Annotated in this window: 107 protein-coding genes and 1 pseudogene (1 of these 108 running past the window's edge); 46 read left to right on the top strand and 62 right to left on the bottom strand. The window is 70.3% G+C overall.

All coding sequences use genetic code 11. The features are described 5' to 3' along the window. The 3 genes from AB0B68_RS16695 to AB0B68_RS16685 all read right to left on the bottom strand — a co-directional run. On the bottom strand, positions 1-556 hold the 5' portion of the coding sequence (locus tag AB0B68_RS16695; protein WP_357260803.1) for an amino acid ABC transporter permease. The gene continues 239 nt to the left of window position 1, outside the view; only the first 556 of its 795 coding nucleotides appear in the window; the start codon lies at positions 554-556; the stop codon falls past the left edge of the window. Between the two features lie 101 nt (positions 557-657). Beyond that, positions 658-1476: a basic amino acid ABC transporter substrate-binding protein gene (locus AB0B68_RS16690; RefSeq protein ID WP_357224121.1), complete on the bottom strand. Its 819-nt coding sequence runs from the start codon at positions 1474-1476 to the stop codon at positions 658-660. A gap of 176 nt (positions 1477-1652) precedes the next feature. After that, complete coding sequence (locus tag AB0B68_RS16685) at positions 1653-2330, bottom strand: hypothetical protein (protein ID WP_357198977.1); 678 nt, start codon at positions 2328-2330, stop codon at positions 1653-1655. A gap of 213 nt (positions 2331-2543) precedes the next feature. Here AB0B68_RS16685 and AB0B68_RS16680 point away from each other — a divergent pair, with 213 nt between their 5' ends. From AB0B68_RS16680 to AB0B68_RS16665, 4 genes are read left to right on the top strand one after another with little or no spacing between them, the layout of a single operon-like run. Next, entirely contained in the window at positions 2544-3179 is a 636-nt protein-coding gene (locus tag AB0B68_RS16680; protein WP_357198980.1) for a SipW-dependent-type signal peptide-containing protein, read from the top strand. 9 nt (positions 3180-3188) lie between these two features. Next, the gene (locus tag AB0B68_RS16675) at positions 3189-3818 is read left to right on the top strand and encodes a SipW-dependent-type signal peptide-containing protein (protein ID WP_357260800.1); all 630 of its coding nucleotides are present in this window, start codon (positions 3189-3191) and stop codon (positions 3816-3818) included. A gap of 11 nt (positions 3819-3829) precedes the next feature. Continuing rightward, the gene (locus tag AB0B68_RS16670; protein WP_357260797.1) at positions 3830-5116 is read left to right on the top strand and encodes a signal peptidase I; all 1287 of its coding nucleotides are present in this window, start codon (positions 3830-3832) and stop codon (positions 5114-5116) included. After that, complete coding sequence (locus AB0B68_RS16665; protein ID WP_357260794.1) at positions 5113-5601, top strand: hypothetical protein; 489 nt, start codon at positions 5113-5115, stop codon at positions 5599-5601. The genes AB0B68_RS16670 and AB0B68_RS16665 overlap by 4 nt, the downstream gene beginning before the upstream one ends. On the opposite strand, the gene AB0B68_RS16660 is transcribed toward AB0B68_RS16665, so the two are convergent. The 3 genes from AB0B68_RS16660 to AB0B68_RS16650 are packed head-to-tail and all read right to left on the bottom strand — an operon-like array spanning position 5580 to position 8800. Further along, positions 5580-6509: a sulfotransferase gene (locus AB0B68_RS16660; RefSeq protein WP_357260791.1), complete on the bottom strand. Its 930-nt coding sequence runs from the start codon at positions 6507-6509 to the stop codon at positions 5580-5582. The two genes, AB0B68_RS16665 and AB0B68_RS16660, sit on opposite strands and share 22 nt — an antisense overlap. Positions 6510-6512: 3 nt before the next feature. Beyond that, a complete protein-coding gene (locus tag AB0B68_RS16655; RefSeq protein ID WP_357260787.1) occupies positions 6513-7532 on the bottom strand; it encodes a sulfotransferase in 1020 nt (339 codons plus the stop codon). After that, the gene (locus tag AB0B68_RS16650) at positions 7529-8800 is read right to left on the bottom strand and encodes a glycosyltransferase family 4 protein (protein ID WP_357198996.1); all 1272 of its coding nucleotides are present in this window, start codon (positions 8798-8800) and stop codon (positions 7529-7531) included. Before AB0B68_RS16650 ends, AB0B68_RS16655 begins: the two co-directional genes overlap by 4 nt. Positions 8801-9059: 259 nt before the next feature. Here AB0B68_RS16650 and AB0B68_RS16645 point away from each other — a divergent pair, with 259 nt between their 5' ends. Genes AB0B68_RS16645 through AB0B68_RS16635 form a run of 3 tightly spaced genes read left to right on the top strand, consistent with a single transcriptional unit; the run spans position 9060 to position 12272 of the window. Next, complete coding sequence (locus AB0B68_RS16645; RefSeq protein WP_357260784.1) at positions 9060-10022, top strand: hypothetical protein; 963 nt, start codon at positions 9060-9062, stop codon at positions 10020-10022. After that, the gene (locus AB0B68_RS16640) at positions 10015-10794 is read left to right on the top strand and encodes a sulfotransferase (RefSeq protein WP_357199002.1); all 780 of its coding nucleotides are present in this window, start codon (positions 10015-10017) and stop codon (positions 10792-10794) included. The genes AB0B68_RS16645 and AB0B68_RS16640 overlap by 8 nt, the downstream gene beginning before the upstream one ends. Further along, the gene (locus tag AB0B68_RS16635) at positions 10791-12272 is read left to right on the top strand and encodes a hypothetical protein (protein ID WP_357199005.1); all 1482 of its coding nucleotides are present in this window, start codon (positions 10791-10793) and stop codon (positions 12270-12272) included. The genes AB0B68_RS16640 and AB0B68_RS16635 overlap by 4 nt, the downstream gene beginning before the upstream one ends. Positions 12273-12290: 18 nt before the next feature. Here AB0B68_RS16635 and AB0B68_RS16630 read toward each other — a convergent pair whose 3' ends face one another. The 7 genes from AB0B68_RS16630 to AB0B68_RS16600 all read right to left on the bottom strand — a co-directional run bounded on the left by AB0B68_RS16630 (position 12291) and on the right by AB0B68_RS16600 (position 21707). Further along, positions 12291-13142, bottom strand: a complete 852-nt coding sequence (locus AB0B68_RS16630) for a sulfotransferase (protein WP_357260781.1) — start codon at positions 13140-13142, stop codon at positions 12291-12293. Next, positions 13139-14728, bottom strand: a complete 1590-nt coding sequence (locus AB0B68_RS16625; RefSeq protein ID WP_357260778.1) for an oligosaccharide flippase family protein — start codon at positions 14726-14728, stop codon at positions 13139-13141. Before AB0B68_RS16625 ends, AB0B68_RS16630 begins: the two co-directional genes overlap by 4 nt. Before the next feature lie 31 nt (positions 14729-14759). Further along, the gene (locus AB0B68_RS16620) at positions 14760-15776 is read right to left on the bottom strand and encodes a Wzz/FepE/Etk N-terminal domain-containing protein (protein ID WP_357199014.1); all 1017 of its coding nucleotides are present in this window, start codon (positions 15774-15776) and stop codon (positions 14760-14762) included. A gap of 24 nt (positions 15777-15800) precedes the next feature. Then, positions 15801-17258: an O-antigen ligase family protein gene (locus AB0B68_RS16615; protein WP_357260775.1), complete on the bottom strand. Its 1458-nt coding sequence runs from the start codon at positions 17256-17258 to the stop codon at positions 15801-15803. 180 nt (positions 17259-17438) lie between these two features. Further along, on the bottom strand, positions 17439-18731 hold the full coding sequence (locus AB0B68_RS16610; RefSeq protein ID WP_357199020.1) for a glycosyltransferase family 4 protein: 1293 nt from the start codon (positions 18729-18731) through the stop codon (positions 17439-17441). A gap of 247 nt (positions 18732-18978) precedes the next feature. After that, on the bottom strand, positions 18979-21255 hold the full coding sequence (gene katG, locus AB0B68_RS16605) for a catalase/peroxidase HPI (RefSeq protein WP_357199023.1): 2277 nt from the start codon (positions 21253-21255) through the stop codon (positions 18979-18981). After that, the gene (locus AB0B68_RS16600) at positions 21252-21707 is read right to left on the bottom strand and encodes a Fur family transcriptional regulator (RefSeq protein WP_354969622.1); all 456 of its coding nucleotides are present in this window, start codon (positions 21705-21707) and stop codon (positions 21252-21254) included. The genes katG and AB0B68_RS16600 overlap by 4 nt, the downstream gene beginning before the upstream one ends. A 197-nt stretch (positions 21708-21904) precedes the next feature. Here AB0B68_RS16600 and AB0B68_RS16595 point away from each other — a divergent pair, with 197 nt between their 5' ends. The 3 genes and pseudogenes from AB0B68_RS16595 (at position 21905) to AB0B68_RS16585 (ending at position 24911) form a co-directional block, all read left to right on the top strand. Next, positions 21905-22312, top strand: coding sequence for a YciI family protein (locus AB0B68_RS16595; protein ID WP_355008594.1), 408 nt, complete (start codon positions 21905-21907; stop codon positions 22310-22312). Between the two features lie 8 nt (positions 22313-22320). After that, positions 22321-23466: pseudogene (locus tag AB0B68_RS16590) on the top strand (DUF6596 domain-containing protein). 419 nt (positions 23467-23885) lie between these two features. Continuing rightward, complete coding sequence (locus AB0B68_RS16585) at positions 23886-24911, top strand: glycoside hydrolase family 11 protein (protein ID WP_357199027.1); 1026 nt, start codon at positions 23886-23888, stop codon at positions 24909-24911. A 65-nt stretch (positions 24912-24976) separates the two neighbouring features. On the opposite strand, the gene AB0B68_RS16580 is transcribed toward AB0B68_RS16585, so the two are convergent. The 10 genes from AB0B68_RS16580 to AB0B68_RS16535 all read right to left on the bottom strand — a co-directional run bounded on the left by AB0B68_RS16580 (position 24977) and on the right by AB0B68_RS16535 (position 35550). Next, entirely contained in the window at positions 24977-26401 is a 1425-nt protein-coding gene (locus tag AB0B68_RS16580; RefSeq protein ID WP_357199030.1) for a protein kinase, read from the bottom strand. Positions 26402-26521: 120 nt separating this feature from the next. Beyond that, on the bottom strand, positions 26522-27415 hold the full coding sequence (locus AB0B68_RS16575) for an SGNH/GDSL hydrolase family protein (RefSeq protein ID WP_357199033.1): 894 nt from the start codon (positions 27413-27415) through the stop codon (positions 26522-26524). A gap of 123 nt (positions 27416-27538) precedes the next feature. Beyond that, positions 27539-28213 carry a hypothetical protein gene (locus AB0B68_RS16570; RefSeq protein ID WP_357199036.1) on the bottom strand — a complete coding sequence of 225 codons (675 nt, stop codon included), beginning with the start codon at positions 28211-28213 and terminating at the stop codon, positions 27539-27541. A gap of 77 nt (positions 28214-28290) precedes the next feature. Continuing rightward, a complete protein-coding gene (locus AB0B68_RS16565) occupies positions 28291-28905 on the bottom strand; it encodes a dihydrofolate reductase family protein (protein WP_357199038.1) in 615 nt (204 codons plus the stop codon). A gap of 257 nt (positions 28906-29162) precedes the next feature. Continuing rightward, entirely contained in the window at positions 29163-30563 is a 1401-nt protein-coding gene (locus AB0B68_RS16560) for a non-reducing end alpha-L-arabinofuranosidase family hydrolase (protein WP_357260772.1), read from the bottom strand. A 184-nt stretch (positions 30564-30747) separates the two neighbouring features. Next, positions 30748-31833 (bottom strand): hypothetical protein, encoded by a 1086-nt coding sequence (locus AB0B68_RS16555; RefSeq protein WP_357204109.1) that lies wholly within the window; start codon positions 31831-31833, stop codon positions 30748-30750. 47 nt (positions 31834-31880) lie between these two features. After that, positions 31881-32333 carry an OsmC family protein gene (locus AB0B68_RS16550; RefSeq protein ID WP_357204107.1) on the bottom strand — a complete coding sequence of 151 codons (453 nt, stop codon included), beginning with the start codon at positions 32331-32333 and terminating at the stop codon, positions 31881-31883. 25 nt (positions 32334-32358) lie between these two features. After that, the gene (locus AB0B68_RS16545) at positions 32359-34098 is read right to left on the bottom strand and encodes a multicopper oxidase family protein (RefSeq protein ID WP_357260769.1); all 1740 of its coding nucleotides are present in this window, start codon (positions 34096-34098) and stop codon (positions 32359-32361) included. Beyond that, positions 34095-34547: a DUF6220 domain-containing protein gene (locus AB0B68_RS16540; RefSeq protein WP_357204103.1), complete on the bottom strand. Its 453-nt coding sequence runs from the start codon at positions 34545-34547 to the stop codon at positions 34095-34097. The genes AB0B68_RS16545 and AB0B68_RS16540 overlap by 4 nt, the downstream gene beginning before the upstream one ends. A gap of 10 nt (positions 34548-34557) precedes the next feature. Continuing rightward, the gene (locus AB0B68_RS16535) at positions 34558-35550 is read right to left on the bottom strand and encodes a carboxymuconolactone decarboxylase family protein (RefSeq protein ID WP_357260766.1); all 993 of its coding nucleotides are present in this window, start codon (positions 35548-35550) and stop codon (positions 34558-34560) included. Between the two features lie 144 nt (positions 35551-35694). Here AB0B68_RS16535 and AB0B68_RS16530 point away from each other — a divergent pair, with 144 nt between their 5' ends. From AB0B68_RS16530 to AB0B68_RS16520, 3 genes are all read left to right on the top strand, one after another. Beyond that, a complete protein-coding gene (locus tag AB0B68_RS16530) occupies positions 35695-36825 on the top strand; it encodes a sensor histidine kinase (RefSeq protein WP_357204099.1) in 1131 nt (376 codons plus the stop codon). Continuing rightward, the gene (locus AB0B68_RS16525) at positions 36822-37484 is read left to right on the top strand and encodes a response regulator transcription factor (RefSeq protein ID WP_357260764.1); all 663 of its coding nucleotides are present in this window, start codon (positions 36822-36824) and stop codon (positions 37482-37484) included. Before AB0B68_RS16530 ends, AB0B68_RS16525 begins: the two co-directional genes overlap by 4 nt. A 107-nt stretch (positions 37485-37591) precedes the next feature. Then, positions 37592-38305, top strand: a complete 714-nt coding sequence (locus AB0B68_RS16520) for a hypothetical protein (RefSeq protein ID WP_357260761.1) — start codon at positions 37592-37594, stop codon at positions 38303-38305. A gap of 12 nt (positions 38306-38317) precedes the next feature. Here the strand turns inward: AB0B68_RS16520 and AB0B68_RS16515 are convergent, their stop codons facing one another. The 3 genes from AB0B68_RS16515 to AB0B68_RS16505 form a co-directional block, all read right to left on the bottom strand. Next, complete coding sequence (locus AB0B68_RS16515) at positions 38318-39055, bottom strand: class I SAM-dependent methyltransferase (RefSeq protein ID WP_357260758.1); 738 nt, start codon at positions 39053-39055, stop codon at positions 38318-38320. Between the two features lie 330 nt (positions 39056-39385). Beyond that, positions 39386-39910: a YfbM family protein gene (locus AB0B68_RS16510; RefSeq protein ID WP_357260870.1), complete on the bottom strand. Its 525-nt coding sequence runs from the start codon at positions 39908-39910 to the stop codon at positions 39386-39388. Between the two features lie 314 nt (positions 39911-40224). Further along, positions 40225-43221, bottom strand: a complete 2997-nt coding sequence (locus AB0B68_RS16505) for a glycoside hydrolase family 95 protein (protein WP_357260755.1) — start codon at positions 43219-43221, stop codon at positions 40225-40227. A 423-nt stretch (positions 43222-43644) separates the two neighbouring features. Here AB0B68_RS16505 and AB0B68_RS16500 point away from each other — a divergent pair, with 423 nt between their 5' ends. Then, positions 43645-44667 (top strand): hypothetical protein, encoded by a 1023-nt coding sequence (locus AB0B68_RS16500; protein WP_357204089.1) that lies wholly within the window; start codon positions 43645-43647, stop codon positions 44665-44667. On the opposite strand, the gene AB0B68_RS16495 is transcribed toward AB0B68_RS16500, so the two are convergent. Continuing rightward, entirely contained in the window at positions 44622-45464 is an 843-nt protein-coding gene (locus tag AB0B68_RS16495; protein WP_357204087.1) for a helix-turn-helix transcriptional regulator, read from the bottom strand. The two genes, AB0B68_RS16500 and AB0B68_RS16495, sit on opposite strands and share 46 nt — an antisense overlap. 121 nt (positions 45465-45585) lie before the next feature. On the opposite strand from AB0B68_RS16495, the gene AB0B68_RS16490 reads away from it, so the two are divergent. Together AB0B68_RS16490 and AB0B68_RS16485 are read left to right on the top strand one after the other, a co-directional pair. After that, positions 45586-45930, top strand: coding sequence for a DUF1330 domain-containing protein (locus tag AB0B68_RS16490; protein WP_357204085.1), 345 nt, complete (start codon positions 45586-45588; stop codon positions 45928-45930). 91 nt (positions 45931-46021) lie between these two features. Beyond that, positions 46022-46897 carry an alpha/beta hydrolase gene (locus tag AB0B68_RS16485; RefSeq protein ID WP_357204084.1) on the top strand — a complete coding sequence of 292 codons (876 nt, stop codon included), beginning with the start codon at positions 46022-46024 and terminating at the stop codon, positions 46895-46897. Positions 46898-46904: 7 nt separating this feature from the next. On the opposite strand, the gene AB0B68_RS16480 is transcribed toward AB0B68_RS16485, so the two are convergent. After that, positions 46905-47135, bottom strand: a complete 231-nt coding sequence (locus AB0B68_RS16480) for a hypothetical protein (RefSeq protein WP_357204082.1) — start codon at positions 47133-47135, stop codon at positions 46905-46907. Between the two features lie 125 nt (positions 47136-47260). On the opposite strand from AB0B68_RS16480, the gene AB0B68_RS16475 reads away from it, so the two are divergent. Further along, complete coding sequence (locus tag AB0B68_RS16475) at positions 47261-47656, top strand: hypothetical protein (RefSeq protein ID WP_357204080.1); 396 nt, start codon at positions 47261-47263, stop codon at positions 47654-47656. A gap of 15 nt (positions 47657-47671) precedes the next feature. Here the strand turns inward: AB0B68_RS16475 and AB0B68_RS16470 are convergent, their stop codons facing one another. The 4 genes from AB0B68_RS16470 to AB0B68_RS16455 all read right to left on the bottom strand — a co-directional run bounded on the left by AB0B68_RS16470 (position 47672) and on the right by AB0B68_RS16455 (position 51290). After that, positions 47672-48055: a hypothetical protein gene (locus tag AB0B68_RS16470; protein WP_357260867.1), complete on the bottom strand. Its 384-nt coding sequence runs from the start codon at positions 48053-48055 to the stop codon at positions 47672-47674. Between the two features lie 112 nt (positions 48056-48167). Then, on the bottom strand, positions 48168-49337 hold the full coding sequence (locus AB0B68_RS16465) for a hypothetical protein (RefSeq protein WP_357260752.1): 1170 nt from the start codon (positions 49335-49337) through the stop codon (positions 48168-48170). Beyond that, the gene (locus AB0B68_RS16460; protein WP_357204076.1) at positions 49334-49849 is read right to left on the bottom strand and encodes a SigE family RNA polymerase sigma factor; all 516 of its coding nucleotides are present in this window, start codon (positions 49847-49849) and stop codon (positions 49334-49336) included. Before AB0B68_RS16460 ends, AB0B68_RS16465 begins: the two co-directional genes overlap by 4 nt. A 262-nt stretch (positions 49850-50111) precedes the next feature. Then, positions 50112-51290, bottom strand: coding sequence for a MalY/PatB family protein (locus tag AB0B68_RS16455; protein ID WP_357260749.1), 1179 nt, complete (start codon positions 51288-51290; stop codon positions 50112-50114). A 283-nt stretch (positions 51291-51573) separates the two neighbouring features. Here AB0B68_RS16455 and AB0B68_RS16450 point away from each other — a divergent pair, with 283 nt between their 5' ends. Continuing rightward, the gene (locus tag AB0B68_RS16450; RefSeq protein WP_357260746.1) at positions 51574-52620 is read left to right on the top strand and encodes an SMP-30/gluconolactonase/LRE family protein; all 1047 of its coding nucleotides are present in this window, start codon (positions 51574-51576) and stop codon (positions 52618-52620) included. 51 nt (positions 52621-52671) lie between these two features. On the opposite strand, the gene AB0B68_RS16445 is transcribed toward AB0B68_RS16450, so the two are convergent. Then, a complete protein-coding gene (locus AB0B68_RS16445; protein ID WP_357260743.1) occupies positions 52672-53310 on the bottom strand; it encodes a hypothetical protein in 639 nt (212 codons plus the stop codon). After that, a complete protein-coding gene (locus AB0B68_RS16440) occupies positions 53307-53468 on the bottom strand; it encodes a hypothetical protein (protein ID WP_357260740.1) in 162 nt (53 codons plus the stop codon). Before AB0B68_RS16440 ends, AB0B68_RS16445 begins: the two co-directional genes overlap by 4 nt. 74 nt (positions 53469-53542) lie before the next feature. Between AB0B68_RS16440 and AB0B68_RS16435 the strand changes: the two genes are divergently transcribed. The 3 genes from AB0B68_RS16435 to AB0B68_RS16425 all read left to right on the top strand — a co-directional run bounded on the left by AB0B68_RS16435 (position 53543) and on the right by AB0B68_RS16425 (position 59252). Then, positions 53543-57625 (top strand): tetratricopeptide repeat protein, encoded by a 4083-nt coding sequence (locus tag AB0B68_RS16435; protein WP_357260737.1) that lies wholly within the window; start codon positions 53543-53545, stop codon positions 57623-57625. Between the two features lie 65 nt (positions 57626-57690). Further along, positions 57691-58395, top strand: coding sequence for a haloacid dehalogenase-like hydrolase (locus tag AB0B68_RS16430; protein WP_357260734.1), 705 nt, complete (start codon positions 57691-57693; stop codon positions 58393-58395). Continuing rightward, positions 58392-59252 carry an oxygenase MpaB family protein gene (locus tag AB0B68_RS16425; protein WP_357204811.1) on the top strand — a complete coding sequence of 287 codons (861 nt, stop codon included), beginning with the start codon at positions 58392-58394 and terminating at the stop codon, positions 59250-59252. The genes AB0B68_RS16430 and AB0B68_RS16425 overlap by 4 nt, the downstream gene beginning before the upstream one ends. A gap of 134 nt (positions 59253-59386) precedes the next feature. Here the strand turns inward: AB0B68_RS16425 and AB0B68_RS16420 are convergent, their stop codons facing one another. Genes AB0B68_RS16420 through AB0B68_RS16405 form a run of 4 tightly spaced genes read right to left on the bottom strand, consistent with a single transcriptional unit; the run spans position 59387 to position 64792 of the window. Next, on the bottom strand, positions 59387-61711 hold the full coding sequence (locus tag AB0B68_RS16420; RefSeq protein WP_357260731.1) for a glycoside hydrolase family 3 N-terminal domain-containing protein: 2325 nt from the start codon (positions 61709-61711) through the stop codon (positions 59387-59389). Between the two features lie 38 nt (positions 61712-61749). Further along, positions 61750-62610, bottom strand: a complete 861-nt coding sequence (locus AB0B68_RS16415) for a carbohydrate ABC transporter permease (protein WP_357204807.1) — start codon at positions 62608-62610, stop codon at positions 61750-61752. A 2-nt stretch (positions 62611-62612) separates the two neighbouring features. Then, on the bottom strand, positions 62613-63611 hold the full coding sequence (locus AB0B68_RS16410; protein WP_357204805.1) for a sugar ABC transporter permease: 999 nt from the start codon (positions 63609-63611) through the stop codon (positions 62613-62615). Further along, positions 63608-64792 carry an extracellular solute-binding protein gene (locus AB0B68_RS16405; protein WP_357204803.1) on the bottom strand — a complete coding sequence of 395 codons (1185 nt, stop codon included), beginning with the start codon at positions 64790-64792 and terminating at the stop codon, positions 63608-63610. Before AB0B68_RS16405 ends, AB0B68_RS16410 begins: the two co-directional genes overlap by 4 nt. Positions 64793-65054: 262 nt before the next feature. Between AB0B68_RS16405 and AB0B68_RS16400 the strand changes: the two genes are divergently transcribed. The 4 genes from AB0B68_RS16400 (at position 65055) to AB0B68_RS16385 (ending at position 71582) form a co-directional block, all read left to right on the top strand. Beyond that, positions 65055-66059: a LacI family DNA-binding transcriptional regulator gene (locus AB0B68_RS16400; protein ID WP_357204801.1), complete on the top strand. Its 1005-nt coding sequence runs from the start codon at positions 65055-65057 to the stop codon at positions 66057-66059. A 149-nt stretch (positions 66060-66208) separates the two neighbouring features. Next, positions 66209-68056: a glycoside hydrolase family 15 protein gene (locus tag AB0B68_RS16395; protein ID WP_357260728.1), complete on the top strand. Its 1848-nt coding sequence runs from the start codon at positions 66209-66211 to the stop codon at positions 68054-68056. A 129-nt stretch (positions 68057-68185) separates the two neighbouring features. After that, positions 68186-68740 carry a hypothetical protein gene (locus tag AB0B68_RS16390; protein ID WP_357260725.1) on the top strand — a complete coding sequence of 185 codons (555 nt, stop codon included), beginning with the start codon at positions 68186-68188 and terminating at the stop codon, positions 68738-68740. Positions 68741-69386: 646 nt separating this feature from the next. Beyond that, positions 69387-71582 carry a UvrD-helicase domain-containing protein gene (locus AB0B68_RS16385; RefSeq protein WP_357260722.1) on the top strand — a complete coding sequence of 732 codons (2196 nt, stop codon included), beginning with the start codon at positions 69387-69389 and terminating at the stop codon, positions 71580-71582. On the opposite strand, the gene AB0B68_RS16380 is transcribed toward AB0B68_RS16385, so the two are convergent. After that, complete coding sequence (locus tag AB0B68_RS16380) at positions 71504-71860, bottom strand: VOC family protein (RefSeq protein ID WP_357260719.1); 357 nt, start codon at positions 71858-71860, stop codon at positions 71504-71506. The genes AB0B68_RS16385 and AB0B68_RS16380 overlap by 79 nt on opposite strands. A gap of 577 nt (positions 71861-72437) precedes the next feature. Between AB0B68_RS16380 and AB0B68_RS16375 the strand changes: the two genes are divergently transcribed. Then, positions 72438-72713, top strand: a complete 276-nt coding sequence (locus tag AB0B68_RS16375; RefSeq protein ID WP_357260716.1) for a hypothetical protein — start codon at positions 72438-72440, stop codon at positions 72711-72713. Positions 72714-72715: 2 nt separating this feature from the next. On the opposite strand, the gene AB0B68_RS16370 is transcribed toward AB0B68_RS16375, so the two are convergent. Continuing rightward, positions 72716-73366, bottom strand: a complete 651-nt coding sequence (locus tag AB0B68_RS16370; protein WP_357202459.1) for a TetR/AcrR family transcriptional regulator — start codon at positions 73364-73366, stop codon at positions 72716-72718. 58 nt (positions 73367-73424) lie between these two features. Between AB0B68_RS16370 and AB0B68_RS16365 the strand changes: the two genes are divergently transcribed. Further along, positions 73425-74255, top strand: a complete 831-nt coding sequence (locus AB0B68_RS16365) for an SDR family NAD(P)-dependent oxidoreductase (RefSeq protein ID WP_357202462.1) — start codon at positions 73425-73427, stop codon at positions 74253-74255. 91 nt (positions 74256-74346) lie between these two features. Further along, positions 74347-74670, top strand: coding sequence for a nuclear transport factor 2 family protein (locus tag AB0B68_RS16360; protein ID WP_357202465.1), 324 nt, complete (start codon positions 74347-74349; stop codon positions 74668-74670). Positions 74671-74732: 62 nt separating this feature from the next. Here the strand turns inward: AB0B68_RS16360 and AB0B68_RS16355 are convergent, their stop codons facing one another. Further along, positions 74733-75506, bottom strand: coding sequence for an alpha/beta hydrolase (locus AB0B68_RS16355; RefSeq protein ID WP_357202468.1), 774 nt, complete (start codon positions 75504-75506; stop codon positions 74733-74735). A 228-nt stretch (positions 75507-75734) separates the two neighbouring features. Here AB0B68_RS16355 and AB0B68_RS16350 point away from each other — a divergent pair, with 228 nt between their 5' ends. Further along, positions 75735-76343, top strand: coding sequence for a TetR/AcrR family transcriptional regulator (locus AB0B68_RS16350; protein WP_357260713.1), 609 nt, complete (start codon positions 75735-75737; stop codon positions 76341-76343). Positions 76344-76511: 168 nt separating this feature from the next. On the opposite strand, the gene AB0B68_RS16345 is transcribed toward AB0B68_RS16350, so the two are convergent. From AB0B68_RS16345 to AB0B68_RS16325, 5 genes are all read right to left on the bottom strand, one after another. Continuing rightward, positions 76512-77951 (bottom strand): NAD(P)/FAD-dependent oxidoreductase, encoded by a 1440-nt coding sequence (locus AB0B68_RS16345; RefSeq protein WP_357260710.1) that lies wholly within the window; start codon positions 77949-77951, stop codon positions 76512-76514. Position 77952: 1 nt separating this feature from the next. Then, a complete protein-coding gene (locus tag AB0B68_RS16340) occupies positions 77953-78510 on the bottom strand; it encodes a hypothetical protein (RefSeq protein WP_357260707.1) in 558 nt (185 codons plus the stop codon). A 78-nt stretch (positions 78511-78588) separates the two neighbouring features. Further along, positions 78589-78888, bottom strand: coding sequence for a hypothetical protein (locus tag AB0B68_RS16335; protein ID WP_357260704.1), 300 nt, complete (start codon positions 78886-78888; stop codon positions 78589-78591). 229 nt (positions 78889-79117) lie between these two features. Continuing rightward, complete coding sequence (locus tag AB0B68_RS16330) at positions 79118-80353, bottom strand: low temperature requirement protein A (RefSeq protein WP_357260701.1); 1236 nt, start codon at positions 80351-80353, stop codon at positions 79118-79120. Positions 80354-80463: 110 nt separating this feature from the next. Further along, a complete protein-coding gene (locus AB0B68_RS16325) occupies positions 80464-80994 on the bottom strand; it encodes a hypothetical protein (RefSeq protein ID WP_357260698.1) in 531 nt (176 codons plus the stop codon). A 151-nt stretch (positions 80995-81145) separates the two neighbouring features. Between AB0B68_RS16325 and AB0B68_RS16320 the strand changes: the two genes are divergently transcribed. Further along, complete coding sequence (locus AB0B68_RS16320; RefSeq protein WP_357260695.1) at positions 81146-82429, top strand: PQQ-dependent sugar dehydrogenase; 1284 nt, start codon at positions 81146-81148, stop codon at positions 82427-82429. A gap of 99 nt (positions 82430-82528) precedes the next feature. Here AB0B68_RS16320 and AB0B68_RS16315 read toward each other — a convergent pair whose 3' ends face one another. After that, positions 82529-83038 (bottom strand): hypothetical protein, encoded by a 510-nt coding sequence (locus tag AB0B68_RS16315; RefSeq protein ID WP_357202495.1) that lies wholly within the window; start codon positions 83036-83038, stop codon positions 82529-82531. Then, a complete protein-coding gene (locus tag AB0B68_RS16310; protein WP_357260692.1) occupies positions 83035-83547 on the bottom strand; it encodes a DUF1772 domain-containing protein in 513 nt (170 codons plus the stop codon). The genes AB0B68_RS16315 and AB0B68_RS16310 overlap by 4 nt, the downstream gene beginning before the upstream one ends. 195 nt (positions 83548-83742) lie before the next feature. Between AB0B68_RS16310 and AB0B68_RS16305 the strand changes: the two genes are divergently transcribed. Next, positions 83743-84891 (top strand): sensor histidine kinase, encoded by a 1149-nt coding sequence (locus AB0B68_RS16305; RefSeq protein WP_357260689.1) that lies wholly within the window; start codon positions 83743-83745, stop codon positions 84889-84891. Further along, entirely contained in the window at positions 84888-85550 is a 663-nt protein-coding gene (locus tag AB0B68_RS16300; protein WP_357202502.1) for a response regulator transcription factor, read from the top strand. The genes AB0B68_RS16305 and AB0B68_RS16300 overlap by 4 nt, the downstream gene beginning before the upstream one ends. 89 nt (positions 85551-85639) lie before the next feature. Here the strand turns inward: AB0B68_RS16300 and AB0B68_RS16295 are convergent, their stop codons facing one another. Beyond that, a complete protein-coding gene (locus AB0B68_RS16295; protein WP_357260686.1) occupies positions 85640-86188 on the bottom strand; it encodes a GNAT family protein in 549 nt (182 codons plus the stop codon). Between the two features lie 129 nt (positions 86189-86317). Here AB0B68_RS16295 and AB0B68_RS16290 point away from each other — a divergent pair, with 129 nt between their 5' ends. Next, on the top strand, positions 86318-86887 hold the full coding sequence (locus AB0B68_RS16290; RefSeq protein WP_357260684.1) for a DinB family protein: 570 nt from the start codon (positions 86318-86320) through the stop codon (positions 86885-86887). Positions 86888-87047: 160 nt separating this feature from the next. Here the strand turns inward: AB0B68_RS16290 and AB0B68_RS16285 are convergent, their stop codons facing one another. From AB0B68_RS16285 to AB0B68_RS16275, 3 genes are all read right to left on the bottom strand, one after another. Continuing rightward, the gene (locus tag AB0B68_RS16285) at positions 87048-87869 is read right to left on the bottom strand and encodes an alpha/beta hydrolase (RefSeq protein WP_357260681.1); all 822 of its coding nucleotides are present in this window, start codon (positions 87867-87869) and stop codon (positions 87048-87050) included. 19 nt (positions 87870-87888) lie between these two features. Next, positions 87889-88458 (bottom strand): DJ-1/PfpI family protein, encoded by a 570-nt coding sequence (locus tag AB0B68_RS16280; protein WP_355008528.1) that lies wholly within the window; start codon positions 88456-88458, stop codon positions 87889-87891. Between the two features lie 89 nt (positions 88459-88547). After that, complete coding sequence (locus AB0B68_RS16275; RefSeq protein ID WP_357202513.1) at positions 88548-89291, bottom strand: GntR family transcriptional regulator; 744 nt, start codon at positions 89289-89291, stop codon at positions 88548-88550. 436 nt (positions 89292-89727) lie between these two features. Between AB0B68_RS16275 and AB0B68_RS16270 the strand changes: the two genes are divergently transcribed. The 8 genes from AB0B68_RS16270 to AB0B68_RS16235 all read left to right on the top strand — a co-directional run bounded on the left by AB0B68_RS16270 (position 89728) and on the right by AB0B68_RS16235 (position 98102). Further along, positions 89728-91113: an extracellular solute-binding protein gene (locus AB0B68_RS16270; protein ID WP_357202516.1), complete on the top strand. Its 1386-nt coding sequence runs from the start codon at positions 89728-89730 to the stop codon at positions 91111-91113. A gap of 38 nt (positions 91114-91151) precedes the next feature. Next, on the top strand, positions 91152-92060 hold the full coding sequence (locus AB0B68_RS16265; RefSeq protein WP_357260678.1) for a sugar ABC transporter permease: 909 nt from the start codon (positions 91152-91154) through the stop codon (positions 92058-92060). After that, positions 92060-92971 (top strand): carbohydrate ABC transporter permease, encoded by a 912-nt coding sequence (locus AB0B68_RS16260; RefSeq protein ID WP_357203532.1) that lies wholly within the window; start codon positions 92060-92062, stop codon positions 92969-92971. The genes AB0B68_RS16265 and AB0B68_RS16260 overlap by 1 nt, the downstream gene beginning before the upstream one ends. Continuing rightward, positions 92971-94038, top strand: a complete 1068-nt coding sequence (locus AB0B68_RS16255) for an ATP-binding cassette domain-containing protein (RefSeq protein ID WP_357260674.1) — start codon at positions 92971-92973, stop codon at positions 94036-94038. The genes AB0B68_RS16260 and AB0B68_RS16255 overlap by 1 nt, the downstream gene beginning before the upstream one ends. Further along, positions 94038-95114 carry an ABC transporter ATP-binding protein gene (locus AB0B68_RS16250; RefSeq protein WP_357260671.1) on the top strand — a complete coding sequence of 359 codons (1077 nt, stop codon included), beginning with the start codon at positions 94038-94040 and terminating at the stop codon, positions 95112-95114. The genes AB0B68_RS16255 and AB0B68_RS16250 overlap by 1 nt, the downstream gene beginning before the upstream one ends. Before the next feature lie 153 nt (positions 95115-95267). Further along, a complete protein-coding gene (locus AB0B68_RS16245) occupies positions 95268-96728 on the top strand; it encodes an NAD-dependent succinate-semialdehyde dehydrogenase (RefSeq protein WP_357260668.1) in 1461 nt (486 codons plus the stop codon). After that, a complete protein-coding gene (locus AB0B68_RS16240) occupies positions 96725-96874 on the top strand; it encodes a hypothetical protein (RefSeq protein WP_357260665.1) in 150 nt (49 codons plus the stop codon). The genes AB0B68_RS16245 and AB0B68_RS16240 overlap by 4 nt, the downstream gene beginning before the upstream one ends. Beyond that, on the top strand, positions 96867-98102 hold the full coding sequence (locus AB0B68_RS16235; protein ID WP_357260662.1) for an iron-containing alcohol dehydrogenase: 1236 nt from the start codon (positions 96867-96869) through the stop codon (positions 98100-98102). The genes AB0B68_RS16240 and AB0B68_RS16235 overlap by 8 nt, the downstream gene beginning before the upstream one ends. A gap of 143 nt (positions 98103-98245) precedes the next feature. On the opposite strand, the gene AB0B68_RS16230 is transcribed toward AB0B68_RS16235, so the two are convergent. After that, complete coding sequence (locus AB0B68_RS16230) at positions 98246-99382, bottom strand: hypothetical protein (RefSeq protein WP_357260659.1); 1137 nt, start codon at positions 99380-99382, stop codon at positions 98246-98248. Between the two features lie 363 nt (positions 99383-99745). On the opposite strand from AB0B68_RS16230, the gene zwf reads away from it, so the two are divergent. Further along, positions 99746-101239 (top strand): glucose-6-phosphate dehydrogenase, encoded by a 1494-nt coding sequence (gene zwf / locus AB0B68_RS16225; protein ID WP_357203553.1) that lies wholly within the window; start codon positions 99746-99748, stop codon positions 101237-101239. A gap of 150 nt (positions 101240-101389) precedes the next feature. Here zwf and ptsP read toward each other — a convergent pair whose 3' ends face one another. From ptsP to AB0B68_RS16180, 9 genes are all read right to left on the bottom strand, one after another. Next, complete coding sequence (gene ptsP, locus AB0B68_RS16220; protein ID WP_357203556.1) at positions 101390-103063, bottom strand: phosphoenolpyruvate--protein phosphotransferase; 1674 nt, start codon at positions 103061-103063, stop codon at positions 101390-101392. Continuing rightward, entirely contained in the window at positions 103056-103322 is a 267-nt protein-coding gene (locus AB0B68_RS16215; protein ID WP_357203559.1) for an HPr family phosphocarrier protein, read from the bottom strand. The genes ptsP and AB0B68_RS16215 overlap by 8 nt, the downstream gene beginning before the upstream one ends. A 9-nt stretch (positions 103323-103331) precedes the next feature. Beyond that, positions 103332-104372: a zinc-dependent dehydrogenase gene (locus tag AB0B68_RS16210; protein ID WP_357203562.1), complete on the bottom strand. Its 1041-nt coding sequence runs from the start codon at positions 104370-104372 to the stop codon at positions 103332-103334. Next, complete coding sequence (locus AB0B68_RS16205; RefSeq protein ID WP_357203565.1) at positions 104369-104803, bottom strand: PTS sugar transporter subunit IIA; 435 nt, start codon at positions 104801-104803, stop codon at positions 104369-104371. The genes AB0B68_RS16210 and AB0B68_RS16205 overlap by 4 nt, the downstream gene beginning before the upstream one ends. Further along, positions 104796-105104: a PTS lactose transporter subunit IIB gene (locus AB0B68_RS16200; protein ID WP_357203568.1), complete on the bottom strand. Its 309-nt coding sequence runs from the start codon at positions 105102-105104 to the stop codon at positions 104796-104798. Before AB0B68_RS16200 ends, AB0B68_RS16205 begins: the two co-directional genes overlap by 8 nt. A 4-nt stretch (positions 105105-105108) precedes the next feature. Beyond that, positions 105109-106269, bottom strand: coding sequence for a PTS mannitol transporter subunit IICB (locus tag AB0B68_RS16195; RefSeq protein ID WP_357203571.1), 1161 nt, complete (start codon positions 106267-106269; stop codon positions 105109-105111). 60 nt (positions 106270-106329) lie between these two features. Further along, positions 106330-107238: a 1-phosphofructokinase gene (gene pfkB, locus AB0B68_RS16190; protein ID WP_357260656.1), complete on the bottom strand. Its 909-nt coding sequence runs from the start codon at positions 107236-107238 to the stop codon at positions 106330-106332. Positions 107239-107251: 13 nt separating this feature from the next. Continuing rightward, positions 107252-108013: a DeoR/GlpR family DNA-binding transcription regulator gene (locus AB0B68_RS16185; RefSeq protein ID WP_357203577.1), complete on the bottom strand. Its 762-nt coding sequence runs from the start codon at positions 108011-108013 to the stop codon at positions 107252-107254. 116 nt (positions 108014-108129) lie between these two features. After that, positions 108130-108360: a hypothetical protein gene (locus AB0B68_RS16180; RefSeq protein WP_357203580.1), complete on the bottom strand. Its 231-nt coding sequence runs from the start codon at positions 108358-108360 to the stop codon at positions 108130-108132. A gap of 167 nt (positions 108361-108527) precedes the next feature. Between AB0B68_RS16180 and AB0B68_RS16175 the strand changes: the two genes are divergently transcribed. The 4 genes from AB0B68_RS16175 to AB0B68_RS16160 all read left to right on the top strand — a co-directional run bounded on the left by AB0B68_RS16175 (position 108528) and on the right by AB0B68_RS16160 (position 113736). After that, positions 108528-109751, top strand: a complete 1224-nt coding sequence (locus AB0B68_RS16175; protein ID WP_357203583.1) for a sensor histidine kinase — start codon at positions 108528-108530, stop codon at positions 109749-109751. Next, positions 109739-110395 carry a response regulator transcription factor gene (locus AB0B68_RS16170; RefSeq protein ID WP_357203586.1) on the top strand — a complete coding sequence of 219 codons (657 nt, stop codon included), beginning with the start codon at positions 109739-109741 and terminating at the stop codon, positions 110393-110395. The genes AB0B68_RS16175 and AB0B68_RS16170 overlap by 13 nt, the downstream gene beginning before the upstream one ends. A gap of 111 nt (positions 110396-110506) precedes the next feature. Next, positions 110507-111268, top strand: coding sequence for an ABC transporter ATP-binding protein (locus tag AB0B68_RS16165; RefSeq protein WP_357260653.1), 762 nt, complete (start codon positions 110507-110509; stop codon positions 111266-111268). Then, on the top strand, positions 111265-113736 hold the full coding sequence (locus tag AB0B68_RS16160) for an FtsX-like permease family protein (protein ID WP_357260650.1): 2472 nt from the start codon (positions 111265-111267) through the stop codon (positions 113734-113736). Before AB0B68_RS16165 ends, AB0B68_RS16160 begins: the two co-directional genes overlap by 4 nt. Positions 113737-113816 lie beyond the last annotated feature (80 nt).

Raw genomic sequence — 113816 nt, 5'->3', positions numbered from 1 at the left:
GGAACGCCTGCGGGATCACGATCGTGCGCATGGCGGTGAAGTGCGACATGCCGAGGGTCCGCGCCGCCTCCATCTGCCCCTTCGGCACGGCCTGGATGCCGGCCCGGATCGTCTCCGCCATGTACGCCGCGGCGGTCAACCCGAGGCCGATCGCTATCGAACCGAACACCCCGCCCGGAATCTCACGCTCCGGGAAGGCGATCGGGATGCCGTACCCGACGAGGAAGAGCACCAGCAGCGCGGGCAGACCCCGGAACAGCTCGATGTACGCCGTCGCCACCCAGCGGTACGGCGCCACCCGGGACAGGCGCATCAGCGCCAGGATCGTCCCGAACACGAGGCCGAAGGCGAACGCGCCCAGCGTGTAGAGGATGGTGTTGCGCAGCGCGACGGTGATGATCGTCGGGAACATCGACTTGATGATGTCGACGCGGAAGAACGCGTCGGCCAACCTGTCCCAGTCCGCGGCGACGAGCACCGTGGCGATGACGGCGATGAAGACCAGGTACTGGAGCCCGAGGGACAGCCGCTCCCGCTGGCGGCGTCGCAGCTTCACGTTCGCTCGTTGCCTTCCCGGAGGTTACCGACGTCGGAGGGCGCGCGGGACGCGCGCCCTCCGGTGGTGCGTGGCGCTCAGGCGCTCGGCCGCTCTGCGGCTCAGGCGCTCGGCTGCTTGCCGATCCACTTCTCGTAGATCGTGTTGTACGTGCCGTCCTGCCTGGCCTTGGCCAGCACCTCGTTGATCTTCTTGAGCAACTCCGGGTTGGCGTCCTTCTTCACGGGGAAGCCGTACTGCTCGCCGGTGTCGAACTCGGCGGCCACCTCGAACCCACCCGGGTTCTTCTTCAGGTACTCGGTCCAGACCGGCAGGTCGTTGATGGCGGCCTCGACCTGGCCGTTGGCGACGGCCTGCTGGAGGGCGGCAAGGTCCTCGAACTCGACGAGCTTCAGGCCCTTCTCCGCCTCGAGCTTCTTGGCGTAGTCACGACCCGTGGTCGCCGCCTGGACGCCGAGCTTCTTGCCCTTGAGGTCGTCGAGGGACTTGTACGTCTTGCCGGTCTTCACCAGCATCGCCTGGGTGGCGTCGAAGTACGGGTCGGAGAAGTCGATGACCTTCTTCCGCTCCTCGGTGATGGTCATGCCGGCGGCAGCCGCGTCGCACTTGCCGGTGTTGAGGTCCTGACCGGATTTGATCCCCTCGAACGGGGTGTCGACGATCGTCTGCTCGACGCCGAGTTCCTTGGCGACCAGGTCCATGATCTCGACGTCGAAGCCGGTCACCTTGCCGCTGGCGTCCTTGGACTGGAACGGCGGGTAGGGCAGGTGGGTGCAGACGGTCAGTTTGCCGGCCGTGACCAGCTTGACCCCGCTCGCCTGGACCTCGCTGTCGTCCTTCTTCGCGCAACCCGCGGTCAGCGCGAGGGCGGTGACGGCCACGACGAGGCCGGCCTGACGGACGACGCTTGGGAACCTCACGGCTGTGCCCCTCCGATTCGGCTTCCAATTCACAGAAAGCCAATCTGGTTCATAGACTTTGCGATTAGCGACCGTACCCGATCCGGCGCGTCGCCCCCAGATCACGCCGTGACCGCTCGGGGGACCGGGCGGGGCGCTCTCCGTCGACAAACCCGACACTTGCCCCGCAAAGGGCCTCAGCCACCGGTTCCCTCGGCCGCTCCGTCCGGGGTGAGGGCCCCTTCGTGGGGGTCTGTGTCCAGGAACACATGCTGGTGGCCCTGGCCGGAATCGACGCTGATCTGATCGAGCTGGGTCGCCGCGACCGACCAGATCGTCGCGGCTTCGGCCGCCTGCCGCGCGGTGACGTCCAGCAGGGCCGCCCGTTGCGCCGCTGGAACGCCGGCCGCCAGCCCGTAGGCGTCGACGGCCAGCGACGCCTGCTCGACCGCTCCGCGCAGGCCTCCGCGCGCCACGTTGGTGGCGGTGGTCCCCGACGGCGGCTCGGCGAACGGCTCCGCCGCCTGGCGCATGACCCCCTGCCACTGGCGCGCCTGCGCCGGGTCCGGCGCACGTCCGGCCGTCGTCTCCGTCTTGATGGCGGCCAGCACCGGGGCGACCTGGTCGCGGACGCGCCGGGCCGTCTCGATCAGCTCCACGATCTGCTGAGCGTCCCGCTTCGCCTCGTCCTGCTTGATGCTCGCGATGGTCGCCTCGGTCGCGTCCGGACGGCCCACCTGGTAGCCGATCAACCCGCCGAGCAACGCGGTGACCAGTGCGATCACGCCCGCGACGGCCACGAAGCGCACTGTGCGGCGGTGCCGCACATCGGCCTTGTCCAGCTGGTAGGAGGGTCGGCCGGTACGGCGCGCCATCGCATCTCCTCACATCGATGGGGTGGGGCCAAAGATTAACTGCCCCGTGACGTCCGTCGATAGTGCCGATCGGTGCGCTCCCTGCCCGTCTGCACCCTCCGGTGGCAACTTAAGCGCTCTGGGCGTTTTGCCCTTGTTTGTGTGCTTATCGTGATCCTTGTGCCGCTGGCACCGGCCCACGACAACCAACCGCGTTGCACCGAGGAGGACAAATTGACTGAACCGACAGGGACGGCAGTGGACAAACCGAACGGTCGAGGCCGCTCTCGCAAGCTGAAGGCCATCCTGGCCGGAGGGATCGTCCTCGGCCTCGGTGCGACGATCACCCTTGCCGCCTGGAACGACTCGGAGTACGCCACGGGCACGTTCACGGCGGGCAGCTTCAGCATGGAGGGCAGCACCAACGGCACCACCTACGCCGAGCACCCCACCGCCGGCACCGCGGCCGCGTTGACCTTCAGCACGGGCTTCGACGACATCAGCCCCGGTGACGTGGTCGCGGCGCCGTTCGCCGTCCGACTGACCGCGGCCACGACGTACGACGCGACAGTCACCGTGGCGTCGGCGACCCCCGCCCCAGCCGGGTTCGTCGGCCTCACCTACGGCATCGCGACCGTCCCGGCCTTCGCCGACTGCAGCGCGACGCCCACCACCCCGACCTGGATCGTGGCGCAGGGCACCCCGCTCAACTCGGTGGCCGGCGCGGTGCCGTTCAACCTGACGCAGGGCACTCCCCCCACGACGCCCGGCGCTCCGGTGAACCTCTGCTTCGTCGTCACCGCGGGGGGCACCCTGGTGCAGGGCACCTCGGTCACGGAAACCTGGCAACTGTTGGCCGAGTCCGTCTAGATGATGGCCGTGGTCAACCGTCGGACGCCGGCCGGAACACCACGGCTTCGCCGGACCCGTGCCGTACTCGCTGGCGCCCTCGTTCTCGGCCTGGGAACGACGTCCACGCTCGCCGCGTGGACCGACAGCGAGTACGGCACCGGGTCGTTCGGCGCCAGCGTCTTCGGCACCGAATCGCAGACCGCCTCCAGCAGTTGGGCCAGCCACACCCCGGTCGCGAACGCCGCGACGCTGGCGTTCAACGCGACGGCGATGTCCCCCTCGGTGTCGTTCTACGCCTTCCTCGACATCCGGACGACCTCGACGACGAATGTCGGCGGCACGGTCGCGCTGACGAGTTCGTCGAACAACTCCGGAGCCCTGCTGCCCGCGCTCGAGTACCGGGCGGTGCGGACCCCCACGACCAGCACCACGTGTGCCGCCGCCTTCTCCGGTTCACCCACCTGGATCGTCGGGCCCGGCTACTCCGCCATCACCGCGGTGCCCGGCTCACCGGTGTCGTCCCCCATCACCGTGCCGGCCGGCGCGACGCCGCAGCTGAGGTTCTGCTTCGAGGTCCGGGTCCAGTCCGGCGCCAGCAACACGTACCAGGGCACGACCGGGGTCGTCACCTGGGAATTCACTGCCACGTCTACGTGAAGGATCTGCAGATGGTGGGACGCGAACGTCGACGGCACGGCACCCTCGCCCGGGTCGGCGACCTGGTGCTGACAGTGCTCGCCGTCGGTGGGACGGCCTGCGTCGTCCTCGTCCCGCTGGCGTTCTTCTTCGACATCTCGCTCATCCTGTTCAAGACCGGGTCGATGAGCCCGACCATCCCGGCCGGGTCACTGGCCGTGGTGCGGGAGATCCCCGCGTCCGAGGTCCACGTGGGAGACGTCGTCACCGTCGACCGCACGCCGCTGCCACCGATCACTCACCGGGTGGTCGACATCGCCAACGGCGGTGGGGCCACCCGCCTGCTCACCCTTCGGGGGGACGCGAACCAGTCGAACGACGCCGCGCCGTACGCGGTGAGCCACGTGCGGCTCGTGCAGTGGTCGGTGCCCAGGCTCGGGTACGCGGTGCGAGCCGTGTCGAACGTCTACGCCACGAGTCTCATCACGATCGGCGCCGCGGTGATCGTCACCTGGGCGTTCTGGCCGCGCGGGGGCGAGCCGGGGACCCGACGACAGCGCGCGTGGCACCGTCGGCGACCGGATTCGGCGGTGCCCGACGATGCCGGGGCAGCGCCGGAGCCCGGCAGCCAGCCGAGCGGCACGGGACCGCGTGGCGACTCGACAGTGGGACGCATGCTGGTCGTGCTGGCGGTGCTGCCGGGCGTGGCCGCCGCGGTACTCGCGACGCCTGGCCAGGCCCGCGCGGACACCACCGAGGAGGTCATTCGGAGCAGATACCTCACGCTGGTCTCCATCGGCGACGACGATCGCATGACGAACCTGGCGCCGGAGCAGCCCGTGCCCTGGCAGGTGGGCGTCTCGGCGCACGCGGAGCAGCCCGGCGAGGTGACCATCTCGCTGTCCGCGCTGGGTCCTCTCGCCGTCCGTCCGGACGGACTCCAGGTGATGGTGGCCGTCTGTGCCATCCGCTGGGTGGAGGGTGCCTGCCCCACCGGCCAGGGTGAGCAGGTCCTCGCCGACGGTCCCGCCACCAGGCTGGCCGCGCACCCGGTCACCATCAGCTCGATGCGCGCCGATCAGCAGCGTTGGGTGCTCGTCACGGCGAGTCTGCTCGCCAACGCGGTGGCCTCGGGGTCGGCAGACCTGATCGTCACGGCGACCGGATTCGGCGACAGCGCATCGGCGGGCGGCACTGTCGGCCCGCTTCCGCGCACCGGGACCAACCTGTGGACACCTCTGCTGGCCGGTGGCGGTGCGCTCGTCACCGGCCTGCTGCTCGTGCGCGCGGCGCGCCGGGTCAGGGTGGGTCGGCTGTGAGGCGCCTGCGCCTGCGGTCTCTGCCGGCCCGGGAGCGAGCCGGCCACGTCCGACGGCGCTGGCTCGCGGGTGCCGCCGCCCTGCTGCTCGCCGGCACCGCCGTCGTGCTGGCACCGCCGCAGTCGACGCTGGCCGCCTGGACCGGCGCCGAGTACGGTCGCGGTTCGCTGCAGGCCGGCACGGTCAATCCACCGACCAACCTGCAGTGCACGGCCGGCGTGCTCACCCCGCCGACCTTCACCTGGACTCTGCCGGTCGGCGGCCTGACGCGCAGCGGCTTCACCTGGTCGTTGTCGGGCGGCTTCACCGGCGGCGGGACTCTCGGCGCCAGCGCCACCTCGGTCACCGTCCCCGGCGGGTTGCTGGGCATCGGAACCGGCACCTTCAACCTGGTCGCGAACGGTCCTGGCGGCTGGACGTCGACACCGGTCACCGGAACGGTCGGCATGCTGACGGCTGTCCTCTACTCCTGCAGCGTTCCGTAGACCGGGTAGCCCCACTCAGCTAGGGACTTCTCCAGCACCCGCTCGATCGCGGCGAGCTGCGCCGGGCTGAGTTCGTCCCGGTACGCCTCCGCCCGGCCCACTGTGAAGTCGTATCGGGAGAAGCCCTTCTCGAAGGCCGTCGACCAGCCCAGACCGAGGAAGTCGAGCATTCGGCCCACCTGCTCGCGCGGTTGCTCGACCAGGTCCTCGTAGCGCACGTCCAGCCACTGGTCGGCCGGGTGACGCAGTCGGGCCTGCGCGAAGGCGTCCATCAGCATCTTCCAGCCCAGCGCTGCGAGTACCTGGAAGGAGCGACCGGATTCAGCCCACTCCTCCCGAAGGTCGGACGGGAGCGGACCGTAGATCCAGTTGTCCGGCCCGCGCCAGCCGTCCCACCAGCCCATCTGGAGCCACGAGTTGGCCACCGCCCGGCCGTCGCGCACCACGTTGACCACCCGCAGGTCCGGGTACGCGGCGTGCAGCAGGCCGGTCCGCGGCCACCCGGTGACGTGCTGCACCAACTGCTGACAGCCCTGCCGCGCGATCCGCTCGTCGAAGAAGGCCCGCAGCCGCCGGGCCACGAACGGGGTCAGGTCCTCGGCGACCAGGTCCCGACACGGTCGGGAGAAGCCGGCCAGGACCTGCCGGTCGAGCAGGTGGTACGCCTCCGACGGCGCGACCCGGAGCCGGCCCCGCTCCAGCAACCGTCGACTGTGCCGCAGCGAGGTCATCCCCGCCGGGCGCGGCGCCGAACGCCGGTAGAGCGGGCCGTTGAACCTGCCCTTCGGGTTGAGCCGGGCCAGTTTGTCGTCCAGACCGGAGACGAAGCCGACCGCTGGATGCCGGGAGAGCAACTCCTGGACCAGTGTCGAACCACAGCGACCGGTGCCCACCACCAGTGAGAGCATCGTTCAGCCTTTCTGCCGGGTGGCGGGTGACGGGGAGACGGCCGGGTCCGCGGCGAAGCGGGCGGCAGGAGAGGTGGCCGCCGGGCGGCGCAACGGGTAGCCGAAGCGGGTCAGCGCCACGGCGGTCAGCCCGGTGACCACCGCGTACGCGCGGGTGGGCAGCCCGGTCAGCCACTCGCTGTCGGCGACCACGTCGACCAGTCCGGTGCGGTGCCGCGACGGGTTGCCGGCCACCGAGTGGGTGGGCGCGAGCCGTACCGTGGCGGGCGTCGGAAACGGAAGCTCGTCGGGGATCGCGCCGACGAAGCCGGCGATCCGGGCGGTGACACCGGCCGGGTCGGCCACGAAGTCCTCGTACCGCACCCGCAGGTAGCGGCCCGGCGCACGGCGACGGTCGCCCCACAGCCGTACGGTCGCGGTGTTCCAGGCCAGCCAGAGCAGCGCGGCCTTGCCGACCGGTGGGCGGCTCATCAGCTGGTCGTCGGCACGCCCGTCCAGCGGGCGTCGGCGACGCCACGAGTACGCGGTGGCGCGCGGGTCGCGCACCACGTGCAGGACGTACAGGTCGATGCCGGGCAGGCCGCCGAGCAGGGCCCCGTACGGCGGCAGCTTGGAGGAGTCGACGATGACACCGTCCGACCGGCCGGCCAGGGCGTGCTCGGCGATCGAGGCGTAGAGCCGGGCCAGGTGCGTGTCGTCGGGGTGGCCCGCGACCGGCGGCTGCCCCCGACGCTGGCGGCGCAGCAGTGCGGGCAGTCCGCGCAGCCGCAGCCGCTGGGCCAACCGGGCGGCGATCCCGGCCGGGTCGGCGTCGGTCAGGTCGGCGCGCACCCGGGCCCAGAGCGGGCAGTCGGCGACCGGGGCGCCACAGCCGCACTGTCGGTTCTCCAGGATGCCGCGCCGCCACAGGTACCGCAGCTCGCCGGCCGCGAAGAAGCCCGGCAACTGTCCCAGGACCGTGGTCACCAGCGTGCTGCCACTGCGACCGCTGCCGGCGAGGTAGAGCACCCGTACCGGGCTCACCGGGCCGCTCCCCCGCCAGCGGCGGCCCGGCGCGACGGCAGCGCCTCGGCGGCCTCCGCGTACAGCCCACGGATCCGGTCCAGGTGCTGGTCCGGGGCGAACTGGGCGGCGATCTTCGCCCGGCCCGCCCGGCCCATCCGGTACGCCCGGTCCGGGTCGGCCAGGAGGTCGTTGAGCGCGTCGCCGAGGGCCGTCGGCGCGTCGGCCGCGACAATGCGGCCGTCCACCTCGGGCTCGACCAGCTCGGGAAGCCCGCCCAGGTCGGTGGCGACCACCGGAACACCGCAGGCGAACGCCTCCAGCACCGCCATGGGTTGGTTCTCGTGCCATCGGGACGGAACGGCGACCACTGCCGCCGACCGGATCAGCTCGTGCAGGCGCGGCTTGTCGAGACGGCCGTGGAACCGGACCCGGCCGGGCACCCGCCGCGCGGCGAGCGCCTCCAACTCCGGCCGGGCCGGGCCGTCACCGGCGATGTCCACGATGACCCCGTCCGGCAGCGCGGCGGCCGCCTCGATCAGCACGTCGACCCCTTTCTCGGGCGCCAGCCGCCCGGCGAAGACGACACCGCCGCCGGGCGTCTGCTTGGCCACGACGCCGGTCAGGTCGACGAAGTGGTTGACCACCCGCAGCCGGTCCGGGTAGACGCCCGCTCGGCGCATCACGTCGGCCAGGAACCCGCTCGGGCTCACGAAGAGCTGCACCGGGTCGTACGCGTCGAACTGCCGGTGCAACCAGGACTCGACGGCGAGCAGGCCACTGCGCGACAGCGATCCGTCCTTGCAGCGGCGACGGGCCGCCTGCAACGGGCCACCGGTGACGCACGCCTGGCAGGGACGGCCCCGGTCCAGCAGCTGGTAGCTCGGGCAGGCGAGCTTGTAGTCGTGCATGGTCAGCACGCACGGCACACCGGCGGCGCGGGCGGCGGCGAGCACCGACGGGGAGAGCTGGTGGTAGATGTTGTGCAGGTGCAGCACGTCCGGCCGAAAGTCGTCGATCACCCGGGCCAGCCCGCGGCGGCTCGTCGGTGACCACAGCATCCGGCCGACGGCCACCGCGCGGGGCCGCACCCCGCTCGGCGCCGGCTCCAGCTCCACTTCGGACGGGAACCGCGCGGCGTACGGCAGCGGCGACTCGTTCTCAGGGTGGCTCATGCCGAAGTAGGCGACAGTGTCGCCGGCGACCCGTTGCAGGTCGGCGAGATCGAGCAGATACCCCTCCGCGCCGCCACGGCGGTAGAGGAACTTATTCACGTGCAGCACGCGCATCGACTCGCCCTGCTCACATCGATCGGGCGATCCGGGCCCGGGGGTGATGACCGGGGTCTGCCCGCCCCGACCAGGGCCCACGGTATGCAGGGCAGGTCGGCGAGTCCAGCTCACGTTTGGCATGTGGCTGAACGGGTGATCTTCGTCTGCCCGTGCGGTCTGCGGCCTGGCCTCCCGCCATGATCTCCAGATAACCTGGCTGCCGCCGGTCACACCCGCTCTGGTGCAGGGCCGGGGCCGGTGTCCGACGAGGAGGACCGTGGCAGCCGACGACGAGGTCTCCGCGCTCGCGTACACCGCGCGCCGGGTCCGGCGGCACCTGCGCTGGGCTCGTACCGAGGGGATCGGACGGCTGATCGAGGAGGACCGCCTCAACCCGGTCGGCCGGATCGGCACCGCACTGGCGAAGCGACGCTGGCGGCGGCGGGCCGGCCGGACGCCCGGCTCGGCGATGCCGGTCTACCTGGTCGGTCTGCAACGCTCCGGCACGAACATGCTGGTCCGGGGCCTGGACGCCGCCGGAGAGGTCGAGGTCCGCAACGAGAACGACGGCACTCTCTTCCACCGCTTCCAACTGCGCCCCGACCCGGTGCTGACCGCCACCCTCCAGCGCAGCCGGCACGCGTACGTCCTGGTCAAGCCGCTCTGTGAGAGCCACCGCGTGGACGAGTTGCTGGCCCTGCCGGGGCTGACCCCCGGGCGGGCGCTCTGGGTCTACCGCGACGTCGACGACCGGGCCCGCTCCGAAGTCGCCAAGTTCGGTGACGCCAACCTGCGGGCCCTGCGGGCGATCGCCGACGGCAGCATCGGCCGCCGGTGGCAGGGGCAACGCCTCGACGCCGACACCGTCGAGCTGATCCGGGCCCACGACCCGCAGGGTTTGGATCCGCACAGCGGCGCCGCGCTGTTCTGGTACGTCCGCAACTCGTTGTTCTTCCAGCTCGGCCTGGACCAGCGGGCCGATGTGCTGCTCTGCCGCTACGACAGCCTGGTCGCGGAGCCCGCCGCGCAGCTCCGGCGGCTCTGCGCCTTCCTCGACTTCACCTACCATCCCCGGCTGCACGCGCACATCGCCCCACGCGCGTCGCACGGCCCGACGAACCACCGACGGCTACCGATCGACAGGCGCGTCCGGGCCCTTTGCGACGAGCTGACCGACCGGCTCGATCGCGCCGCGGCCGACGCCCGATCCGAGACGACGAAGGCGGTCGACAGTGGCTGAGACCGGAACCCGTACCGCACCGATCTTCCTGGTCGGCTGCCAGCGGTCGGGCACCACGATGGTGCGTCTCGTCCTGGACTCGCACTCGCGGATCAGTTGCGGCCCGGAGACCCGGTTCCTGCCGGACCTGCGACGGATCGTCGGCCGGGACTGGGAGCGACTGGCCCGCTTCGGCTTTCCGCGCGAGGACTGGTTGCGCCGGATCCGGGACTTCTTCGGCGGCGTGCACGCCGACTACGCCGCCACGCGGGGCAAGGCCCGGTGGGCCGACAAGACCCCGCTGTACGCCATGTCGCTCGACTTCGTCACCGAGGTCTTCCCGGACGCCCAGATCGTGCACCTCATCCGGGACGGACGCGACGTGGTGGTCTCGCACCGCAAACGGTTCGGCTACTGGTCCGCTGTGAAGTGCGTGGTGAAGTGGCCGCGCTACATCCGCACCGCGCGGGCCGTCGGCGCCACCCTGCCGGCGGACCGCTACTACGAGCTGCGGTACGAGGAGGCGGTCAGCGAGCCGGAGAAGACGATGCGCGGCCTCTTCGAATTCCTCGGCGAGCCCTGGGAGGACGGCATCCTCGACTACGACAGCAAGCAGCACGACGTGGCGCAGAAATACACCACCGAGGCGGAGCGCCGACGGGCGGCGGTGGGCGACGCCGCACCCATCTACGGCTCCCGGGTGGGCAGCTACCGCCGCGAACTCGACCCGTTCCTGCGCCTGCTGGTCTGGGTCTTCTCCGGTCCGACCCTGCGCGCGCTGGGCTACCGGTGACCCGCCCCGGCCGGCTGCGCGCGGCCGCGACCGCCGTCGCCGTCACGCTCCTGCTCACCGCCGGCTGCACCGCCGGCGACGACGATCCGCCACCGGCCGCCACCCCCTCCGCGAAGGTGACACCCGGAGCCGCCCCGCCGGCGCGCGTCGGCGACCCGGTGAGCAACCCGTTCGGCGCGCACTGGGACTGGTCGCGGTACCAGCAGTTCGAGCCGTACCTGCGCCGGCTCGCCGGTTCGGCGACGTACGAGGAGATCTCCTGGTGCGAGATCGAACGGACCTCGGGGCAGGTCGACTGGGCTGGGCTGGACGAGATCGCCTCGCGCAGCCGGGACCTGGGCGTCACGCTGCACCTGAAGATCCGCACCGGCGTGTGCTGGGCGACCGGTGGCAAGGCCCGCTACACCCGGGGCGCGGCGAACAAGACCGAGTCGGCGATGCCCACCGACCTCGGCGCGTACCAGCGGTTCGTCCGCTCGGTGGTGCAGCGCTACGGCCCGTACGGGGTGCGGGAGTACGCCATCGAGAACGAGGTCAACGCGCCGAGCTACTGGGCCGGCAGCCCCGAGGAGTACGCGCGGCTGGTCCGGGCCGCCGCCGAGACGATCCGCGCGACCGACCCGAAGGCGCTGGTGGTCGACTCCGGCATCAGCAGCGTCGCGTACGGCATGGGTGTCGCCGACCGGCTGGTGCGCGCCGGCCGGATGCCCGAGGCCGTCGCCGCCTACCAGGCGTACTTCCAACGTCGGGTCGGCACCCGGGGGCAGCAGATCCCGGCGGTGAACGGGGAGGCGCAACTACGCCGGGCGCTGGGCACCGAGACCAACAGCCGCAGCCTGCGCTTCCTGGCGGTGACCGAGTCGCTGCTGACCGACCGCACCGTCGACGTCCGCCAGGTGCACTTCTACGAGCACTTCAGCGGGGTGGCCCCGCTGCTGGACTACCTGCGCGCCACCACACCACCGGGCACGCCGATCCAGGCGTGGGAGGTCGGGCAGTTCTGGCGCGACGGCGACGGCGACCCGGCCAGCCGGGCGGCGGAGATGGTCAAGACGGTCACCCTGCTGGTCGCCGGCGGGATCGGTGAGATCAGCTGGCTGCCGTTGGCGTACAACCCGAACAACGCCGCCGGTAGCGAGGTCCGCTACGGCCTGCTCGACCCGGACGGGGCCGAACGGGACGCCGGCCGGATGCTGGCCGCCCTGGCCGACGCGGCGCGGGACGCCACAGTCACCCCGCTGCCCACCCCGGTGGCCGGCAGGCTGCACGGGGTCGCGTTCGTCCGGGGCGGGTCGAGCACGCTGGTGCTCTGGTCGGCGTCGAACGCGCCGGTGACCGTGCCGGCGACACCGGGCGGACGGACCGGGGCGGTGGGTTCCCCGCTGGGCGCGGCCGGCGGCGGCACCACAGTGACCGACGTCCCCGTCCTGCTCCGCGCCGACCAGCCGGTGGACCGGATCCTCGCCGCCGTCCGCTAGGACGGAGACCGCCGCGCCCTAGCCGGGCCAGGGGTCGGGCCAGCCCAACAGCGCGGCCAGGCGCGCGTTGTGCGGCGCGAAGTGCTCACCCAGGCGCTCTCGCAGCTCCGGCGTGAGCTCGGAGACTCCCGGGTCGACGCGACGGGTGTGCCGGGTGAACGCCTCGGGGGTGAAGGCCGGCAGGCCGAGGAAGCGCAGCATGTCGGCGTACGTGCCGGCCGGGTCGGCGTGCAGGTCCTCGGTTCGGGCGACGTGGATCCGCTCCCGCGGGACCTGCGCGAACCAGCGGTCCAACTGCTCGGCGTAGCGACCCCGGGCGGCATACGAATAGTTACGCAATGCCCGGTGCGCGGCGGCGCTGTCCGGGCCACCGCGCGTTGCCCGGGCCAGCCGCTCCTCCTCCGCGCCGAGGGCGTCGGCGAAGGACAGCGGCTCGACGCCGTAGGAGCGGGTGTGCAGGTAGTGCGAGTAGGCGCGCTGCACCGGATCGCGCAGCAGGACGACGAAGCGCGCCTGCGGCAGAGTCGCCGCGACCCGGGCCGGCACGCTCGGATGGAACAGGTAGTAGGGGCTCGCCTCGAACGTGCGCTCGCCCGGGGCGAGACGAGGGAAGTGCCCCCGGTACCACAGCGCGCCCCGACCGTGGTGGATGCTGAAGTACTGCAACTCCTTGCCGCTGGCCACCCGGACCAGCGGATGCGCGGCAAGGTGGTGGTACAGCGACGTGGTGCCGCAGCGCTGGCCACCGATCACCAGGAAATCGGGCAACGGACCGGGCTCTCCCGGCTTCGCCGCGCGCCCCCACGCCCGCGCCGCGCGTACCCCCCGACGCAGCCGGTCGGTGACCTGACGCCGCACGACGCCGGTCACGAGCGGACCACGGGGCGGGCGGCACCCACACCGGCACTGTCGGTGGGGTCGGCGGGGTCGGCCGGGGCGCGTCGAGGGCCTCGGCCGGTCACCGAGCGCAACACCATGACGTCCTCCCGACTGAGCCCGAGGGCGAGCACCACGGCGAGGTACACCGCCACGATCGCGGCCAGGCCGACCACGAGCTGCACGGTCCCGCCCCCGAGCAGCCACCGCACACCGAACCCGGCACCCATCGCGACCAGCGCGGCGACCAGGCCCTTGACCATGCCCGCCGTCACCGGCACGGTGTGCACCTGCGCGCGCACCTGCCAGACCCGTGCGACGTTCACAGCTGCCAACGACACCGCCCAGGCCACCGCCGCGCCGAGAATGCCGTACGCCGGGATGAGCCAGAGGTTGAGCACGACGTTGAGCAGCAGGGCCGCGAGGTTGTCCACCATGTTGACCGAGACCCGGCCGGACATGTTCAGCAGCGTCCCGCAGGGCCCGGTGGCGGCGTTCACCAGTTGGCCGAGCGCCAGCACGACTGTCACCGCCGCACCGCCGGCCAGACCCGGCCCGCCGACCACGCGCAGCAAGTGCTCCGGAAAGACCAGCAACGCCACGAAGGCCGGCAGCGACAGCCGGAGCACCCAACCGGTGGCGACCCGGTAGATCCGGCGTACCTCGTCCAGTCGACCCTGGTGGTAGAGGTGCGCCAGGTGCGGACCGAACGAGGCGTTCACCGGTGCCAGCACGAACACCGCGATAGTGACCAGCCGGGTCGCCACGTGGTAGACGCCGATCGCGTCGGGACCGTAGTCGAAGAAGCCGAGCAGCAGCGCGTCCACCCAGATCAGCCCGGTGGACGACAGCGAGGAGACCCAGCTGACGGTGGAGAACCGGAACAGCTCACCCGGCCGGTACGCGGGCCGGGCGGCGGGCACCCGACGCACCATCCGGGCGAGCGCCACGAGGGCGAGCCCGGCCGCGCTCCAGCTCGCCGCCACCAGCGCCCAGAACGCGCCGGTCAGGCCGGCCCCGAGGGCGAGCGCCAGAGCGGTGAGCACCAGCCGGGCGGCCGGCTCGTAGACCTGGCCGATGAGCGCATACGCCCGTTGCGTGCGCCACCCCCGGGTGGCCGCGAGGGCGGCCTCGCAGACGGTGGCGGCGGGCAGGCAGAGCGCCGCCAACCGCAGCCCGGTGGTGAGCTGCGAGTCGTGCAGGGCGTCGGCGAGCCACGGCGCGCCGACCACCAGACCGAGGGCGATCACTGTGGACGCCACGGCCGAGATGCCGATCCCGAGCCGGATCGCGCCCCGCAGGGCGGCCGGCTCGTCGTCGGCGAGGTGCACCGCCACGAACCGGGTCAACCCGGCCCGGAAGCCGGAGAGCGAGAGCAGCCCCAGCAGCGACAGCACGGCGTAGACCTGGGCGTACCGGCCGAGTTCGCGTACACCCAGCACCCGGGCCAGCAACAACATGACCAGGAAGAGCGCCACCTGGCTGAGCACGGCGCTGCCCAGGTTCAGCACACCGCCGCGGGCCATGCCGCGTACCTGCTGGTCGCCGGTCTCCGGCGCGGCCGACGACCGGCCGGTCACCTCGCGCACCCGCCGGGCCGTTCTCCGACGGTCACGACCGTGCCGCGGTCACGGTCTCCGCCGGCGCCGAGGGGGCCGCTGTGGTCGCCGCCGCCGGAGCCACCGGCCGGGCGGCGGCACGACCCCGGGAGAGCAGTTCGAGTACGCCCACCAGCAGCACCCCGAGCAGCAGACCCGCACCGCCCACCGGCAGGGCGGTGCGCACCAGCTCGGTCATCCGGCTCACCTCGTGCGCCTCGCCGATGCTGGTCACCTGCTTGGGATCGGCGGCCTGGGCCTGCGCCCGCGCCGCCTGCAACCCCTCCCGCGCCTGGGACAGGGCATTGGTCGCCGCGTCCCGCTGGGCGATCAGGGCCTGGTAGTCGGGGAGCTTCGGCCCCAGCTCGTCGAGCTTCTTCTGGGCGGCGGTGATCGCGGCGGTCGCCGCGTCGACACCTCTACCGTTGCCGACCGCCTGCATGGAGAGCTGCTGCTGGCGCAGGCTGGTCAGCTCGCCCAACGTGGCCTGGTAGATCCGGTCCGGCTGGGAGACCTTGTTCGTCTTCTCCCACTCACCGATCGCCTTGGTCGCCGCGGTGACGTCGGCGTTGGCCGCCTCGACCTCACCGGTGGCGATGCCGACCTGGGAGGAGAAGAGGAAGGCCAGCGCCCGGGTGGTGGTCGCGGTCAGCACCGGCGCGACAGTCGCCCGGTCGCCGGCGGTGTAGGTCACCTCCAACTGGCTGCTCGCGCCGACCTGGGTGATGGCGAGCCCGTCGCGCAACCGCTCCGGCGGCACCCCGGTGTCGGCGGCCACGTCGGCGAGGACGCGGGGCGAGGTGACCGCCGCGCCGAACGCCGCGACGAACTGGTTCGCCGCCTGCGTACCGGTGTACTGCGTCCCGGCCACGCCGCCCACCAGGGCCGGCGCCGCCACGTACGCGGTCCCGCTGAACTGCTGTGGCGCTGCCAGGACGATGGCGGCTGCGGCGCCGGTGGCGAGCACCGGCACCCCCACGAGTACCCAGAGGCGCCGCCGGGCGACCCGCAGGTAGTCGACGATCTCCACTTTTTCCCCAATGCTGTCGTTCAGTCAAACCGGGACGGACGTGCCTCGTGGCTGCTCGCCGGTCAGGTTCGGAGCCGGTTGGCGGGCGATCACGCTGGCCGCCGCGGCGAACGCGACGAAGTACCAGAGAGTGACCACGTTGGAAATGACGTTGGAGGCGGCGCTGACCGCCACGAACGCGGCGGCGCAGCCGGTGAACCCGACCGCGACGCCGCGCTCGAAGCTGCCCGGAGGCGCGCGCCGCAGCGCGGTCCGGGCGGTGTGCACAAGGGCGAACAGCATCAGCAGGTACGCCCCGAGACCGAGCAGCCCGGTCTCCACGTACGCCCGCAGGAAGTCGTTGTGCGGCTTCTTCGCCTCGTCGGTCTCCCGCTGGGTCATGTTCGGCCCGATGCCGGTCACCGGGTTCCGGTCGGCGAGTGTGACGATCTCGGTCCAGTAGCCGATCCGCCAGGCCAGGGTGTTTCCGGTCGGGTCTCCGCCGACAGCGCGGGACGTGCCGAGTTGGGCGAAGCGTTCGCCGACGGCGGGCACCAGTGCCACCCCGGCGACCGCCACCACGCAGAGGGTGACCAGCATCCGCTTGCTGCGATGCAGTGCGGCGACCACCACCAGGCCGATCGCCGCACCGAGCAGGGCGCTGCGGGTGTTGGTGAGCAGCAGGAACAGCAGCGAGAACGCGAGCAGCACCCCGAGGGACGCCCGCAGGCGACGATCGAGGAAGCGGTACACCGCGAACCCGAAGATCACCATGAACATCAGGTAGCGGCCGAACGTGGTCGACTGGCTGAACGTGCCGCTGATGCGGGTGAAGTCGCCCTTCACCTCGGCCGGCGGGTTGCCGAGCAGCGACAGCACGACTGTGTAGCCCAGTGCCAGCACCAGCGAGGCGTAGCAGGCGAGCAGGACCCGACGGATCGCCGCGGTGTCCGGCATGAGCTGTTCCAGCACCACGAACATCACCACCACGGTGAGGATCCGCAGCGCCTCCAGCAGGCTGTTCGCCGGCCGGCTGGCACCGAGGGCGCTGACCAGGCTGCTGGCACCGACGAGCAGCATGGCCCAGCTGAGCGGGGAGCCGCGTAGCCGCCCGTGCCGGCTGAGCTGCGCGGCCAGCCAGAGCCCGGCGGCGAGGAGGAACAGCACGGCGAGCAGGGTGGAGGGGTCCACCGCCCGGGCCGTCCCGCCGGATTCGGCCTGGCCGGCGCTCGGGCCGGTCAGCTTGAACAGGTCGACGCAGGAGCGCACCGCGAGCATCAGCAGCACGTACCCGGCGAACCGCGTCAGCGCGAGGACTGCCACCGCGATCCCCACGACCGCCGCGAGCGGCAGCACCATCCCCCTGCGGTCACCGGCCGCCATGGAGACACCCGCGACCACCGCCACGACCGCGGCGGCCAGCGCCGCCGCGCCGGTGAGCAGGCGGGTCGGGTCGAGCCGCCTGGTCATGAGCGGAGTGACCTGCTGAGTGTGTTGTTCCACTGATCCCACTGAACTGAATCGACGCTGCTCGGCCGCTGCCGGGCGCGGCCAACCGATGTCCTCCCGGCACAAGATCGGTTCAATCTAGTCCTGTCACCTCGACGGCAGAAGGGGCCATTGCACCGACTGCCCCGTCCCCCGGGGGGCTGATCCGACACTGCCCCGGCTGACACCGCCCGGTCAGTCGACGGTCCCCGTGGGTCGTGCCCTGGCCCGCCGGCCCGGCTCCGGGGCCAGCCTTAGATAGAGCTGCTCCAACTCGCGGGCGGCAGTATCCCAGCTGTACCTGCTGGTGATCTGCTCGCCCAGCGCCACCGCGCCGGCCCGTTCAGCCGGCAGGTTGGTGAGCAGCGACGTCAACACCCGGACCAGGTCGTCCTCGTCGCCGTCGCGGAACAACCGCCCGCCGGCGGTGTCGGCCTTGAGCACCTCGACGTGCGGCGCGATGTCGCTGGCGACCACCGGCAGCCCGTACGCGGCCGCCTCCAGCAACGTCAACGGCAGTCCCTCCAACCGGGACGGTTGAACGAAGCCGGCAGCTCCGGCGTACAGCTCGGCGAGCAGGTCGTCGTAGGCGAACCCGGTGAAGACGATCCGGTCGTCCGCCCCGGCTTCCCGGCGCAGCCGGTCCACGAAGTCGTCGGTGAACGACGACCCGCCGACGATCGCCAGGCGCATCGGGGTCTCGGTCCGGCGGAAGGCCCGGATCAGCAGGTCGGCCGCCTTTTCCGGCACCAGCCGACCGACCAGCAGCAGGTAGCCGCCGGGGGTCAGCCCGAACCGGTCCTGGATCTGACGGGTACGCGCCGGTCGGGCCGGGTTCACGCCGTTCGGGATGTAGGTCGTCGGGCGGCCGAACCGGGCGCCGTAGTGGGCGGCGAGCCCCTGGGAGACCGCTACCCGCTGGTGCGGGACGTACCCGCTGAACCAGTGGGCGCTGCCCAGCACGGCCCGCGCGGCGAGCCCCCACTTGCCCCGCTGGTTGTCCAGCCCGTGCACCGTCAACACCACGCGCGCCCGGGACAGGGCACGCGGAAGTGGGGCGACCAGGGCCGGCCCGAGCCCGTGGTAGTGCACGATGTCGGGCCGCGCGGCCATCGCCGCCATGGTCGAGGTCGCCGCGTGCACGATGGCGTCGAGGTGCTTGCTCGCTATCGTGTGGGTCTGGCGCAGCCGTACGCCCCGGTAGCCGTCTGCGGGCGTCTCGCCGTAGCTCCGGCGGCAGTAGACGGTGACCTCGTGGCCGTAGCTGGCGAGCCGGCTGGCCATCTCCTCCACGTGCCGTTCGATCCCGCCGTAGGTCGCCGGTATCCCCTTCTGACCGATCATCGCGATCCGCAGCGGACGCCAGGCGACTGCTGTGTCGGCGACGCCCGCTCGGGACCGCCCGGCGGAGACCACCCGTTGCCGGGGTATCGCAGGGCTTTCGGCGTGCTGGTCCACGTCCTCGGCCTGCAGGTCGGGATGGGCCACGTTGACTCCCTGCGTGACTAGGTCCGCGCCCGCCGCCCGGGGCAGGGTCAACACCTTGCCATGGATGGGCCCGTCCGCCACCTGATCAATGAGACAGGAAAATCATCCATGGGATTCGCCGCAAAGGGAATGGCACCGGGGGTGACATCGAGGTGACCGGCGCTGGTACCGCGTCGAACGGCACGCGAACAGGGACGAGCCCCGGTCGATCACGTGCGGATCGGCCGGGGCTCGTCGGTGGTACCTGTCAGGCGAGATCGAACCGGTCGAGCTCCATGACCTTGGTCCAGGCGGCCACGAAGTCGGCGACGAACTTGTCGCGGGCGTCCTGGCTGGCGTAGACCTCGGCGAGGGCGCGCAGCTGCGAGTTGGACCCGAAGATGAGGTCGACCGCGGTGGCGGTCCACTTCACCTCATCGGTGGCCAGGTCGCGGATCTCGTACACGTGCTCGTCGGACTTCGACGCGCTCCACCGGGTGCCCGGGGAGAGCAGGTTGGCGAAGAAGTCGTTGGTGAGCACGCCCGGCCGGTCGGTCAGCACACCGTGCTGGCTGCCGCCGACGTTGGCGCCGAGGGAGCGCAGACCGCCGATGAGGACGGTCATCTCGGGCGCGGTCAGGTTGAGCATGTAGGCCCGGTCGATGAGCAGCACCTCCGGCTGGGTCTTCTCGCCGGGACGCAGGTAGTTGCGGAACCCGTCGGCGCGCGGCTCCATGACCCGGAACGACTCGGTGTCGGTCTGCTCCTGGGTCGCGTCGGTGCGGCCCGCCCGGAACGGAACGGTCACCTCGACGCCGGCGTCCCGCGCAGCCTTCTCGACGGCTGCCGAACCGGCCAGCACGATCAGGTCGGCGATGGAGATCTTCGCGCCGCCGGCCTCGTTGAACTCCCGCTGGATGCCCTCGAGGGTGGTCAGGACGGTCGCGAGCTGCTCCGGCTGGTTGACCTCCCAGTTGCGCTGCGGCTCGAGACGGATCCGCGCGCCGTTGGCGCCACCGCGCTTGTCGGTGTGCCGGAAGCTCGCGGCGGACGCCCAGGCGGTGGAGACCAGCTGGTCGATCGTGAGACCCGACTCCAGGACCTTCGCCTTGAGTGCGGCGATGTCGGCGTCGCCCACCAGCTCGTGGTCGACGGCCGGCACCGGGTCCTGCCAGAGCTGCGGCTCTGCCACCCACGGCCCGAGGAAACGCTCGATCGGGCCCATGTCGCGGTGCAGCAGCTTGTACCACGCCTTGGCGAAGGCCAGCGCGAACTGGTCGGGGTTCTCCAGGAAGCGGCGGGAGATCTTCTCGTACGCCGGGTCGACGCGCAGCGACAGGTCCGTCGTGAGCATCGTCGGCCGGTGCTTCTTCGCCGGGTCGAAGGGGTCCGGGATGATCGCCTCGGCGTCCTTGGCGACCCACTGCTTCGCACCGCCGGGGCTGGTGGTGAGCTCCCACTCGTAGCCGAAGAGGATCTCGAAGAAGCGGTTGCTCCACTGCGTCGGCACGTCGGTCCACGTCACCTCGAGACCACTGGTGATCGTGTCGGCGCCCTTGCCGCTGCCGTGGGTGCTCAGCCAACCCAGGCCCTGCGCCTCCAGCGGCGCGCCCTCGGGCTCCGGACCCACGTGGTTGTCGGCGACGCCGGCACCGTGGGTCTTACCGAAGGTGTGACCACCGGCGATGAGGGCGACGGTCTCCTCGTCGTTCATCGCCATCCGGCCGAAGGTCTCGCGGATGAAGTGCGCCGCCGCAAGCGGGTCCGCGTTACCGCGGGGGCCCTCCGGGTTGACGTAGATGAGACCCATCTCGGTCGAGCCGACGCCAGCCGCCATCTCCTTCTCGGAGGCGTAGCGCTCGTCTCCCAGCCAGGTGTCCTCGGGGCCCCAGAAGATCTCCTCGGGCTCCCAGACGTCCTCGCGACCGAAACCGAAGCCGAAGGTCTTGAAGCCCATCGACTCCAGGGCGACGTTGCCGGCGAGCACGATCAGGTCGGCCCAGGAGATCTTCTGGCCGTACTTCTGCTTGACCGGCCAGAGCAGCCGGCGGGCCTTGTCCAGGTTGGCGTTGTCCGGCCAACTGTTGAGCGGAGCGAAACGCTGACCACCGTCGCCGGCGCCACCGCGACCGTCCTCGATGCGGTACGTGCCGGCGGAGTGCCAGCTCATCCGGATCATCAGGCCGCCGTAGTGGCCGAAGTCGGCCGGCCACCAGTCCTGCGAGGTGGTGAGCACCTCGACGATGTCGCGCTTGAGGGCCTCGACGTCGAGCTTGGCGAACTCCCTGGCGTAGCTGAAGTTCTCGCCCAGCGGGTTGCCCTTGTTCGAGTGGGCGTGCAGCACCGAGAGGTCGAGCTGGTTGGGCCACCAGTCCCGGTTGGTGCGCGGACGACCACCGGTCTTCGGGGTCGGCGAGTCGATCGCCGGGTTCTCACTCTCGCTGCCGTGCGCGGTCACCGAGTCGTGCGCGACCGGGCAGCCGGCCGCTGCCTTCTGGTCCACGCCCTGCGCACTGACGGGGCCGTTGTCCTGGGTGTCGCTCATGTACTTCCTTCCGAGCTTGCGGATCTCTGGGGCGTGCGTTCGGTCGCGCAGTCGGGACAGGTGCCCCAATAGACGACCTCCGCCTCGTCGACCACGAAACCGTGGTCGCCTGAGGCGGTGAGACAGGGAGCGTGGCCGACGGCACAGTCGACGTCGGCGATGGCGCCGCAGGAGCGGCACACGACATGGTGGTGATTGTCCGAGATCCGGGACTCGTATCGGGCGGTCGCCCCGGCCGGCTGGATGCGCCGCACCAGCCCGGCGTCGGTGAGCACCCGCAGCACGTCGTACACCGCCTGGTGGGAGACCGTCGGGTGGTCCGCGCGGACCAGCGCGATCACCGCGTCGGTGCCGACGTGCGGGTGGTCACGCAGCGCCGCGAGCACCGCCAACCGGGGCCGGGTCACGCGCAACGAGACAGCCCGTAGCTGCGCCTCGAAGTCGGACATCACCCGACGAACACTAGCTCACTATTTTGGAACGAATCAAGTTTTGCGCCGCCCGAGGTGCCTCAACGGCGGACGATTCACCCGAGGTTAACCTGCGGGAGGAAGAAATTCGGACAGCCGTGTCGAGAAGCGCCGAGCGGCTCCGTCCCCGGAGTGAACGTGACCACGATGGGTCGCAGCCAACACCAAGGAGCACCACGATGGCCAAGTACCTGCTGCTCAAGCACTACCGGGGCGGCCCGGCCGGGGTGAACGACGTGCCGATGGACCAGTGGACCCCGGCGGAGATCTCGGCCCACATGCAGTACATGCGCGACTTCGCGGCCCGACTCGAGGGAACCGGCGAGTTCGTCGACGGTCAGGCACTCGCCCCGGAGGGAGCGTGGGTCCGGTACGACGGCGAGGGCCGCCCGCCGGTCACCGACGGCCCGTTCGCCGAGACCAAGGATCTCATCGCCGGCTGGATGGTGATCGACGTCGACAGCTACGACCGGGCTGTCGAGCTGGCCGGGGAGTTGTCGGCCGCGCCCGGGGCGGGCGGGAAGCCGATCCACGAGTGGCTGGAGCTGCGCCCGTTCCTGAGCGAGCCCCCCACCATCACGGAGTGACGACTCCGATGGACGAGACGCTGCTGCGCAACCTCACGCCGAGCGTCCTCGGGATCCTCGTCCGCCGCGGAATCGACTTCGCGGCGGCCGAGGACGCCGTGCAGGACGCCCTGGTCGAAGCGGTCCGGGTCTGGCCGGCCGACCCGCCGCGCGACCCGAAGGGGTGGCTGACCACCGTGGCGTGGCGACGGTTCCTCGACGCGGCCCGAGCCGACTCCGCTCGCCGCCGGCGCGAGGATCTCGTCGAGGAGGAGCCGGAGCCGGGGCCCACCCCCACCGCAGACGACACGCTCCAGCTCTACTTCCTGTGCGCCCACCCGTCGCTCACGCCGTCGTCCGCTGTCGCGCTCACGCTGCGCGCTGTCGGCGGACTGACCACCCGGCAGATCGCCCACGCCTACCTGGTGCCCGAGGCGACCATGGCGCAACGCATCAGCAGGGCCAAGCGCACCATCTCCGGGCTGCGGTTCGACCGGCCCGGTGACGTCGCCACCGTCCTGCGCGTCCTCTACCTGGTCTTCAACGAGGGCTACTCCGGTCACGTGGACCTCGCCGCCGAGGCCATCCGGCTCACCCGGCAGCTCGCGAACGCGATCAACCACCCCGAGGTGGCGGGGCTGCTCGCCCTCATGCTGTTGCACCACGCCCGGCGCGCCGCCCGGACCGCCCCCGACGGCAGCCTGGTACCGCTCGCCGAGCAGGACCGCAGCCGTTGGGACACCCGGTCGATCGCCGAGGGCGTCGCGATTCTCCAGGCGGCCCTGGCCCGCGACCAACTGGGTGAGTTCCAGGCCCAGGCGGCCATCGCGGCGCTGCACGCGGACGCGCCCACCGCCGCGGAGACCGACTGGGTGTAGATCGTGCAGTGGTACGACGAACTGGTGCGCCTGACCGGGAACCCGGTCGTCAGACTCAACCGCGCGGTGGCGGTCGGTGAGGCCGACGGTCCCAGGGCCGGCCTGACGGCGCTCGCGGCGGTGGACGACGCGCTGCCCCGGTACACGGCGGTGGCGGCGTACCTGAACGAGCGTGACGGCGACCTGGCAACGGCGGCGCGGCTGTACGCCGAGGCTGCCCAGCAGGCCCCCAACCTCGCCGAACGCGACCATCTGACCCGCCAGGCCGCCCGGCTCAACGACCTACGTCGTCGCTGACCCCTCGGGCAACGCGTGTCGTTGGCCAAGGCCGGGGCACCCGGTCCGGAAAGTCTCCGGAACTTTCGGCGGACCCATCCCGGCCGATGTTCGGCTGTTGGGACGCCGCGACGACCGCCCTGACCTCTGATCCACTACTGACCTGGATGGATGCCGCTCCGGGACTGGCGGCGGTGTTGCTGCTCTGTTTCCGGAAGTTGTTGACAAGTCGACGGCCGGGTTAATACGGTCGCCATCGACGGCGTTCGATTGTCGTCAGCACCAGCCACCACGCCCCACTTCTCCGATCGTCGTGCAGGACGACCGGCCCCACCACCACCGAGCGGTACGACGCCGTGGCCGTCACCCGACCACCGGCAGCCTGCCGAGGCGTACCGCGCCGCTGGCCCCCGCCAGCCGTCAGAGGAGGCAACAGTTCCATGACCGACACCAGCCACACCAAACCGAGAGGCCGCGCCCGTATGCGGCTGCTCCTGGGCGCCGCGTGCGCCGCCGTCGTGGCCGTCGCCGGCACGATGACGGCCACCAACGCGTACGCCGAGGCCGACCGGACCCTCACGTCGAACCTCACCGGCACGCACAACGGGTACTACTTCTCGTTCTGGAAGGACAGCGGCAACGCCAGCATGACGCTGCGCGCCGATGGCCGATACACCAGCAGTTGGGACAGGAGCACCAACAACTGGGTCGGCGGCAAGGGTTGGGCCACCGGCACCCGGCGGACGGTCACCTACTCGGGCAGCTACAACCCGGGCAACAACAACACCTACCTCGCCCTGTACGGATGGACGCGCAACCCGCTCATCGAGTACTACGTGGTAGAGAACTTCGGCAGCTACAACCCCAGCAGCGGCGCCACCCGGATGGGCACTGTCACCACTGACGGCGGCACCTACGACATCCTCCGCAGCCAGCGGGTCAACGCCCCGTCGATCGACGGCAACCAGACGTTCTACCAGTTCTGGAGCGTCCGCCAGCAGAAGCGCTCGAGTGGCACCATCACCACCGCCAACCACTTCGACGCCTGGGCCCGGGCCGGCCTGAACCTCGGCACCAATCACAGCTACCAGGTCATGGCCACCGAGGGTTACCAGAGCCAGGGAAGCTCCGACATCACCGTGCGGGAGGGCAGCGGCGGGAACCCGACGACCACTCCGCCCACCACCGGCAACCCGGGGAACGGCAACTGCAACGCGACGATCTCCGCCGGCCAGCAGTGGGGTGACCGGTTCAACCTCAACGTCGCCGTCAGCGGCACCAACAACTGGGTGGTCAGCCTCGGCCTCGGTGGCGGCCAGAGCATCCAGAACAGTTGGAACGCCTCCGTCAGCGGCAGCAGCGGCACCGTCACCGCGAGGCCGAACGGCAACGGCAACAACTTCGGGATCACGGTCATGGCCAACGGCAACTGGAACTGGCCGACGATCACCTGCAGCACCGGCTGACCCGATCGACTCCTGACCCACACTGCTGGCGTGGCGGCCTCGGCCGTCACGCCAGCAGTGTGTCACTAGACCTCCGGCGCCGCGTTCTCGTCCGCGGCCGGCGCCCCCGGGGACGGCTTCTTCGTCGGCTCCGTGGCCGGCTCCTCCTCGCTCTCCTCGGACGCTGTCGCGGTCGGTGCCGCCGTCGTCCCACCCGTCGGGGCTGCCGTCGGCTCCGCTGGCGGGCTCTCGGACGAGGTGGGCTCGGGCGCGCCCCCGGTGCTCTCGCCGGAGGGCGTTGGCTGGCCGACCGGCCCGGCACCCGCCGAAACGCCTGCCGTCGGGGTCGGGGAGCCAGGCGCGCGGACCGGCAGACCCCCGGAACCGCGGGTAGCCGGCTCTCCGCCGCCCACGCCCAGGTCGGGCTCGCGCTGCGAAGGGCCCGTCGGCGACACCGCTGGCGGCGTCGACGGCCCGTCGGTCGGGCCCGTCATCATCCCGATGGGATCGGCGAACACCAGAACGGCTGCTGCGGCGGCCATCGATCCGAGAACCACAGCGAGCACCTTGGGCCCAGGGCCGCCCGAGCGCTTCGCCGCACCGCCGACGACCGACCGCTGAATTTCGGTGCGTTCGACCGCCGCCCCGACCGGCGCTCCGACAGCCGTCCGCAGCTGATCGGACGGATCCGCGAGCCCCTGGGCCGCCGCGGCCATTGTCGCCGCCGTCGGGAAGCGACGGGTGGGGTCCTTGGCCATCGCGGTGGCGACCAACCGCTGGACCGCCTCCGGAACGTCCTCGGGCAGTGGCGACGGCTCCTCTTCGAGATGACGCAACACCACCGCTATCGCGTTCTCGCCCTCGTGCGGGGGCCTGCCGGCAAGACAGTGGTAGACGACCGCTCCCAGCGCGTAGATGTCGATCGCCGACGTCGTCTCGCTCCTGGTGACCTGCTCGGGCGCCATGTAGAGGGCGGTGCCGACGACCTGGTTCGTCCCGGTTAGGCTCGCCGCCTCCTGGGTCACCGCGACGCCGAAGTCGACGAGTACGACGTGCCCGTCCGGCTCGATGATCAGGTTGCTGGGCTTGACGTCCCGGTGCACGACGCCGGCGTCGTGCGCGGCCTGGAGCGCGCGGGCGGTCTGCGCGGCGATCGACATCGTCTCGGCCACACCCAGCCGGCCCATCTCGGCGATCCGCTCCGACAGGGGCTGCCCCTGCACGCACTCCATGACGATGTACGCGAGCACCGGCGCGTCGGGCTGGGACACCTCACCGTAGTCGTAGACCTGCGCGACACCCGGGTGACGCAGGGCCGCCATCGCCCGGGCCTCGCGACGGAACCGTTCGCCGAAGCCGGGATCGGTGACCAGCCGAGGTCGCAGCATCTTGATCGCGACGCGGCGGTCCAGGGTTTCGTCGACCGCCCGCCAGACATCGCCCATTCCACCGCTGGCGATGCTCTCGAGCAGACGGTAACGGTCCCCGACGACTTCCCCCACGATCGGCATGACATCGTCGGTACCCCGGACTGCCCGATCCCAAGCACCGCGACGTCGGCCGAGCCCGGTGTCCCCACGAAGCGGCCCCGCCGCTTCCGACGGGGCCGCTTCGATCGTTCGGGAGCCTGATCAGCTGTTCAGCCTGGCGATCAGGGCGGTGGCCATGCCCTGCTCACCTCGGGCGTTGGGGTGGAACGGCGCGGCCGAGTTCTGCGGCACCAGACCCTCGACCCACCGGGTGCCGCTGCTCTTGCACGCGTCACGGCCGATCGACGGGGTGTAGACGTCGGCGTAGGTGGCGCCGTTGGCGCTCGCGACGCTGGCCAGCATCGCGTTGAGCGACTTCTCCACGCCACGCAGGTACGGCACGTCCTGGTAGGCGATCGGAACGACCGGCCAGCAGCCGTAACCGCTGTCGGGCAAAATCGCCGGATAGCCGAGCACCACGACCCGCGCGCCCGGCGCGGCCTGCCGGACCGCCTGGAGCACGGCGGTGATCTTCGGTGTGGCGGCGACGATCCGCGCCTGCAACTGGTCGACGCCTCCGGCGGTGTACCGGTTCTTGCACGGAGATCCGAGAGGGCTGCTGACGCTCGCCTCCGCGCAGTCGCCGATGATGCCGGCGAAGCCGATGTCGTTGCCGCCGATCTGCACCGTCACCAGCGAGGTGTTCGAGGTGACCGCATTGAGCTGCGGTGGCGTCGTGATGCCCAGTTGGCCGCTACCGCCGTAGAGGATGTCGTCAGTGGTGGCGCCGGAGCAGCTCACGTCGGCGAACGACGACGAACCGGCGGACGCCGCCACCAGCGACGGGTAGTTGCGGTTGGACCGTAGGCAGTTGAGGTCGACCTGGGTGGGGATCAGCGGGCCTGCGGTGTACGAGTCGCCCAGCGCTACGTAGCGGCCGGTGGGCACGGCGGCGCTGGCGGGGGTGGCGACGGTGAGCAGCACGCCGGCGGTGGCGAGGGCGAGTGCGGCCAACCGGGTGGCTGCCCGCAGGAGGGGCAGGCGGGGACGGGTCATGGCGCCTCCCAGGAGGGAATCAGGGGTGGTGGTGCCCGAGATCCTGTCGCCGCCGAGGCCGCGCGTCAATATCGATGGGCCTCACTAAACATCTGCCCGAAGTGTGGGATGGAACGATGGCGGTCAATTCAGTGGCGCATACCACCGGGCACCGGTGACCTTGATCCGCCGGGACTGCTTGCGGTTCCACTCCACCTGCATGCCGTGCTTGCGCAGCACCGGGAACGCGACCTCGTCCAGCAGTCGTTCCAGGTCGGCCTGGTAGCTGGCCTGCTGCTCGGCCTCCGACAGGCCCGCGTAGGCGGCCTCGTCGAAGTCGGCCGGCGGATAGACGCCGTAGCCGAGGTAGACCTCGCCGTCCTCGCTCGCGAGCAGGGACTCGGTGTCCTGCTGGTGGTACCAGAGAAAGCCGCGCCAGTGCCGTGAGTCGTCCCGCTCGTCGTCGATCTCGGCGCTCGCGCAGGTGCCACAACAGCTGAAGTTCTCCCGGGCCAACACCCCCAGCCCGTTGAGCTCGACGAAGGCACGGGTGAGGTTGCCACGCACCTCACCCCACTCGCGCTGCTGCTCCCGCCGAACCGCCAACGCCGTCTCGTGTGCCGCCCTGAGCTCATCGTCAGTCGCGCCGCAGCGCTCGTCGTCGTCGTCGAAGAAGTCGACGAACTCGTCCGCGTCGCTCTCACCACGCACCACCCAGGCCCACAGCTCGTCCTCGATGGCGGTGCGGCCCGGCTCGGGGATCCGATCGCTGAGGAACCTGACGCTGGCAGGGCGATCGTTGTACGTCCACTGAGTCACGCCGAGATCTTCACATGGGCCTGTGACGGCCTCGGTCGGAGAACGGCCGGCGCGGCGGCCGTCCCCGCAAGCGCGCCCTAGTTTCCGGCTGGCACCTGGTCCGTGACCTCGTCGTAGCCGACCGGCGTCGGCGCCGGGCCCGGCGCGTAGATCACGCGAAGGACACCCGTCGGGAACGCTTCCGTTGCCAGCAGTCGCAGGTGGTACGCCGCGTCACCCTCGTCGAACAGCCTGCGGCCCTTGCGCGCGGCCACCGGATGCACCAGCAGACGCAGCTCGTCGACCAGGCCGGCGGCGAGCAGTTGCTGCACGACGGAGATCGACCCGGGGATGAGAACCCCGCGCACCCCGGCGTCGGCCTTGAGCGCGGTGACGGCGTCGAGGAGATCCCCGTCGATCAGCTCGGAGTTGCGCCAGGAGAACTCCAGCGGCTGACGCGAGGCGACGACCTTGCGCATGTCGCCGAGTTGCTTGGCGAACGGTGCGTCCTCGCCACCGGCGGCCTCACGGTCCGGCCAGGCCCCGGCGAAGCTGTCGTACGTCTCGCGGCCGATGAGCAGCACGTTGGCGGCGTCGTAGTCCTCGGTGACGGCGCGGCCCATGTTCTCGTCGAAGTACGGGAAGTGCCAGTCAGGGTCGATCTCGGCCACACCATCGGCCGAGATGAACAGCGTGGAGATGACCTTTGCCATCGCGGAGGTCCCTTCGAGTCGGGTGACGTCGGTAGGTCGACCGGCGCATCGTCCCAAACTCGTCAGCCACAGCCCGCCCCGCTGGCGCGTGTCGTGTCCCGTCTTTGTCAGCCCGACGTCTTGGGAACGATCCAATGCCAGGTTTCCGGAGACGCGGGGACGCCAGAGGATCAATCGCGCCCGGCGTGGTGCGGGGCGGGCTCGCTGTGACGCCGAGCCCGCCCCGTTCCAGGTCGGTCGAGCGCGATCGAAGCGGGTCAGCGCTGCAGGGTCAGCAGACCCGGCCGGTACGGCAGCAGGCCGTAGTCGCCGCCGGAGCTGGGGGAACGACCCTGGTAGAGCAGTTGCAGGTTGCAGGCGTTGACGGTCATCGTCTGGTCGGCGTTGGTGCGCAGCAGCTCACCGTGGCTGATGTCGTTGGTCCAGGTGGCACCGCTGTTGGCCTTGCCGGCGAACGGGTTGCTCTCGCTGGTGGCCTGCGGCGTCCACGACCCACCCAGGCTGGTGGCCGTGAACGAGCGGAAGTAGCGACCCTGCGAACCGATCGCCTCGACGATCATGAGGTACTTGTTCAGACCCTGGAGCTTGTAGACCTGAACGGCCTCGAACAGGTTGTTCGTGGTGTCGCTCATGATGGTCGTGTAGTTCGAGCCGAAGCTGCCGGGGAAGTTCCCGATCGGCATGCTGGCCCGGTAGATCTTGCCGTTGTCACCGGCGAAGAACAGGTACATGTTCGTGCCGTCACCGATGACCGCCTGGTCGATCGGGCCGGTGCCGGAGCCGGTGATGCTGCCGCTGAACAGCGTCTGCGCCGCCGACCAACCGTTCGGGTTGGTCGGGTCGGTCGAGGTGCGGTACGAGAACGCCGGCCCACCCCACTGGTAGGCGAGCACCCAGATGTTGCGCGGCGCGAAGTAGAACAACGACGGCGCGACGGTCGCGTTGTTCATCGCGTTCTGGCTCGCCGAGCCCATCTGCGAGTAGTTCGAGAACAGACCGAAGTTCATCGAACCCCACCTGGTCCCGGTGTCGTGGGTGGTGGCGTAGACGAGCTGCTGGCCGTTGTACGGGGCGACGGTGAAGTCCTTCAGCGACACCCACCCGGACCTCGGCTGCGCCAGCGCGCCGGTCGACGACCACCGGTACGTCGACGGAAGGTCACAGGTCTGGGTGGGCGGCGGCGTGGTCGGCGGCGGGTCGGTCGGCGGCGGAGTCGTCGGGGGCGGAGTAGTCGGCGTCGTGCCACCGGTGCAGGTGACACCGTTCAGGGCGAAGCTCGTCGGGGCGGGGTTGCTGCCCGTCCAGGACCCGTTGAACCCGAACGACACAGTGCCGTTGGCCGGGATCGCACCGTTGTAACTCACGTTCTTCGCGGTCACCGCCGACCCGCTCTGCGTCAGCGACGTGTTCCAGGCCTGCGTCACCGTCTGCCCGGCACCGTACGACCAGGTCAGCGTCCAGCTGTTCAGCGGGTCACCCAGGTTCGTGATCGCCACGTTGGCGCCGAAGCCGCCCTGCCACTGCGACGACACGGCGTAGTTCACCGAACAACCCTCAGCCGCAGCACCGGCCGGCAGCGCCGCGACAACTGTCGACGACAGCAGTAAGCCGACGCCGGCCGCAACCAGACCGGCATTGGTGGCTCTGGATCTGACCATGTAGCACCCTCCTCGCGGGACGGCGGCCCATGCATTGGTGGTGGTCATTGCGTGGTGACCGGTTGTGAACGTTAACAGGCCGCGTCAGGTATGCTACGGGAGCGCTCCCATACCCTCAACAGCATCTATATTTCGTTCTCGCCGATGGGGGTTGCCGATGCTGCCGGCCGGGCGGTGACCTTCCTCAGACGACGGTGAGGGTCACGACACCGAACTGGTTGCTCCGCTGTACGTAGTGCGGCAGATAGAGCTTCCACGTCACGGTCAGCTCGCGCCCGGCGCGCATCGAGGCCGGCACCTCGGCGACCATTTCGAACACGGCAGTGCCGCCAGCGGGGATCTGCGGTAGGGCGCGGCAGTTCAGCCGGTAGAGCTGGGCCGAATTCACCGCGTCGTTCGTCGCGTCGCCGAGAGAGAACCGTTCCATCAGGTAGGCCGGGCAAGGGTCCAACGCGAGGGGGCCGCCGGTCGGGTTGCCCAGCGTCACCCGGAAGGTGAGCCGCGACCCGGCGACGGCGGTCGTCGGCCCCTGCACAGCGACGGTGAGCTTCTCGAGCGGCGAGGACGGGGGCTTCGACACCGCCACCGGCTCGGTGAACCCGCTCGCGGACAGCGTCCCGCGTGCGCGGGGGTTGACCCCCTCCCCCTGTGGACAGCCCGGACGCTCGTCGGCGGTGACCGGTGCGCGCAGCCTGCCACCGTCGTGCGGCAGCTCGATCGCGAGCTCCAACGACCCCTTCACCGGCTGGCAGAACGGTCCGGACCAGTCCAGACGCAGGCTGGCGTTGCCGCCGGCCGGCACGACGACCACCCGGGTGCGGCCCTCCTCGTCGATGCCGTGGGTGTAGAGCATCGGGATCTCGCGACCGGCGGCGCGCATGGTCGTGGGCACCTCGCCCTGCAGGGTGCACTCGACAGTCGACGAGTTCCGCACGTCCACTTCGCCGATGAGCTTGCCGATGGCGGCGTCGAAGCCCCGAGGCGTCTCACCGCCGTTGCTGGGCCGCGTCCAGGTGGTGAGCCGACCGGTCAGCTGCTCCGCCCGGCACGGTTCGCTGCCGGTGGCCGGCGTTCTCGGCGCGGCAGGGCGACCGTTGAAGTCCTCGTCGGTGATCTTCAGGTCGGCCCAGGGCACGCTACCGTCGGCGAGCAACTCGGTGGGCACCGGCAGCGCGACCGTCGGGTCCGAGCGACCCGGCTGGGCGTTCGGGTCGGCACACGCCACCCCCACGGTGAGGACGATCAGCAGTGGCACCAGTAGTCGACGCATCCCGCCACCCTCACACGAACGAGCCCTACGGGCCTGAGTAGCAGTGCTCAGCGCCGATCAGTCTCCGATGGCCCCGGGCCCTCGGCGATCGCGACCGGAGTGCCGAGCTCGACGGTACGGGAGACCGTGCACAACCGATCGTGCGACTGCTGCAACGACCGGGGCAGCGCCGCACGGGCCGCGTCGCCCTCCGCGCCCTCCGGGAACCTCACCGTGAACTCGACCCGCAGGTTGCGCATCCGGTTTCCGCCGGCCTCGTCCCGGATCTTGTCACCGGTCACGGCGACGGCGAACTCGGTCGGCTCGGCACGGCGACTGGTGATGTGGTCCACGTCCACGGCGGCGCAACCGCCGATGGCGGTCAGCAGCAACTCCACCGGCGTGAAACTGCCGTCCTCGCCAGTGCCCAGCGACACCGACCCACCACGGGAGTTCCGCACGACGTAGTTGCCCAGGCTGGTGCGCTCGATCGCCACCGAACGGAAGGTGTCCTCAGTCATGACAGAAAACTACAGGCCTCGGCGATCACGAGTACGTGAGATGCAGCGTCATCCCGGCATCGGCGTGCGCCAGGTTGTGGCAGTGGTTGGCCCACATCCCCGGGTTGTCGGCCCGGAACGCCACCTCCCACACCTCGCCCGGACGGACGTCGAACGAGTCCAGCCACAGCGGGCTTCCGGTCGCCGGTCGACCATCGCGGGCCAGCACCAGGACGTGGTGGCCGTGCAGGTGCCACGGATGCACGGTCTGCGACCGGCTGACGATCGTGAACCGTACGACGTCACCCAGACGTACGACCTGCGGTGAGATGTCCGGATCGGCCGCGCCGTTGACGGTGTGGGCGTACCGCGGTAGCAGTCCGCGCAGGTCGAGGCCGCGATCGAGGACGAGGGTGAACGTCTTGTCGAACCGGGACCACTGCACCGGGGCGGTCGCGCCGTAGCCGAGCGGATCCAGCACCGGCCAGGCGCCGGTCGCCGTCGACACCGGGCCGGTCGAGTAGACGGTCCGTCCGTCGACGACCAGTGCCACCGGGGTCGCCGGCGCGTCGAAGACCAGGTCGTAGCGGCCCCCGGCCGGGATCAGCACGGCGGTGTCCGCCAGCGGCGTCGGGCCGCGCAGGTCGACGCCGTCGACCGCGGCCACCCGGAACGCGGTCCCGGCCAGGGCGTACCGGTGCGTCGTGCTGTCGGTGTTGATCAGCCGCAACCGCACCGGCACGCCGGCCTCGACCTTCTCCACTTTCGCCGCGGGCAACGGACGGCCCGCCAGGGTGTGCACCGGCACTGTGACGTCGAGGCCGGTCACCGGGCCCGGTCGCACCACCAGCACCCCGTAGAGACCCATCCGCACGCCGACATCGGAGGCCGAGTGCGTGTGGTACCAGTACGTTCCGGCCTGGTCGGCGCGGAACCGGTAGACGAACTCCTGCCCGGGCCGCACCGCCGCCTGGGTCACACCGGGTACCCCGTCCTGATCGTTGGGCACGTCGTACCCGTGCCAGTGCACTGTGACGCCGCGCTCGATGTTCCGGTTGCGCAGCGTCACCTCCAGGACGTCGCCGACGGTGGCGGTCAACTCCGGTCCGGGGACCTGCCCGTTGAAGGCCCACGCCGCGACGTTCCGTCCGGCCGCGTCCACGGTGGCGGTTGCGGCGGTCAGTGTGAACCGCCGGGTGGGTTCGTCGGCGATGCGGGCCGCCGGAGAGGCATGTTCATGCGGTACGGCGGGCGCGGCGCCCGGGGTGACGGTCAGCCCGGTTCCGGTCAGCAGGGCCGCGACCGCCACCACGAGGGCCGTCCGGGACACCGTCCGGGACGGGCGCGCACCGAGCGCACGCGCCGAGATCACCGTGGCCGCCACTACCCCGGCGACCGCCAGCAGCCCCGCCCCGGCCGACGCCGGATAGCCGTGCAGGACCGTCACGAGCAGGGCGCTGCTCGTGGCGTACCCGGCGAAGAGGAGCGGGACCGCGACGGCCCGGATGTCGCCCGGGGCCCGCAGCAACCGCGGACCGGCGACGCCCACCGCCGCGAGCGACAGCGGGGCCGCGATGAGGACCTTCTCCGCCGCGAACCACCAGCCGGCCCGGGCGAGGGCGGTGATCGTGAGCGCGCGGGCGAGCGTGGCGAGCAGCGCGACGGCCGCCAGTCCCAGTGCGAGCGGGCGACGACGGGCGGCGGACGCGGCGCCAGCCCCCAGCCAGGCGGCGACCGCGAGGACCGCGATCACGAGGTCGGCCACGAGCAGCGACCCGGTGGTCACGCCGGTTCTCCTTCCCGGGTGACCAGCCGAGCCGTGCCGGCGGGGACCGGGACGGCGAGCTGTCGCGCCGCCCGATGGACGCCGACCACGACGTGCACCGCGATGATCCCGTTGAGCGCGTGCAACCCACCGATGGTCAGGCCGAGCGGGGTGCTGACACCCGACGCGTCGGTGGACGCCTCCGCCAACATGGCGATGAGTGGCTGGAGGGCGACGAGGCCGATCGGGAGGACCGCCAGTCCGATGATCTTTCCGGGTGCCTTCGCCAGCGCGGCGAACAGGGCGGTGAGCAGCGTGAGAAGCGGGATCACCGCCATGCCGTTGACGCTGTGCAGCGCGTACGCGTCGTCGCCGGCGGGTCTGGTGAACCCACCCACGGCGGCGAGGACGAACTGCACGGCGAACGCGACGAGCAGCAGTGCGCTGATGATGACGAGAGCCTTGCGCATGGGTTGCCTCCTAGAGGTGCGCCGAGGCGAGGGCCTGGGCGACGTGATCGGTGGCCGTGATCGCCCCGTACGCGACCAACCGCACGAGGTCGGCGTCGGCGGGGTGGGAGAGCCGCCAGAGAGCGACGTCACCCGGGCTGATCGCGCCGGGCGCGAACGCCGCCAGCAACGCGATCCGCGTCCCGACGCGGTCCGCGCCCGGCACGTCCCGGACCAGGTCGACGGCCCAGTCCGCGGGCCGCGCCGGGAACTGCCCGTCCTCCCAGCGCACCGTGGCCGTGACGGCCTGGCGCGCCACCGCGCCCAGCAGGTCGCCACCCCGGGTGGCGGCGTTCCGCAGCGACGCGTAGGCGACACCCACCGGGCTGTCCCCCGCCCAGGCGGGAGGTGATGCCGTCGGGTCGACGTCGAGCAGCGAAAGGCTCAGGCCGGGCTCCTTCGACTCCCGGGCCGCCCTGGCGTAGAGCCGGCCCCCGACCGAGCGCACCAGCGGGGAACGTTGCAGGCCGCCGGGGAGCAGATCGGGGTCGAGCAACGCGGAGACCACCCGGTTGATGAAGTGGAAGGCGAGCAGGGTGCCGGTGATCTCCGGGCCGTGGGTGCTGGTCCAGTCGGCGGATCTGGGGTTGCGGCTCGCCTGCGCCCAGCCGACGAGCGCGGCGTACCTCGGCTCGGCGGGCGTCTCGCCCCGGGCGACGGTCTCCGCCAGCTTCGGTGCGCCCAGCGCGTGCAGCAACAGCACGTGGGCGTCGACGCAGAACTGACACCGGTTGGCCCGGGAGACCGAAGCCGCGACGAGTTCGCGGTCGACCCGGGGCGCGTCCCCGGCGAGCAGCGCCTCCCGCATCAGAGCCCAGGTCGCGGCCAGCACCTCCGGCACGGCCGAGAGCGCCTGGAAGGTCGGCAACGGCCCGAGGAAGTCGTCGCGCAACTGTTGGTAGACGGCTGCGGTGCGGCCGGTGGCCGCCCTCGTCGGTGTGGGGGCGAAGAAGCGGTATGTCATGGGCTCGATGCTTGTTCCGGCGGGCCGGGAAAGCGTCGTGCCGTCGCAGACACTTGCCGCGCCGCTCATACCGCGTCCGTGGTACGCCGCAGCTACCACGCGCGCGGGATGCTCCACCGACGACGGCCGTTCTACAGTGCGACCATGCGCCGCGACCTCCCGTACGCCCTCGGCGGTCTCGCCCTCGGCGTCCTCCTGCTCGGCAACGCCGTGCTCACCCCGGACGCCGCGCCGGTCGAGGTGCTCGACGTCGCCCTGGTCCTCGCCACCGTGGTGGCCCTGGCGGCGTGCCGGCGATACCCGGTGGTGGCGCTGGGCGTGGTCACCGTCGCCATGCTGGCCGTTCACGTCCGGGTGCATCCCGGGGTGTCCGCCGCGTTCCCCGTCCTCTGCGCGGTCTACGTCAGCGCCTGGCAGGGACACCGGTTGGCCGCCGCCGTGGCCAGCCTCGTCTTCCTCGGTAGCTTCCTGGCCAGCGACATCTCGATGGCGCCGGCCGGCCGACCAGGCCAACTGGTCGCAGAACGGACGGCCCTGCTGCTCGGCTGGTTCGTGGCGGCCAACGTCGCCGGCCTCGTCGCGCGTCAGCGCCGGGCGTACCTGGAGCAGGTCGAGCAGCGGGCCGTCGAGGCCGAACGCACCCGCGAGGAGATGGCGTTGCGCCGCGCCGGGGAGGAGCGCCTGCGCATCGCCCGCGACCTGCACGACTCCCTGACCCACAGCATCTCCGTGATCAAGGTGCAGGCGGGGATCGCCGTGCACCTGGCCCGCAAACACGGCGAGGAGCCGTCGGCCACGCTGCTGGCGATCCAGGAGGCCAGCGGTGCCGCGATGCGGGAACTCCGCACGACCCTCGACGTCCTCCGCGCACCGACCGACGGCGATCGGGTCGGGCTGGCCCGGGTGGACGAGCTGGCCGAGCGGACCCGGGCGGTCGGCGTACCGGTGCAGGTGACCGTCACCGGCCAGCGCGGCGACCTGCCCGACGAGGTCGACCAGGCCGGGTACCGGGTCATCCAGGAGGCGCTCACCAACGTGGCCCGCCACGCCGGGCCCGCGACCGCGCACATTCAGGTGGAGTACGCCCCGGCGGGGCTGACCGTCGCGGTCAGCGACGACGGTCGGGCGTCGCCGACCGAGCCGCTGACCCCGGGCGTGGGCCTGCGCGGCATGCGGGAGCGGGTCAGCGCCCTGGGCGGCACACTGCGGACCGCCGCGCACGACGACCACGGGTTCACCGTACGGGCCACCTTCCCGCTGCGGGAGTCGGAATGATCCGGGTGCTGCTCGCCGACGACCAGGCGCTGATGCGGGCCGGCTTCCGGGCACTGCTCGACGCCGAGGACCACCTGGAGGTCGTCGGCGAGGCAACCGACGGCACCTCGGCCGTTCACCTGTCCCGGAGTCTGCGCCCGGACGTCGTCCTGATGGACGTGCAGATGCCGGGCCTCGACGGCATCGAGGCCACCCGGCGCATCGCCGCCGATCCCGACCTGGCCACGATCCGCGTTCTCATCCTCACCAACTACGGGCTCGACTCCTATGTGTTCGCGGCGCTCCGCGCGGGCGCCAGCGGCTTCCTCCTCAAGGACGCCGACCCCGCCGACCTGCTGCACGCCGTCACCGTCGTGGCGCGCGGCGACGCGCTGCTCGCGCCGACCGTCACCCGCACACTGATCAGTGAGTTCGTGGCCGGACCGCCGCCGGCCGTGCCGACCGCCGGACGCGACGTGCTGACTGCCCGGGAGCAGGAGATCGTCGAACTGGTCGCCCGTGGGCTGACCAACGACGAGATCGCCGCGCGCATGGTGATCAGTCCGCTGACCGCCAAGACACACGTCAACCGGGCGATGACGAAGCTGCACTGCCGCGACCGGGCCCAGTTGGTCGTGTGGGCGTACGAGTCGGGGCTGATCACGCCGCGTCGGCGGTGATCGCCGTCTTCGAGAGCCGAGTCGATCAACCCCCCTTCGGAACATGAGGGAGGGTCGACGCACTAGCATTGCCGCCGTCCGCGACGGCTCTGCTGAATCGAGGCGACATGCGTTGGCTCCGTCGATTGCTGGGCGGTAGGCGAGTCCAGCTCGACCCGGGACGCCAGCAGGCGCTGCTGCACGACGTCCAGTCCCGGTACGGCCCCCACGCGCGGGTCCGGTTCAACGAGCAGGTCGACGCGCTCACCGATTCGCTCGACAGTGACGACGGCCTGGTGGTGGCGACCCGGATCGTGAGTCAGGTCGCCGACGAGGCCCACGTGGACCTTCAGGCCCAGGCGCAGGAGATCCACCGGCGGACGGGCCGACGGCTGCTGGTGCACCGCCGTAACTACCGGCCGCTGTGGAAGGAGGCGGGCCCGGCCCTGCGCTGGCCGCTGTTCGCGTTGCCGTGTGGCTTCCACCCGTACGCGCAGGTGGCCGCCGCGGTCACCGTGGTCGGCAGCCGGGCGCCCCGGCTCGACCGGGTGACCGACCCGAACCCGGTGGTGACCCGCGTGTTCGAGGTGCTCGACCTGACCACCTCCGGCTGGGAGTACGGCCGGGTGCGGGTGGACACCGACGCCGCCACTTTGGCCGATCGGCTGATCGTCAGCGCCGGGCAGGTCCTCGCGGCCATGGACGACCCGCCGCGACTGCCACCCGCGGTCCGGGAGCTGATGCGTCGCAACAACACCGTCGCCGTGCACGATCCGGCCGGTCCTCGGGCGGTCGGCGGGATCAACCTGGGCGCGCGGATGCGGGAGGAGTTCCTGGTCTGAGCGCCGTCGGCGCTACTGATCGGGGCGCCGACGGGCGAGATGGACGATGAGGTCGGCGCGGAGCTCGACGGTCTCGGGCAGAACCTGTTCGATCTGGGCGAAGACCTGCTCCTGCGTGGAGGTCGACAGCTCGAGGTACGCCGAGATCGTCGACAGGTGCCCGACGTAGTCGCGCGCACTCATCGTCAGCCGACGCGCGATCACGGTCTGCTGCACATCGGTGAACCACTCGGACCGTTGGAGCTCGGTGCCCGGCCACTGCATGGCCTGCTCCGGGGGCGTGCCGTCGGGCGAGGGAATCTCGTCGCTCTCCAGGAAGGGTGCCCGGGCGGCGCGGACAGCGTCCGCCACCGCCGGGTCGACCAGCTGGGTGGGTCCACCGAACGAGGCGAACACGCCGCCGGGTTCCAGCAGCGCGGCCATCCGCGACCACCGCCCCTGCGGTGTCGTCCAGTGCAGGGCCGCCGCCGCGTAGACCAGGTGGTACGTCGCGCCGGGCCGCAGGTCCTCGAACGCGGCCCGCACGGTGTGAACGCCCGCTGGCACGTGCTTGCGCAGCTCGGCGAGCATGGCCCGGTCCGGCTCGGTCGCGGTGACAGTGACGCCCGCGGCGGCGAACAGCCGGGTCGCCTTGCCCGTGCCAGCGCCGATCTCCAGGGCCGTTCGAACGGGCCGGCCCGCGTACGTCAGCACCAGGTCGACAAGTTCGGCGGGGTACCCCGGTCGGTACTGTTCGTATTGTCTGGCCACCGATCCAAAGCTCAGTGCGCGAGCAGGCATGCCGCCAATCCTGTCACCACTCGCGTCGGTGACGCCCGATCTTTCCCGCGAACGGGTCGGCTGCGTGCCGGCGTGACGACAACTGCGCGCAACCGCTTGCCGGTCCGCCGAACACCGCTCGACCATGGGCGGATGGGGCCGGAGCGTCGGGTGATCGTCGGAGGCGGCCCGCGAGTTGCGGTTGTCCGACCAGAGCCGGGAACTGCACCGGTTGACGGGCACACCCGTGCACACGATGAACCCGATGAACCCGATTCTGTCGGGACACCTCGCCCGGCGCTCCGATGGCTGAACCGCCGCTCAGTCGAGCCAGCAGATCACCGCGGCGCCATCCCTGGCGGCCGCACCGAAGAAGCGTTGGACGTCGGGCAGGTAATGGGCCACCCACCCAAGTTGTCCGGGTCGGTCCCAGGTTCCGGGGTAGATGTCGGCCCGGACCAACTCCTGTGGGTCGACGCCCCGGATGAGGTCGTCCTGGGTGAGCTCGGCCAGGCGCGCGGCCGCCGTCGCGACGTCGACCGGTGTCAGATAGGAGGGCGGCCCGTAGCCCCAGTCGTCTTCGAGGTTCTCCAGGAAGTCGAACATCTCCTCGCTGTCGGGCTCGACGTCGGGCAGCTCCACGAACCGCTCCGCGCCCGAGACCAGCGGGATCTCGAAGCCCAGCCGATCGAGGAGGAACTCGAACCCGTCCCAGGCCTTGTCGATGCCGACCCAGCGTTCAGAGTTGTCGTTCCGTTGCGTCATCGCGAGGTCATAGGCCCAGCCGAGGTCTGTCCTCGCCCGCTCCAGTTCGTCGGGCGAAACGCGCAGCCAGTTGCCGTTCATACTCACCGCGGCAGCCTAAGTACCGGCTACGACAATTCCCGGACAGCGCCGACGTTCCCGCAGCCATGTTCCACCAGGTCGGGGTCGGCTCTCGCGGAACGTGTCGGGGGATGGGCCGCACGGGCCGCGACAAGAAACGACAAACTCGTTGCCGAGGCACGGCCACACCGAACACCATCGACGCGCACCCATCTGTCGACGTCGTCGTGCTCCCGCGCCGGGCGCAGCGCCGACCGCCGACCGCCGACGGCGACCGGGCCCGTCCCCAGGTGGGACGGGCCCGGTCGTGCTCCCCCGAGCAGGATTCGTTGCCGTCAGCCCCCGATCGCGATGGCGAAGATGTGCATGGTCGGCACGTTCGTCGCGGGACGGGCGCTGATGTTCGGCAACACGACCGAGGCCACCGCCTTGCTCTGCAACGCCACACCGACGTAGTAGACGCAGGCGGCGGTGTTCTGACGGCCGTTGTTGGGCCGGTTCTGGTACGCGGACACGATGGCCGCGGTGCCCCCGGAGTGCGGCCCGCCGTACCAGTCCGGCGAGCTCAACGTGAACGTCTGGCGGGTGCCGTCGGCGTAGACCACGGTGCCGGTCCCCGACACCGCTCCGTAGGTGCCGGTCAGCAGGAAGCCGAGCGTGCTGCCGGTGCCGGTCACGCTGATGGTCTGGCCCGAGGCGATGGCGTTGTCGGCGGCCCCGGAGCTGACGTTGGGCCAGCGGAAGTTGACTCCGTTGCGGCTCACCGTGCCCCCCGGGCTCGCACCGGCCTGCGCGAGGGCCTGCGCGGAGAGCGAGGCCCCACCGCCGTCGAAGTTCCCGACGTTGGTGTTGCTGTCGCTGGTGATGCCGACGTTGCTGAAGCTCTGCTCCAGCGTCGGCGTGGCGGCCCCGGAACTGGTGACCCGGTAGGTGCGCCCGGCCTGCACGGTGACCTCGATCAGGTCGGACTCGATCCGGGTGGTCCGGGCCGCCGTACCGTCGGCGGTGTCGACCACGGTGACGGTGCCGGTCAGGATCCGGGAGCGCAGGCGGACGGTGCCGGCCCGGTCCGGTCGGACGAGGATCTCGGTGGCCAGGCCGCTCGCCCAGGTGATGCCGACCGTGTGCCCGCCCCGACCGCGTAGACCGGTGACCCGCCCGCTCGGCCAGGCCGGCGGCAGCGCGGGCAGGACGTGCAGCTCGCCGGTGTGGCTCTGCAACAGCATCTCGGCGATGCCGGCTGTGGCGCCGAAGTTGCCGTCGATCTGGAACGGCGGGTGCAGGTCGAACATGTTGGGCGCGAGTCGCGCGGTGGTGGCGAGGTAGCGGATCAGGTCGTGGGCCCGCTTGCCCTCCTCCATCCGCGCCCAGAAGTTGATTTTCCAGGCCAGCGACCAGCCAGTGCCGTCGTCGCCGCGCAGCGCCAGGGTCCGCCGGGCGGCCTCGAACAGCTGTGGCGTGCCGCGCTTGGTGATCTGGTTGCTGGGGGCCAGCCCGTACAGGTGCGAGATGTGCCGGTGGTTGGGCTCGGTCTCCACCCAGTCGTACAGCCACTCCATGATGTTGCCGCGCGAGCCGACCTTCATCGGGGGAAGCCGGTCCCGGGTGGCACGCACCTGGGCCCGGAAGGTGCTGTCCACGTCGAGGATCTCGCTCGCCCGGGCGACGCCGTCGAACAGGTCCCGCAGGATCTGGTTGTCCATGGTGGGGCCCGCGCAGACGCTGGCGTTCGAGTGGTGACTCAGCTCCGGTGAGTTCGACGGGTTCGTCACCAGGTAACCGAGGGTCGGCTCGGTCACCAGGGTGTTGAGGAAGAACTGCGCGGCGCCCTTCATGGCCGGGTAGTTCGTCCGCAGGAACTCGATGTCGCCGTTGAACAGGTAGTGGTCCCAGATCAACGTGGACAGCCAGGCGCCGCCGGTCTGCCACATGCCCCAGAACGCGCCGTCCACCACCGCGGTGGCCCGCCACGCGTCCGTGTTGTGGTGGGTGACCCAGCCGCCGGCCCCGTACTGCACCTGGGCGGTCCGTGCTCCGGCGACGGCAAGATCTCTGACCATGTCGAAGACCGGGTTGTGGCACTCGGCCAGGTTCGTGGTGTTGGCCGGCCAGTAGTTCATCGGCAGGTTGGCGTTGATCGTGTACTTCGAGTCCCAGGATGGGGTCAGCGAGTCGTTCCAGATGCCCTGGAGGTTCGCCGGTTGGGTGCCGGGCCGCGAGGACGAGATCAGCAGGTACCTGCCGAACTGGAACAGCAGCGCCGAGAACTGCGGGTCGTTGACGCTGTTGTGCTGGGCGATCCGGACGTCCGTTGTCTGGTCGGCCGCCGACGTGCGGCCCAGATCCAGGCTGACCCGGTTGAACAGCGCCTGGTAGTCGGCCACGTGCCGGCTGCGCAACTGGTCGTAGCTGCTGGCCCGCGCGCTGGTGAGCCGCTGCCGGGCGATGCCCTGGTAGTCGCCGCCGACGTTGCGGTAGTTGACGTAGCTGGAGCCGATGGAGATCAGCAGGACCACGCTGTTGGCGTTCGTCACCCGCAGGGTGCCGCCGGAACTGGACACACTGCCGCCGCTGATCGTCGCGTTGGCGAGGGCGAGGAAACGGACCTGGCCGGTGACGCCCTCCATGTTTCCGGATACGCCGTCGAGGCCGATGGTGGTGCCGTCGGGGCTGGACACCGACGTCCGCTGCGGGCTGTCGAAGGTGGCGGTGAAGCTGATCGAGCCGGTCCGGTCGGCGGTCAGTCGCATGGCGATGACCTGATCCGGCGCGCTCGCGAACACCTCCCGTTGGTGGCGAACGCCGTTGAGCACGTACGACGTCGTCACGGTGGCGGTGGTGAGGTCGAGCGTCCGGTCGTACTGTGACGCTCCGCTGGCGGAACCGAACGCGAGCCGGAGGTTGCCGACGGTCTGGTAGGCGAGCTGACCACCGGGGTTGCCCATCATGGTCTGGTTGATCAGATCCTGGGCCTGGGTCCACTGGTTCGCGTTGACCAGCCGCCGGATCTCCGGCAGCGCCGCCGCGCCTCGGGTGTTGCTGGGGTCGTGCGGCCCACCGGCCCAGACGGTGTCCTCGTTGAGCTGGAGCCGCTCGGTGTCGACGTTGCCGAAGACCATCGCGCCGAGCCGGCCGTTGCCGATCGGCAGCGCCCGCAGCCAGTCGGTGCCGGCCCCTTCGTCATACCAGAGGGCGAGATCCCCGGCGGCCAACACCTGCGGCGGGGCCGCCGCGTCGGCCTTGGCCACCGCGGTCCAGGGCACCGGCAGGAGAGCACCACCCGCGCCGGCTGCGCCGACCTTGAGGGCCTGCCGTCGGGTCAGGTCTGACATCGATCCTCCAAACGGTGGCCAGTCCGGCCACCCCGAAGCGTGACAACTATGGGACTCGACATGGGGATCCGCTTGGTGGGGCCAACCGGGACCCTGCCTGAGCAGGCCGACGCCGGGCCTTGGCGCGCCAGACATCTGATGTGTTTCGGGAAGGTTACTCCGGGGGCACAGAATAGGCAACGGTCGATCGATCGATGGATACGGTGACCATCTGGCCGGTCAGCAAGACGCAAGGGCAGATGGGCAGCGTCGCGCAGACTCGGCACCGCGCAGCGATCCGCCAGAATCACGCCGACGAGCACTCACCTCGATGGACATACATCGGATGTACGCAGGCGGGCTGGCGAGCTAGCTCCCGTACGCAATCGGGTTGTCCTCTGCCGGCGCACGGGTGACCATGGGCGACATGGCGGGAGCTCGGGGGTGAGATCGCCTCTTCAAGGTGGGCTACCGCCCGGCAGCGCCGTGGTGGTCGGGGCCGTCGTGGAGATCGCCTGCGACGAGTCGGGATTCTCGGGTACGAACCTGCTGCACTCGACCGCCCCGGTGATCACGCACGCGAGCGTCGACCTGACCGTCGACGAGGCGGTCGGGCTCATCACCGCCCTGCGGTCCGGGTTCCGGTTCTCGCCGCACGAACTCAAGTCCGGCCGGTTCCTGCGCGGTTCGGGTGCGCAGGAGGCACTGGAGTGGTTTCTGGCGGCGCTGGCCGGCCGCGCGCACGTCCACCTCATCGACAAGGAGTTCTTCCTCGTCACCCGGATCGTGGACTTCCTGCTGACCGAGCCGTCGTACGCGGCGGGCACCCACCTGGCTCGCGAGCACCATCCGGCGGCTCTCGCCCTGCACGAGGCCGGACGCGCGACCGGAGGCGACTGGGGCACCTTCCTGTCGGCGTTCGTCGATCTGGTCCGGATGAAGCGGCGACTTCCGGTCGATCAGACCGTGCAGCGGTTCTTCCAGGCCCGGGACGCGCTGCGGCGACACGGCCTCGGCACGGTGGCCGACGCCGTCCTCGACGGGCTCGACCCGAGCCACGTTCGGGCCGTGGTGGCCAGGCTCGACGTCGACGACCGCACGGTCCCTCCCCCACTGGAACCGCTGCTTCCGGCGCTGGCGGAGACGGTCCTGTCCTGGAGCCGCGGCCAGCGGCAGGTGCTGGTGACCCACGACGAGCAGAGCGCCCTGACGGCCGACCGCCTTACCCGCCTCCAGCGGGTGTTGGCCGACGGCTACGCGTCGGCGGCCGGCGCCGACCGGGCCGGGGCGTTACCGAACGGAGTGTCGCCCCTGGCAGGGCTGGTGATGGTCGACTCCCGCGACGATCCGCGCGTGCAGGTAGCGGATCTCCTCGCCGGAGTGGCCCGGCGGATGCCCGGCATCATCGACGACACGCTCCGTCAGCCGCCGCCCGCTCCCCCAGGGGGACGGGCAGCCGAGTCATGATCGGCACGGGCCCGGAGGGTCTGCGTGGTCGCCGAGTCAGCGGGAAAGAACGCCTCGACGGCCAACCCGGCGACTGTGACCTCCCGCGGCGTACCGAAGAGGGTCGTGGTGCTGACGAAGGACAACTCCTGGTCACGGTGCCGGTAGCGCAGCGGGACGAGAACACGTGAGAGGGCATCGCCTGGCGGTGTCGTCTCGACGTCGCCACCGGGGTAGCCGCGAAGCTCCTCGTACAGGTCGTACAGGATCGGGTCGTTGGTTGTCGTCGCCTGCTGGTGCAGCCGTTTCAGCAGGTGGGCGCGCCACTCGGGCAGGTTGACGATGCGCGGTGCCAGACCGTCGGGGTGCAGGCTGAGGCGCAGCACGTTGATCGGTGGAGTGAGCAGGTGGGGCTGCGCGTCCATGGTGAACAGGGCGACGGCGGGGTTGGCGTCGACGAGGTGCCAGTGCTGGTCGACGAGCAGCGCGGGGTACGGGCTGTGACCATCGAGGATCCGCCGTACGGCGGCGCGAACCGGTGTCAGCTCGGGGTCGCCCAGTTCGTGGCGCGGGAAGGCGGGCGCGTAACCGCCGGCGAGCAGCATCGTGTTGCGCTCGGCCAGCGGCATCTCCAGGTGTTCGGCCAGCCGCAGGATGAGGTCGGGGCTCGGCCGGGACCGCCCGGTCTCGACGAAGCTCAGGTGCCGGGCCGACACTCCCGCCTCGATCGACAGGTCGAGCTGGCTCATTCCGCGAGTCCGGCGCCAGTCGCGCAGCAGCTCCCCCACTGGTCGCCCGTGCCGGGTCGAGATCGTCACGCACCGACAGTAATTCCGCACCGACGGCCGAGCCATTACCTGCGAGGTAATCGACAGCCCACCACGACACCGGAAGAATCGACTCCCACCTCAGAAAACACAACGCGGAGGACGGACATCCATGACCGCGTACGCGCTCGCACACCTCCGGAAGGCACCCGTCCACGCCGAGGTGCTGACCTACCTGGAGCGCATCGACGCCACCCTCGCGCCTTTCGCGGGCCGGTTCATCGTCCACGGCGGCACCGTCGACGTCCTGGAGGGCGACTGGCCCGGCGACGTGGTCGTCATCGAGTTTCCCGACCTGAGCCAGGCCCGCTCCTGGTACCGGTCCAGCGCCTATCAGGAGATCAAGCCCCTGCGGACGAGGCACCTCACCGGCGAGGTGATTCTCGTCGACGGAGTCGAGCCGGGCCACGACTCGTCGCGGATGGCCGCGGCCATTCGCCGCGCCACCGATCGGTAGCACCCGACGCGCGAGCGCCGTCCCGAAGAACCCGACGGCTCGCCGCCCGCAAGGCACCCCGACACAGGTCAGCCGTCCGTAGTCTCATCAAATGCAGGACATCCAGACGCACACCCTGGCCATTCCCGGCGTCGACCTGGTCTACGACGTCCGCGGCCCGCTACCTCCCACCGGCGCCCATCGTGCGCTGCTCCTGATCGGCCAACCGATGGCGGCCGAGGGCTTCACCGCGCTCGCCCCGCACTTCACGGACCGCACCGTCCTCACCTACGATCCGCGTGGTCTGGGCCGCAGCGTCCGCACTGACGGTCGCTCCGACCACACGCCGCAGCAGCAGGCCGCCGACCTGCACGCGCTCCTTCAGGCACTCGAGGTCGGTCCGGTCGACGTGTTCGCCAGCAGCGGCGGCGCGGTGACCGCACTCGAACTGGTCGCCACCCACCCCGACGACATCGCCACCCTGGTGGCGCACGAACCGCCGATCAACGCCGTGCTCCCCGACGCCACGGCCGCCGAGCGCGCCCGCGCCGACTTCTACGAGGCGTACCAGGCGAAGGGCCCGGGTGCGGGAATGGCCGCGTTCATCGCCATGACGTCCTGGCAGGGCGAGTTCACCGACGCCTACTTCGCCCAGCCCGCTCCCGACCCGGCGACGTTCGGGATGACCGACGACGACGACGGCCGCCGCGACGATCCGCTGCTGTCGCAGAACTCGTGGGCGATCACCGACTACCGTCCCGACGCGACTGTGCTCACCGCCGCGCCCACCCGGATCGTGGTCGCCGTCGGTGAGGAGTCGGCCGGAACGTACACCGCTCGCACCGCCCTGGGCCTCGCGGCGCTGCTCGGCCAGGAGGCCGTGGTGTTCCCGAGCCACCACGGCGGGTTCCTCGGCGGCGAGTTCGGCTACGCGGGCAAGCCGGAGGAGTTCGCCGAGCGTCTGCGGGAGGTGCTGGACGCCGGCTGACCTCTGCTCAACCGGTCGCCTCGGAGTAGACCTCGACGTCGTAGAGCAGCTGCACATCGCGGCGGCCGTTGGTGACGCCGACGAAGACCGGATCACCGCACGGGGTGCGGCCCTGACGCCACACCTGTTCCCGGGCCGCCTCCCGCGACTCGTGATGGGTTTTGCCCTGCTGATGCAGTTGCACCACCCGACGGGCGGTGCCCCGGTCGGTGCCGAGGTGGATTCGCAGGAGAGGCACGCCGGGACCTCCTTGCTCGACGCTGAATCTCGTGCGGCTGGCCGACCAGCCGTATCGTGAGACGCGGGGGCGACGATCCGCCGTCTTCGATTAAACGCCACCCGCTGCGGTCGAGGAGGGCATTTATGACTGGTCTGGCGACCGTCGGCGCACTCGTGGGTGTCCTGCTCGTCGGTCTCGTGATCCTCATCCGTAAGCCGGCCAACACCCGCTCGGTGCTCAGATGGTCGGCCCTGGCGATCACTGTGCTGGTGGCCGCCGTGCTGGTGCCCTTCACCGTGGACGACTCGGGCGCGGCGGCCGGCTATCTGCTCGGCGTCCCCGTTGTCGCGGCGTTGCTGCCCGTCCTCGCGCAGCAGACCGGGCGGCTGACCATCGTCGCCGACCTGGTGGCCGCGCTCGTGCTCACCGGATGGGGTCTGCTGCTCGGGCTGGGCATCGGTGTCGCGTTCCTACCAGCGGTGATACTCCTCATCGCCAGCGCCGCGGGCAGCTGGGCGCCGCGACCGTCCACCACGTGACCCGGTGACCCGCTGTCAGCCGTCCGGGGTGAACAGCCCCTGTACGCCGACGACGATCGCGATGAGGCCGAAGATCACGAGCAACAGCCGGACACCGGTAGCACCGTCCGACCGCTCGTCGCGCGGCGTCGACCGCCCGGTCAACCGGCCCCACAGCAGGGCGAGCCCCACACCGATCCCCACCACCTCGAAGTGGAACACCCGGGGCCCGGACACCAGGTGGACGATCAGGTAGTAACCGCCGGTCACCAACGCCACGAGGCCGACCACCCACGCGATCGGGGCGGCCCGACCGGCGAGGCGGCCCAGGTCGTCGCCGACCCGCGGCAGCAGCCGCAGCACCGCCACGGCGAGCAGGAAGCCACCGACGATGTTGGCGAGGTCGAGCAGCAGAGCCATAATCACGGGAAGTCTCCGTCGATCGGGTGATCAGCCGGTGGGAGCGTACCCACGGAACCGGTCGGTTGAAACGGTCCGGACGGCACGCCCCCCAGGCTGAGCCGATCAACCCTCAGCGTGTGCACCGCCACACCAGCGGCCGATACGCCTCGTTCTCGTAGACGGCCCCGACCACCGTCAGGCCGTCGCCGCTGATCCCCTCGGCCGTGTACGTGCCCGCCTCGGTCGCCCGGACCTCCGGTCGACCCGGCAACCGGCGGGAGGTGCCGTCCGGCGCCACGACCAGCGGCGCACCGTCGGCGACCAGCACGTCACCACTGCCGGCGATGCCGCTCGCCCCCGGGAAGGGCAACAGGCTCACCGCCCCGGTGGCGAGGTTCCACCGCACCGGCAGCATCTGCACGGCGCCGCTGCGTTGGTCGCCGGGAACCATGCCGATCGCCCATTCGCCCTGCGCCGACTCGACCGACGCACGCGGATACCCGTCGGGCACCGCCAACGTCGCCCCGACGCCCTGCGGCGTCCACCGGTAGGGCCGATCGTTGACGGTGCCGACGATAGTGCCGTCCTCGGTGATCCCGGTCGCGGACGACCCACGCTGGCCGACCAGCCGGTGCTTCTGGGGGTGGTCCGTCGACCACAGCACAGCCTGGTGCGAGTCGTCGGACCTGCGGGCGGTGCCGACGATGTCGCCACGACCGTTGACGGCGTGCACGAGCACCGCGTCGTAGCCGGGCGGCGTGGCCAGGAAACGCAGCTTCCCGTCCCGGTACAGCCAGCCGGTGCCGTCTCCGTTGGTGCCCACCACATAGCCACGGGTGTTGACCGCGGCCGCGTGCCGCGCGGTCGCCGGCAGGACGACCGGACGGCCGTCGGTCCACAGCACGACCCGTCCGTCCTCCTGCCCGGTGCCGATGTCGCCGACGATGTGCCGTCCGGTGGGATCGACGCTGTTGGCCACCGCGACCGAACCCTTGACCGGCTGCGGCAACCACGACGCCTGGCAGGTGATCGGCGGGTGCGGGGCGATCGACCCGGTGTTCTCGGGCGTCACCGCGAGCGCGGGCGGGGTCGGAGCCGGCGGACCGGTGGTCGCACCGACCTGGACGGCACCCACGACACCGACCCCGGCCAGCACCGTCAGCGCGGCGATCCCGCCGACTCGGCGACGCCGTCGGCGCCGCCGACCGTCGCGGACCGCCCGGCTCAGGTCGACCCGAGGCTCCGGCACCGGCGCCGCCCGCAGCAGCTCGGCGATCCGCTGCTCGTCCACCGTTGTCATCTCGGACTCCTCACTGACATCTCGGTCACGTCGAGCACCTGGCGGACGGCCGCCAACGCCCGAGCCGTCTGCGACTTCACGTTGCCTTCCGAGCAGCCCATCGCGGCGGCCGTGTCGGTCAACGACAGGTCGCACAGGAACCGCAGGACCAGCACGGTGCGCTGGCCGCGCGGGAGGCGGGCGAGCGCGGCGAGCAGGTTGTCCCGCTCGGCCAGGTCGTCGTGCGGCGTCACCGGCGAGCGCTCCGGCTCCGGCACCGACCCCAGCAGGCGAACCTTCGCCCAGTTCAACCGCTTCTCATCGACGAGCTTGTGCACCAGCATCCGGTGTACGTACGCGTCGACGTTGTCGGCCCGGCTGACCCGGCGCCAGTTCACGTAAAGCGCCGTGACCGTCTGCTGCACCACGTCGTCGGCCAGATGGGCGTCGCCGCACATCAGGAACGCGGTCCGATGCAGGCTCGGCAGTCGCGCGGAGACGTACTCCACGAACTCACCCTCGGCTTCCACCATCGAGGCTCCCTCCTCCGCATGCTCGACGGGACCGGACGGTCATCAGGTTGCGTCCCCGTCGAAGAACGCTCGGAAGCCCTACCGCTCGGCCGGGCCGGGGACCCGGCCCGGCCACACCCGGACGGGTCAGCGAGGCGCCGGGCCGCCGCTGGTCTGGAGGTCGAGACCGGCGGCGCGCAGAGTGGACGGCTGGAGATATCGGTACGTCTGGACGGCGTTCACGGGCACACCGTGGAACCACCGACCGACACCAGTGCCGGTCTCAGCCGACGGCGCTGGTCATCCGGTGTACCGCCTCGATGATGAGTTCCGGTGCGGTGGCCAGGTTCAGTCGGACGTGCCCGACACCGCCGGTGCCGAACGCCAGTCCGGAGTTCAGCGCCACCCGGCCACGGTCGAGGAACACAGCGGCCGGGTCGTCGCCGAGGCCCAGGGCGCGGCAGTCCAGCCAGGCCAGATAGGTGGCCTGACCGGGCTGGTAGCGGACGGCCGGCAGGTGCTCGGCGAGCTGCGCGGCCAGGAGCCGGCGGTTGTCGTCCAGGCCGGTCAACAGGGCGTCGAGCCACTCGCCACCGTCGCGGAAGGCAGCGGTGTGGGCGATCACGCCGAGGTGGCTGGTGCTGACGCTGACCCCGAACGGGACGCGAGCGAGGTCACCGGCCGCGGCCGGGCCGGCGATCAGGAGCCCGCCGCGCAGGCCGGCGAGGTTCCACCCCTTGGAGGCGGACACCAGCGACAGGCCGTTCTCCGCGCCCTGCACCGAGAGGTACGGCACGAACCGCGCTCCCCCGGCCACCACCGGAGCGTGGATCTCGTCGGCGACCACCCGCACCCCGTGCCGTTGGGCCAGTCCGGCGACGGCGGTCAACTCGGCCGCGCTGTGCACGACACCGGTCGGGTTGTGCGGGCTGCAGAGCAGGTACGCGGCCCGCCGTCCACCGGCACGAGTCCGCCGGAACGCATCCTCCAGGGCTGCGAGGTCGATCCGCAGGTCCTCGCCGAGCGGCGCCTCCACGATCCGGCGGCCGGCGTGCGCCACGGACTCGTAGAACGGCGGGTAGACCGGGCAGTTGACGATCACCGCGTCCCCCGGCTCGGTGACCAGTCGCAGCGCCTCGACGACGCCGTGCATGACGTCGGGCACCAGCGCGGTGCGCTCCACGGCCAGCCCGTCCCAACCCCACCGCCGCGCGGCGAACTCGGCCACCGCCTGCGGGTACGCCGTTCCGGCGGGGTAGCCGGTGTCGCCGCGCGCGACGGCGTCGGTGATTGCCCGTGCGACCGGCTCGGCCAGGGGCACGTCCATCTCGGCCACCCAGAGCGGCAGCACGTCGTCGGGGTACTCCCGCCACTTGAGGCTCGTCCGCTGCCGAAGCTGCTCGATCGTGAGCTGGCGGAGGGGATTGACCGCGGTTCGGGCACCACTGAGCAGGCCACTCATGTCCCCACCCTATTCCTTGCCTCCAGCCGACGCTCGGGGTCACCGTTGATGTGTCCACTGTGGTTGTTTCGGAAGGATTTCCGGAGACCGCTTTAGCATTTACCAGCGTCTTTGTGATTGCAATCCGCGTGCCGCTCGGAATCAACGCCGAAAGATTGCTGCGAGTTGCCAGTTCATCACCTAGGCTCCCGAATGCCCACATCGACGGCCCGCCCTCACGCCGTGCCAGCCACCGACCTTGCACGCCGGCCATCGCAACCCTCGACGCCGATTGGAGTGTTCGATGACCTGGCGTCCAACCATTGCCGCACTGGCCGGCCTGTGCCTGGCGGTCAGCGCCACCCCCCTGCCCGCCGGTGCTGCCGTCGCCGCCGCGCACGTCAGCGCTCACGCCGCGCTCGCCGGTCCGCCCGGCGCACCGCCCGGGGCCTGCCCGACGGGGGGCAGTTACGGCTCGCCGCTGCCGGCCAGCACCGTGACGGCCCCGCGAATCCAGGGCGGGTTCACGTTCCTCGAAGGGCCGGTCTGGGTCGCCGACGGCGGCTACCTGCTGTTCTCCGACATGACCGCCGGCACCGGGCCGTACAACGTCCAGCCGTCGACGATCCGCCGGTTCACCGCGCCCGCCACCTTCGACACGTTCATCACCAACGCCGGCAGCAACGGCCTGGCGCTCAGCGCCGACGCCCAGCAACTCGTCGCGGCCACCCACGACCAGCGGAGCGTGTCGTCGTACCGGCTGAGCGACCGGGCCCGCAGCACCGTCGCGCCCAACTACCAGGGCCGGGCGTTCAACTCGCCGAACGACGTCGCGGTCCGTTCCGACGGCGTCGTCTACTTCACCGACCCCAACTTTCAGCGCGGCAACCGCCCCGACCAGATGAGCGGGCGCACCAGCGTCTTCCGCGTCTCCAACGGGCAGGTGTCGCTGGTCGACGACCGGTTGCGCCAACCCAACGGCATCTCGCTCTCAACCGACGGGACGGCGTTGTACGTGGGTGCCTACTCGGAGAACAAGATCTACAAGTACGCGGTGCAGCCCGACGGCAGCATCGGGGCCCGCAGCGTCTTCGTGAACTACATCGGCGGCCCGGACGGCGGCACGATCGACTGCGCCGGCAACGTGTACTGGACCTCGGGTGGGGACTCCCTGGTCCACGTCTACTCCCCCGCGGGCACCGAGCTCGGCACGATCCGGTCCGGCAACTCCGGCACGACCAATGTGGCGTTCGGCGGCCCCGACCGGCAGACCCTCTTCGTCACGTCGGGCCGCTGGGGTGACTCCGGGCTGTACAGCGTGCGGCTCAACGTCCCCGGATATCCGTACTGACCAACGGTTGGGCGGCGCGCCGCTCTCGTCGTAGCCCGACGAGGCGGCGCGCTATCCGGCGGTCGCGGCGATGAACACCACCGCCCCGACCACCACCAGCGCGGCGGCCAGGAACGTCTGCCGGCGGGCCCGGCGCAATGCCTCCCTGACCTGCCAGGCGTGCGCCGTGGCGAGCAGCCAGCGCAGGTGCGGGTCGGTCCGGGCGATGTTGCGACGCGCAGTAGCGAGCCCCGCCCGGAGGGCGGCCCGCTCCTGCGGCGCAGCCGTCGACAGGCGGCAGGTGATCTCCGCGGCGATCCGGCGATGACGCAGCAGACCGTCGACGTCGTCCGCGTACCCGCCGAAGTGGTACCAGGGCTCGGCCTCCAGCCGCTCGCGCAGGCCGCGCAGCTCCGGCCCGGTGAGCGTCGCCGGCGTGGTCATCGGCGGTACGAGCACCTCGCTGGTCCGCCAGATGGCCCAGGCCACGCCGAGCAGCGTCACCAGCAGGCCGCCGCCTGCCCACGCCGCGTGAGCCCAGTCGGTAACCTTGCCGGCGGCGATCAGCGGGCCGCCGCCGAGCAGCAGCGCGCCCACCGCGCCGGCCGAGGAGATGATCCACCGCGCCGCCGCCCGACTGTCCGCGACCGAGTCCAACGGGGACGGCAGCACGTCCAACCCCGCGCCGGTCGTCGGCGACTCCCCGGTCATCGACTGTCGTCGCGGAAGACGACGCCCAACGGGCCGTTCTCGTCGTCGGGCAGATCGGTGTACGGCACCCAGCGCTGCCCGTCGAAGACCTCCAGCTCGCCGCTGTCGTTGATCCGCACGGCGTTGACGTGCGCGAGCTCCTCAGGATCGTCAGCCATGGATACAGTATCGGTCAGCCCGGCAATCCATCCCGGCATCGGGTCGTCCGCCGGGCGACCGCAGGGGGCCCTTCGTGATCCGGTTGACAGTCAGCGCGACCGACGTGGTCCTGGTCGTTGGCGGCGACCGACGCCGGTACCCGGTGGGCCCAGGCGATCAACGCACGGCCGACCTGCTCTGGCGGCTGCGCGGCGGCCCCTCGGTGGAACTGTCGTACGAGGTCGGCGTCGCGCTCGGCCGCCGTTTCCTCGACGCCCCCGGCGCGGCCCTGCGCGCTGAACTGGCCCGCCCCGGTCGGCACCCGCTCGGCATCGAGGTCGTCGACCCGGCCCTGGCCGACCTGCCCTGGGAGACGCTGGTGCTGCCCGGCGAGGAACTGCCCTTGGCGCTGCGACCCGACGTCGACGTCTGCCGGACCGGCGACGACACCCCGGCACCCACGGTCCGGGTGGACGGCCCACTGCGGATGCTCGCGGCGATCGCGAGCCCGGACGACTCGACCCAGCCGCTGCTGGACCACGAGCGGGAACTCGGGCGGATCCTCGGCGCTGTGGAACCCGGGCATCGGCACGGGGTGCGGGTCCGCGTCCTGGAGTGGGGCAGCGCCGCCGCGATCCGGGCCGCCCTCGCCGAGGAACCGTTCCACGTCCTGCACGTCTCCAGCCACGCGCGTCCCGGCGCGCTGCTGCTGGAGACCCCCACCGGCGCGGAGGACCGTGTGGACGCCGCGCGGTTCCTGGCCGAGGTGCTGCCGCCTGGCCGGACCGTGCCCTTGATCGTGCTGGCCGGCTGCTCGACAGCCCGCCAGGATCAACGGGACCTGCCCGGGCTGGCCGGCGCGCTGCTGACCCACGGCGCGCCGGCGGTGTTGGCGATGAACGGGACGGTCAGCGACGGGTACACCATCGACTTCTGCGCTCGGCTCTACGAGCGGTTGGCCGCCCGCAGCGAGCCGGAGCTGCTGGCGGAGGTCTCCGCCGTACGCCGCGAGCTGGCCCCGACCGCCGCCGAGTGGTGGATGCCGACGCTGTTCCTGGCCGACCCCGGGCTGCGGCTGGCCGGCGGACGGGACGGCGCTGCCATTGCCGCCCCGCCGGGTCAGTCGATCGTCGGGGACGGCGTGGTGCGTGCGCCCACTGACTTCGTGGGCCGCCGGGAGATCCTGCGTCGGCTGTCCCGGGGAAAGCTTCGGGTGCTCGTCCACGGCATCGGTGGGATCGGCAAGACGAGTCTCGCCGCGGAACTCGCGCGGCGGTTCCGCGACGCGGGTGGCATCGTCGTGGCGACCCACGGCGACGCCACCGTCGACGCGATCCTCGACGAGCTGCGCCGCCAGGTGGAGAGCAGCTGCGCCGATGCGGCCCCTGACGACCCGCTGCGGCGATGGCTCGTCGCCCTCGCCCAGCCGGGCCAGGACTGGCGGCGACGGTTGGACGCTATCGGCACCGACGGCCCGCCGCTGCTGCTCGTCCTCGACAACGCCGAGGACGCCCTGGACGCCGAGCACCGGTTGGCCGACGCGGACCTGGCCGCGTTCCTCGCCGCCTGGGCGTCCCACCACGAGCTGGTCGTGACCAGCCGGCACCCGTTCCCGGTCGCCGGTCTGGAAGCCTGTCACCTCGGTCCGCTCTCCTGGCAGGAGACCCGCAAGCTGCTGTGGCGGCTGCCGGGCGTGGGCCAGCTGGCGTCGGCGGAACAGCAACGGATGTGGCACCGGCTGGGTGGCCACCCGCGCGCGCTGGAATACCTCGACGGCCTGCTGCGCGGCGGCAACACCCGATCCGACGAGGTCGCCGGCCGACTGGCCGCGGCCGGCGGTGGCCGGGACGCCGCGCCGGCCGAGGTCGGCACGCCGCTGGCCGAGGCCGGGGCGCTGGCCGCCGAGGATGTGCTGCTGCCCCGGCTGCTCGCCCGCCTGGAGGCCGTCCCGGCGGCCCGTCGGTTGCTGCTCGGTGCGGCGGTGTACCGCACTCCGGCGGACCGGACCGGGCTCGCCTGGCAGCTCGCCGACCCGGCCGACGGCGACGAACCACCACCGGAACCGGCGGGGCTGGACGAGGCGGTCGAGGCGCTGTCGCAGCTGGGGCTGCTCGCCCCGGTCGCCGGGGGCCACCTGGTGCACCGGTGGACGGCGGCGAGCCTGCAGCGGATCGCCGGCCGCGACGCGGTGGTCGACGCGCACCGCCGGGCGGGCCGTTACTGGGGCTGGCGGGCCCGGTCCAGCACCGACCAGCACGACTTCATCCGCCGGGCCGTCGAGGCGCGGTACCACCACCTGGCGGCGGGTGACACCGACGAGGTCGTCACCTACTCCGAGCTGGCCTGCCAGGAGTTGCACGCGGCCGGGCACTGGGCCTGGGAGGAGAAGATCTGGCGGGAACTGCTGCCGCTGGCATCCCCGGGCTCGGCGCGTTTCGCGAGCTTCCTCAAGGGACTCGGCGACGTGCACCTCAGCCGGGGTGAGTACGCGCAGGCGACGCAGCGTTACGAGGCGGCGCTTGCCGTCTACCGGGATCTCGGCGACGACAGCGGGGTCGGCAAGCTCCTGCACCAGTTGGGCCTGGTCGCCGACAACCGGGGCGACCGGGCGAGCGCGGACCGGCTGTTCCAGGAGGCGTTGACGATCCTGAGCGGGCTCGGCGACCGCTCGGCGGTCTCCCGGACCCTGCACCAGCTCGCCGGGATCGCCCGCGGCAACGGCGACGCCGAGCTGGCCATGTCGCGTTACCTGGAGGAGCTGGCGATCGCCCGGGACCTCGACGACCTGGAGGGGATCGCGGCGAGCCACCACCAGATCGGCGTACTCGCCTTCGAGGCCCGGGACTTCGTGAAGGCGGAGCGGTGCGTCCAGGTGGCGATCACCAGCTACGGACGGTTGGGCGTCCGGGTCCAGCAGGGCAGCGGGCTGGTGATGCTCGGACGCATCGCCCTCGCCGAGTTCGCGTACGAGACCGCCGAGGAGCGGGTCCGCGCCGCCCTGAAGATCTTCGAGGAGGTGGGCAGCAACGGTCACATCGCGGAGTGCTCGCTGTTGCTCGGTCACCTCGCCCGCGACCTCGACGACCTCGCTTTCGCCGAGAGCTGCTACGCCCGCGCCCGGACGATCGTCGCGGCCCTCGGCGAGGACCCGCTGCTACGCCGCTGCGACGAACTGCTCGGCGGCGTCCGAACCGTCCTCGGCCGGGCTGCCGAGGCGGTGCCGCACACAGTGAACGCGATAGGCGGGGACGACCAGCCGCCGGTCCAGGCAGCCCTGGAATGGCTGGCCGTGCAACGCCTGGAACTGGGCGCGCACGCCTTCTCCGCCCTGCTGTCCCGGCACCTCGACCGGCGGCAGGCGGCGCAGCGGGCCGAGTGGGTCGAGGCGTACCTGCGGTTCCGGTTCGACGCTTCCCACCCGACGCCGCTGGGCAGTGGCTACGTCCTGCGCGCCATCGCCGCCGCCCGGGCCGGTGAGTTCGGTACCGCCCGGATGTGCCTGCTGCGGGCGTTGCCGATCTGCGCCGCCGCCGGCTACCAGGCGGGGGTCGCCAAGTGCCACGAGGACCTCGGCCGGGCAGCCCTGGAGACCCGCCGGCTGACCGAGGCGCGGTCCCGCTACGAGCAGGCGTTGCAGGTCTATCGCGTGCTGCGCCACGAGCCCAACCAGGCCATCGTCCTGCACCAGCTCGGCCGGGTCGGCGAGGAGCAGGAGGATCTCGCCGGCGCGGACGCGTTCTACCGTCGCTCCATCGCGATCAAGAAACGGCTCGGGAACCTGTCGGGCGTCTCCAACAGCACCTTCCACCTCGGCAGAGTGGCCGGCCTGCGCGGCGACCGGGCCCTGGCCGAGCGGTGCTACCGGACCTGCCTGCGGATCGACCGCGAGCAGGGCAACTGGGAGGCGGTGGCACTGGACCAGGTGGCGCTCGGGCAGCTGCGCGTCGAGCAGGGCCACCCGGCGGAGGGCATCCCGCTGATCGTCGAGGCGCTGAGCATCGACCGGCAGATCGGGTCGGCGAACGCGGCGCTCGACCTCAACGCACTGCGCGAACTGCGGGCCAGGCTCGGCGACGAGGTGTTCGCGGCCATCCTCACCGACGCCTTCGGCGCGGCCAGCGCCGCCGAGGTGCTCGACCTGATCGCGGTGCTACCGACCGCGGACGAGCCAACCTGACCCAGCCGACCACCCGTACACTCGGCTGATGGCGAACCGCCCGCGGCACCGAGGTCGATAGACCGATGAGGGCGTCGACCGCAGACACCGTGATCTTCGATTTCGACGGTGTGCTGCTGCGCGGGGACGCATTCGGGCTGTTCCTGCGACGCACTGCTTTCGTGGGTGCCCGGCTGCCGCTCGCCGTCGCCGCGCTCGTCCTCCTCGCGCCCATCGCCGCCCTCCCCGCCCTCCGTCCGTGGGCGGCGCGGTGGGTCAGCCGGATCGGCCTGGTGGGCCGGAACGCGGACGAGTTGCGGGCAGAGCTGGAACGCTTCGGTACGAACCTCGGTGCGGACCCCGGGCGGATGATCGAGCCCGGTCTGCGGATGATCCGTACCCACCTCGCCGCCGGCGACCGGGTCATCGTGGTGACCGCGTGCGAACACACCCTGGCGCGCGCCGTGCTCGACGCGATCGACCTCGCCGAGGTCGAGCTCGTGGCCTCGCGCATTCGCGGGCCGAAACTGCTAGTGCACAACCACGGGGCAACCAAGATGGCGCAGCTCGCCGGCCAAGGGGTGACGCCACCGTGGCGGGTCGCCTACAGCGACTCCCTGTCGGATCTGCCCATCCTCGACGCCGCCGAGCAGCCAGTGCTGGTCAACGCGACAACGCGTCAGGTCGCCCGGGCGCGGCGGCTCCTCGGCGCCCGGCTGACGACTGTCACCTGGTTGGGTGGCCAGGGCCCGGCGCACCCACATCACACCGCTGGAGGCGCCCGCCGATGAGGGGCCGCTACGACAACCTGACCCGCATCCGTGCTCTCGACCCGGAGCGCGACCACCTGGTCATCTACCAGACCATGCTGCGCTACGAGTTTCCGTGGGACATGAAGCTCGGGCTCAACCTCGCCTTCAACCGGTCGTTCTCCATCCCCGCCATCGCCGCCGTGCACACCGCCACCGGGGAGCTGACCGAACGCACCCAGAAGCGCATCGACGACACCGGTCTGCTGATGTACGAGATGGTGCTCAACGGCTTCGACCAGCCTCGGGGCCGCGAGGCGTTGCGGCGCGTCAACCAGATCCACCGCCCGTACGACATCAGCAACGACGACTTCCGCTACGTCCTCGGCTGCCTGGTCGTGATTCCCACCCGGTGGTTGCAGGAGTACGGCTGGCGCCCACCCTGCTGCCACGAACGTCACGCCACGTACCTGTTCTACCGGGAACTCGGTCGACGGATGGGCATCACCGACATCCCGGGGTCGTACGGCGAGTTCGAGACCTGGTTCGACGCGTACGACGCAGCTCACCTGCAACCCAACGACGACGCGGCGGCCATCGAACGCGCCACCCGCATGCTGATGCTCACCCGGATCCCCCGGACGCTCGCCCCACTGGGAAACGCCCTGGTCAGCGCCCTGTATGACGCGCCGCTGCGGCGCGCGACACGGGTCGACACGCCGACCTGGCCGGTCCGGGCGGGTGTGCACCTGGCCCTGCGGACGCGATCGCTGTCGCAGCGGTGGTTCGGGGCACCACCGGCGACCGCGTTGTTCGCCGACGGGATCACCACCAAGAGCTACCCCGACGGGTACGAGATCAGCCAGCTCGGCCCCCACCACGACCGCGTGCGCGAGTAGCACGTCGTAGTGCCGGCGTCGCCGGCTCGAACGCGCCGGGCCCTACGCCACCTGTACGAGGTCCCAGCGGCGACCGGCGCGAGAGTGCGGCCGGTCCGCCGACTGTCCGCTACGGACAGTCGGCGGAACGGCTCTCAGCGGACGTCTGTGGTGGTCCAGCGTGGGGAGGCGGTGGTGACCGGGACGGTGTCGCCGACCAGCGTCGTCAGCGCCTGGGCGTCCCGCCGCGCACTCGTGCCGACCCACAGCTCGACGACGCCCGGCTCCACCACCCGGGTGAACGTGCGGTCGGAGAAGGCCAGACGGGTGGTGGGCACCGTCAGCTCGACAGTGACGGACTGGCCCGGTTCCAGATGGACCCGCCGGTAGCCGAGCAGCTGCGCCACCGGCCGGGTCACCGAGGCGACCACATCGCGACCGTAGAGCTGGAGCACCTCGTCGCCAGCGACCGCGCCGGTGTTCGTCACCCGCACGGTCACCTCCACCGCCCCGCTGGTGGGCGTCGTGCTGGGCACGGTGAGCTCGCTGTAGGCGAATGTCGTGTAGGACAGGCCGTGGCCGAACGGCGCCACGGGCGTCGCCGGCAGGTTGGTCACCTCGTTGCCCGTACCGAGGGTGGGGTGCAGGTAGGAGTACGGCTGCGCGCCGGCCGACCGGGGCAGGCTGACCGGCAGCCGGCCCGACGGGTTGACCCGCCCAGAGAGCACCCCCGCGATCGCCCCGGCGCCCTCCTCGCCCGGGAAGAACGCCTGCACCACCGCCGCGCAGCGCGCGAGCGCCCAGCCGACCGCGTACGGCCGGCCGGTGACCAGCACGAGGACGACCGGTGTGCCGGTTGCCAACACCGCCTCGACCAGTTGGCGCTGGACGCCGGGCAGCTCCAGGTCCTCCCGGTCGCAGCCCTCGCCGACCGTGCCGCGTCCGAAGAGGCCGGCATGGTCTCCGACGACCAGGACGGCCACGTCCGCGCCGGAGGCTGTGGCGACGGCCTCGTCGAAGCCGGACCGGTCGTCGTCGTCCACGTCGCAGCCGCGTGCCCAGGTGACGAGGTCGCCACCGAACTCGGCCCGCACGGCGTCGAGCACGGTCGGCACGTCGATGCCGGTCTCCACGCCAGGGTGCTGGACGAGGACGTGGTTGAGGAATGAGTAGCACCCGAAGAGCGCGCTCTGCCGGTCGGCGTTCGGGCCGATGAGGGCCACCCGTCGCCCCGCGGGCAGCGGCAGCGCGTCCCGGTTGGCGACCAGCACGATCGATTCCTCGGCGAGCCGACGGGCGATCGACCGGTGCTCGGGCGAGTCGAGATCGATCGTCTGGGGCGGCTCGTCGTCGAAGGTCGCGTCGAGCAGACCCAGGTCCCGCTTCTGGCGCAGCACCCGCAGCACCGCGCGGTCGATCAGCGCCTCGTCGAGCTTGCCCGCCCGTACCGACTCCCCCAGGGTCAGATAGGCGTCGCCGGTGGGCAGTTCGACGTCGAGACCGGCGGTCAACGCCTGCCCAGCCGCGTCGGCGTGATCGCCCGCCACGTGGTGCAGCAGGTTCAGGAACGCGACCCCGTAGTAGTCGGCCACCACAGTGCCGTCGAAGCCCCACTGGTCGCGCAGGATGCCGGTCAGCATCGTCGGGTCGGCGGCGACCGGCACCCCGTCGATCTCGGTGTACGAGTGCATGACGCTGCGCGCGTCGCCGTCGAGGATCGCCATCTCGAACGGGGGCAGCAGCACGTCGGCCAGTTCCCGGCGGCCGATGTGCACCGGGGCGAAGTTACGCCCGGCGCGCGAGGCGGAGTAGCCGGCGAAGTGCTTGAGGGTGGCGTGCACCCCCTGCGACTGCAGGCCGCGCACGTACGACGTGCCGATGGTGCCGACCAGGTACGGGTCTTCGGCGACGCACTCGTCGACCCGACCCCAGCGGGGGTCACGGATCACGTCGAGCACCGGAGAGAGCCCCTGGTGCACGCCCAGAGCCCGCATCGAGGCGCCGATCGCCGCGGCCATCTCGGTGACCAGTTCGGGGTTGAACGCGGCACCCCAGGCCAGCGGGGTGGGGAACGTGGCCGCCTTCCACGCGGACAGTCCGGTGAGGCACTCCTCGTGCACGATCGCCGGGATGCCGAGCCGGGTGCCGGTGACCAGGTCCCGCTGGAACTTCCACAACCAGGACGCGCGTTGCGCCGCGTCCAGTGGGCGGGTCCCGTAGGCGCGGGTGAGGTGGCCGAGCCCGTGCCGGGAGAAGTCCTCGAGCTTGGAGGCGTCGCCGAACTCGCCCTGCAACGGTGCGACCGCCTCGCCGTCCTCCTTCTCCCAGAAGCCGACGAGCTGGGCGATCTTCTCCTCGATCGTCATCCGGCCGAGGAGTTCGCGTACGCGGGCCTCGCCGTCGTGCCCGTCCGGTCGTCCGTGCTCCGGACCGGCCTGGGCCGGCACCGGCCCGTCCACCACCGCGTGGACCTCAGTCATGCTGTGCCTTCCTGTGGTTGTGCTCGTACCGCTGCCGCTCAGCCCTTGACCGCACCCTGCAGGCCACCGACGATCTGTTTCTCCGCGAGCGTGAAGAAGAGCAGCGCCGGCAGCATTGCCAGCGAGGTGAAGGCGAGTACGCCTGCCGTGTCGGTCGTGTACTGGCTGGAGAAGTTCTGCACGCCCAGCGGCAGGGTGTGCAGGTTGACGTCGCTGAGGACGAGCAGCGGCAACAGGAACGAGTTCCAGCTCGCCACGAACGCCAGGACGCCAACGGTGACGAGCGCGGGCCGCGACAGCGGCATCGCGACGCGCCAGAGGAAGCCGAGCCGACTCGCACCATCGATCGCGGCGGCGTCCTCCAACTCTCGCGGAATGGCGGAGAGGAAGGGGCGCAGGATCACGATCGTCAGCGGCAGTGAGAAGGCGACCTGCGGCAGGATCACCGCGTAGTACGAGTTGATCAGGTTCAGGTCACGCAGCATGAGGTAGAGCGGCAGGATCGCCGCCCCGGCCGGAAACAGCAGGCCGAGGGTGAAGAAGGTGTAGAGCCCTTCTCGCCCGCGGAACCGGTAGCGGGCCAGCACGAACGCGGCGGCCAGGCCGAGCACGACGACGGCGAGCGTGGTGCCGAGGGCGATGACCGCGCTGTTGAACGCCTGTTGCCAGAAGTTGCTCTGGGTCAGCACCCGGGAGTAGTTGTCCCAGACGAACGGGTCGGGCAGGCCGGCCGGGTTGGCGACGATCTGCGGGGTGGTGCGGAAACCGCCGATGACCACGTAGATGACCGGGGCGATCGACACCGCCGCGATCGCGAGGGCGAGCGCGTAGGTGAGCGGCGTGCCCCAGGAGACCTGGCGGCGTCCGGTGGACGGGGGGAGAACCGAGTTCACGGCCATCGTCACTTCGCCCTTCCGGTGATGGCGCCCTCGATGTCGCGGCGGAGCAGGAACCGCTGGAACAGCAGCGCCGCCACGAAGGAGATGACGAAGAGGATTACCGCCACGGCGTTGCCGTAGCCCCAGAGCCGGGCGAAGAACCCGTTGTCCACCATGTACGTCGCCATGGTGGCCGACGCGCCGAGGGACCGCACCGCGGGCACCGAGGTCACCCAGATCATGTCGAAGATCTGCAGCGAGCCGATCATGGACAGGAACATCCAGATCCGGATCGTCGGGCCGAGCAGCGGAATCGTGACGTGCCGTTGGATCTGCCACCAGCTCGCGCCGTCGATGGCGGCGGCCTCGGTCAGCTCGTCGGGCACATTGGACAGCCCGGCGAGGAGCAGGATGATGGCGAAGCCGACGTATTTCCAGGTGAGAACGGCCAACAGGGTCCAGATGACCACGTCCAGGTCCGCCAGCCAGGCCTGCACCAGGCCGCCCATTCCCAGGGACCGCAGCAGCGCGTCGACGGTGCCGTCTCCGGTGAGGAGCAACTTCCACATGATGCCGACCGTGACCTCGGCCAGCACGTACGGCACGAACACCAGGAGGCGGAACACGGACCGCCCACGGAAGCGACGGTTGAGCAGCAGGGCGACGCCCAGGGCGATCGGTCCCTGGATCAGCAGCGACCCGAACACGATGATGGCGTTGTTGCGCAACGCGTCGAGGAAGATCGGATCCTGGAAGGCGAGGGTGTAGTTCCGCAGACCGACGAACTCGGTGGGCGGCCCGACCCCGCGCCACCGGAACAGGCTGTAGTAGACCGCGAAGCCCATCGGCACCAGCACGAACATCACGTAGATGGCGACGGCCGGCGCGGTCAGCCCGATGATCTCGTACCACTTGCGGCGGTTGTCGGCTCGGCGGGCGGAATCGCGCTCGGCCCGGCGGGGGCCCGCCGGCGACGCGGAAGCGCCGCCGGCGGGCATACGGATCTGGTTGGCGGAGGTCACTTGCTTGCGGCCGCCTTCATTGCCGAGACGACCTTCTCAGGCGTCCCATTGCCGGCGAAGATGGTGACGATCGCGTCGTTCATCGCGTTACCGATGGTGCTGCCGTAAGCCGTGTCCAACCAGAGCTGGACGTAGCTCGCCCCGGAGGTGGCCTCCAGGATGGACTTCAGCGCGGGGTCCTTGACGGCGTCCGCCGCACCCTTGGCCACAGGCAGGCCCGTGCCGGTCTCGGCGTAGCCCTTCTGCACCTCGGGGCTCACGATGTACTTGAGGAACTCGACGCACTCGGACGGGGCGTTCTTGGAGCAGGAGAATCCGTCACCACCGCCGAGGGCAGCCTTCGGGTCACCCGGGGAACCGCTGATCGCCGGCACTGGGAACCAGCCGAGGAACGACGCGAGCTTCGTCTTGTCCGTGGCGACGGTGTCCAGCGTGCCGCGGTTCCAGTCACCCATGAGCTCCATCGCGGCCTTGCCGTTGGCGAGCATGCCGTTGGCGCTGGTCGGATCGTTCTGGCCCGGCGTGGCGATGAAGTTGGGCTGGAACGGCTTGGTGTCGATGAACGCCTTCAGGTCCTGGCCGGCCTTCACGAAGCACGGATCGTCGAAGGTCTTCTCCGCGGACGCCTTCTTGAGGGTGTCGACCGAGCAGGCGCGCAGCGCCATGTTGTACCACCAGTGCGCGGCCGGCCACTTGTCACCGGCACCCACGGCGATCGGAATGACGTTGATCGCCTTGAGCTTGGTGACCGCGGCGTTGAGCTCCTCGAAGTTGGTCGGCGGAGCCGCGATGCCCGCTCGCGCGAACATCTCCTTGTTGTACCAGACGCCCTCAATGCCCATCCGGAACGGAAGGCCGTACTGCTTGCCCTTGACCTGCCAGATCTCTGCGGCACTGCCGATGTCGCCGACCTCGGTCTTGACCTGGTCGGTGATCTCCTTGAGGTAGTCGGCCTCCACCTGCTCGGCCATCTCGCCGCCACCCCAGGCCTGGAAGATGTCCGGCGGGTCGCTGCTCAGCAGCGCGGCAGGGAGCCGGGTGCGCTGGAGCTGGTTCGTCTCGATCGCCTCGATCTCGATCTTGACGGTGGGGTGGAGTGCGGAGAAGTCCTTGGCGACCTTCTCCCAGTAGGTCTTGCCGGGCCCGTCCTGTGAGGCGTTGTGCCACCAGGTCAGGGTCACCGGGTCCTTGTACAGCTCGTTCTGAGGGGCCGCCTCTTCGCCTCCACCGCCACAGCCGGCGGTAACGAGAACACTTGTCATCAACAGTGCCAGGACGGCACTTGCACGCCGCTTCGTTGCCATAGATGTCTCCTCGACTGCTCAGTCGCGGTACTCGGCCTGCGGCGAAGTTTTACAGTCATGTAACTTGATGTCAATCGGTATCGATAACGTTTTCGAGTCGGTGACACCGCGGCGGCAGCAGGGCCCTATCATCATCGACGTGGTGTTTCAGCAGCGCGTCAAGATGTCGGATGTGGCACGTACTGCCGGCGTCTCGGTCGCAACCGTTTCGAAGGTCGTCAACGGCCGCTACGGCGTGGCCCAGGCAACAGTGGAGCGAGTCCAGCAGGTCATCCACGAGCTCGGCTACGAGGCGAGCCTGGGGGCGCAGAGCCTGCGCAGCCACCGCACCAACGTGCTCGGCATCCTGGTCGCCGAGTTCGAGCCGTTCTCGACCGAGCTGCTCAAGGGGGCGTCGCAGGAGGTCGCCGGGAGCGGATACCAGCTACTGGCCTACTCCAGCGGCGACGGCGAGGGCGCCGCCGTGGGGTGGGAGCGGCGCTCGCTCGCCCGACTCTCCGGCACACTCATCGACGGCGCCGTGATCGTCACGCCGACAGTGGTCGAGACCGAACACAGCTTCCACGTCGTGGCCGTCGACCCCCACACCGGGCCGTCCGACCTGCCCACCGTCGACTCGGACAACTTCGCCGGCGCCGTACTGGCGACCAACTACCTGCTGTCCCTCGGCCACACCCGCATCGGGCACATCAGTGGACGCACCGACCTGAAGTCCGCCCAGCTGCGCGAGGCCGGCTTCCGCAGTGCGATGGCCGAAGCCGGCGTGCCGGTGGACGAGCGGCTCGTCCGCGTCGGCGGGTTCCGGATCGAGAGCGCCGCCGGCACGGCCGCGGAGCTGCTCGCCCTCACCGACCGACCGAGCGCGATCTTCGCGGGTAACGACCTCTCCGCGATCTCCACGATGACCGTGGCCCGCGACATGGGCCTGTCGGTGCCCGACGACCTGTCAGTGATCGGCTTCGACAACGTCCCGGAGTCGGCGCTGGTCAACCCGCCGCTGACGACCATCATGCAGCCGCTGCAACGAATGGGCGCCGAGGCGTTGCGCCTCCTCGTCGACCTGATCGCCGGCGTCGACCGCGACACCCACATCCGACTCCCCACCGAGCTGGTCATCCGCTCCTCCTGCCGCCCGCTGCGCTGACTGTGAGGCTGGCCGGGTCGGCGCAGGACCCCGGCCTTCGCCGCGTTACGTGGGGGAACGCGACAGGGTGGCGGAACGTGAATCTCACCTAAGCCGACAATTCCTCCCCTAAGTTCGGTGCGCAGGACGCCGCCGAACCGGGGAGAGATGTGGACAGCTATCCGGCGATCGAGGATCACGGGCTCATCGGCGACCTGCAGACCGCCGCGCTGGTGACGTGCGACGGGACCGTCGACTGGTTCTGCGCGCCGCGGTTCGACTCACCGAGCATCTTCGCCGCCCTGCTCGACAAGGAAAAGGGCGGCTACTTCCAGATCGCGCCGCACGACGTGCGGTACGTGACCAAACAGCTCTACCTCCCCGGCACACCCATCCTGATCACACGGTTCATCAGCGCCGACGGGGTGGCCGAGGTAATGGACTTCATGCCGGTCACCGGCGAGCGGGCCACCGACGCGCATCGGCTGGTCCGGACCGTCACCATGGTCCGCGGCAGCATGCGCTTCCGGGTGGAGTGCCGCCCACGGTTCGACTACGCCCGCGAAGAGCATCAGCTTGAGCGCCACCACAACGGCTACGTCTTCCGCAGCCGGTCGGCGGCGCTGACGTTCAACCCAGTCGACCCGGTACGGCGGTTGATCTCCGAACAGGGTGACGTCCACCTTGAGGGCGGCGACCTGGTCGCGTACGGCACGCTGAACGAGGGAGACACCGGCGGGGTGGTCCTGGAGACGGGTGGGGCCGAACCGCGCATCTTCGCGCCGGAAGAGATCCAGGGCATGTTCGAGTGGACCCGGGACTACTGGCGGCGCTGGCTCGAACGTTCCCGCTACACCGGCCGGTGGCGGGAGATGGTCGAGCGCTCGGCCATCACGCTCAAACTCATGACGTACGCGCCGACCGGTGCGATGATCGCCGCGCCCACCACCGCGCTGCCCGAGCTGGTCGGCGGCACCCGCAACTGGGACTACCGCTACACCTGGGTACGCGACACGTCGTTCTCGGTGCACGCACTGCTCGGCCTCGGCTTCACCGAGGAGGTCAGCCGGTACATGAACTGGCTGGACGAGCGGATCCGCGAGGCCGGCGACCACCAGGACCCGTTGAAGATCATGTACCGGGTGGACGGCTCCTCCGACCTGCACGAGGAGGTTCTGGACCATCTGGAGGGCTATCGAGGCTCCCGGCCGGTACGGATCGGCAACGGCGCCGCCGACCAGCTCCAGCTCGACATCCACGGCGAGGCCCTCTACGCCATGCACCTCGCCGACGAGCAGGGCATCCGCGTCTCGCACCAGGTGTGGAAGAGCACCGTCCGACTGGTCGACTGGCTCTGCCACAACTGGGACCAACCCGACGCCGGCATCTGGGAGAGCCGCCACCACCCCCGCAACTACACCTTCGGTCGGGTGATGTCCTGGGTCGCGCTGGACCGGGCCATTCGGCTGGCCACCCGCACCGGTCGCCCCGGGGACATGGCCTGCTGGACCGACCAGCGCAACCGCATCTACAACCAGGTCATGGAGCGCGGATACGACCGGGCCCGCGGCACCTTCGTGCAGGCGTACGACGAGAACGTGCTGGACGCGGCACTGCTCGCCATGCCGGCGGTCGGTTTCGTCACGCCGAGCGACCCGCTGTGGCAGTCCACCCTGCTGGCGATCGAGCGTGAACTGGTCTCCGACAGCCTGGTCCACCGGTACGACCCGGTCCACTCCCCCGACGGCCTCCCGGGCCACGAGGGCACCTTCAACATGTGCACCTTCTGGTACGTCGAGGCGCTGGCCCGTGCTGGCCGCCTCGACGACGCCCGACTCACGTTCGAAAAGATGTTCACCTTCAGCAACCACCTCGGCCTCTATGCCGAGGAGATCGCGGCGACCGGGGAGCAGATCGGCAACTATCCCCAGGCGTTCAGCCACCTCTCACTGATCAACTCAGCGCTGACACTCAACGACCTGCTCGACAACGAGGCCGACGCCCGCCGCAGGCGGTAGCGCCAGCTCGTCCCGGCCAGCCCGCCGCCCACGCGGAGCCGGCGGCGGGAAGGACTTGACGCGCCCGAGTCCAACGCGCATCGTCGATATACATCGACCATCTCGAATGTATGGACGCGGGGAGAACCGATGAAGGCCTTCGTCACCACCGTCTCGGTTGCGGCACTGCTGCTCCTGGCCACCGGCGGCGCATCCCACGGCCAGCCAGCTGCCGACCCGCTCTGCACCGGGCAGATCCACCCGAACCCGGGGTTCGAGCGCGGCACCACCGGCTGGACGGCCGGCCCCCGCATCGTCGTGTTCGGCGACGCGACCCGACCGGCACACACCGGCCGCGCCTACGCCGCCTTCGCCGGGCTGGACGTGACGCGTACCGACCTGCTGCGCACCACCGTCACAGTGCCGGCCAACTGCGACCTGACGGTCAGCTTCTGGGTGCGGACCACCACCACGGAGACCAGCCGCGGCGACTACCTGAACGTCGGACTGGCGGTCACCGGGATACCCCCGAAGACGAGGTTCTCGCTGGCCTTCGACGGCGGAGCGCAGTGGCGGCAGTACGTGATGTCCAGCGGAACCGCCACGACCGAACGCGCCGCGACGGCCAGCTTCCTGGCCAGCGAGACGGCCGGCAACGGGGCCACCGCCTTCGACGTCGACGACGTGTCCTTCAGCTTGAGCTGACCTCCACGGGACAACCCTCGGCACCCCGGTGACCGTCCTCGCGCCGCGCGACCTCGGCCGACATCTGCCGCAGGTCGGCTCAGTGGGGTTGAGCGGGGTTGAGCGGGCCAGTCCAAGCCCAGGGGAATACCGGTGTTGGTGGTGTCCTCGTCGAGGTTTATGCCTCCGACGATCTCCGGCGCGAGGTCGCCAGATTCGAGCCGGTGGCGATGCAGCTCGTCGTGAGTGCCCAGACCCGCAAGGCTGGCGTTCTCGTAGATCGAATGAAGGACCCAGGTCGACGATTGCCAACCAGCGGCGTCGTAGCCGGTGGTCGACTCCCAGACAGGGCGGTCTGCAAGCCAGGTCAACAGCATGGCCGGAGCTTCAACGCGTTCCATCGACACGCCGCCATCGTGCCGCACCCAGGCCTGAGGCCGAAGAGCACCCACCGCTTGGAACACACTCAAAGAACAGATGGAGACCGAACTGTCAATATGGAAATAGGATTGATGAGGCCACGAACAACGCCGGAACTGCAAGGCATTGAGATTCCGATCTCTGCTGGCGGATTGCCTGGTCGGTGAGGGAAACGGACTCTATGCTTGCCGCCGAATGCGCTGCGGCTCATCCGGGCCGAGGGTTACCCCGATCCAAGGATTTGTGAATGCACCGGAAGTCTGCCCTGAGCATCGGCACCGCTGGCGTCGCCGAATCAGCACCTGGCGGCCAACTGCCGGCCCCCACAGCGGAGGGTGCCGCGCGACGATCCGCGGTCGCCGAGGAACAGGCATTTCTGGATCTGGCCACGGCCCGGCGCGACAGGCTGGTCGACCACCTACAGGTCGAGCTTTCGGCAGAGGCCCTGGACGCGTTGGAGCTGGCCCGGCAGCGCATGCTCCGCCAGCAGTACGACGAGCTACGGCGAGCAGAGGAAGGGCTGGTCTTCGGCCGCCTCGACGGCCTCGACGGCACTGTGCGCCACGTGGGTCGCGTCGGTCTTCGCAACGACGGCGAGGGCACCGAGCCACTGCTGGTGGACTGGCGCGCTCCCGCAGCTCGGCCGTTCTACACCGCGACGGCTGTCGACCCACAGGGTCAGGCACGGCGCCGGCACATCCGTACGACGGGATCGGCCGTCGTCAGCGTGGACGACGAACCCCTCGACGGAAGTACGACTGCGGAACTCGTCGGCGAAGGCGCCCTACTGGCCGCTCTCGACCAGCGGCGCACCGGCCGCATGTCGACGGCGATCTCCACCCTGCAACGCGAACAGGACGACATCATCCGGGCTGAGGCGACCGGCCCACTGATCGTCCAGGGCGGACCCGGCACGGGCAAGACCGTGGTTGCCCTGCACCGCGTCGCGTACCTGCTGTTCACCCACCGGAAGATGGCCGACCAGGCGGTCCTGGTCCTGGGTCCCTCGCCGCGGTTCCTCCAGTACATCGCCCAGGTACTGCCCGCGCTCGGTGAGACCGCCGTCGTCTCGGCGACCTGCGACACCCTGCTGGCCGACATCCACGTGGGCCGCGACGAGAGTCGGCGTCTCGCCGAGATCAAGGGCCGCGCCCTCTGGCAGCCAACGCTCGAAAGCTACGTCACGTCGCTGCTCCCCCGCCCGCGCGAGCTGAAGCTGCGCTGGGAGGGCGAGTTCTACGTCATTCCGGCCGCGACCGTGGCGCAGGCGCTCGCCTCGGCGGTGCAGGGGCGTCCGTACCACCGCGCCCGCGCGGCGTTCGCCGAGCAGTTGCACCACCGTCTGGCCGATGTCGTCGCCGAACAGCGCGAGACGCTGATGGCGGAGATGGAGGAAGGCTTCGAGGACATCCTCGCCCGCGTCGACAAGGGCATGGCGCATGACCACTCCTGCACCGAGGCGTCCACCGGCAGCGACATCAACGGGTTGCTCTCCGAGGAGGAGGTCGAAGAGCTTCGTTGTCGTATCGCCGAGAACACCACCATCGCCCGGTTCATCGAGGCCTGGTGGCCCACCCTCGATCCCGAAACCCTGCTGGGTGGCCTCCTGACCGACCGCACCCTGCTGGCCCGGTTCGCCCCGCAGCTGTCCCCCGAGGAGGTCGCGGCCGTCGCGGCCGAGCCCACCCCCTGGGCATCAAGCGACATCCCTCTTCTCGACGCCCTCGCCGACCTGCTCGGCGACGTCGACACCCCGCAACCACAGGGCGAATTCCTCGCCGAACGTGCTCGCCGCCAGCGCGGCTGGGTGTACGGCCATGTCGTCATCGACGAGGCGCAGGAACTGTCCGAGATGCAGTGGCAGATGGTTCTCCGCCGTTGCCCCAGTCGCTCCATCACCGCCGTCGGCGACATCGACCAGGCCGAGGCAGCACACCGGCACGCCAGTTGGGCGCAAGCGGTACGGGCTGCCTTCGGAGACCGCTGGACCGCCGCGGAACTGACCATCTGCTACCGGACCCCGCGCGAGGTCATGGACCTCACCGAACCGGTCTTGAAGAAGGCTGGCAGCCACAACACCCCGCCACGGGCGGTGCGTTCCGCCGGCATCGCCCCCTGGGAGCGGACGATCACACCGGCTGAGCTTGCCGGCGCCGCCGTGGACGCAGTGCGGCAGTTGCAGCAACGGTGGCACGGCGGCACGGTCGGCGTCATCGCCCCCGCGGAGCGCATCGCCGCACTCCACGCCGTGCTGAGTGATGTGCCGGTGCTCACCGCGACCCAGTCCAAGGGACTGGAATGGGACGCGACACTCCTCATCGACCCTGAGGGCATCGCCGCCGAACCGCGCGGTTGGAACGGCCTCTACGTCGCGCTCACCCGATGCACCCAGGAACTCGGACAGCTGACCCTCACGCCGCGGTCGTGCGGGTCAGCCGCGTAGGCAGAAGGGATGGCTGGCCGGATCACGCGGGACGCGAAAGCGTCCGGCGCGGGTTGTTGCTCTTCTTTGACGGCTCCGAGTTCGATCGCGCGCGCCTCGGCGTCATCGAGGTCATCGGGCTCGTCGACGGCCAGGTCGAAGTGGATCTGCTGTGATCGTTCGCCCGAGGGCCAGGTCGGTGGCCGGTAGCCGTCGACGCGAACGGCACCGAGGTGCAGCGGACCCGCCTTGACCGCACAGAAGTCCGGGGTCTGGACCGCGACCTCACCATCCAGCATCGCCGCCCAGAAGCGGGCCAGGACGGCTGGGTCAAGGCTTCCAGGTTGATTGCAGCACCCGCGGGGTCGGACAGCATGGTGGTGTGGCATCGCACGTGGCGCCGTCGCCGGAAGTCGTCAACCCGCTGATGGCGATCTACTTCCCCGTCGACCTCGACAAACTCGCGGCCCGATGCCTCTACCTCGACCGCATCGAGAACACCGTCGGCAGACGGCAGGTCATCACACGCGTCCAAGCGTTCCGCGACGAGCTTCTCGCCGCGCGCATACCCGCGCCTTCCCGCACTGATCGCCCGGACGGCGGCAGGTGCGGGTGGGTACGGGGGGCCTACTGTCCTCTCCGTGGACGCCAAGACCGGAGAGTTGCGAGCCGCGCACGACGTCCTCGCCGAGCTCTATGCGGAACGCCTGAATGACGCCCTGGATCGCATGCCCGCGGAGAGGGCCGTCCTCGACCTGTTCTGTGTACTGGCGCTTGCCACGAGGCTGGGCACCAACATCGGCGACATCGGCTGCGGATCGGGGCGCCTCGCGCCCTACCTGGCGGCCAAGGGCCTGACGCCCTGGGGACCGACAAGTGGCCTTTGGCGAGCTGTACCGCGTCATCAAGCCGGGCGGCTATCTGGTGACCGCTTTCAAGGCCGGGAGCAGCCAGGTTCGACGCGCGGGACGCAGCGCCAATCTCGGCGTCGAGTTCGACCTTTACTGGCAGACCCCACGGGAGGCGGAACAGACCTGCACCGACGCCGGCTTCACAACCGTGTTCTGGGGTGGCGTCCCCGCCGATGGACCGGACAGCCCTGGCCAGGGGTTTCTCCTCGCCCAGAAACCTGTCGCTCAGGCACCACGTTGACGCTAGCGGGCCAGGCGGTCCAACAGCTCGCCGAGCAGCGCGTGTTCGCCAGGGGTGAGGTCGCCCGGGTCGTTGCCGACCAGCGCACGCAGCGTCAGTGCGGCGCTCGCACGAGTCTCGGGGGCTTCGGCGGGGGGCATGCGCAGGACTCCGGCCAGCGCGGCCTCGCGGACGCGTCCGGACAGCCCGAGATCCGGGTCCGGCTGGCTGATCAAGGTGAGCGTGATGCCGACGTTGGCGGCCAACACCTGTTCGGCGGCATCGGCCGCTGGCACCTTGAGCAGGCCCCCGGCGGCGGTTAACCGCTCGCGCAGCGCTGCGTGCGCGGGGGCGGTGACGGCGCACGGCTTTCCCGGCTGGGCGCGGCCGTACAGCAGCCCGTAGAACGACGGGTGCTCCAGCCCGAACTGCACGTGCCTGTTCCAGCCCTCGCGCAGGTCGCCCAGCGGGTCGCCAGAGCTCTCGACCGCCGTGTACTGGGTGAAGCCGTGGCTTGCCACGGCGTCGATCAGGCCCTGCTTGCTGCCGAAGTGGTGGTACAGCGTCGGGGCCTGCACCCCGGCGCGATCGCACACCGCCCTCGTGGACACAGTGCCGCCGCTCTCCAGCAATTCCGCCGCGGCGAGCAGGAGTCGATCCCGTGCGTTCTGCATGCTTGCTACATTACCTCATGTAGCGCTACATTGCTTTCTATAGCGAGAGGAGAAGTCCATGAAGACCTGGTTCATCACTGGTGGGACTCCCGGAGGGTTCGGCCTGGTCTATGCCGAGGCCGCCCTGGATCAGGGCGATCAGGTGGTGGTGACCGCCCGTCGGCCCTCTGAACTACACGAGTGGGCTGAACGACACGGAGACCGTGTGCTGGTTCTCCAGCTCGACGTCACCGATGCCGACCAGGTGCGTGCGGCGGTCAAGACGGCCGAGGAGCGGTTCGGCGGGATCGACGTGCTCGTCAACAGCGCGGGCCGTGGCTGGTACGGCTCGATCGAGGGTGCCCCCGACGAGACGATCCGCCGCACGTTCGACCTCAACCTGTTCGCCGTGGTCGAGGTGGTGCGCGCGGTCCTGCCCGGCATGCGGGCACGAGGCGACGGATGGATCGTGAACATGTCGTCGGTGGCGGGCCTCGTCGGCGCACAGGGGTTCGGCTACTACGCGGCGGCGAAGTTCGCGATCGAGGGACTGTCGGAGACACTGCGCCAGGAAGTTGAGCCATTCGGAGTGCGCGTGCTCGTCGTGGAGCCGGGAGCGTTCCGCACCAAGGCCTTCACCTACTTCCAGAACGAGGACGTCAACGAGATCGTCGACGCCTACGTGCCGATGGTCGAGGGCGTCAAGGCGGCGTTCGTGGAACACAACGGCAAGCAGGCAGGAGACCCTGTCCGTGGAGTGCAGGCCGTGATCAGCGCGATGAACGCACCCGTGCCGCCGAAACGAATCGTGCTCGGCAACTCCGGCTACGACGTCGTTGTTGCGATGCACGAGAACGCACTCGCGGAGCTGCGCGCGAACGAGAAGCTCTCCCGCGGAGCGGACTTCTGAGCCGTGACCCTGGTCGGCACCTCGAGCTGAACACCGGGGCCGCACCAGCGCGCGCCCGCGTCCGGGCACCGGAGAAAATTGGAGGCAGTAAATGAACGAGATCACTCTACCCAAGGCCGTCGACAACTTCATCACGGCCACTAACGCGCACGACGCGAACGCGCTGGCCGCGGTCTTCGGCGACGGGGCCACCGTGCGCGATGACGGGAAGACCTGGACCGGCGAGGCCGAGATCCGCGAGTGGATCCAGGGGCACCTGATCAACCCCAAGGTCGTGCTCACGCCGACCTCGTTCGCGGACGACCGGCTGGTGGCCTCCGGGGACGGTGATTTCCCCGGCGGGCCCCTGTCATTCGCATTTGTGTTCGACATCAAGGACGACCAGGTCATCGACCTCGCGATCGAGCCCGTCTGATGCGTCACCGGCCGGGCTGCCCGAGGGCTGCTCCGGCCGGTGAACGCGATAAGCGACCGTCGTCAACCTCGACGACTCTTGGACATCTGCATCGAGCGTGTGGTGGCGCGGGCGGCGGTGTCGATGAAGTCGGCGACCGGGCCGGGTTGCGAGACCGCCACAGCGTGGGAGGCGGCGATCTCAATTGTCGTGGACCCCGCCCTGTCGGCCATGAAGCGCTGCAGGTCGGGCGGGATGGCCTGGTCCTGGGCGCTGATCAGGGTCCAGGAGGGAATCGTCTTCCAGGCGACCTTGGTCACGCTCTCCTCCTGGGCGTGCGCAGAGGCGGGCCGCTGCGTTGCCTCCATGAGTTCGGCGGTGCCGGAGTCGACGTCGGCGGCGAACGCCTCGTGAAACTTGTCCTGCACAATGTACTGATCCATGGTCGTGCCGCCGTCGTCGTCGGGTATCGGGATCATCCTGATGCTCGAGGTGAGCTGACTTCCAGGGTGCTTCGTGAGCAACCCGAGCGCACTTTCGCCCACGTCCGGGCTCAAGCTGGCGACGTACACCAGAGCCTTGACGTTGGGGGCGTCGGCCGCCGCCTCGGTCATGACCGCCCCGCCGTAGGAATGGGCGGCTATCACGACCGGTCCGGGCAGGCTGTCCAGGAGGGCGCGAACGTATGCGGCGTCCTTTTGCACACCACGCAGCGGGTTGGCGACGGCAATGACCGGATAGCCCTTATGTTTGAGGTTGGCAATCACCCCATTCCAACTCGACGAGCCGGCGAATGCCCCGTGGATCAGCACGATCGTCGGCATCTCCTGGGCAGACATGTCAGAAGCAGCGCTCATCTGGAGGTCCTTTCGAGAGGCCTCGTCACCCGTTGCCTGCGACTGCTGGCCGGACCGACGAGGACGGTCGACGGAGCACTTCCCTGGGCACCGGGTATCAGCCCGCGCGATCCCTGCTCCGATGGGGTTGCAGCATCCAGAATTCCGCATTGATCGGGCCACTGTCAGCGAGATCGGAGAAACCGCCGACAAGGATAAGACCGAACGTTCTGTCGCTAAGATGGTGGGATGGCGAGCGACGAACCCACCAACCGGCCCTCCGAGGCGCGCCTCAAGCTTCTCCGCACGGCGACCAGGATCTTCTACGCGGAGGGCATTCACTCCGTCGGCGTCGACCGGATCATCGCCGAGGCGAAGGTGACCAGGGCTACTTTCTACCGACACTTCCCCAGCAAGGACGATCTCATCCTGGCCTACCTTCGGGAGGTGCATCAGCTGGAGCGCGGCATGGTCGACGAGGCGCTCGCCGCCAACCGATCGCCGGTCGACCCGCTTTTGGCCATCGCCAATTCCATCGCTCAGAACATCCAGTCCCCCGGGTTCCGTGGGTGCGCGTTCCTGAACGCCGCGGCGGAATATCCCGACACGAACCATCCCGTGCACCAAGAACTCATGGCCCACCGGCAATGGTTCCTGGACACCATCACCACGCTCATGGCACAGGTCCATGAAGGAACGGCGGATCCCGCAGCGCGCCACTTCGTCATGCTCCGGGACGGTGCCATGGCGGCGGGATGCCTCGCCGACCCCACGAAGGTGTCCGAGACCTTCCTGCGCGGTGTCGAAGGACTCCTCAGGATCAACTCGGAGCTTCAGTCGGCAGAGTCGGCCCGATAGCCCCCGCACGACCTCGAGCTGGGCCACCCTCCGATAGGAGGATGACCCAGCTCCTGTTGTGGTGCCACCACCGGTTGAGCGCGCGCCCTCGCCCGGCCGACCTCGTCTTCTTCTCGTCGTCGAAACGGCCGACGGCCGCCGATGACGCGGACGGCCGTACGGCGCAGGTCAGCGGCCGTACGCCTCCAGCAGGCGCAGCCAGACCTCGCTGACGGTCGGGTACGCGGGAACGACGTGCCACAGCCGCTCCAGAGGAACCTCACCGACGATGGCGATCGTCGCGGCGTGGATCAGTTCCGCGACGTCCGGGCCGACGAGGGTGAGGCCGACGATCACCCGTCGGTCCTCGTCCACGACCATCCGGGCGTGCCCCTGGTAACCGTCGGCGTGCAGCGCGGCCCCGGCGACGGCGGCCAGGTCGTAGTCGACGACCCGGATCCGCAGTCCAGCGGCCTCGGCGGCGGCTGCGGTCAGCCCTACCGACGCGACCTCCGGGTCGGTGAAGACGACCTGCGGCACGGCGCGCTCGTCGGCGGTGGCGACGTGCCGACCCCACGGACGGTCGTCTGTCGCTTCGCCGGTGGCTCGCGCCACGATCACGTCGCCCACCGCGCGGGCCTGGTACTTGCCCTGGTGGGTCAGGAGCACACGCCGGTTGACGTCCCCCGCCGCGTACAGCCATCCGTCGCCGATCAACGCGCCGGCACCGTCGACCACCCGCAGGGTGTCGTCGACCGTGAGCCAGGCGCCGGGCTTCAGGCCGATCCGGTCGAGGCCCAGGTCGTGCGTGTTCGGCGTACGGCCGATCGCGACGAGGATCTCGTCGGCCTCGACCTGTCCGCCGTCGGTGAGCGTGATGTGCACCGTCCCTTCGCCGTCGCGGCTCACCGATCTGGCCTCCGCACCGAGTTGGACCGACACGCCAACTTCCCGCAGAGACTGCGTGACCCGCTCGCCGACGAACGGCTCCGCCGCAGTGAGCACCCCGTCGCGCGCGAGCACCGTCACCGCTGATCCGAGGCCGGCGTACGCGGTCGCCATCTCCGTGGCCACCACGCCACCACCGATGATGGCGAGGCGGCCGGGAACCTCGCTCGCGGCGGCTGCCTCACGGCTGGTCCACGGCGCAGACTCGCGCAGACCGGCGATGTCCGGCACCAGCGCGCCACTTCCGGTCGCGACGACGACGGCGTGTCGGGCGGTGAGCGAGGTGGTGGCGCCGTCCGCGCCGGTCACCTCGACGACCCGGTCGGCGCCAAGCCGCCCCTGGCCCCGATACAGCGCGATCCCCGCCGAATTCAGCCAGGACACCTGCCCGTCGTCCTTCCAATGCGAGGCGAAGGCGTCCCGACGACGCAGCACGGCCTGCGCGTCCAGCTCGCCGGACACCGCCTCGCGCGCTCCGGGCAGCTGACGAGCCGCCCGGAGCGCGGTCTGGCTGCGCAGCAGCGCCTTGGTCGGCATGCAGGCCCAGTACGAGCACTCGCCGCCCACCAGTTCCCGCTCGACGATCGCGGCGGTCAGGCCGCCCTGCACGACGCGGTCGGCGACGTTCTCCCCCACCGGCCCCGCGCCGATGACAATGACGTCGTACGCGGCCTTTTCCACGTCAGTTTCCTTTCGCGGTGCGGCCGAGGCGGATGGCCGCGATGAGGAAGAAGATGGCGCCGGGGATGGCGTAGCCGATCGCGTTGGTCAGCGCCGAGTTGTCCGCGGAGGCTGCCGCGAAGAACGATGCGCCGGCGATGACGGAGATGCCACCGCTGATGATCATCGGCCATTGGCCACCCATCTTGCGGCGGGTGACGGCCACGATCAGTTGAACCAGTCCGGCCACGACCGCCCAGGCGCCCCAGACGCGCAGGACCGCCGGGATGCCGGACGCGCCGGCGACACCCAGGCCCACCGCGGCGAGCAGGCTGATCGCGATGTTGACGTACAGAAGGGTGGGCGATCCGGTGGCCCGCGACGCGCGGACGTCGACGATGGCGGCGGCCACGTCGAAGAGCGGGTAGAGCACGAGCAGCGCGGCGGTGAGGGGGTTGAGGTGTTTGGCGAGGGGGAACGTCACGGCAGCCCAGACGATCGCGAAGGCGAAGCGACCGAAGTACAACCGCCGCAGGGCGGCGGCCGTCGTCGAGATGCCGGGAACGGCAACGGTGGTCATGGTCATCCTCTCGGAAATTTCCGGAGCGAAGGGACATCCAGCGGGGTGAGGGCCGCCGCCGGGAGGGGAAGGGCGGTGCTACTCGACGTAGGAGAACAGCCCCGTGATCTCCACCTGAGCGCCCTGGAGCCCACCGAAGACGGCACCGGCAGCGGGCGTCGCGACTGCGGCAGAGGCGTCCTCGTAGCTGGCGAAGTACAGGTCGAGCGTCCGGTACGCGGGTGTGGGCGTGCCGTCCTCCTTCGGCCACACCTTGGCCGACTCGACCCGCTGAAGCTTCGGGAACGTCTCCGCGGCCCGGAGTACGTCGGCGTAGACCTTCTCGAACTCGTCGGGGTCGGCGGGGTTGCCGATGACAAGGGTGATCTTGGTGGGCACGGCGCTCTCCTTCAGGCACAGCCGTACACCTGACCGGGCGCCAGGTGGAACGAACGTTCTGTCTGTTGGAACCGTACCTACTCGGCCCTCCACCGTCAAGACCGACCGTTCTATCTTGTGCTTGCTGTGGCGCCCGCCACCAGCTGGATCCGGCTCGACGTGAACGCCCGGTGCGCCCAGTCGGGCGATTACGTAATGAAACGGGCCATCCTGGCGAACGGGTGCCGCTTCACGCCTCGGAGTCGCGGTCTCCGGACGTCTCCCGTCCGATCGGCGAGGCGGGAACCTCCAGTGACTGGCCTCGCCAGCGCAGCGCTCCGAGTAGCGCGACCAGGGCCAGCACACAGGCCACCACGCTCAACCCGACCATCGGCGCCCGATGCGCCAGCGCCGGCGTAAACACCAACAGGGCGCCCAAGCCGATCACCTGGGGTCGGGAGACCTGACCGAAGACCTCGTACTCCAGGCGCAGGCGGGCCACGAGGAAGAGCATCGGTCCGCCCACCACGAACAGCAGCCAAGTGGGCCGCGGCTGTCCGAACGGATGATCGATCACCAACTCGTAGCCGACCGAGGTGACGAGCACGCCAAGCACGATGAACAGGTGCGTCCGTTCCGACGTGGCGCCCAGCCGGCCGGGCATACCCGCCCGCCCGAACGCCTCCGACAACAGCAGACCGGCGCGGTAGAAATAGATCCGCCAGAGCAACGCGCTGGTCGCGAACGTGACCGCGAAGGCGGCCGCCCGATCCCCTGAGTAGTCCGCGCCGCTGAAGACCACACCGATAACCAGAATCGACTCACCGAGCGCGATGAGGAACATCTGTTGATAACGGTCCGCGAGATGGGTCCCCGCGATCCGCCACCGACCTATTCTCGAGACCCCGAGCCACGGCAGCGGCCAGCCCAGGACCCAGGCGAGGTAGTCGACAGCGAGGGCGACAACCCACAGCGGCAGGCGGAGGTGGTCCGGGCCCAACGCGCCGACCAGCCACAGCGGGGCGCTCACCAGGGCCCACACGACAAGCCGGAACGGCACCAGCCGTCGCGGATGCCCACGCAACGCGACCGCGACCACCAAGGGCCGCAGCACCATCACCATCAGGTACGCGACCGCGAACGGCACCGCTCGTTCCTCAAGGGCGCGGGGCAGCGTCACCGCCATGATCAGTCCGGCGAACATGGTGCCGATCACGACGGCTTGAATGACCGGCTGCTCCGGTTCGTACCGGCTGGTGATCCAGGCAGTGTGCGACCAGATCAACCAGAGCGCCAGAAACAGCAGCAGGGTACGTCCGAAGCCCGTGACGAGCGCCCAGCCAGTGTCATCGGCCAATCCGGCGAAACGTTGCGAGACCCGGGTGAGGGCCACCACGAAGGCCAGATCGAAGAAGAGCTCCAGGAACGTCGCCCGACCCGAACTCATCGGAGGGCGCAGCAGCTCGGCACCCCGCCCCGCCGCCATCGTCCGCCTCCGTCCGCCTCTCGCTACCAACGAGCCGACCGCCAGTGGAGTTGCGTCGACGCTCACCTGGCGTCTGGCCTGGAATGACGGCGGCGGGTCCGGCGTGACGGTTACGGGCGGGCGTTGACCGGTCGGGGCGCGAACGCGGAGGGCAGGCCCAGTTCGGCCCGGGCAACCTCGATGAATCGGCGCTCGGCCTCCCACAGGGCGTCGAATCGTTCCGCGGGCAACGCCTCGGCGCCACTACTGGCCCGTGCAGCCGCCAGGAGCCGGGCTTGGCGCACCAGCTCCGACGAGCGACTCACCACCTCGACTGTGCCGGCCACCAGCCGAAGCGCGGTCTTGGTACTTTCCAGTCGCTCCCGGTAGCGGCTGCCCTCGTCGTCGAAGAACGGCATGAGATCACCCGGATCACGGGGGCGCGGCACCGCGGTGATCTGGGCGGCCGGGTTGAGAGCAAACGCTACGTACTCCCGGAGCGCCCCGATGAAATCGGTGTACGCGGTCAGCCGGATGTCTCGCCACTGTCGATCCTGGTCGCGCCGCCAGAGCCGATCCTGTGCCCGGACGGTGAGCCACCCACCGATGAGGACCGCCAGCATTGTCGTCGTCGCGGTGACACCCACCTGGATCAGACTCACCGGCACCACCGTTCGTATTGATCGGTGACTCACCCTACCGTCCGTTGTCACCCGCTCCGGACCTCGCGGGACGGCCCAGGCTCGAACGGGACGCGCAGACATCAGTTGGATATCGATTGCAGTCACTGTACGGTGGGAACGCTCCCAGACCGTGTCCACCACCCACCTGCTCGAGGAGCTGAACATGTCACGACGACGTCGTCGCCCGGCCGCCACGCTGGCCGGGTTGCTCGCTCTGGCCCTGGCTGCGGCCCTGTCGCCACCGACGCCAATTGCCAGCACTGCCGCGGCCGGCCCATCCAAAACCCGTGCTGTGCCACTCACTGAGCTGACAGTGGTTTCCGAACGGGTGGCTTTCGGTCTGCAGCGTCCCATCGCGATCACCGGGTTGCCGGACGGCCGGATGCTGATCGCGGAGAAGAACGGCACTGTGCGCGCCTACCACCCCGACACCGGCCTGGCACCCGACCCGGTGATCGACCTGACCGCCCGGATCGACACGTCGGACAACGAGCGTGGCCTTCTCGGCATCACACCGGCGCCGAACTTCGCGCGGACCGGAATGCTCTACGTGGCCTACACGAGCCTGCCGGCCGGCGCGCTGACCCTGGCGCGAGTGCCCATCAACGCCCCCGATCGGGTGCAGGTGCTGCTCACTCAAGAGCACGCCGAGTACGGCAACCACAACGGCGGGCAGGTGGCCTTCGGCCGCGACGGCTACCTCTACTGGTCCCTCGGCGACGGTGGCTACGCGAACGACCCCTACAAGAGCGGTCAGAACCTCGGCACGCTGCTCGGCAAGATTCTGCGGATCGACGTCAACCGCAGCTGCGGGGCGAAGCCCTACTGCGTGCCCTACGACAACCCGTTCGTCCGCACGGCGGGCGCGCGGCCGGAAATCTGGGTCTACGGGCTGCGCAACCCGTGGAAGTTCTCCATCGACCCGGCCGACAACTCGCTGTGGATCGGCGACGTCGGCCAGGGTCTGATCGAGGAGATCAACCACATCCGCCCGTCGCAGCGTGGCGCGAACCTCGGCTGGTCCTGTCGGGAGGGCACGCCGGTCTTCGACGAGACGCAGTGCCGGCCGGGCGTGCGGCTCACCGACCCGATCGTCGAGTACGACCACTACATGACCGAGAACTGCTCCATCATCGGCGGGCTGGTCTACCGGGGGTCCGTCACCCCGGAGGCGCGGGGCACCTACATCGCCAGCGACTACTGCTCGACCCGCGCTTTCGCAGTGCGTCCCAAGTCCACCGGTGGGTACGAGTCCGCTGAGATCGGCACCTTCCCCACCCAGCCGACGGCGTTCGGCGCCGATGTGAACGGCGAGCTGTACGTGCTCAGCGACCTCCCGGGATGGCTGAGCAAGGTGCGGTTCGAGCGGGTCCAGCCGACCCCGACCCCCACCGCCGGGGCGACGATCCGCTGAACCTCGGGACATGCGCGTGACACCCGCGCTACCTTAGGGGACGGCCGCGCTCGGCGGCCGTCCCCTGCTCGCGCGGGCTGGTGCTCGCCGGTCGACAGATCAGCCTCGCGGTGGCCGAGGGGCACTCGCCTCGTCCGGCGGGCGCCACGCCTTTTCGACCGGCTGCTCGGCGGCGCGCTGCCGCCCGGTGACGAGCCGGCTCAGCACCGCCGCCACCGCCCCGGCCACCACCCCGGTGAGGATTCCGGTGACGAGGCTGGAGAACACCGCCGCCACCCGAAGGATCGCTTCCTGCGCCCGAGGGTCGATGTCCCCGAGCCTCGGCCCGGTCGCACCGAACGCCTCGTCCCACAGAATCTGGTGACCAACCGCGAGAAGAACACCGTAGATCGCCCCGATGACCACCACGGTCAGGAACGGACGCGGCGGACGCCGCCACAGCACGGCGGCGACCCAACAGATCAGCGGTACGACCGCGAGCAGCACGGCGGCGGGCCGCCCTTCCTCCACGACGTGCAGGTCGTGCAGGACCACCCGCGGTGCGGCCAACACGGCGAGCGCGACCAGGGCAGGCCACGAGAACCCGAGCGTGCGACGCCCGGCGCTCATCGCTCGATCCGTACCGGCGCGGTTTCCCTGGCGAAGCGCAGCAGAGCGGTGAATGCCAGCGCGGATGTCACCGCTCCGCCGGCGAGGCGCACCCAGTGGCCGGCGACGAACTCCTCGGCGACCTGGCGTAGGTACTCCGGGGAATGCGTGCCGACCGGGTCGACGAACATGATCTCGTTGCGTGGCCAGAAGAACACCACCGAGAACAGGAACTCGCAGGCGATGAAGACCGCCGCGGCGGCGGCGACGTACCACCGCAGGCGCCGATTGCGCCACGTGAGGGCGGTCGCGGCGAGGCTCATCAACACGACCGAGGCGCCCAGCGGCGGGAAGTAGTCGCTCGGGCCTCCGGCGACCAGGAACTCACGGGCCCGGTCCAGCGAGGCTGGTGCGTCGCCGAAGACGTTCGGGTAGAGCATCACGGTCTCGGCCGCGACCCCACCAAAGGACATCATCGCGGCCCAGACGAGCACGACAAGCACGATCCACGTCAGCCTGATACGGGACACAGCAGTACTTCTCCTTGGTTTTCGAATCCTTGCGGGCACGATCTGTGATGTCGCCATCGACGCTAGGTCGCCAATTCGGGGCCGTCTGCCGCGCAGCCGCGTGAGCTGGCATCGCTTCTCGACGTACGTGCGGGAGCGGGGGTGTTGCCTGCGGACGGCAGCGGCTCGGGCCCGCGCCGACTTAGGCTCACGGACGTGCAGGCAACCTCACCCCTCCGAACCGAGGCGCTGCTCGCTGTGGCCATCCTGGGCCTGGTCGCGGCGGCGATCGCGACCGAGGACGCGCCGGCCTCCCGGGCGGTGCTGGCTGGCGGGTTCGGGGTCGGCCTGGCCGTACTGCTGCTGGTAGCCCGGCGTTGGACCGTCCCCGCGCTGCTGGCGACAGCCGCCGGCATCCTCGGCTACTACGCGCTGGAGTTGCCGCCGGTCGGCGTGGCCGCGCCGGCCGCCGCCATCCTCTACGTGGCCGCCCAGCGGGGCCGGGTGGTCCCGGCCGCCGCCGTCGGCGGGAGCCTGCTGGCCGTTTCGGTGGCCGCCCGGCTCGTCGAGGGAGACGACGTCTCTGTCGTGATCGGTGCTGGTCTCGGCTCCGAGGCGGCCCTGATACTCGCCGTCATCGCTCTCGGTGACGCCGTCCGCAACCGGCGTTCGCTACGGGTCACGCTGGCCCGGCAGGCCGCCTCGGCGGCCGAGGAACGCCGCCGGGAGGCAGCCCGGCAGGTCGAGGCCGAGCGGCTGCGCATTGCCCGGGAGGTGCACGACACGCTCGGACACACGATGTCGGTGGTCACCCTGCAGTCGGCTGTGGCGAGGGAGGCACTTGCTGATGCCGAGCCGGAGCGGGCCGAGGCCGCGCTGGCAGCGATCCACTCGGTGAGCGGCAGCGCCATGGCCGAGCTGCGTGCCACGTTGGGCACGCTGCGTCGCGAGCCCGGGCCACGCGAGCCGGCCCCCGGTTTCACCCAGTTGCCTACGCTCATTGAGGGCGTCCGCCGCGGAGGGCTGCCGGTCGAACTGCGTCTCGACGGGTCGGTCGACACCCTGCCCACGGTGGTCGGCAGCACTGTGTACCGCATCGTGCAGGAGGCACTGACCAATGTGCTGCGCCACGCGCACGCCACCCGCGCCACGGTGGCGATCCGGGCGACCCCGGCCCGACTGTCGGTGGAGGTCGTCGACGACGGCCGGGGATCCACCGGCGGCACGGCGGTCGAGACGGGTCAGGGGCTACGCGGTATGTCGGAGCGGGTTGCCCTGCTCGGCGGAACCCTCGATGCCGGCGAGACCGCCGACGGCGGCTTCCGGGTCTCGGTCCACCTACCGCTGGCCGGTGTCGCCGCATGACCGACGTACGCGTCGTCCTCGTCGACGACCAGCACCTGGTCCGCACCGGACTCCGCGCGTTGCTGGAACGCGCCCCGGACATCACCGTTGTCGGCGAAGCCGGCGACGGCCGGGTCGGTGTGGCAGTCGCCCGCGAGCAGCGGCCCGATGTCGTCCTGATGGATGTCCGGATGCCCGGCGGCGACGGTATCGAGGCCACCCGCCGCATCCTCGCCGACCCGACGCTGGCCGACGTCCGGGTGGTCATGCTGACCACCTTCGACGACGACGAGTACCTCTTCGAGGCCATCCGCGCCGGCGCCGCCGGCTTCCTCCTCAAGGACACCCCGCCCGACGCCCTGCGGGACGCCGTCCGCGTGGTGGCCGGCGGGGACGCGCTGCTGTCACCGGCGGTCACCCGGCGGGTGATCGCCGCGGCCGCCCGCTCCCCCGTCGCGGACCCGGCCCGGCTGATCGGGCTCACCGGGCGCGAACGCGACGTCCTGGCACAGGTCGGCACCGGACGGTCGAATGTGGAAATCGGCGCGGCTCTGCATCTCAGCCCGGACACGGCCCGCACGTACGTAAGTCGTCTGCTGCACAAACTGAACGCCCGCGACCGCGCCCAGCTTGTGGTTATCGCGTACGAGAGCGGGCTGGTGCGCCCCGGCGACGGCTGAGCAACGGCGGAGAGCAGCCGGCCACCACTTAAGTGAGCACATTGAGTGCGCTGGCAAGATTCGGCCGGACGTGGCCGCCGCCGACCAGCTCAAGCAGACGCCGTGGCCGGGGACCGCAGGCCGAGCCACTGCTCGGCGTCCCAGGCATGGAACCGCTCCACCTCGGTGAACCCCAGCGTTGCCGCAAGGCGCATCGAGCCGACGTTGGCGGTTTGGGTGGTGAGCACCACCGGCTCGCTGGGAAGGACGCCGCCGAGCCAGTCGAGTGCCGCCGCGCACGCCTCGGCGGCGTACCCGAATCCCCACGCCCGTGGCAGAAACAGGTAGCCGAGGTCGACCTTCCCGATCGCAGCCGGGCGATGGTGCGCCGTTGCTCTCCTGAGCAGGATCTGGCCGATCATCGCCCCGTCGAGCTCAACGACGAAGCTCCCCGGCCACTGCTCGGGCACCACGGGCATCTCGCGCTCAAGCTCGCCAGGCAGGCGGGGACCACCGAGGTAGCTGTTCACCTCTGGCGACGCCAACAGCTCGATGAAGGCATCACGGTCCCGGGCCTCGGGCTCACGGAGCACGAGCCGCTCGGTCCTGATCGGAGCAGGCGGCCAAGCCACGGCTTCCAGGTCTGCCATGCGCGTCATCGGTCGAGGCTGTCACACCTTCGTCATCGAAACTCACCCAGCCAGCGCGAGTTGTCATTGTCGAACCGCGCACTGACGGCGGCGGCCCGAGGGACACAGCCGGGCCTCTGCTGTAGGTAGCGTGCGGGAATGACAAGGAGCGAGCGGATCGCGGACCAGCTGGACCGGTACTGGCACAGGAACCTGCGTCCTCGGCTGCACGGTCTCGCCGATGAGGAGTACTTCTGGGAGCCGGTGCCTGGCTGCTGGAGCATCCGCCCACGTGGCACGTCGGTCGCATCGATGCCGGCGGGTTCGGGGGCATGGACGATGGACTTCGCGTCCCCTGACCCGGTGCCGGCGCCGGTGACCACGATTGCCTGGCGGCTGGCGCACATCATCGTCTCCTGCCTGGGCTACCGGGTCGGATGGCACTTCGGCGGCCAGGACGTCGACTCCCAGACATTCGCCTACGCGGCGACCGCTGACGAGGCGTTGAAACAACTCGACGAGATGTACGGGACATGGAACGCCGGCGTCCGCGAGCTCTCGGACGCCGACCTGGAGAACCCGCCCACTGTCGGTCCCGAGCGGTTTCCCATGGAGGGCATCGTCCTGCACGTCAACAGGGAGCTCATCCATCACGGCGCCGAGATTTCCCTGCTGCGCGACCTCTACCGCTGGCAGGACGGGGCCACGCGCGCATCCACCGGTAGATGACCGCAGCATTAATGTGCTCAGCCAGCGGTCCGCTATAGACGACACACGACCTCACGTCGCGGCAGACAGACGTCGACGGCCAGAACGACCATACAGGCGTGGATCCCAACCCCGCCAACGACAGCGCGAAGATCACCATCATCGCGGAGTGCCGCAGCGGTCAGTGACCTCGGTCCGGGTCGAGGAAGCACGACAGCAGCTGTCTGAACTCCTGCGGGTGCTCGATCGCCGGCACGTGCCCGCATCGACCGAACACGTGCAGACGGACGTCGGCCAGGTGTTCGAGCAGGGGCTGGGCTGCCGTCGCGAGCGGGGTGACCCGGTCCTCGACGCCATGCACGAGCAGCACGGGCGCGCGCACCGCCGCCAGCGTCTGCGCAGAAAGGGTGAGATCGGCGGCCCATCGTGCCCGTGGTGGAGGGAACAACGACGCGAATGCCGCCGCCCCCGCCTGCATGGCGGACGCGCGGGCGTCGACGGCCTCATCGGTCACGAGCGCCTGGTCGAGGACGAGGCGACTGAGCATGTCTCGTGCCCCGGACGGGCTGGCGGGGGCGGCCCAGAGCGCGTCGAGGTCGGCGGAGAGCGGCGCCCCGGGTGCGCCCATCGTCGAGACCGCCACGACACGGGTGACCTGCTGGGGGCGCGCGGCCGCCAACGCCAGCGCCACGGCACCGCCCATGGAGTGACCCACCACGGCGTAGTGCTCGATACCGAGGGCATCCATCAGGCTTGCGGCCTGCTCCGTCCACAGCCGGAGCCCACCCCTGGAGCCTGCCGGGAGGGGTGTGCGGCCGAACCCCGCCTGGTCAGGAGCTATCACGTGCCAGGACGTGCCCAGCGCCTGCGCCGTCGTTGCCCAGGCGCCGGACCCGGTCGTGCCGGGTCCGGAGCCGTGCAGCATCAGCACCGCGGGCCCCGCGCCGCTGTCCAGGACGTGGACGGGGGAACCGTCGACTATGACGGTCCGACGTGCGGTCACCAGGGCAGGTCGAATGTGCTCATGCCGACGCGGGGTCGACGGACTTCGAGAAGAGCTCCATCATCGCCCTGCCGAACTGCGGCATGTCGGGCCAACCCCGGCAGGAGACGAGGTTGCCGTCCACGACGTCGGGAGCGTCGATGACCGTCGCGCCCGCGTTCTCCATGTCGCCGGTGATGGGGGGAAAACACGCGGTCTTTCGACCCTTCAGCAGCCCGTACACCGCCGGCACCTGCGCGCCGTGGCACACCAGCGCGATGGGGAGGTTGCGCGCGAAGAAGTGCTCGGTGATGCGCCTGACGTCGGCATCGACCCGGATCCACTCGGGGGCTCGTCCCCCGGGGATGATGAGGGCGTCATAGCGCTCGACGTCGACGTCGGCCCAGGGCACGTCGACCGGCAGCTTGCGGCCGTTCTTCTCCACATAGGCGTCGGAGTTGGGGTCGAACTCGTGGATGACCAGTTGCACGTCGCGCATCGTCCGTGACGAGACGTCGACGTCCCAGCCGCCCTCCTGCACGCGGTAGTAGGGGTACATGGTGTCGAGCTCCTCGGCGGCGTCGCCGGTCAGAAGCAGCGCTCTGGGCACCTACTTCTCCTCGCATTTAGGGACGGGTGAGGTGGATCCAATCCGATCCGATCTGGATTGAGTCAGCATTCCTGGGCCCAGCGCGCCCGTCAAGCCTCCACCGTCATTCCGTCCGCGTGCTCGATCTCGTTGAACAATCGTCGGAAACGCTCACCGGATCGAAGGATGTGCCGACGCATCGCGTAGGCGGCGGCGTCGGGGTCACGCGCGGCGATCGCGGCCACGACGTCCTCGTGCTCGGCCATGGCCAGGTGCGTGACCTGGGTGTCGTGGTGAAGCCGGAAGAGGTGCACGTGGCTGTGCAGGCGACCGAGCGTCTCACGGATGACCAGGTTCTCCGCGCTCAGGGCGACGAGGTCGTGGAAGGCCGCGTCGCGTAGCCCGAAGGCGCCGTAGGCCATGGGTCCACTGCCCCCCTCCAGCTCCGCCATCTCCTCCAGCATTCGTCGCAGACCCGCCACCTGCTCCGCGGATGCGCGTTCGGCGGATCGGCGCGCTGCCGCCGGCTCGAGGAGCAGGCGGACCTCGAGCATGTCCTCGAACCGGTGACGGGTTATCTGGGGGGGAATGCGGTAGCCGGCATGGGGCACCCGCACGACCAGGCCCTCGGCCTCCATCCGGTTCAGAGCGTCTCGGATCGGCGTCTGCGAGACCCCCAGTTCCCGGGCCAGGACGTCGATCGTGACGCGGGAGCCAGGCTCGATCCGTAGCGACATCAGCTGTCCGAGCAGCGTGTCGTACACCTCGTCGGCGAGCCGGCCGCCCGATCTTCCCGCCGGCGTCCCGCCCGTCACGGCCCTGCGGCCCCGCGCGATCATCGCTTCGTCGTCCATCGTGACGTGAGGTCCCTTCCTGCGCCTTCGCGAAACTATTGACATCAGTCACAACGCTGCGGCATGCTGACGCCCCCACGCGATCGTATAGGAAAAGCGGCGCACATCCGCCATCCCGCACATCGCGGCACCACCGCCACCGCTTCACTTCGATCACCTGAAACTCCCACGAGCATGCTCGACGTCCCGCTCGGGTCGTCACCGGGTCGCAGCTGAACCGAAGGACCTCTCGACGGCAGGCAGACCCGGCACATGCGGCGTACTCGTGACGCCGGTCCGCGGGTCGGTCCCCGCGGCAGCCCGGCAACGCGCCTGAACAACCCAGCAACTGCTCGGCGAAGCACATAGCGAGGCCTTAGAAGTTCCCACCCAGAAAGCAGGCAATAAGATGCGGTATCTGAAGCGAACAGGACGATTGTCCGATCCCGGCCGAAAGGTGCAGCTGGCAACCCTGGCCATGCTGCTGGTGGCCACGACCGCGACGGCGTGCGGCGATGGCAAGGACGACGGCGAGAAGGCGAGCGCCCCCAAGGCGCCGGCGACCATCCCGGAGCTCACCAAGGATCCGCTGACGCTCAGCTTCATCTGGTTCGACTGGCCGCCGGCCAAGGCACTGGAAGCCTTCGCGAACGCGGAGTACAAGAAGGAACGGCCGAACGCGACCATCAAGGTCAACACCGTGCCGAACGCGAACTGGCACGACGCCATGTTCACCCAGTTCGCGGCGCGAAAGACCGACTTCGACATCGCGATCCTGGACTCGCAACATATCGGCGAGGCCGTGACGAACGGCAACATCCTCGACATCACCGACTTCGTCAAGAAGAACATCGACGTCACCGCCTACGACCCGTACCTCCTGGCGGCCTACGGCCAGTACCCCCAGGCGGAGACCGGCAAGCGCGACGAGAACGCCAGCCTGTACGGACTACCGCTGCTCGGCGACACCTGGACGATGATCTACCGCAAGGACCTGATCGGTGACAAGCCACCGCAGACCTGGGACGAGATGATCGCAGCCGCCGCGAAATGCCAGGCGGACAACCCTGGCGTCAGCGGGCTGGCCTTCCACCAGGCCAACGGCTCCGACGCCGCGGCCGTCACCTACAACACGGTGAACGGCGTCTACGGCGGCAACCTCTGGGACTCCAAGGCGCGCAAGATCGAGGGTGTCCTCAACGACACCGCGGGCCAGGAGGCGATGGACGTCCTGGTCAACAAGATGAAGCCGCTGACCGCCAAGGGTTCCGGCAACTGGTTCATCGACGAGGTGAACGCGGCGGTCGCCCAGGGCAAGGCCTGCATCGCGTTCAACTGGATCGCCGCGAGCGGCGGCCTGCTCGATCCGAAGCAGTCGACGCTTGGTACCAGCCGGGAGAAGATTCTCGACAAGCTGGGTTTTGCCACCCTGCCGAGCCAGAAGACGAACCTGGTCCCCCTCGGCGGCATGGGGATGCACGTGTCGGCCTACTCCGCCAAGGACAACCAGGCCGAGGCCCTGAACTTCATGGAGTGGTTCGAACGGGCTGACATCCAGAAGAAGTGGGCCGCGGCTGGTGGCGTGCCATCGCGTACGGACGCAATCCAGTCACCCGAGTTCCTCAACGCCGGGCCGTTCAACAAGGTGTACGCCGACTCGGTGCCGCGGATGCGGGACATGTGGAACGTGCCCGAGTACGCGCGCCTCGTCGACATCGAGAACACCAACGTGAACGCGGCCCTCAACGGCGCGAAGAAGCCCAAGGATGCGCTCGACGACATCGCCAAGGAGCAGCAGGGCGTGCTCGACTCCGGCAACCGCAAGGGTGGCGGCGGACTGTGAGTGACCCCGCCCCTCTGACTACCGACGATCCCGGGCAGGTGGCGTCCGCGAGGCCGCCTGCCCGGGGTCGGGCCCCTCGGCTGAGCGACCGCGGGCTCGCCGTTGCCTTCATCTCCCCCGCGATGCTGCTGCTGCTCGCCATGTCGGTGTTCCCGTTGCTGTGGGCGTTGTACCTGTCGTTCACCGACTACTCCGCCACCCGCGGAGGGCCCGCCGATTTCATCGGATTCGGGAACTACACCGCCATCCTGACGTCGGCGCAGGTCCACACGAGGGCCCTGACAACGTTGATCTACGTGGTCGGCGCGGTCGGCCTGCAGACCGTGCTCGGATTCGGCATCGCCTACCTGATCTCACGGCGTACGCATGGGCGCGGAGTGCTGACCACCCTGTTCCTGGTGCCGATGATGCTGTCGCCGGTCGTGGTCGGGCTGTTCTGGCGATTCATGCTCGACGCGCAGTTCGGCGTGGTCAACAGCATGCTCGGCTCGCTCGGTCTGGGGCAGGTGGAGTGGCTCACCCGCCAGCGGACGGCTCTGCTGTCCCTGATCGTGGTCGACACCTGGCAGTGGACGCCGTTCATCATGCTCATCGCGCTCGCGGGCCTCACCGCGGTTCCCAAGTACCTCTATGAGGCCGCCTCGATCGACCGGGCGTCCGAATGGTTCCGGTTCCGCACCATCACGCTGCCGCTGGTGTGGCCGCTGCTCCTCATCGCCGTGATGTTCAGGGCCATCGAGGCGTTCCGGTTGTTCGACCTCGTCTACATCCTCACCAACGGAGGCCCGGGTGTCTCTACCGAGACGTTGTCGTTCCACATCTACAAGGTCGCGTTCCTGGGCTTCAACACCGGAACCGCTTCGGCGTACGGAATCCTCATGGTCCTCGTCGTCATCGTCCTCACGCAGTTCTACCTGCGCTATTTGAACAAGCTCAAGGAGGGCTGATGGCCGTCTCCGTCGACGAGGCAGTGGCCACGGGTCCTGCCCGGGATCACACGCCCCCCGCGCGCCGCCTCGGCAGCCGAGGCCGCTCCGTGCTGGAGGTCGCGCTGCTCACCGCGCTGGCCGTCGTGATGCTCTTTCCGGTGCTGTGGATGATCGAAACGTCCATCAAGGAGAACCGGGACGTCTACGCCATCCCGGCCAAGTTCTTCGACTTCAAGATCACTCTGAGTCATTACAAAGACGTGTTCGTCTCCCCCGGTGGCGGTCGCTCGGCCCTGTCCGTCTCGTTCCTCAACTCTGTCGTGGTGGCCGGAGCTTCCACGGTGCTGGCCACCGTGCTGGGGGTCCCGGCGGCCTGGGCCTACTCACGCTTCGCCGTGAAGGCTAAGAAGGACCAACTGTTCTTCATCCTGTCCACGCGCTTCATGCCGCCCGTGGTGGTCGTGATCCCGATCTTCCTCATGTACCGCCAGGTCGGACTCATCGACAACAAGATCGGCCTGATCCTCATCTACACCGCGTTCAACGTCCCGTTCACGATCTGGATGATGAAGGGGTTCGTCGACGAGGTGCCCGCGGAGTACGAGGATGCCGCCATGCTCGACGGCTACACCCGTCTGCAGGCGTTCCGGCGTTTCACCCTTCCCCTGCTCGTGCCCGGCATCGCCGCGACGGCGGTCTTCGCGCTCATCTTCTCGTGGAACGAGTTCGTGTTCGCCACCTTCCTCACCTCCAGCGACGACGTCCGGACGGCCCCACCCGCCATCGCCGGCCTGATCGGCGGCACCACTACGGACTGGGGCCTCGTGGCCGCCGCCTCCGTGGTGTTCGCCCTACCGGTGCTGGTCTTCGCGTACCTGGTGCGCAAGCACCTCATCGCCGGCGTGACGCTCGGGGCGGTGCGACGCTGATGGCGGGCATCGAGGTGACCGCGCTGCACAAGCGCTACCCGGACGGGACGGTCGCGGTCGAACACGTGGACCTGTCCATCGGCCACGGCGAGCTGTTCGTGATGCTCGGCCCTTCGGGTTGCGGCAAGACGACCACGCTGCGGGCCATAGCCGGCCTGGAGAGGCAGACGACGGGTGACATCCGCATCGGCGACACGCTGGTCAACGACCTGCCGCCCGCCGAGCGCGACATCGCCATGGTGTTCCAGTTCTACGCCCTCTACCCGCACCTGAAGACCCGCGACAACCTGGCGTTCCCGCTGCGGGCCGAGGGACTGCCCAAGCAGGAGGTGCACGAGCGGGTCAACGAGGCCGCCCGGCTGATGCAGCTCGGTCCGCTCCTGGACCGGCGACCCCGCCAGCTGTCCGGCGGCGAGCAGCAGCGCGTCGCGCTCGCTCGCGCCCTGGTACGGCGGCCGCGCGCGTTCCTCATGGACGAACCTCTCACCAACCTGGACGCGGAGCTGAGGGCGGACATGCGCACGGAGATCAAGCACCTGCAGGGCGAGCTGGGCGCCACGATGGTCTACGTCACCCACGACCAGGTCGAGGCGATGTCGCTCGGTCACCGGATCGCCATCCTCAACAAGGGCCGCGTCGAGCAGATCGGCACGCCACTGGAGGTCTACGACCGTCCGGCGAGTCTCTTCTGTGCCTCATTCATCGGCTCCCCGCCGATGAACCTCATCGAGGTGGAGGTAGCCGACGGGAAGCTGCGCGGTGAGGGCGGACTGGTCCTCACGCCACCGCCGGGCCTGCCGCGCGACCGTCGCCTGATCGCTGGCGTCCGGCCGGAGGCGCTGGAAGTCACCGAAGCAGGGGCGGAACGGTCGGTCCCGGCCCGCGTGGTCTCGGCGGAGTGGCTGGGCGACGAAATCATCTACGTGGTCGACCACGGCGGCCAGCGCGACGTACGGGTTCGGATGCCACCGACCGTCCGTTTCGCCGCTGACGCAACCGTCGGGTTGCGGCACACCGGCGGCACCCCGGCGGTCTACGACGTGAGCACGGAAGAGCTGGTGGCCTGATGGGAACCGTGGCAGCGCACGGGCTGCGCAAGTCCTTCGGAAAAGTCCAGGCCCTCGACGGGGTGACGCTGGACGTGCCGGACGGCTCGTTCTTCGTCGTGCTGGGGCCCTCCGGGGCAGGCAAGACGACGACCCTGCGAGCGATCGCCGGCCTGGACAAGCTTGACGCCGGGTCGGTGCATCTGGACGGCAGGGACGCGACCGGTGACACCCCTGCCGCACGCGACCTGGCCATGGTCTTCCAGAGTTACGCCCTCTACCCGCGACACACGGTGTACGAGAACATCGCTTCGCCGCTGAGGGCACGTCGCTGTTCGTCGAGCGAGATCGCCGCTGCCGTCGAGCAGATGTCGAACCTGCTGCACATCGAGCGGTTGCTGCAGCGTCGTCCGGCGCAGTTGTCGGGTGGTGAGATGCAGCGCGTCGCCCTGGCCCGGGCGCTGGTCCGTAGTCCGCGCGCGTTCCTCATGGACGAGCCGCTGACGAATCTCGACCTCAAGCTCCGCGTCGAGATGCGCACCGAGCTCACCCGCATCCACCGCAGCCTTGGAGCGACCTTCGTCTATGTGACCAACGACCAAGTCGAGGCTCTGTCCATGGCCGACCAGGTCGCGGTCCTGAAGGAGGGGACTGTGCAACAGGTCGGATCACCGACCGAGGTGTACGAGCGCCCAGCCAACCAGTGGGTCGCGGGATTCGTCGGGAGCCCGCCGATCAGCCTGCTCGCCTGCCGTGCCGAGGGGGATCGTCTGGTCGGTGCCGAGGGCTGGACGCTGCCGCGGCCCCGCTGGACCACGGCTGAGGACGGTCGTGAGCTGATGCTGGGCCTGCGGTCGGAGGACCTGTCGGTCGAGCAGCGGGGGGACGCGTCGTTGTCGGGCGAGCTCTACGGACTTGAGCCGCTCGGTGACCGGACGGTGGTCGACGTCCGGGTCGGGACGGAGATCCTCAAGGTCAAGGCCCGGCCCACAGTCACGGGTACGCCGGGCGAGCGGGTGGTTGTCACCGTCGACCTGGACCGTGCGCACCTGTTCGACGCGGGCACCGGGGTGTCGCTGTCCGAGGCTGGGCGGTAACGGCGGCGGGCGGCGACGGCGACATGCGCCCGTACGTGGCAGTCGAGCCCCGCCTCGCCCGCGACGAGGGCGTGTGAACCCGTCCGTCTACGCGCACAGCGCGATCGCTGAGGCACGCCGGACATCACGAGGAAGATCACAGGAGGCGACGCGATGAGTGACCCGATGAACGTGCTGGCCCCCGAGCACCGGCGGCTCCGAATCGGCGACGCCTGGCGCGACGCCGCAAGCGGAGCCACCTTTGCCGTCGAGGACCCGGCCACCGGCAAGACCATCGCCGAGGTGGCGGACGCTGACGTCGCCGACGGGCTCGCCGCCCTGGACGCGGCGAGCAGGGCAATGGCGGAGTGGGCAGCCACCCCGCCACGGAGACGGTCAGAGTTGTTGACCGCGACGTACCGGGCACTGACCGAGCGATCCGAGGAGGTCGCCCGGCTGATCACGCTGGAGATGGGAAAGCCGCTCGCCGAGGCTCGGGGAGAGGTGGCCTACGGTGCCGAGTTCTTCCGTTGGTTCGCCGAGGAGGCGGTGCGCGTCGAAGGGCGCTACAGCATCGCTCCCGCAGGTGGATACCGCATCCTCACCGTGCCGAAGCCGGTCGGACCGTGCGTCTTCGTGACGCCCTGGAACTTTCCGTTGGCCATGGGAGCCCGCAAGATCGCTCCTGCGCTGGCTGCCGGCTGCACGACGATCACCAAGCCAGCCGGTCAGACGCCGCTCACCATGCTGCTCCTGGCCCGCATCATGGAGGAGGTCGGCGTTCCCCCGGGCGTCGTCAACGTGGTGACCACCAAGCGTTCCGGCGCGGTGGTCTCCGCACTGCTGGCCGACAGTCGGACCCGCAAGCTGTCCTTCACCGGGTCGACCGAGGTCGGGCGCGTCCTGCTACGACAGGCCTCGGACAATGTGCTGCGCACCTCCATGGAACTGGGCGGCAACGCCGCCCTGATCGTGTGCGCCGACGCTGACCTGGACGTCGCGATCGACGGTGCCATGGTGGCCAAGATGCGCAACATCGGGGAATCCTGCATCGCGGCCAACCGGATCTACGTCGAGGAGCCGGTGCGCGAGGAGTTCACGGCGCGCTTCGCCGAGCGGATGGGCGCTCTCTCGGTGGGCCATGGTCTCGACGACGGCGTGAACGTCGGGGCGTTGATCGACGAGGCCTCCGTCACCACGATCGACGGGCTCGTCGCCGATGCGGTCGATCGCGGCGCCCGGGTCCTGGTGGGCGGCGAGCGTCCCGATGGGCCGGGCCACTTCTACCCGCCCACGGTCCTCGTCGACGTGCCCGAGGATGCGCGGATGCTGCGGGAGGAGATCTTCGGCCCGGTGGCGCCGATCATCTCGTTCACGTCCGACGACGAGGTGATGGCGAAGGCCAACGACACCGAGCACGGCCTGGCCGGATACGTCTTCACCCGTGACCTCCAGCGGGCGCTCCGGTTCGCCGAAGGGCTGGACACGGGGATGCTCGGCATCAACCGTGGTCTGATATCGGATCCGTCAGCTCCGTTCGGCGGCGTGAAGCAGTCAGGGATCGGCAAGGAGGGGTCGCACGAGGGCGTCCTCGAGTACCTCGACCTGACCTACGTGGCGATCGACCTACCGTGACCGGCCTGCTGCGCCGGGCGCCCGCCGCGCGCGTCTGCGCCACCCGGGCGGTCAACCTCGCCGACGCCGTCCCGGTCCCGCAGGTGACCTGGACGTCCACCCAGCACATCGCCGCCGACGCTCCGGAGAGGCACTGCCATGCTTGAGACCGTCCGCGGACCACGCCAGCTGATAGTGGGCGAAGGGGTCGCACAGAACATCCCCCGAGTGGTGGCCGAGAGTGGCTCGCGAGTCCTCATCGTGACCGACCAGGTCCTCCTGCGGCAGCCAGGCGTGGCCGAGATCGTGGCCGCCGTACGGGAAAAGGTCGAGGCCGTCGAGGTGTTCTCCGACGCGACCTCAGACGTGCCTCTCTCCGATGTCGCCCTGGCCGTCTCGGCCGCAGCCGAGGTGAACGCCGACGTGATCCTCGCCATCGGCGGTGGCACGGTGATCGACCTCGCCAAGATCGTCGGCGTCATCCGCCGCCACGGTGGGACGCCGCGTGACTTCTACGGCGAGTCGAGGGTGCCGGGGCCGACGATCCCTCTCGTCGCGGTCCCCACGACGTCCGGCACCGGCTCCGAGCTCACACCCGTCTCGGTGTTGACCGACCCGGACCGCGAGCTGAAGGTGGGGGTTTCCAGCGTCCACATCGTCCCCGACTTCGCCATCGTCGACCCCGAACTCACCTACACCTGCCCGGCGACCGTCACCGCCCACTCCGGTATCGACGCGTTCTGTCACGCCGTGGAGAGCTACACCGCCCGGCCCCGGGCCCACGGACCGCGCGACCCGGTGGAGCAGGTGTTCCTCGGCCGCAACCCGATCACCGACCACTACGCGCTCCGCGCCGCGGAACGCATCGCCCGCAGCTTGCGCCGTGTCGTCAGGGACGGAAGCGACACGGCCGCGCGCGCGGACATGTCCTATGGATCCATGCTCGCCGGGATCGCATTTTCCCACGCGGGCAACGCGGCCCCGCACGCTCTCCAGTACCCCATCGGCGCAGCCACGCACACGCCGCACGGCCTGGGCGTCGGACTGCTACTGCCCTACGCGCTGGACGCGGCCAGGGATGCCATCACAGACCGGTTGGCCATCCTCGCCCGGGTGTGCGGGCTCGACGTCACCGACGCCTCCGACGCCGAAGCAGCAGAGACGTTCCTCACCTGGCTCGACGGGCTCCTTGCCGACATCGGTATCCCTGCCACCTTGGCGGACATCGGCGTGGCACGCGCCGACCTCCCGCGCTTCGCGGAGATGGCCAGTGGTGTCACCCGCCTGATCCAGAACCACCCGGGCCCCAGCGACACCGCCAGCCTGACCGCGATCCTCGAAGCGGCCTGGACCGGGGACCGGACCCGACACGCCCTGACTCCGAGCAGAGAGTGACCGACTCCATGCCGCCTCAATCCCCCTTCGTACGTGCCAAGGACTGCGCCGCCGGGCCGGGGTCAGGGACGGGCCGTCGGCCGTAGGCGTGCCGACATGCCGCGCTCTTGACACACTCCGTACCGCTGCTTGTGGGTTCTCGGTCACCTGGTCCGTTCGATGACGCCGGCGATGCCGAGGCCGTTGCGCGAAGCGGCGCCGCTACCCCAGAAGGACGAGCTGCCCGGGACGTTCGCCAGGGCATCAAGGTGCGGGTCACCGCCGCCGACCTTCGGCCCGTACTCCACACTCCACCGGCCGCCGGTGTAGCGCAGCAACAGCGTGCCCGGGTACTCGATGTACGGAGGGACGGGATTCGTGCCACTGATCCAAACATTGCCGTTCGCATCACCGGCAACGGCGTACGCCCGGCCAGCAGGCGCCGGTCCGGCCAACCGCTGCCACGTTCGACCGTCCCAGTGCAGGATGACGGGCTTGGGAGCGGTGTCGTAGTCCTGCGTGCCGACGGCCCAGGCGTCGGTCGACGAGCGGGCCCACACACCCGTCAGTTGGGTGCTGGGAGTCGACGGCAGTGCCGCCACCTGCCACGCACCGCCGATGCGCTGCACAATCATGGGCTGCGGGTAGGGGGCGTCGGCGAGGTAGCGATCGCCGGCGGCGAACAGGCTGCCGTCCTGAGTGCTGGAAACCACCCGCAGGACACCGTTGTGCTGCTCCGTCCCCGGCACCGCCACCCGGTTGAACTGACGGGTGTCGCCTTCGAGGACGAGCGGCCCGGAGCCGTCGTGGCCGACGAACACCGCCCGCCCACCGCCGGTGGCCGCCACGTCCAGCAGCGTGGAAGGCCCCGTAGAGGCGCCCAACGGCGTGTGTCCCGTCCAGGTCTGGCCGTTGAAATGTCCGACGTACGGCTCGCCGTGAACTCCGAGGCCCACCGTCCAGACGTCCCCCTCGCTCGCCGCAGCCGCCCTGTACAGCAGGAACGCCTCGTGCGGCAGCCGCCGTTCCGTCCACGTCCGCCCGTTCCACCGCAGCAGCGCGTAGGGCTCGTCGATCGAGTATCCCGTGTAGGTCGATGCCTGATATCCGACCGACCAGGCATCGTTCGGGCCGGTGGCGACCACGTCGGTCAACCGGCTGTCCTGGATCAGCGGAGGCACCGTCGCCTTCCACACCGACGGGATGGCGGCCACGCCTGACGTTGCCGGCAGGAGCAACACGCTTGCCGCCACCGCGGCGAGCGTCGCCGCCGACAGCCCGCGCCGTGCCAGTGATCGCATAATGGTCCCCTCCTGGATTGGTGGACGACCTTCAGCGTGGCGCTCATCAATGGATTGCGCACACCCAGCTCGCCCCACGTAACGAAGCCGTAAGAACGGTCCCCGGCGCCGCCGCCGGCGGCTGCCGGTTGACCTCCGCGCGCTACCTGGCGACGATCATTCGTACCACCATCTCGTACGCCGGCAGACCGCACCGCATCCCGACACCGAGAGGGCTACCCGTCAGCCCGGCATGCGAGGCTCAAGCTCCACGACCAACGAGCCACGCCGATGTGGCCCCCGGACACCGCCATCGCCGCACAAGTCCTGGCAGGACAGCCCGCCCCCAATCCCACACCCCTTGTGCCCGGAGGAACGCAGACCATGGACCACGCTTCTCAGCTCATTCAGGAGCGGAGTGCCCCGCCGGCCACGCTGGTGATCTTCGGTGCCTCCGGTGACCTGACCCGGCGTAAGCTGCTGCCCGCAATCGAGAGCCTGGCTCGGCACGAGCGGCTCCCCGACCAGTTCGCGCTGGTCGGCGTCGCGCGTACGTCGATGACCGACGAGCAGTTCGCCGAGAGCGCCCTCGGTGCACGCACCCTCGCCAGCAAGCGCCAGCTCCAGAGCGGCGTGCGGTACGTGGCCGGCGGCTACGACGACCCGGAGACCTACAAGCGGCTCGTGGAGACCCTCGACGAGCTGGACGCACAGCGGGGCACGTCCGGCAACCGGCTCTTCTACCTGTCCACCCCCGCCGGGGCCTTCGAGCCGGTAATCAACGGACTGGCCGGTGTCGGGCTCAACCAGCCACGCGAAGGCTCCTTCTCCCGCCTGGTCATCGAGAAGCCGTACGGACGCGACCTGGCCACCGCCCGCGAGCTTGACGGCGTCGTGCACAGCGCGTTCGACGAGCACCAGGTCTTTCGTATCGATCACTATCTGGGCAAGGACACCGTCCAGAACGTGCTGGCGCTGCGCTTCGCGAACTCGATCTTTCAGCCCATCTGGGATCGCTCCTGGGTCGACCACGTGCAGATCACCGTCGCCGAGACCCTCGGCGTCGGCAGCCGCGGCGGCTTCTACGAGGACGCCGGCGCGATGCGGGACATCGTGCAGAACCACGTGCTCCAGGTCCTCGCGCTGGCGCTGATGGAGCCGCCGGCCTCATTCGAGGCTGAGGGCCTGCGCAACGAGAAGGTGAAGCTGCTGCAGGCGATCCGGCTCCCCACCGACCGGGACATCGCCGAGGCCGCGGTCCGGGGACAGTACACCCGGGGCGGCACACGCGAGGAGCTGATGGCCGGCTACCGCGAGGAGACCGGCGTCGACCCTCTGTCGCGGACCGAGACCTACGCCGCGATGCGGCTCAACGTGGACAACTGGCGCTGGGCCGGGGTGCCGTTCTACGTACGCACCGGCAAGCGCCTGCCGGCCCGGCTCACCGAGGTGGCACTGCAGTTCCAGCGACCGCCGCACCTACCGATCCCGACCGATCAGCTCACCGGCCTCGATGCTGACGCGCTGATCCTGCGGATCCAGCCGAACGAGGGCATCTCGCTGCGCTTCGGCGCCAAAGTGCCGGGCCACTCCTTCCGGGTCCGCACCGCCACCATGGAGTTCTCCTACGACCAGACGTTCGTCGAGGAGTCCCCGGAGGCGTACGAGCGGCTGCTCCTGGACGCGCTGATCGGCGACGCGTCGCTCTTCATCCGCAGCGACGAGGTGCAGCAGTGCTGGCGGATCGTCGACCCGATCATCGACCACTGGGAGAAGGACAACTCGCCGATCCCCACCTACGAGGCCGCCTCCTGGGGGCCGACCGACGCCGACCGGCTCATCGGCCGGCACGGCCGCAAGTGGCGCAACTCCGCGTGACCCTGCCACACCGAGTGTGACCGCGCCGCGGAGTCCGATCGTTCAATCTCACGATCGGCGCGCAGCGCGGTCCTCTCGGTGCCCGGCAGGAATCGTGCTTCCCCATGGCTGGAGGATCTCACCGACGAATCGCCGGTGACCGTTACCGGCTCACCGCACGGACACACCCTCGCCGAGGCGGAGCTGACGCGAAGCATCGGCCGCCGCGGTCCGTGCTGCCTCCGGGCTGGGAGCGGCAAGGGCCGCCTCGGCGATCTGGCGGCACTCGTCCAGGGTGTGCGCGGCCAGGGACTCGCGCACCGTCGGGATGCTGCGGGGCGCCATGGACAAGCTGGTGATGCCCAGGCCAGCCAGCACCAGGGCGAACTGCGGATCCGCTGCGGACTCTCCGCACACGCCGACTGGCTTGCCCGCCTCGACGCCCGCTGCCGCGCAGGAGGCGAGGAGCGCGATCAGCGCGGGCTGCCACGGGTCGAGCAGGTCAGCGAGGTCGCCGCACATGCGGTCAGCGGCGAACGTGTACTGGCTGAGGTCGTTGGTGCCGACGCTGAGAAAGTCCGCGTGGCACAGCACCTGGTCGGCGCGTAGGGCCGCGGCCGGCACCTCGATCATCACGCCGGCGGTCGCCAGGCCGTGCTCGCGGCAGGATTCGGTGAACGCTGCCGCCTCCGTCGCCGTGGCGACCATCGGCGCCATCACCCACACGTCGGCGTCCGTCGCCGCAGCCGCCGCCGCGATCGCGGCCAACTGCGCGGTGAGTACGGACGGTGCCTGCCGCGCGACCCGCAGACCACGGATGCCCAGCGCGGGGTTGGGTTCCTCGGCCAGCCGCAGGAACGGCAGCGGCTTGTCAGCGCCGGCGTCCAGGGTACGCACAACGATCTTGCGACCGGGCAGCGCGGCGAAGACGTCGCGGTACGCGGCGACCTGTTCCTCGTACGACGGCGGGTCGCTGCGGTCGAGGTAGAGCAGCTCGGTGCGGAACAGGCCGACCCCTTCCACCTCGCCGGTGAGGTCGCGGACGGAGCCGATGTTGGCCAGTAGCGCGACGGGATGACCGTCCGCGGTCCGCCCGGGGCCCTGAGAGCGGGCGCGGCGTTCGATCTCGGCGAGCCGCTCCGCGTTGACGGCGGTCACCGTGTCTGCGGAGACGCCGGCCACCACGACACCGCTCGCGCCGTCGAGACTGGCCAACGCGCCGTCGGTCACGTCCAGGATGCCCGCGCAGCGGACCACGGCCGGGATACCGAGTGTCCGGGCCAGGATCGCGGTGTGGCTGGTCGGCCCGCCCTCGGCAGTGATCAGGCCCAGCACCAGGCCCGGTTCGAGGCCGGCGGTGTCGGCGGGTGCCAGGTCGCGGGCGATGAGCAGGTACGGATGGCCAGGGTCCGGAACGCCCGGCATCGGCTGCCCCAGGCACGCCGCGACGAGGCGGTCCCGCAGGTCGTCGAGATCGCTGATCCGCTCGGCGAGGTACCCGCCCGCGGCTTCGAAGGCGGCCCGGTGCCCGGCGAGCACGTCGGTGATCGCGTGCGGGGCGTCCGCACCGCCGTCGATGGCGATGTCGGCCGCGTCGACGAGTGTCTCGTCCTGCGCCATCATGACCTGCGCGCGCAGGACCTCGGCGGCGGTCGCGTCCAGGGCGGTGTCGGCGCGACGGGTCAGGTCGGCGGCGACGGCGACGACCGCGGCCCGGACGGCGATCTTCTCGGCGTCGGGATCAACGGTCTGCGCCAACGGCGGCAGGGCCGGAGGCGGGGCCAGCCGGTAGACCGGCCCGGCCGCACCACCGGGGCTGGCCCCGATCCCTCGGAGTTCACGCATCGAGATCGCGTTCGAGGAGGTCGGCCAGGGTGTCGACGGCGGCCTGGGCGTCGTCGCCGTCGGCCTCCAGGGTGACCTCGGTGCCCTTCTTGGCGCCGAGCGACAGCACGCCGAGCATGCTGCGGGCCGGCACGGGTTTCTTGTCGCCGGTGCGGATGGTGACCAGCACCGGCTGCTTCGCCGCCTCGGCGACGAACAGCGCCGCCGGGCGGGCGTGCAGCCCGCTGGCGGAGCCGACGAGGACTGTTCTGCTGGGCAACGGATCCCCCTAGGGTTCGATCGTCACCTTGATCGCTTCGCCGCGCGCCACGATGCCGAAGGCGTCGAGGGTGCGGTCGAGCGGCAGGCGGTGGGTGATGAGGTCGGCGACCGGCACGGCGCCGCTGGCGATGAGTCGGAGCGCTTCCTTGTTGTGCTCCGGGCTGGAGCCGTTGGCGCCGACGATGGTCAGCTCGCGGTAGTGCACGAGGTTGGAGTCCAGGGAGATGACGGGCTTGTCCTTCGGCAGGCCACCGAAGAAGCTGATCCGACCCTGGCGCGCGGACATCTGCACCGCCTGCTCCTGGGCGACGCCGGCGGCCGTGGCGGTGATGACGACGTCGGCACCCCGACCTTCGGTGAGTTTGAGCACCGCGTCGACGACGTCGGTCTCGGCACCGCAGATCGCCGCGTCCGGCTGGACCAGGTTGGCGGCCAGGTCGAGGCGTTCGCGGTTGAGGTCCACGAGGAACACCCGGGCCGCGCCGCGTGAACGGGCCAGGCGCACATGCAGGCAGCCGATCGGCCCGGACCCGACGACGACCACGTCGTCGCCCTCCCCCACACCCGCGAGGTTCTGGCCGTTGAGGACGCAGGCGAGGGGCTCGGCGACGGACGCCTCGGCGAAGCTGAGCTCCTCGGGGATGCGGTTGAGCCCGTCGACGGCGAGGACGTTGTGCGGCACGACCAGGTATTCGGCGAACCCGCCGTCGAAGTGGTATCCCATCGACACCTGGTTGGGGCAGACGGTCATCCGGCCGCGCCGGCACTCGGCGCACGTACCGCACGGGATGGCGGCGATGACCTGAACCCGGTCCCCCGGCCGCCAGCCCGTGACGTCGCCACCGACTTCGCTGATCTCACCGGCGATCTCGTGGCCCATGACGCGCGGCGGGGCGATGTGGTGGTGGCCGAAGCGGGAGATCTTCACGTCGGTGCCGCAGGTGGAGCAGGCGCGGACGCGGATCTTCACCTCGGCGGGGCCCGGGGTGGGCTCGGGCGCGTCCTCGATGCGGACGTCACCGGGCGCGTGGAATCGAACAACCTTCACGAGGGCTTCCCTTCGAGGATGGTGATGACGTCATCGACGCTCGTCGACTCGCGTAGCCGCTGCGCCTGGGCGGGGTCCATCAGCACCGAGGCGAGCTGGGCGAGGATGTCCACGTGCCCGTCGCCGGCAGCGGCGATGGCGACGCAGACCCGTACGTCGAAGCCGTCCCAGTCGACGCCGTCAGGGAAGCGCAGCACCGCGAGGGCATCGCGCTGGACGGACTCCTTGCTGTTCAGCGTGCCGTGCGGGATGGCGACGCCCTCTCCGATGTACGTGGAGACGCTCTGCTCGCGGGTGAGCATCGCGTCGACGTACGCGGGGGCGACCGCGCCGATCTCGACGAGTACCGCGCCGCAGCGGCTGATCGCCTCGTCCCGCGATCCGGCCCGCTCGTCGAGCCGGATCGCGTCACGGGCCAGCAGTTCAGCCACTCAGCTCACCACCGCGCTGTACCGCGTTCACGACCCTGGTGACGGCCGGGTCGCCGATGAACACCTGGATCGGCACGATGACCGTGTCGGGTGCGCTGACCCGGGCCCGCGCGGCGAGCCCCTGGTGGCAGACGACCACGTCCGCGTCCGCCGGGATCGAGTTGACCGGCGTGTGCTCGACGGTCACCGCGTTCTTTGCCAGTTGCCGCCGAAGTTGGCTGGCCAGCATCACGCTGCTGCCCATGCCGGCGTCGCAGGCGACGACGACCTTCTTGATCTCGGTGCCGTTGATGGTGGGCATGGATTCAGACCTCCTGCTTTGCCGACTTGTGGAGGGTCTCGTCAGGGTCGACATCCTTCTCCTCGTCTGGACGGACAGCCGTCTCCTCGTCCGGGCCGGCGGCGTCCGCGGCGGGCTCGCCGCGGCCGAAGCCGAGCAGGGCTGAGGCGACCGCGAAGGTGACGGCGGCGGCGATCACGACGCCGAGGATGACCCCGAAGTGGCCGCCCTTGGGGGTGACGGCGAGGTAGGCGAAGATACTGCCCGGCGAGGGGGTGGCGACCAGTCCGGCACCGGTGATCACGAAGGTGCCGACGCCGGCCGCACCCCCGGCGATCACGGCGAGGATCAGCTTCGGCTTCATCAACACGTACGGGAAGTAGATCTCGTGGATGCCGCCGAGGAACTGCACGATGATCGCGGCCGGGGCACTGGGGCGCAGCGCGCGGGGGCCGAAGACCATGAAGGCGAGCAGCAGACCGAGGCCGGGGCCGGGGTTCGACTCAATCATGAACAGGATCGACTTGCCCTTGTCGGCCGCCTCGGCGATGCCCAGCGGGCCGAACACGCCGTGGTTGATGGCGTTGTTGAGGAAGAGCACCTTGGCGGGTTCGACGAGTACCGAGGTCAGCGGCAGCAGGTCCTTGCCGACGAGCCAGTCGACGCCCGAGCCGGCTTGCTTGGTTAGCCATTCGACCACGGGGCCGATGCCGTAGACACCGCCGATGGCCATCCCGGCACCGATGATGCCGGCGCTGAAGTTGTCGACCAGCATCTCGAAGCCGGGGCGGATCTTGTTTTCGATCAGACCGTCGAAAAGCCTGAGGACATACGCCGTGAGCGGCCCGATGATCATCGCGCCGAGGATCATCGGCACATCCGCGCCGACGACGAGGCCCATGGTCGCCACCGCGCCGACGACGGCGCCGCGTTGGCCGTGGACCAGCCGGCCGCCGGTGTAGCCGATGAGCACCGGTAGCAGGATGCTGATCATCGGGCCGACCAGTTCGGCCAGGGTTTTGTTGGGGATCCAGCCGGTCGGGATGAACAGTGCGGTGATCAGGCCCCAGGCGATGAACGCGCCGATGTTGGGCATGACCATCGCGGCCAGGTAGCCGCCGAGGCGTTGCACGGTGGCTTTGAGGCCCTGACCTTTCACCTCTGGTGTGTAGGAAGAGGAGGTCACGGGGGTATCTCCTTCATCGAGGGGCGGTCCAGACGGCTGCGGGGGAAGAAGCTCGTCCGGCTAGGGGTGGATGGTGACGTCGTGGCGGAGCAGGTCCGCTGGACCGGGCATCCGGCTGCCGGGCAGGCTCACCGCGGCGGCGCCCCAGGCCAGGCCTTCGGCGAGGGCCGCGGCACCCTGTGCGCCCGCGGCGAGGAACCCGGCGAGCAGCGCGTCGCCTGCACCGACGGTGCTACGGGGCCGGGCTACCGGGCAGGTGCCGGTGCGGATCCCTTCGGCGTCGACCAGGACGGCGCCGTCGGCGCCGAGGCTGGCTACGACGGTGCCGGCGCCCCATGCCCGCAGGCACTGAGCGGCATCAACCACATCGCCGAGGTCCTTCAGTGGGCTGCCGACCACCTCGGCCAGTTCGTCGCGGTTGGGCTTGAGCACTGTCGCTCCGGCAAGGGCGGCCTCGCGTAGGGCAGGACCGCTGGTGTCGACGGCGACCCTGACATCGGCGGCGCGCAGCTTCCGGCATAACTGCGCGTAGGCGTCGGCGGGCAGGCCGGGCGGGACGCTGCCGCACAGCACGACCCAGTCGGCGCCCCTGGCACGGGCGAGCACACTTTTGATCAACTCGTCGAACTCGGCGCGGCGCAGGCTCGGGCCAGGCTCGTTGATCTTGGTGACCGTGCCGTCGGGCTCGGCCAGGGTGATGTTGGAACGGGTCCTTCCGGCGATCGAGACCGCGAGAACCTCCACACCCTCCGCCTTGAGGAGGCGGATGAGCTGGTTTCCCTCGTCACCGCCGGACGGCAGCACCGCCACCGACGGCACGCCGTTGGCCAGCAGGGCACGGGATACGTTGACCCCCTTGCCGCCGGGGTCGAGGTGAGCGGTGGCAGCCCGGATGACCTCGCCCCGGGTGAGTGAGCCGACCTCCACGGCTCGGTCGAGGCTGGGGTTGAGGGTGACGGTGACGATCATGCCCGGCCCGCTCTCATGCGCGGGCCACCCGAACGCCCGTGGACTCCAGGTCACCGACCAGGTCGAGGTCGGCACGGTTGTCGGTGATGAGCAGGTCGACGTCGGCCAGCTCAGCGAACCGGGAAAGATAGTCGTTGCCGAGCTTGGTGTGGTCGGCGACCACCACCGTGCGCCGGGCGGCACGGACCATCGCTCGCTTCACCGCCGCCTCGGACGGGTCCGGGGTGGTCAGCCCGCGCTCGACAGAGATGCCGTTGGTGCCGATGAACGCGACGTCAACGTAGAGGTCCGCCAACGGTGACAGCGCCCAGTCGTCGACGGTCGCCAGGGTTTTCCCGCGGACCCGTCCGCCCAACAGCAGGACGTTGAGGTTGGCATAGGTACCGAGGGTCGTGGCGATGACCGGCGAGTTGACCACGACGGTCAGCTCACGGTCGACCGGCAGCAGTTGGGCCAGCCGGGCGGTCGTGGTGCCGGCGTCGAGGATGATCGCGCCCTCCTCCGGCACCTCATTCAGGGCGAGTTTGGCGATGCGCTCCTTCTCCTCGATGAGCACCGCGTCACGCGCCGCCAGCGCGGGCTCGAACCCGAGCCGTTCGACGGGAATCGCTCCACCGTGGACTCTGCGCAGCACCCCGGCCCGCTCCAGGATGGTGAGATCGCGGCGGATGGTCTCCGACGTCACGTTTAGCCCATCGGCCAGGCCGGTCACCTCGACCCGGCCCACGTCCCGGGCGATGCGAAGGATCTCCTGCTGTCGTTCCTCGGCGTACATGTTGTTTCACCGCCGTTTCGTTTTGCTTGTGCTTTGTTTACGCCCGACTGTGAGGGAAGTCAAGAGATCGACCACAGGGACCCACACCCGGCGCGACGGTGATGAGGTTGGTGTCCCTACGACTTCGGCGTCCGGTTACGGCGGTGGTGGACGATCAGCGCGACCGCGCTGAGCACCGCCACCAGGCCGAACGCCGAGCTGACCCACTGGTTGTCCGCTGCGGTCGAGAGCACCACGTTGGCCGCAGCGCTGACGAAGAGCACCAGCCACAGCAGTGGGCGCAGCAGGCCACCCGGCCTTTTCGGTGCGGCGACCGGGGCCTCGGTGATGCGGTACGGATCGGTCATGACTGCCTCCTTCGGCGAATGTTTCTTGACGCCGTCAACGCTAGGGACGCGGCGCTGCGGAGACGATCCCGTCAGCTCGACAACAGGGGTACAGCAGGCTGTACCTTCCGCCCCGACGTCGCCGGGCGGGGCCTACGGTGGCCTATGTTGGCGGTGGAGGTGGGTCGATGGCGTACGTGCGGGGCCGGGTTCGCGCCTCGGTCGACGCCTTGGAGCACATCGTCGGAGGGCTGGGCACCGCCACGCTGGCGCTGGGCGCGCTGCTCTGGGCGGCGATCGTGGCGGTGACCTGCCTGGGCGGGGTGGGGCTGCTGGCGGCGCCGGGTGCGTTACGGGCGGTGCGCTGGGTGAGCGACCGCGAGCGGGCCCGGCTGTCCCGCTGGGGCAAGCCGATCCCCACGCCGGGGCCGGTTCCGGCCGGGTTGCGGACGGCGACGCGCGATCCCTTCGTACGCCGGGAGCTCGGCTGGGTCGCGCTGTACTCGCTCGTCGGCCTGGTGACCGGGCTGGTCGGCATCGCACTGCCGCTCTATGCGGTGCAGGACGGCACCTTCCCGCTGTGGTACCGGCTGGTCCCCCCCGACGCCGCGCCAGGGATCGTCTGGTGGCGCATCGATGGCCTGTCCGACGCGCTCTGGGTCGGGGTGCTCGGGGTGGGCTGCCTGGCCGCCGCGATCTGGTTCAGCCCGGTCCTGGCCCGCCTCCAGGCCTGGCCGGGCCGGTGGCTGCTGCCTCCACCGCCGGGTGTCGACCTGTCGCTGCGGGTGGCAGAGCTGACCGCCACCCGCGCCGCGGCGCTGGACGCCCACGCTGTCGAACTGCGCCGGATCGAGCGGTCGCTGCACGACGGCACCCAGAACCGGTTGGTAGCGGTGAACGTGTTGCTCGGCGCTGCGCGGCGGGCCGTGCGCCGCAATCCGGACCGCGCCGACGAGATCCTCGGGCAGGCGCAGGACGCCGCGGAACAGGCACTCGGCGAGCTGCGTACGGTGGTGCGCGGGATCCTGCCGCCGGTGCTGGACGACCGGGGTCTCGCCGGTGCGCTGACGGGCCTGGCCAGCAGCTGCGCGGTGCCGTGCCGACTGGAGGTGGATGTGGCTGTGCGGTGCGCGGCCTCGGTCGAGGCCACCGCGTACTTCGTGGTGGCCGAGGCGCTGACGAACGTCGTCCGGCACAGCGGTGCGAGCCAGGTGGACGTGGCCGTGCGCCGCGAGCGCGGCCGGCTGCTGGTGAGCATTGAGGACGACGGGCACGGCGGTGCGAACGAGACACGTGGCTCCGGGCTCACCGGTATCCGCCGGCGGGTCGAGGCGTACGACGGCCGGATGACGCTGACAAGCCCGCCGGGAGGGCCGACGAGAATGGACGTGGAGCTGCCATGCGGATCGTGATCGCCGAGGACGACCCGCTGCTGCGTGAGGGGTTGGCGTTGCTGCTGCGGGCGGAGGATCTGGACGTGGTCGCCACCGCCGGCACTCCGGGCGAGTTCCTGGTCGCCGTCGACGAGCACGCGCCGGACGTCGCGATCGTGGACGTACGGATGCCGCCGACCCACACCGACGAGGGCATCGTGGCCGCCGTGGAGGCCCGGCGGCGCCGTCCCGGCCTCGCGGTACTGGTCCTGTCGGCGTACGTCGAGCAGGCGTTCGCCACCGACCTGTTCTCGGTCGGCGCCGTCGGGCTCGGTTACCTGTTGAAGGAGCGGGTGGGCAGGGTCGAGGAGTTCCTCGCCGCGCTACACCGCGTCGCGGACGGCGGCAGTGTGATCGACCCGGAGGTGGTGGCGCAGTTGCTCGCCCGCAACCGCCGGACGGACACGGCACTGAGTGAGCTGTCGCCGCGTGAGCGTGAGGTGCTGGGGCTGATGGCCGAGGGGCTGGGCAACAGCGCTATCGCCGAGCGGCTGTTCGTCACCGACGGCGCCGTGCACAAGCACATCCGCAGCATCTTCTCGAAGCTCCAGCTTCCACCGGACGACAGTGCCGACCGGCGGGTCACCGCCGTGCTGCGCTACCTGGACGGCGATCGGCGGTAGCGCCTGCTGTACCCGAACCTGGCAGCCCGCGGGATGGTTGCCGTTCTCCCACGTCAATAGCGTTTCTGGTGCGCGCAGTTCTTGCCGATGACACGGAGAGAGGCCACCAGAATGCCGGATTATCCGGAACAGACAATCGCTCCGGCGGTACGCGTCGAACACCTCACCCGCGTGTACGACGCCGGCCGTGGCCAGGTGACTGCGCTTGCCGGCGTCGATGTCAGCTTCGAACGGGGCACCTTCACGGCGGTGATGGGGCCCTCGGGCTCCGGCAAGAGCACGCTGCTGCAGACCGCGGCCGGGCTCGACCGACCGACCTCCGGTCGGGTGATGATCGGAGGCACCGACCTGTCCGGGCTGTCCGAGACCCGCCTGACCGAGCTGCGTCGTACCCGGATCGGGTTCGTCTTCCAGGCGTTCAACCTGATCGGCGCGCTCACCGTCGAGGAGAACATCGTGCTGCCCCTGCGCCTGGCCGGCGTCCGTCCGGACCGGGCCTGGCTGACCCAGGTCGTCGAGCGGGTCGGCCTCACCGACCGGCTGCACCATCGGCCGGCCGCGCTGTCCGGCGGCCAGCAGCAGCGGGTGGCGATCGCCCGGGCGCTGGCCACCCGCCCCGAGGTGATCTTTTCGGACGAGCCCACCGGCGCCCTCGACTCGCGGACCGCGGCGGAGGTGCTGACGCTGCTGCGCGCGGTCGTTGACGAACACGGGCTGACCGTGGTGATGGTGACCCACGATCCGGTCGCCGCGTCGTACGCGGACCGGGTGCTCGTATTGGCCGACGGTGCGATCGTCGCCGACCTTCCGCAGCTGGGAGCCGCCCGTATCGCCGAGCACCTGGCGTCGCTGGATCGGCGGGTACTGCGATGATCGGTCTCGCCGCCCGCCTGCTGCGCCACCGCGCCGGACCCGCCGCCGCGACCCTGCTGGCCCTGATCGCCGGCGTGCTGATCCTGGTGGCGATGGGCACGCTCGTCGAGTCCGGGTTGCGTTTCCGCGCGGAGCCACGGCTCTGGGCGTCGGCCGACGTGGTCGTCGCCAACCGCACGGTCAGCCACACGTTCAAGGAGTTCGGCGGCGACACCACCACGAGCACCGTCACGCTGCCAGAGGGCGGCACTGTGGACGCGAACGTGGTGGACCGGATCCGCCAGGTGCCGGGCGTCACGGCCGTCACCGGCGACGAAAAGGTGGTCATCGGCTCACCCGCTGCCGTGGGACACGGCTGGGACACGTACACCTTCACCGGTCGTCCCATCACCGCGGGTGCCGCGCCACGGGCCGACGACGAGGTGCTTGTCGACACCCGGTTCGGCGTGACACCCGGCAACCGCATCGACCTGGTCGTCGGCGGTGTCGGCCAGTCCTACCGGGTGAGCGGAACCGGCGAGACCGGTTCGGCGTCCGTGTTCTTCACCGACGCGCAGGCCGCCCGGCTGTCCGCCCACCCGGGCCGGGTGGATGCGATCGGCGTGCGGATGGCGCCCGGCGCGGACCTGGGCGCGGTACGCGAGATCGCGTCGGAGGCCGGCGCCACGACATACGCCGGGAAAGACCGTGGCAACGTCGAGCAGTCGCAGAACCAGGCCGCCCAGACCTTGCTGATCGAGGCCGGGTCGGCTTTTGGGGGGTACGTCGTCCTGCTGATCGTCTTCGTGGTGGCGGGCACCATGGGGCTGTCCGTCCGGCACCGTCGACGTGATTTGGCGTTGCTGCGCGCGGTAGCAGCCACACCGGGGCAGGTGCGCCGCATGCTGATCGCCGAGGCCGCGCTGCTCGCTCTGCTCGGTTCTGCGATCGGGGGCCCGGCCGGTCTGTTGGCCGCCCACTGGGTGCACGGCGAGTTGGTCGGGCGGGGGTTCGTGCCGGCCAGCTTCCCGATGGCCGGCGGCCTGTTCGCGGTGCCGGCCGCGGTCGGTACGGCGGTCCTCGTGGCGGTGCTCGCCGCGGTGGTCGCCGGACGCCGGGTCACCGCGATCAAGCCGATCGAGGCGCTCGGCGAGATCGCTGTCGAGCCCCGGCGTAGTGGCCGGGTGCGGCTGATCGCCGGCGTGCTGACGCTGGCGGCGGCCGGCACCTCGGGGGCGTTCACGCTCGGTGCCGCCGGGTCGACCGGAGCGCTGGCCGGAGCGGTCGGCATGCTGTACCTGTTCGTCATCGCGGTGGCGCTGCTCGCACCGAGGATCAACGCGTACGCGGCACGCCTGCTCACACCGTTGTTGCCGAGGGTGTGGCGGGTCAGTGGCTACCTGGCTGCGGCCAATCTGCGGGCCAACGCGCAGGGCATGGCGACCGTTCTGACCGCACTCGTGCTGTCCGTGGGATTCGGTGGCTCGGTCTGGTTCCTACAGACCAACCTGGAACGGCAGACCACCATGCAGAGCAGCGCGGGAACCCTCGCCGAGCGGGTACTTGTCGCTCCCGGCGGGCTGCGTGCGGACGCGGCGCGCGAGATCCGCGAGTTGACCGGGGTGCAGGCGGCCACCGGTGTGCGCCGTACCCAGGTGGTGGTGCGTGCGCTCGGCGGAATCGAGCCGGTCAGCGCGCAGTCGGTCGACCCGGCCGGCGTCACGTCGACGATGGACCTCGCCGTGCGCGAGGGTGATCTGGCCGACCTGCGTGCGGGCACGGTCGCCGTGTCCGCGATGCAGGCGTCCTCGTCCGGCTGGGACGTCGGCGGTCGGGCCGACCTCTGGCTGGGTGACGGGACCCCGGTCACGTTGGACGTCATCGCGATCTACGGCCGTGGCCTCGGCTTCGGCGACGTCACGCTGGCCGCCGAGACGGTCGCCGGGTACACGGCCGGGGACACCAACGACGAGGTCCTCGTCAGCGCCGGCCCGGACGCCGACACCGCGTTGGCCCGGTGGTCGGCTGGGCATCCAGGTACCGAGGTTCTCGACGCCGCCACCCGTACCCGCCTGATCAGCACCGATCTGGCGCTCGGCGCCTGGCTGAACCGGCTGCTGATCGGCGTGATGGTGGGGTACGCGGCCCTGGCCACGGCCACCACGATGGTGATGGCCGCACTGGCCCGCCGCCGCGAGTTGGCGTTGCTCCAACTGGTCGGGGTCACCCGCGGTCAGATTCGGAGGATGGTCCAGGCCGAACAGGTCGGACTGCTCGGCACCGCGGTACTGATCGGCGCGACGATCGCGGCGCTGACCCTGAGCGCGATCGTCAACGGACTGACCGGCAGCCCGATCCCGTACGTTCCGCCGCTCGGTTGGGTGGCGGTGCTCGGCGGCACGACGCTGCTGGCGCTGGCGACCACCGTGTGGCCGGTTCGACGGCTGCTCAGCGCCCCTCCGATCGACAACATCGGTGTGAAGGAGTAGACGTCCGGACGCGGGAGTGACGACGCGCTGCGACAGGGGTCCGAGGTGGACCGCCGGCTCCGAGATCCTGTGGATCTCGG

The sequence above is a fragment of the Micromonospora sp. NPDC049049 genome (genome assembly GCF_040649115.1).
Lineage (GTDB): Bacteria > Actinomycetota > Actinomycetes > Mycobacteriales > Micromonosporaceae > Micromonospora.
The sequence above is the reverse complement of the archived record's forward strand: the minus strand, read 5'-3'. Positions and strand labels throughout refer to the sequence as shown.

What these genes read in the sequence shown, in the direction of transcription:
- AB0B68_RS16685 (WP_357198977.1), bottom strand. Translation starts at nt 2,330, where the DNA reads ATGGCGCGCCGTACCGGCCGACCCTCCTACCAGCTGGACAAGGCCGAT.
- AB0B68_RS16670 (WP_357260797.1), top strand. Translation starts at nt 3,830, where the DNA reads ATGGTGGGACGCGAACGTCGACGGCACGGCACCCTCGCCCGGGTCGGC.
- AB0B68_RS16660 (WP_357260791.1), bottom strand. Translation starts at nt 6,509, where the DNA reads ATGCTCTCACTGGTGGTGGGCACCGGTCGCTGTGGTTCGACACTGGTC.
- AB0B68_RS16650 (WP_357198996.1), bottom strand. Translation starts at nt 8,800, where the DNA reads ATGCGCGTGCTGCACGTGAATAAGTTCCTCTACCGCCGTGGCGGCGCG.
- katG (WP_357199023.1), bottom strand. Translation starts at nt 21,255, where the DNA reads ATGAGCGACACCCAGGACAACGGCCCCGTCAGTGCGCAGGGCGTGGAC.
- AB0B68_RS16595 (WP_355008594.1), top strand. Translation starts at nt 21,905, where the DNA reads ATGGCCAAGTACCTGCTGCTCAAGCACTACCGGGGCGGCCCGGCCGGG.
- AB0B68_RS16585 (WP_357199027.1), top strand. Translation starts at nt 23,886, where the DNA reads ATGACCGACACCAGCCACACCAAACCGAGAGGCCGCGCCCGTATGCGG.
- AB0B68_RS16580 (WP_357199030.1), bottom strand. Translation starts at nt 26,401, where the DNA reads ATGCCGATCGTGGGGGAAGTCGTCGGGGACCGTTACCGTCTGCTCGAG.
- AB0B68_RS16575 (WP_357199033.1), bottom strand. Translation starts at nt 27,415, where the DNA reads ATGACCCGTCCCCGCCTGCCCCTCCTGCGGGCAGCCACCCGGTTGGCC.
- AB0B68_RS16565 (WP_357199038.1), bottom strand. Translation starts at nt 28,905, where the DNA reads ATGGCAAAGGTCATCTCCACGCTGTTCATCTCGGCCGATGGTGTGGCC.
- AB0B68_RS16560 (WP_357260772.1), bottom strand. Translation starts at nt 30,563, where the DNA reads ATGGTCAGATCCAGAGCCACCAATGCCGGTCTGGTTGCGGCCGGCGTC.
- AB0B68_RS16555 (WP_357204109.1), bottom strand. Translation starts at nt 31,833, where the DNA reads ATGCGTCGACTACTGGTGCCACTGCTGATCGTCCTCACCGTGGGGGTG.
- AB0B68_RS16550 (WP_357204107.1), bottom strand. Translation starts at nt 32,333, where the DNA reads ATGACTGAGGACACCTTCCGTTCGGTGGCGATCGAGCGCACCAGCCTG.
- AB0B68_RS16540 (WP_357204103.1), bottom strand. Translation starts at nt 34,547, where the DNA reads ATGCGCAAGGCTCTCGTCATCATCAGCGCACTGCTGCTCGTCGCGTTC.
- AB0B68_RS16535 (WP_357260766.1), bottom strand. Translation starts at nt 35,550, where the DNA reads ATGACATACCGCTTCTTCGCCCCCACACCGACGAGGGCGGCCACCGGC.
- AB0B68_RS16530 (WP_357204099.1), top strand. Translation starts at nt 35,695, where the DNA reads ATGCGCCGCGACCTCCCGTACGCCCTCGGCGGTCTCGCCCTCGGCGTC.
- AB0B68_RS16525 (WP_357260764.1), top strand. Translation starts at nt 36,822, where the DNA reads ATGATCCGGGTGCTGCTCGCCGACGACCAGGCGCTGATGCGGGCCGGC.
- AB0B68_RS16520 (WP_357260761.1), top strand. Translation starts at nt 37,592, where the DNA reads ATGCGTTGGCTCCGTCGATTGCTGGGCGGTAGGCGAGTCCAGCTCGAC.
- AB0B68_RS16510 (WP_357260870.1), bottom strand. Translation starts at nt 39,910, where the DNA reads ATGAACGGCAACTGGCTGCGCGTTTCGCCCGACGAACTGGAGCGGGCG.
- AB0B68_RS16505 (WP_357260755.1), bottom strand. Translation starts at nt 43,221, where the DNA reads ATGTCAGACCTGACCCGACGGCAGGCCCTCAAGGTCGGCGCAGCCGGC.
- AB0B68_RS16490 (WP_357204085.1), top strand. Translation starts at nt 45,586, where the DNA reads ATGACCGCGTACGCGCTCGCACACCTCCGGAAGGCACCCGTCCACGCC.
- AB0B68_RS16485 (WP_357204084.1), top strand. Translation starts at nt 46,022, where the DNA reads ATGCAGGACATCCAGACGCACACCCTGGCCATTCCCGGCGTCGACCTG.
- AB0B68_RS16475 (WP_357204080.1), top strand. Translation starts at nt 47,261, where the DNA reads ATGACTGGTCTGGCGACCGTCGGCGCACTCGTGGGTGTCCTGCTCGTC.
- AB0B68_RS16470 (WP_357260867.1), bottom strand. Translation starts at nt 48,055, where the DNA reads ATGGCTCTGCTGCTCGACCTCGCCAACATCGTCGGTGGCTTCCTGCTC.
- AB0B68_RS16465 (WP_357260752.1), bottom strand. Translation starts at nt 49,337, where the DNA reads ATGACAACGGTGGACGAGCAGCGGATCGCCGAGCTGCTGCGGGCGGCG.
- AB0B68_RS16460 (WP_357204076.1), bottom strand. Translation starts at nt 49,849, where the DNA reads ATGGTGGAAGCCGAGGGTGAGTTCGTGGAGTACGTCTCCGCGCGACTG.
- AB0B68_RS16455 (WP_357260749.1), bottom strand. Translation starts at nt 51,290, where the DNA reads ATGAGTGGCCTGCTCAGTGGTGCCCGAACCGCGGTCAATCCCCTCCGC.
- AB0B68_RS16450 (WP_357260746.1), top strand. Translation starts at nt 51,574, where the DNA reads ATGACCTGGCGTCCAACCATTGCCGCACTGGCCGGCCTGTGCCTGGCG.
- AB0B68_RS16445 (WP_357260743.1), bottom strand. Translation starts at nt 53,310, where the DNA reads ATGACCGGGGAGTCGCCGACGACCGGCGCGGGGTTGGACGTGCTGCCG.
- AB0B68_RS16440 (WP_357260740.1), bottom strand. Translation starts at nt 53,468, where the DNA reads ATGGCTGACGATCCTGAGGAGCTCGCGCACGTCAACGCCGTGCGGATC.
- AB0B68_RS16430 (WP_357260734.1), top strand. Translation starts at nt 57,691, where the DNA reads ATGAGGGCGTCGACCGCAGACACCGTGATCTTCGATTTCGACGGTGTG.
- AB0B68_RS16425 (WP_357204811.1), top strand. Translation starts at nt 58,392, where the DNA reads ATGAGGGGCCGCTACGACAACCTGACCCGCATCCGTGCTCTCGACCCG.
- AB0B68_RS16420 (WP_357260731.1), bottom strand. Translation starts at nt 61,711, where the DNA reads ATGACTGAGGTCCACGCGGTGGTGGACGGGCCGGTGCCGGCCCAGGCC.
- AB0B68_RS16415 (WP_357204807.1), bottom strand. Translation starts at nt 62,610, where the DNA reads ATGGCCGTGAACTCGGTTCTCCCCCCGTCCACCGGACGCCGCCAGGTC.
- AB0B68_RS16390 (WP_357260725.1), top strand. Translation starts at nt 68,186, where the DNA reads ATGAAGGCCTTCGTCACCACCGTCTCGGTTGCGGCACTGCTGCTCCTG.
- AB0B68_RS16385 (WP_357260722.1), top strand. Translation starts at nt 69,387, where the DNA reads ATGCACCGGAAGTCTGCCCTGAGCATCGGCACCGCTGGCGTCGCCGAA.
- AB0B68_RS16380 (WP_357260719.1), bottom strand. Translation starts at nt 71,860, where the DNA reads ATGCTGGATGGTGAGGTCGCGGTCCAGACCCCGGACTTCTGTGCGGTC.
- AB0B68_RS16370 (WP_357202459.1), bottom strand. Translation starts at nt 73,366, where the DNA reads ATGCAGAACGCACGGGATCGACTCCTGCTCGCCGCGGCGGAATTGCTG.
- AB0B68_RS16365 (WP_357202462.1), top strand. Translation starts at nt 73,425, where the DNA reads ATGAAGACCTGGTTCATCACTGGTGGGACTCCCGGAGGGTTCGGCCTG.
- AB0B68_RS16360 (WP_357202465.1), top strand. Translation starts at nt 74,347, where the DNA reads ATGAACGAGATCACTCTACCCAAGGCCGTCGACAACTTCATCACGGCC.
- AB0B68_RS16355 (WP_357202468.1), bottom strand. Translation starts at nt 75,506, where the DNA reads ATGAGCGCTGCTTCTGACATGTCTGCCCAGGAGATGCCGACGATCGTG.
- AB0B68_RS16350 (WP_357260713.1), top strand. Translation starts at nt 75,735, where the DNA reads ATGGCGAGCGACGAACCCACCAACCGGCCCTCCGAGGCGCGCCTCAAG.
- AB0B68_RS16340 (WP_357260707.1), bottom strand. Translation starts at nt 78,510, where the DNA reads ATGACCACCGTTGCCGTTCCCGGCATCTCGACGACGGCCGCCGCCCTG.
- AB0B68_RS16330 (WP_357260701.1), bottom strand. Translation starts at nt 80,353, where the DNA reads ATGGCGGCGGGGCGGGGTGCCGAGCTGCTGCGCCCTCCGATGAGTTCG.
- AB0B68_RS16315 (WP_357202495.1), bottom strand. Translation starts at nt 83,038, where the DNA reads ATGAGCGCCGGGCGTCGCACGCTCGGGTTCTCGTGGCCTGCCCTGGTC.
- AB0B68_RS16300 (WP_357202502.1), top strand. Translation starts at nt 84,888, where the DNA reads ATGACCGACGTACGCGTCGTCCTCGTCGACGACCAGCACCTGGTCCGC.
- AB0B68_RS16295 (WP_357260686.1), bottom strand. Translation starts at nt 86,188, where the DNA reads ATGACGCGCATGGCAGACCTGGAAGCCGTGGCTTGGCCGCCTGCTCCG.
- AB0B68_RS16290 (WP_357260684.1), top strand. Translation starts at nt 86,318, where the DNA reads ATGACAAGGAGCGAGCGGATCGCGGACCAGCTGGACCGGTACTGGCAC.
- AB0B68_RS16275 (WP_357202513.1), bottom strand. Translation starts at nt 89,291, where the DNA reads ATGGACGACGAAGCGATGATCGCGCGGGGCCGCAGGGCCGTGACGGGC.
- AB0B68_RS16260 (WP_357203532.1), top strand. Translation starts at nt 92,060, where the DNA reads ATGGCCGTCTCCGTCGACGAGGCAGTGGCCACGGGTCCTGCCCGGGAT.
- AB0B68_RS16255 (WP_357260674.1), top strand. Translation starts at nt 92,971, where the DNA reads ATGGCGGGCATCGAGGTGACCGCGCTGCACAAGCGCTACCCGGACGGG.
- AB0B68_RS16250 (WP_357260671.1), top strand. Translation starts at nt 94,038, where the DNA reads ATGGGAACCGTGGCAGCGCACGGGCTGCGCAAGTCCTTCGGAAAAGTC.
- AB0B68_RS16245 (WP_357260668.1), top strand. Translation starts at nt 95,268, where the DNA reads ATGAGTGACCCGATGAACGTGCTGGCCCCCGAGCACCGGCGGCTCCGA.
- AB0B68_RS16235 (WP_357260662.1), top strand. Translation starts at nt 96,867, where the DNA reads ATGCTTGAGACCGTCCGCGGACCACGCCAGCTGATAGTGGGCGAAGGG.
- AB0B68_RS16230 (WP_357260659.1), bottom strand. Translation starts at nt 99,382, where the DNA reads ATGCGATCACTGGCACGGCGCGGGCTGTCGGCGGCGACGCTCGCCGCG.
- zwf (WP_357203553.1), top strand. Translation starts at nt 99,746, where the DNA reads ATGGACCACGCTTCTCAGCTCATTCAGGAGCGGAGTGCCCCGCCGGCC.
- ptsP (WP_357203556.1), bottom strand. Translation starts at nt 103,063, where the DNA reads ATGCGTGAACTCCGAGGGATCGGGGCCAGCCCCGGTGGTGCGGCCGGG.
- AB0B68_RS16200 (WP_357203568.1), bottom strand. Translation starts at nt 105,104, where the DNA reads ATGCCCACCATCAACGGCACCGAGATCAAGAAGGTCGTCGTCGCCTGC.
- pfkB (WP_357260656.1), bottom strand. Translation starts at nt 107,238, where the DNA reads ATGATCGTCACCGTCACCCTCAACCCCAGCCTCGACCGAGCCGTGGAG.
- AB0B68_RS16185 (WP_357203577.1), bottom strand. Translation starts at nt 108,013, where the DNA reads ATGTACGCCGAGGAACGACAGCAGGAGATCCTTCGCATCGCCCGGGAC.
- AB0B68_RS16180 (WP_357203580.1), bottom strand. Translation starts at nt 108,360, where the DNA reads ATGACCGATCCGTACCGCATCACCGAGGCCCCGGTCGCCGCACCGAAA.
- AB0B68_RS16175 (WP_357203583.1), top strand. Translation starts at nt 108,528, where the DNA reads ATGGCGTACGTGCGGGGCCGGGTTCGCGCCTCGGTCGACGCCTTGGAG.
- AB0B68_RS16170 (WP_357203586.1), top strand. Translation starts at nt 109,739, where the DNA reads ATGCGGATCGTGATCGCCGAGGACGACCCGCTGCTGCGTGAGGGGTTG.
- AB0B68_RS16165 (WP_357260653.1), top strand. Translation starts at nt 110,507, where the DNA reads ATGCCGGATTATCCGGAACAGACAATCGCTCCGGCGGTACGCGTCGAA.
- AB0B68_RS16160 (WP_357260650.1), top strand. Translation starts at nt 111,265, where the DNA reads ATGATCGGTCTCGCCGCCCGCCTGCTGCGCCACCGCGCCGGACCCGCC.